At 58.9% G+C, this 115,343-nt stretch carries 93 protein-coding genes and 3 pseudogenes (2 of these 96 running past the window's edge); 52 read left to right on the top strand and 44 right to left on the bottom strand.

What is annotated here, in order from left to right; all coding sequences use genetic code 11:
- The 4 genes in view from A8C75_RS16365 to A8C75_RS16350 are tightly spaced (each overlapping or abutting the next) and all read left to right on the top strand, a layout consistent with a single transcriptional unit that may run on beyond the window.
- On the top strand, positions 1-20 hold the final stretch of the coding sequence (locus A8C75_RS16365) for a GAF domain-containing protein (protein WP_067384849.1). It extends 1,807 nt beyond the left edge of the window; only the last 20 of its 1,827 coding nucleotides appear in the window; the start codon falls outside the window, past its left edge; its stop codon occupies positions 18-20.
- Positions 21-2,168, top strand: a complete 2,148-nt coding sequence (locus tag A8C75_RS24185; RefSeq protein ID WP_067384846.1) for a site-2 protease family protein — start codon at positions 21-23, stop codon at positions 2,166-2,168.
- Positions 2,169-4,148 carry a preprotein translocase subunit SecA gene (locus A8C75_RS16355; RefSeq protein ID WP_067384843.1) on the top strand — a complete coding sequence of 660 codons (1,980 nt, stop codon included), beginning with the start codon at positions 2,169-2,171 and terminating at the stop codon, positions 4,146-4,148.
- Positions 4,148-4,954 carry an efflux RND transporter periplasmic adaptor subunit gene (locus A8C75_RS16350; RefSeq protein WP_084784114.1) on the top strand — a complete coding sequence of 269 codons (807 nt, stop codon included), beginning with the start codon at positions 4,148-4,150 and terminating at the stop codon, positions 4,952-4,954. Before A8C75_RS16355 ends, A8C75_RS16350 begins: the two co-directional genes overlap by 1 nt.
- A 43-nt stretch (positions 4,955-4,997) precedes the next feature.
- On the opposite strand, the gene A8C75_RS16345 is transcribed toward A8C75_RS16350, so the two are convergent.
- Positions 4,998-5,969, bottom strand: a complete 972-nt coding sequence (locus A8C75_RS16345) for an XdhC family protein (RefSeq protein WP_067384840.1) — start codon at positions 5,967-5,969, stop codon at positions 4,998-5,000.
- Positions 5,956-8,247 (bottom strand): xanthine dehydrogenase family protein molybdopterin-binding subunit, encoded by a 2,292-nt coding sequence (locus A8C75_RS16340; RefSeq protein WP_067384837.1) that lies wholly within the window; start codon positions 8,245-8,247, stop codon positions 5,956-5,958. The genes A8C75_RS16345 and A8C75_RS16340 overlap by 14 nt, the downstream gene beginning before the upstream one ends.
- Positions 8,248-8,506: 259 nt before the next feature.
- On the opposite strand from A8C75_RS16340, the gene A8C75_RS16335 reads away from it, so the two are divergent.
- A complete protein-coding gene (locus A8C75_RS16335; protein WP_067384834.1) occupies positions 8,507-8,980 on the top strand; it encodes a MarR family winged helix-turn-helix transcriptional regulator in 474 nt (157 codons plus the stop codon).
- A gap of 86 nt (positions 8,981-9,066) precedes the next feature.
- Here the strand turns inward: A8C75_RS16335 and A8C75_RS16330 are convergent, their stop codons facing one another.
- From A8C75_RS16330 to A8C75_RS16310, 5 genes are all read right to left on the bottom strand, one after another.
- On the bottom strand, positions 9,067-10,575 hold the full coding sequence (locus A8C75_RS16330; protein ID WP_067384831.1) for a sodium:solute symporter family protein: 1,509 nt from the start codon (positions 10,573-10,575) through the stop codon (positions 9,067-9,069).
- 309 nt (positions 10,576-10,884) lie between these two features.
- Positions 10,885-11,526, bottom strand: a complete 642-nt coding sequence (locus A8C75_RS16325; protein WP_227819951.1) for an N-carbamoylsarcosine amidohydrolase — start codon at positions 11,524-11,526, stop codon at positions 10,885-10,887.
- A gap of 9 nt (positions 11,527-11,535) precedes the next feature.
- The gene (locus tag A8C75_RS16320; protein WP_067384828.1) at positions 11,536-12,288 is read right to left on the bottom strand and encodes a maleate cis-trans isomerase family protein; all 753 of its coding nucleotides are present in this window, start codon (positions 12,286-12,288) and stop codon (positions 11,536-11,538) included.
- Between the two features lie 68 nt (positions 12,289-12,356).
- Positions 12,357-13,163, bottom strand: coding sequence for an alpha/beta fold hydrolase (locus tag A8C75_RS16315; protein WP_067384825.1), 807 nt, complete (start codon positions 13,161-13,163; stop codon positions 12,357-12,359).
- The gene (locus tag A8C75_RS16310; protein WP_067384822.1) at positions 13,160-14,314 is read right to left on the bottom strand and encodes an FAD-dependent monooxygenase; all 1,155 of its coding nucleotides are present in this window, start codon (positions 14,312-14,314) and stop codon (positions 13,160-13,162) included. Before A8C75_RS16310 ends, A8C75_RS16315 begins: the two co-directional genes overlap by 4 nt.
- Positions 14,315-14,726: 412 nt before the next feature.
- Between A8C75_RS16310 and A8C75_RS16305 the strand changes: the two genes are divergently transcribed.
- From A8C75_RS16305 to A8C75_RS16295, 3 genes are all read left to right on the top strand, one after another.
- Positions 14,727-15,779 (top strand): 2,5-dihydroxypyridine 5,6-dioxygenase, encoded by a 1,053-nt coding sequence (locus A8C75_RS16305; protein WP_067384819.1) that lies wholly within the window; start codon positions 14,727-14,729, stop codon positions 15,777-15,779.
- Positions 15,780-15,840: 61 nt separating this feature from the next.
- On the top strand, positions 15,841-16,323 hold the full coding sequence (locus A8C75_RS16300) for a (2Fe-2S)-binding protein (protein WP_067384816.1): 483 nt from the start codon (positions 15,841-15,843) through the stop codon (positions 16,321-16,323).
- On the top strand, positions 16,320-19,295 hold the full coding sequence (locus A8C75_RS16295) for a c-type cytochrome (RefSeq protein ID WP_157890314.1): 2,976 nt from the start codon (positions 16,320-16,322) through the stop codon (positions 19,293-19,295). The genes A8C75_RS16300 and A8C75_RS16295 overlap by 4 nt, the downstream gene beginning before the upstream one ends.
- Positions 19,296-20,243: 948 nt before the next feature.
- Here A8C75_RS16295 and A8C75_RS16290 read toward each other — a convergent pair.
- The 4 genes from A8C75_RS16290 to A8C75_RS16275 all read right to left on the bottom strand — a co-directional run bounded on the left by A8C75_RS16290 (position 20,244) and on the right by A8C75_RS16275 (position 25,339).
- Complete coding sequence (locus A8C75_RS16290; protein WP_067384810.1) at positions 20,244-21,773, bottom strand: tripartite tricarboxylate transporter permease; 1,530 nt, start codon at positions 21,771-21,773, stop codon at positions 20,244-20,246.
- Between the two features lie 13 nt (positions 21,774-21,786).
- Positions 21,787-22,314, bottom strand: coding sequence for a tripartite tricarboxylate transporter TctB family protein (locus A8C75_RS16285; protein WP_067384807.1), 528 nt, complete (start codon positions 22,312-22,314; stop codon positions 21,787-21,789).
- A 42-nt stretch (positions 22,315-22,356) separates the two neighbouring features.
- A complete protein-coding gene (locus tag A8C75_RS16280) occupies positions 22,357-23,334 on the bottom strand; it encodes a Bug family tripartite tricarboxylate transporter substrate binding protein (protein WP_157890313.1) in 978 nt (325 codons plus the stop codon).
- Between the two features lie 583 nt (positions 23,335-23,917).
- Positions 23,918-25,339, bottom strand: coding sequence for an aminotransferase-like domain-containing protein (locus A8C75_RS16275; protein WP_067384801.1), 1,422 nt, complete (start codon positions 25,337-25,339; stop codon positions 23,918-23,920).
- Positions 25,340-25,692: 353 nt separating this feature from the next.
- Here A8C75_RS16275 and A8C75_RS16270 point away from each other — a divergent pair, with 353 nt between their 5' ends.
- A complete protein-coding gene (locus tag A8C75_RS16270) occupies positions 25,693-26,316 on the top strand; it encodes a LysE family translocator (protein ID WP_067384798.1) in 624 nt (207 codons plus the stop codon).
- A 555-nt stretch (positions 26,317-26,871) separates the two neighbouring features.
- Here A8C75_RS16270 and pyk read toward each other — a convergent pair.
- Positions 26,872-28,317: a pyruvate kinase gene (gene pyk / locus A8C75_RS16265; protein WP_067384795.1), complete on the bottom strand. Its 1,446-nt coding sequence runs from the start codon at positions 28,315-28,317 to the stop codon at positions 26,872-26,874.
- Between the two features lie 165 nt (positions 28,318-28,482).
- Between pyk and A8C75_RS16260 the strand changes: the two genes are divergently transcribed.
- The 4 genes from A8C75_RS16260 to A8C75_RS16245 all read left to right on the top strand — a co-directional run bounded on the left by A8C75_RS16260 (position 28,483) and on the right by A8C75_RS16245 (position 34,195).
- Positions 28,483-29,670 (top strand): sugar diacid recognition domain-containing protein, encoded by a 1,188-nt coding sequence (locus A8C75_RS16260; RefSeq protein ID WP_067384792.1) that lies wholly within the window; start codon positions 28,483-28,485, stop codon positions 29,668-29,670.
- Between the two features lie 150 nt (positions 29,671-29,820).
- On the top strand, positions 29,821-30,975 hold the full coding sequence (locus A8C75_RS16255; protein WP_067384789.1) for a glycerate kinase: 1,155 nt from the start codon (positions 29,821-29,823) through the stop codon (positions 30,973-30,975).
- A gap of 1,403 nt (positions 30,976-32,378) precedes the next feature.
- Positions 32,379-33,122 (top strand): DUF4145 domain-containing protein, encoded by a 744-nt coding sequence (locus A8C75_RS16250; protein WP_067384786.1) that lies wholly within the window; start codon positions 32,379-32,381, stop codon positions 33,120-33,122.
- Positions 33,123-33,238: 116 nt separating this feature from the next.
- Positions 33,239-34,195: a hypothetical protein gene (locus A8C75_RS16245; protein ID WP_157890312.1), complete on the top strand. Its 957-nt coding sequence runs from the start codon at positions 33,239-33,241 to the stop codon at positions 34,193-34,195.
- Positions 34,196-34,906: 711 nt separating this feature from the next.
- On the opposite strand, the gene A8C75_RS16240 is transcribed toward A8C75_RS16245, so the two are convergent.
- Positions 34,907-35,677 (bottom strand): IS630 family transposase, encoded by a 771-nt coding sequence (locus A8C75_RS16240; RefSeq protein WP_067384780.1) that lies wholly within the window; start codon positions 35,675-35,677, stop codon positions 34,907-34,909.
- 79 nt (positions 35,678-35,756) lie between these two features.
- On the opposite strand from A8C75_RS16240, the gene A8C75_RS23165 reads away from it, so the two are divergent.
- Positions 35,757-37,309 (top strand): IS3 family transposase gene (locus A8C75_RS23165; RefSeq protein WP_120785161.1). Its coding sequence is split into 2 segments (ribosomal slippage): positions 35,757-36,219 and positions 36,219-37,309, totalling 1,554 coding nucleotides; the frame shifts between segments, so codons are not numbered across the junction.
- A 181-nt stretch (positions 37,310-37,490) separates the two neighbouring features.
- On the opposite strand, the gene istB is transcribed toward A8C75_RS23165, so the two are convergent.
- From istB to A8C75_RS16215, 3 genes are all read right to left on the bottom strand, one after another.
- Positions 37,491-38,246 (bottom strand): IS21-like element helper ATPase IstB, encoded by a 756-nt coding sequence (gene istB / locus A8C75_RS16225; RefSeq protein WP_067379286.1) that lies wholly within the window; start codon positions 38,244-38,246, stop codon positions 37,491-37,493.
- Between the two features lie 29 nt (positions 38,247-38,275).
- Entirely contained in the window at positions 38,276-39,817 is a 1,542-nt protein-coding gene (gene istA, locus A8C75_RS16220) for an IS21 family transposase (RefSeq protein WP_067379283.1), read from the bottom strand.
- Between the two features lie 220 nt (positions 39,818-40,037).
- Complete coding sequence (locus A8C75_RS16215; RefSeq protein WP_067384777.1) at positions 40,038-40,265, bottom strand: helix-turn-helix domain-containing protein; 228 nt, start codon at positions 40,263-40,265, stop codon at positions 40,038-40,040.
- A 163-nt stretch (positions 40,266-40,428) separates the two neighbouring features.
- On the opposite strand from A8C75_RS16215, the gene A8C75_RS16210 reads away from it, so the two are divergent.
- Positions 40,429-40,992 (top strand): RebB family R body protein, encoded by a 564-nt coding sequence (locus A8C75_RS16210; protein ID WP_067384774.1) that lies wholly within the window; start codon positions 40,429-40,431, stop codon positions 40,990-40,992.
- A 140-nt stretch (positions 40,993-41,132) separates the two neighbouring features.
- On the opposite strand, the gene A8C75_RS16205 is transcribed toward A8C75_RS16210, so the two are convergent.
- Positions 41,133-41,768 carry a DUF1826 domain-containing protein gene (locus A8C75_RS16205; RefSeq protein WP_067384771.1) on the bottom strand — a complete coding sequence of 212 codons (636 nt, stop codon included), beginning with the start codon at positions 41,766-41,768 and terminating at the stop codon, positions 41,133-41,135.
- A gap of 70 nt (positions 41,769-41,838) precedes the next feature.
- Here A8C75_RS16205 and folE2 point away from each other — a divergent pair, with 70 nt between their 5' ends.
- From folE2 to A8C75_RS16190, 3 genes are all read left to right on the top strand, one after another.
- Complete coding sequence (gene folE2, locus A8C75_RS16200; protein WP_227819950.1) at positions 41,839-42,879, top strand: GTP cyclohydrolase FolE2; 1,041 nt, start codon at positions 41,839-41,841, stop codon at positions 42,877-42,879.
- Between the two features lie 145 nt (positions 42,880-43,024).
- Entirely contained in the window at positions 43,025-43,645 is a 621-nt protein-coding gene (locus tag A8C75_RS16195) for an alpha/beta hydrolase (protein ID WP_157890311.1), read from the top strand.
- A 451-nt stretch (positions 43,646-44,096) separates the two neighbouring features.
- Positions 44,097-46,271, top strand: a complete 2,175-nt coding sequence (locus tag A8C75_RS16190) for a glutamine synthetase III family protein (RefSeq protein ID WP_067384757.1) — start codon at positions 44,097-44,099, stop codon at positions 46,269-46,271.
- Between the two features lie 129 nt (positions 46,272-46,400).
- Here the strand turns inward: A8C75_RS16190 and A8C75_RS16185 are convergent, their stop codons facing one another.
- The 4 genes from A8C75_RS16185 to A8C75_RS16170 all read right to left on the bottom strand — a co-directional run bounded on the left by A8C75_RS16185 (position 46,401) and on the right by A8C75_RS16170 (position 50,267).
- Positions 46,401-47,081 (bottom strand): type 1 glutamine amidotransferase domain-containing protein, encoded by a 681-nt coding sequence (locus tag A8C75_RS16185; protein ID WP_067384754.1) that lies wholly within the window; start codon positions 47,079-47,081, stop codon positions 46,401-46,403.
- A gap of 40 nt (positions 47,082-47,121) precedes the next feature.
- The gene (locus A8C75_RS16180; protein ID WP_067384752.1) at positions 47,122-48,147 is read right to left on the bottom strand and encodes an NADP-dependent oxidoreductase; all 1,026 of its coding nucleotides are present in this window, start codon (positions 48,145-48,147) and stop codon (positions 47,122-47,124) included.
- Between the two features lie 41 nt (positions 48,148-48,188).
- Entirely contained in the window at positions 48,189-49,346 is a 1,158-nt protein-coding gene (locus tag A8C75_RS16175; protein WP_067384750.1) for an iron-containing alcohol dehydrogenase, read from the bottom strand.
- A gap of 321 nt (positions 49,347-49,667) precedes the next feature.
- A complete protein-coding gene (locus A8C75_RS16170; RefSeq protein WP_067384737.1) occupies positions 49,668-50,267 on the bottom strand; it encodes a TetR/AcrR family transcriptional regulator in 600 nt (199 codons plus the stop codon).
- Positions 50,268-50,769: 502 nt separating this feature from the next.
- Between A8C75_RS16170 and A8C75_RS16165 the strand changes: the two genes are divergently transcribed.
- From A8C75_RS16165 to A8C75_RS16150, 4 genes are all read left to right on the top strand, one after another.
- Positions 50,770-51,768 carry an ABC transporter substrate-binding protein gene (locus A8C75_RS16165; RefSeq protein WP_067384726.1) on the top strand — a complete coding sequence of 333 codons (999 nt, stop codon included), beginning with the start codon at positions 50,770-50,772 and terminating at the stop codon, positions 51,766-51,768.
- An 81-nt stretch (positions 51,769-51,849) separates the two neighbouring features.
- On the top strand, positions 51,850-52,749 hold the full coding sequence (locus A8C75_RS16160; protein ID WP_067384723.1) for an ABC transporter permease: 900 nt from the start codon (positions 51,850-51,852) through the stop codon (positions 52,747-52,749).
- Positions 52,742-53,920, top strand: a complete 1,179-nt coding sequence (locus A8C75_RS16155; RefSeq protein ID WP_067384722.1) for a quaternary amine ABC transporter ATP-binding protein — start codon at positions 52,742-52,744, stop codon at positions 53,918-53,920. The genes A8C75_RS16160 and A8C75_RS16155 overlap by 8 nt, the downstream gene beginning before the upstream one ends.
- A gap of 307 nt (positions 53,921-54,227) precedes the next feature.
- Positions 54,228-54,722 (top strand): heme-degrading domain-containing protein, encoded by a 495-nt coding sequence (locus A8C75_RS16150; protein WP_067384720.1) that lies wholly within the window; start codon positions 54,228-54,230, stop codon positions 54,720-54,722.
- Positions 54,723-54,801: 79 nt separating this feature from the next.
- On the opposite strand, the gene A8C75_RS16145 is transcribed toward A8C75_RS16150, so the two are convergent.
- A complete protein-coding gene (locus A8C75_RS16145) occupies positions 54,802-55,956 on the bottom strand; it encodes a mechanosensitive ion channel family protein (protein ID WP_067384718.1) in 1,155 nt (384 codons plus the stop codon).
- A 346-nt stretch (positions 55,957-56,302) separates the two neighbouring features.
- Here A8C75_RS16145 and katG point away from each other — a divergent pair, with 346 nt between their 5' ends.
- On the top strand, positions 56,303-58,534 hold the full coding sequence (katG, locus tag A8C75_RS16140; protein WP_067384716.1) for a catalase/peroxidase HPI: 2,232 nt from the start codon (positions 56,303-56,305) through the stop codon (positions 58,532-58,534).
- Positions 58,535-58,705: 171 nt separating this feature from the next.
- A complete protein-coding gene (locus A8C75_RS16135; protein WP_067384714.1) occupies positions 58,706-59,059 on the top strand; it encodes a DUF1428 domain-containing protein in 354 nt (117 codons plus the stop codon).
- 58 nt (positions 59,060-59,117) lie between these two features.
- On the opposite strand, the gene A8C75_RS16130 is transcribed toward A8C75_RS16135, so the two are convergent.
- Positions 59,118-60,107 (bottom strand): GlxA family transcriptional regulator, encoded by a 990-nt coding sequence (locus A8C75_RS16130; RefSeq protein WP_067384711.1) that lies wholly within the window; start codon positions 60,105-60,107, stop codon positions 59,118-59,120.
- Positions 60,108-60,234: 127 nt separating this feature from the next.
- On the opposite strand from A8C75_RS16130, the gene A8C75_RS16125 reads away from it, so the two are divergent.
- Both A8C75_RS16125 and A8C75_RS16120 read left to right on the top strand, forming a co-directional pair.
- A complete protein-coding gene (locus A8C75_RS16125; protein WP_067384710.1) occupies positions 60,235-61,125 on the top strand; it encodes an alpha/beta hydrolase in 891 nt (296 codons plus the stop codon).
- An 80-nt stretch (positions 61,126-61,205) separates the two neighbouring features.
- A complete protein-coding gene (locus A8C75_RS16120; RefSeq protein ID WP_227819949.1) occupies positions 61,206-62,120 on the top strand; it encodes an amidohydrolase family protein in 915 nt (304 codons plus the stop codon).
- A gap of 98 nt (positions 62,121-62,218) precedes the next feature.
- Here A8C75_RS16120 and A8C75_RS16115 read toward each other — a convergent pair whose 3' ends face one another.
- The 7 genes from A8C75_RS16115 to A8C75_RS16080 form a co-directional block, all read right to left on the bottom strand.
- The gene (locus tag A8C75_RS16115) at positions 62,219-63,583 is read right to left on the bottom strand and encodes an MmgE/PrpD family protein (RefSeq protein ID WP_067387397.1); all 1,365 of its coding nucleotides are present in this window, start codon (positions 63,581-63,583) and stop codon (positions 62,219-62,221) included.
- A gap of 89 nt (positions 63,584-63,672) precedes the next feature.
- Positions 63,673-64,509, bottom strand: a complete 837-nt coding sequence (locus A8C75_RS16110; RefSeq protein ID WP_067384708.1) for a nitrilase-related carbon-nitrogen hydrolase — start codon at positions 64,507-64,509, stop codon at positions 63,673-63,675.
- Positions 64,510-64,558: 49 nt separating this feature from the next.
- Complete coding sequence (locus tag A8C75_RS16105) at positions 64,559-65,446, bottom strand: glycine betaine ABC transporter substrate-binding protein (protein WP_067384705.1); 888 nt, start codon at positions 65,444-65,446, stop codon at positions 64,559-64,561.
- Between the two features lie 45 nt (positions 65,447-65,491).
- Entirely contained in the window at positions 65,492-66,223 is a 732-nt protein-coding gene (locus A8C75_RS16100) for an ABC transporter permease (protein WP_067384704.1), read from the bottom strand.
- 14 nt (positions 66,224-66,237) lie between these two features.
- Positions 66,238-67,404, bottom strand: a complete 1,167-nt coding sequence (locus A8C75_RS16095; protein ID WP_067384701.1) for an ABC transporter ATP-binding protein — start codon at positions 67,402-67,404, stop codon at positions 66,238-66,240.
- A 35-nt stretch (positions 67,405-67,439) separates the two neighbouring features.
- Entirely contained in the window at positions 67,440-68,093 is a 654-nt protein-coding gene (locus tag A8C75_RS16090; RefSeq protein ID WP_067384698.1) for an ABC transporter permease, read from the bottom strand.
- Between the two features lie 733 nt (positions 68,094-68,826).
- The gene (locus A8C75_RS16080) at positions 68,827-70,422 is read right to left on the bottom strand and encodes an isocitrate lyase (RefSeq protein ID WP_067384692.1); all 1,596 of its coding nucleotides are present in this window, start codon (positions 70,420-70,422) and stop codon (positions 68,827-68,829) included.
- 178 nt (positions 70,423-70,600) lie between these two features.
- Here A8C75_RS16080 and A8C75_RS16075 point away from each other — a divergent pair, with 178 nt between their 5' ends.
- The gene (locus A8C75_RS16075) at positions 70,601-71,542 is read left to right on the top strand and encodes a LysR family transcriptional regulator (protein WP_067384678.1); all 942 of its coding nucleotides are present in this window, start codon (positions 70,601-70,603) and stop codon (positions 71,540-71,542) included.
- Positions 71,543-71,605: 63 nt separating this feature from the next.
- On the top strand, positions 71,606-73,219 hold the full coding sequence (locus tag A8C75_RS16070) for an MFS transporter (RefSeq protein ID WP_227819948.1): 1,614 nt from the start codon (positions 71,606-71,608) through the stop codon (positions 73,217-73,219).
- Positions 73,220-73,675: 456 nt separating this feature from the next.
- On the opposite strand, the gene tpx is transcribed toward A8C75_RS16070, so the two are convergent.
- Together tpx and A8C75_RS16060 are read right to left on the bottom strand one after the other, a co-directional pair.
- Entirely contained in the window at positions 73,676-74,167 is a 492-nt protein-coding gene (gene tpx / locus A8C75_RS16065; protein WP_067384675.1) for a thiol peroxidase, read from the bottom strand.
- Between the two features lie 139 nt (positions 74,168-74,306).
- Positions 74,307-74,948 (bottom strand): 2-hydroxychromene-2-carboxylate isomerase, encoded by a 642-nt coding sequence (locus A8C75_RS16060; RefSeq protein ID WP_227819947.1) that lies wholly within the window; start codon positions 74,946-74,948, stop codon positions 74,307-74,309.
- A gap of 34 nt (positions 74,949-74,982) precedes the next feature.
- Between A8C75_RS16060 and A8C75_RS24290 the strand changes: the two are divergent.
- The 3 genes and pseudogenes from A8C75_RS24290 to A8C75_RS16050 all read left to right on the top strand — a co-directional run.
- Positions 74,983-75,087, top strand: a pseudogene (locus A8C75_RS24290) (hypothetical protein); the annotation flags it as partial.
- Positions 75,088-76,077: 990 nt separating this feature from the next.
- Positions 76,078-76,227: a hypothetical protein gene (locus tag A8C75_RS23665; protein WP_157890310.1), complete on the top strand. Its 150-nt coding sequence runs from the start codon at positions 76,078-76,080 to the stop codon at positions 76,225-76,227.
- Positions 76,224-76,916, top strand: a complete 693-nt coding sequence (locus tag A8C75_RS16050) for a pirin family protein (RefSeq protein WP_067384665.1) — start codon at positions 76,224-76,226, stop codon at positions 76,914-76,916. Before A8C75_RS23665 ends, A8C75_RS16050 begins: the two co-directional genes overlap by 4 nt.
- A 121-nt stretch (positions 76,917-77,037) precedes the next feature.
- On the opposite strand, the gene A8C75_RS16045 is transcribed toward A8C75_RS16050, so the two are convergent.
- Complete coding sequence (locus A8C75_RS16045; protein WP_067384663.1) at positions 77,038-77,517, bottom strand: CreA family protein; 480 nt, start codon at positions 77,515-77,517, stop codon at positions 77,038-77,040.
- A gap of 251 nt (positions 77,518-77,768) precedes the next feature.
- Between A8C75_RS16045 and A8C75_RS16040 the strand changes: the two genes are divergently transcribed.
- Positions 77,769-78,182, top strand: coding sequence for a hypothetical protein (locus tag A8C75_RS16040; protein ID WP_067384656.1), 414 nt, complete (start codon positions 77,769-77,771; stop codon positions 78,180-78,182).
- A 25-nt stretch (positions 78,183-78,207) separates the two neighbouring features.
- On the opposite strand, the gene ccoG is transcribed toward A8C75_RS16040, so the two are convergent.
- Positions 78,208-79,566, bottom strand: coding sequence for a cytochrome c oxidase accessory protein CcoG (gene ccoG, locus A8C75_RS16035; RefSeq protein ID WP_067384655.1), 1,359 nt, complete (start codon positions 79,564-79,566; stop codon positions 78,208-78,210).
- Between the two features lie 166 nt (positions 79,567-79,732).
- Between ccoG and A8C75_RS16030 the strand changes: the two genes are divergently transcribed.
- The 3 genes from A8C75_RS16030 (at position 79,733) to A8C75_RS16020 (ending at position 83,554) form a co-directional block, all read left to right on the top strand.
- Positions 79,733-81,145, top strand: coding sequence for an aminotransferase-like domain-containing protein (locus tag A8C75_RS16030; RefSeq protein WP_067384653.1), 1,413 nt, complete (start codon positions 79,733-79,735; stop codon positions 81,143-81,145).
- A gap of 103 nt (positions 81,146-81,248) precedes the next feature.
- Entirely contained in the window at positions 81,249-82,964 is a 1,716-nt protein-coding gene (locus A8C75_RS16025; protein WP_067384651.1) for a nitrite/sulfite reductase, read from the top strand.
- Positions 82,961-83,554 (top strand): DUF934 domain-containing protein, encoded by a 594-nt coding sequence (locus A8C75_RS16020; protein ID WP_067384649.1) that lies wholly within the window; start codon positions 82,961-82,963, stop codon positions 83,552-83,554. The genes A8C75_RS16025 and A8C75_RS16020 overlap by 4 nt, the downstream gene beginning before the upstream one ends.
- 37 nt (positions 83,555-83,591) lie before the next feature.
- Here the strand turns inward: A8C75_RS16020 and trpA are convergent, their stop codons facing one another.
- Entirely contained in the window at positions 83,592-84,380 is a 789-nt protein-coding gene (gene trpA, locus A8C75_RS16015; protein ID WP_067384647.1) for a tryptophan synthase subunit alpha, read from the bottom strand.
- Positions 84,377-85,612 carry a tryptophan synthase subunit beta gene (gene trpB / locus A8C75_RS16010; protein WP_067384644.1) on the bottom strand — a complete coding sequence of 412 codons (1,236 nt, stop codon included), beginning with the start codon at positions 85,610-85,612 and terminating at the stop codon, positions 84,377-84,379. The genes trpA and trpB overlap by 4 nt, the downstream gene beginning before the upstream one ends.
- An 85-nt stretch (positions 85,613-85,697) precedes the next feature.
- Here trpB and A8C75_RS16005 point away from each other — a divergent pair, with 85 nt between their 5' ends.
- The 6 genes and pseudogenes from A8C75_RS16005 to A8C75_RS15980 form a co-directional block, all read left to right on the top strand.
- Entirely contained in the window at positions 85,698-86,255 is a 558-nt protein-coding gene (locus tag A8C75_RS16005) for a TetR/AcrR family transcriptional regulator (RefSeq protein ID WP_067384642.1), read from the top strand.
- Between the two features lie 178 nt (positions 86,256-86,433).
- The gene (locus tag A8C75_RS16000; RefSeq protein ID WP_227819946.1) at positions 86,434-88,680 is read left to right on the top strand and encodes a CehA/McbA family metallohydrolase; all 2,247 of its coding nucleotides are present in this window, start codon (positions 86,434-86,436) and stop codon (positions 88,678-88,680) included.
- A gap of 179 nt (positions 88,681-88,859) precedes the next feature.
- Positions 88,860-89,159: a transposase gene (locus A8C75_RS15995; protein WP_067379942.1), complete on the top strand. Its 300-nt coding sequence runs from the start codon at positions 88,860-88,862 to the stop codon at positions 89,157-89,159.
- Positions 89,160-89,293: 134 nt separating this feature from the next.
- Entirely contained in the window at positions 89,294-89,629 is a 336-nt protein-coding gene (locus A8C75_RS15990) for an IS3 family transposase (protein WP_157890233.1), read from the top strand.
- Positions 89,630-90,223: 594 nt separating this feature from the next.
- On the top strand, positions 90,224-91,747 hold the full coding sequence (ltrA, locus tag A8C75_RS15985) for a group II intron reverse transcriptase/maturase (RefSeq protein WP_067379935.1): 1,524 nt from the start codon (positions 90,224-90,226) through the stop codon (positions 91,745-91,747).
- Positions 91,748-91,827: 80 nt separating this feature from the next.
- Positions 91,828-92,295: pseudogene (locus tag A8C75_RS15980) on the top strand (IS3 family transposase); the annotation flags it as partial.
- A gap of 420 nt (positions 92,296-92,715) precedes the next feature.
- Here A8C75_RS15980 and A8C75_RS15975 read toward each other — a convergent pair.
- From A8C75_RS15975 to pspA, 4 genes are read right to left on the bottom strand one after another with little or no spacing between them, the layout of a single operon-like run.
- Complete coding sequence (locus A8C75_RS15975) at positions 92,716-93,327, bottom strand: antibiotic biosynthesis monooxygenase (RefSeq protein ID WP_067384637.1); 612 nt, start codon at positions 93,325-93,327, stop codon at positions 92,716-92,718.
- A 55-nt stretch (positions 93,328-93,382) separates the two neighbouring features.
- Positions 93,383-93,772, bottom strand: coding sequence for an envelope stress response membrane protein PspC (pspC, locus tag A8C75_RS15970; protein ID WP_067384635.1), 390 nt, complete (start codon positions 93,770-93,772; stop codon positions 93,383-93,385).
- 29 nt (positions 93,773-93,801) lie between these two features.
- On the bottom strand, positions 93,802-94,059 hold the full coding sequence (gene pspB, locus A8C75_RS15965; protein WP_067384633.1) for an envelope stress response membrane protein PspB: 258 nt from the start codon (positions 94,057-94,059) through the stop codon (positions 93,802-93,804).
- Entirely contained in the window at positions 94,059-94,736 is a 678-nt protein-coding gene (gene pspA, locus A8C75_RS15960) for a phage shock protein PspA (RefSeq protein WP_067387391.1), read from the bottom strand. Before pspA ends, pspB begins: the two co-directional genes overlap by 1 nt.
- A gap of 181 nt (positions 94,737-94,917) precedes the next feature.
- Here pspA and pspF point away from each other — a divergent pair, with 181 nt between their 5' ends.
- The 11 genes and pseudogenes from pspF to A8C75_RS15905 all read left to right on the top strand — a co-directional run bounded on the left by pspF (position 94,918) and on the right by A8C75_RS15905 (position 106,682).
- On the top strand, positions 94,918-95,946 hold the full coding sequence (gene pspF / locus A8C75_RS15955; protein ID WP_067384630.1) for a phage shock protein operon transcriptional activator: 1,029 nt from the start codon (positions 94,918-94,920) through the stop codon (positions 95,944-95,946).
- 25 nt (positions 95,947-95,971) lie between these two features.
- Positions 95,972-96,267, top strand: a pseudogene (locus A8C75_RS15950) (FAD-dependent oxidoreductase); the annotation flags it as partial.
- A gap of 335 nt (positions 96,268-96,602) precedes the next feature.
- Entirely contained in the window at positions 96,603-97,643 is a 1,041-nt protein-coding gene (locus tag A8C75_RS15945) for a LacI family DNA-binding transcriptional regulator (RefSeq protein ID WP_067384624.1), read from the top strand.
- Positions 97,644-97,904: 261 nt separating this feature from the next.
- Positions 97,905-98,882: a sialic acid TRAP transporter substrate-binding protein SiaP gene (locus A8C75_RS15940; RefSeq protein WP_067384621.1), complete on the top strand. Its 978-nt coding sequence runs from the start codon at positions 97,905-97,907 to the stop codon at positions 98,880-98,882.
- Between the two features lie 32 nt (positions 98,883-98,914).
- On the top strand, positions 98,915-99,541 hold the full coding sequence (locus A8C75_RS23425) for a TRAP transporter small permease (protein ID WP_120785204.1): 627 nt from the start codon (positions 98,915-98,917) through the stop codon (positions 99,539-99,541).
- A gap of 36 nt (positions 99,542-99,577) precedes the next feature.
- Positions 99,578-100,858: a TRAP transporter large permease gene (locus A8C75_RS15930; RefSeq protein WP_067384618.1), complete on the top strand. Its 1,281-nt coding sequence runs from the start codon at positions 99,578-99,580 to the stop codon at positions 100,856-100,858.
- Positions 100,859-100,990: 132 nt separating this feature from the next.
- On the top strand, positions 100,991-102,106 hold the full coding sequence (locus tag A8C75_RS15925) for a mandelate racemase/muconate lactonizing enzyme family protein (RefSeq protein ID WP_067384616.1): 1,116 nt from the start codon (positions 100,991-100,993) through the stop codon (positions 102,104-102,106).
- A 217-nt stretch (positions 102,107-102,323) separates the two neighbouring features.
- Complete coding sequence (locus tag A8C75_RS15920) at positions 102,324-103,301, top strand: sialic acid TRAP transporter substrate-binding protein SiaP (RefSeq protein WP_067387387.1); 978 nt, start codon at positions 102,324-102,326, stop codon at positions 103,299-103,301.
- 35 nt (positions 103,302-103,336) lie between these two features.
- Entirely contained in the window at positions 103,337-104,080 is a 744-nt protein-coding gene (locus A8C75_RS15915; RefSeq protein ID WP_067384613.1) for an SDR family oxidoreductase, read from the top strand.
- A gap of 29 nt (positions 104,081-104,109) precedes the next feature.
- Complete coding sequence (locus tag A8C75_RS15910; RefSeq protein ID WP_067384610.1) at positions 104,110-104,955, top strand: fumarylacetoacetate hydrolase family protein; 846 nt, start codon at positions 104,110-104,112, stop codon at positions 104,953-104,955.
- A 191-nt stretch (positions 104,956-105,146) separates the two neighbouring features.
- The gene (locus tag A8C75_RS15905; RefSeq protein ID WP_067384607.1) at positions 105,147-106,682 is read left to right on the top strand and encodes a UxaA family hydrolase; all 1,536 of its coding nucleotides are present in this window, start codon (positions 105,147-105,149) and stop codon (positions 106,680-106,682) included.
- Between the two features lie 113 nt (positions 106,683-106,795).
- Here the strand turns inward: A8C75_RS15905 and A8C75_RS15900 are convergent, their stop codons facing one another.
- The 4 genes from A8C75_RS15900 to A8C75_RS15885 all read right to left on the bottom strand — a co-directional run.
- On the bottom strand, positions 106,796-109,210 hold the full coding sequence (locus A8C75_RS15900) for a patatin-like phospholipase domain-containing protein (RefSeq protein ID WP_067384604.1): 2,415 nt from the start codon (positions 109,208-109,210) through the stop codon (positions 106,796-106,798).
- 21 nt (positions 109,211-109,231) lie between these two features.
- The gene (locus tag A8C75_RS15895; protein ID WP_067384601.1) at positions 109,232-111,097 is read right to left on the bottom strand and encodes a GMC family oxidoreductase; all 1,866 of its coding nucleotides are present in this window, start codon (positions 111,095-111,097) and stop codon (positions 109,232-109,234) included.
- Positions 111,098-111,114: 17 nt separating this feature from the next.
- The gene (locus A8C75_RS15890) at positions 111,115-113,619 is read right to left on the bottom strand and encodes a hypothetical protein (RefSeq protein ID WP_067384598.1); all 2,505 of its coding nucleotides are present in this window, start codon (positions 113,617-113,619) and stop codon (positions 111,115-111,117) included.
- An 890-nt stretch (positions 113,620-114,509) separates the two neighbouring features.
- A protein-coding gene (locus A8C75_RS15885) for a sugar ABC transporter substrate-binding protein (protein WP_067384595.1) crosses the window boundary here: on the bottom strand, positions 114,510-115,343 show its 3' portion. Its footprint extends 99 nt past the window's final position; the window shows 834 of its 933 coding nt (coding positions 100-933); its start codon lies off the right edge, out of view; its stop codon occupies positions 114,510-114,512.

The following is a 115,343-nucleotide window of genomic DNA, read 5'->3' as shown; positions in this document are numbered from 1 at the left end:
TTTGGGCCTGGTGGCCCTAAGTGGCAGAATCGCTTTTCAGTGCCTCCTGGCACCGGGTGGCGCAGCTAAAACCCCGGCTGCGCTCCCATATCGAGATCAATCGCCATGTCTATCGTGGTGATGTCTGGTACGTGGTGCAGGACGATGCCAGCGGGCGCTACCACCGTTTTACCCCACAGGCCTATTGCCTTATTGGCCTGATGAATGGCCGTCGCACCCTGGATGATCTGTGGCACAGCGCCGGTGAGCAGCTCGGCGATGACATGCCCTCGCAGGATGAGGTGATCCGGCTGCTGTCGCAGCTGTATCGGGTGGATGTTATCCAGACCGATGTGACCCCCGATATCGGCGAGTTGAGCCAGCGCCGCCAGCGCGACCAGCAGAACCGCCTGCTGGCCATCTTCAAGTCGCCCCTGGCGATCAAGATCCCGCTGCTGGATCCGGAACCCTTTCTCAACCGCACCGCGGGCCTGAGCCGCTGGCTGTTCAATCCGGTGACCGCGCTGCTGTGGCTGTTCTGCATTGGCTGGGCGCTGAGTCAGGCGGCTTATCACTGGCCGCAGTTGACCGAAAATCTGGCCGACCGGGTGCTGGCGGCGGAAAACCTGTTTCTGATCTGGCTGGCCTATCCGGTGGTCAAGCTGGTGCACGAGTTCGGCCATGCCTATGCCGTCAAACGCTGGGGCGGCGAGGTGCACGAGATGGGGGTGATGTTCCTGATCTTCATGCCCATCCCCTATGTGGACGCATCATCCTCGGCGTCCTTTCGCAGCAAGTATCAGCGCATGCTGGTGGCGGCGGCGGGCATTATGGTGGAGGCCTCGATTGCAGCCCTGGCCATGTGGGTCTGGGTCCATGCCGAACCCGGTGTGGTGCGCAGCCTGGCGTTCAATACGCTGCTGATCGCCGGCGTCTCGACGGTGCTGTTCAACGGTAATCCGCTGCTGCGCTTTGATGCCTACTATGTGCTGGCGGACTGGCTCGAGATACCGAATCTGGGGGCGCGCAGCACCCGTCAGGTGGCTTATCTGTGCAAACGCTACCTGCTGGGGCTTAGCGATGAGACCTCGCCGGCCTACAGCCGCAGGGAGGCCTGGTGGCTGTTCTGCTATGCCCTGGCAAGCTTCGTGTACCGGGTATTCATTACCCTCACCATAGTGCTCTTTGTGGCCAGTGAGCTGTTTTTTATCGGCATACTGCTGGCCATGTTGTCGCTCTACAACATGTTCGGCAAACCCCTGCTGGCCATCCTCAAGTATCTGACCATGGATAGAAGCGTGTTACATAAAAGAGGTCGTATTCTGGCTGTGACTCTGGGCCTCGGTGGCCTGCTGTTTGCGCTGCTGTTTGTTATGCCCGTGCCCAAAATGACCCTCGCCCAGGGGATTTTCTGGGCGCCGGAGGAAGCCCAGGTCCAGGCCCGCAGCAATGGTTTTCTGCAACAGATCGAGGTTGCCTCCGGCCAGTCGGTGGACGCAGGCCAGGTGCTCTTTGTCAGTGACAACCCGCAGCTGGAGGCGGATCTCGCCCAGGCGGTAGGGCGGCTGAAGGAGCTGATGGTGCTGTACCAGACCGCCATCGCCGATGAACGTCGCAATGAAACCGGCATGATACTGGAGGAAATCACCCAGGCCAGGGCGACGCTTGCGCGTTACGCCGATGAACAGCGTGATCTGACGCTGCGCAGCCGTGCCCAGGGCGCCTTTCAGCTGGCGCTGCCGGTCGATCCGCTGGGGCGCCTGATACCGCGTGGCACCCTGATGGGCTACCTGCTGCAGCCGGGCGATTACCGCGTACGGGTGGCGGTGGGGCAGGATGATGTGGAGTCCATTCGCAACGACCTGCAGGGCCTGAACGTGCGTTTGTCGGAACAGGTCGAGCAGGAACTGCCGGCCCGCATGCTGGCCGAGGTGCCCAGTGCCCAGAAGATACTGCCAAGCCCCGCGCTCTCGGTCACAGGCGGCGGCCAGTTTGCGCTTGATCCCGGCAACCAGGAGCAGCCGGAAGCCTTCGATACCGTGTTTCTGTTTGATGTCGGTGTGGACAACCTGCCGATTCAGAAAATGGGTGAGCGTGTCTATGTGCGCTTTGAGCACACACCCGAGGCCATCGGTTTTCGCATTTACCGCAACCTGCGCCGCGTGCTGCTGCGCGAGCTGGAGTTTTAGGTGAGCTGCGCCTCCCATCCGCCGGCGGATTACCGCCACCGCCCCGAACGCGCACGTCCGCAGCTGGGCTGGCTGCAGCGTCTCGGCCAGCGCCTGCAGGGGTTGCTGGAACAAAGCCCCAGGCGGCTGCACGGGCGCCAGCAACGCTTTGTGCGCCAGGTGGCCCTGTTTGCCGGCGGTACCGAAACAGATGATGACGACAGCCTGATAGAGCAGGCCCGCCTGCTGGGTGAGCGCCTGCGCGTCACGGGCTTCGAAGATGCTCCGGTCGCGCAGCTGTTCGCCATTATCCGCGAGCTGTCGGGGCGCACCCTGGGCATGCGCCACTTTGACAGCCAGTTGGTGGGCGGCTGGATACTGTTGCAGGGGCGCGCGGCCGAGATGAAAACCGGTGAGGGCAAGACCCTCACGGCGGTGTTGCCGGTGATCACCGCGGCCCTGGCCGGCTTGCCGGTGCATGTGATCACCGTGAACGACTACCTCACCGAACGTGATGCCATGGATATGCAGCCGCTGTACCAGCGTTTTGGCCTGAGTCTCGGCCTGATCACGCACGCCGCAACGCCCGTGCAGCGCCGCCAGGCCTATGGTTGCGATATCGTCTACGTGACCGGCAAGGAGCTGGTGTTCGATTACCTGCGCGATCGCATGAAAATGCCCCAGACGCACCCGCTGCGACTGCAGGTGGAATCGCTTAAAAGCACCCGGCTGGAGAAACAGCTGCAGCTGCGCGGGCTGCACTTTGCGCTGGTGGACGAGGTTGACAGCGTGCTGATCGACGAGTCCCGTACGCCGCTGATTATCTCCGGCAATCAGGGAAATGCCGAAGAGCAGCAGTTTATCGAAACCGGCTACCAGCTGTCGTTTCAGCTGGGTGAGGGCACGGATTTTCAGCTGGATATCGATAGGCGCAGCATCGATCTGACCGAGCAGGGCTGCGAGTCTCTGCGCCGGCTCAGCATAGGTCTTGGGCCGCTGTTTCGCGGCGCCATCCGGCGTGAGGAGATCGTCCACAAGGCCTTGCTGGCGCGGCTGATCTACCGGGTGGACGAAGACTATCTGGTGCGTGAAGGCAAGATCGAGCTGATAGATCCGCTCAGTGGCCGGGTGATGGAGGGGCGCTCCTGGGAGCGTGGGCTGCATCAGATGGTGGAACTCAAGGAGGCCTGCGAGCTAACGCAGCAGCGTGTGACTCTGGCCCGTATCAGCTATCAGAATTTCTTTCGCCGCTACCTGCACCTGTGCGGCATGACCGGTACCGCCTGGGAAGTGCGCAAGGAGCTGTGGCGCGTCTATGGGCTGGCGGTGACGCCGGTGCCCACCCATAAGGCATCCAGGCGCGAAACCTGGCCTGCACGGGTGTTCGCCACTGATGCGCAGCGCTGGGCCGCCGTTATCGAGCGCTGTCAGCAGTTGATCGCCGAGGGGCGGGCGGTACTGATCGGCACCCAGTCGGTGGCCAGTTCCGAGTGTGGCAGCGACTACCTGCGCCAGGCCGGTATTGAACATCAGGTACTCAGTGCCAAACAGGATCAGGGCGAGGCCCAGATCGTGGCGCGGGCGGCAGAGCCTGGGCGTATCACCCTGGCCACGCACATGGCGGGCCGTGGCACCGATATCAAGCTGGATCCGGTGGTGGAGCAGGCCGGTGGCCTGCATGTCATCCTCACCGAACACTACGAGTCCGGGCGGGTCGACCGGCAGCTGGCCGGGCGCTGCGCGCGCCAGGGGGATCCCGGCAGTTTCGAGACTCTGCTGACACTGGAAAACCAGCCGCTGCGTACCCTCAAGGCCAAAAGCCTGCTGGCCACCGCCCAGTCCCTGGGCCTCACAACCGCCGGTGGGCAACGCATGGCTTTGTCCGCGTTGCGCACTGAACAACAATATACCGAGCGGCAAAACTACCTGGCCCGCCAGGTTACGCTGGAATACGATCTTCGGCTTAATGAGCTGCTCGCTTTCTCGGGATCTACCGACTGATGACCAAGACCCTTATCTCTATCGCCCTGCTGAGCTGGGCCGGCAGCAGCCTTGCCGCCAGTCTGGATGAAGTTGAACATCTGCTCAGTGTGCCCCTGGATGCGCCGGCAACCATGCCGGCCGACAGCCCGAATCTCGCCACCGATTGCCTGCTGACGCCCAGTATCGATGCGAACATTGCCAGCCCCGTGGTGGGGGTACTGGACACGGTGAAGGTGGAGCGGGGTGATCTGGTGAAAAAAGGCCAGGTGCTGTTCAAGCTGCGCTCCGATGTCGAGGAGGCCACGCTCAAGCTCAACCGTGCCCAGACCGAATACGGCAAGCGCACCATCGCCCGCAATACTGAACTCTATGAGCGCAACTTGATTTCGGAGCAGGAAAAGGACGAAATCGTTATTACCAACCGCCTCTATGGCTATGAGTTGGGCCAGACCCAGGCGTTGCTGCAGCAGAAGACCATCAAGAGCCCACTCACCGGTGTTGTGGTCGAGACCTTTCTGGATCCCGGCGAGTACGTGGGTGAAGAACCCATACTGCAGGTAGTACAGCTGGATCCGCTCTACGTCGAGGCGGTGGTACCGGCGGAATATCACGGCAAGATCAAGGCCGGTGCCACCGCCATGGTGACCCTGGCGGCGCCGCTGAACAGCAGCCACCAGGCGCGGGTCCAGATCGTTGACCGCGTGCTCGATGCCGCCAGCAGCACCTTCGGCGTGCGCCTGCAACTGGACAACCCCGACTACCTGCTGCCCGCGGGCCTCAAGTGCAGCGTCAACTTCGAGCTCAATCAGGTCGTCAGCAATTAACAGCGGTGCTTAGCCTCGGTAGCGCGGATGCGCTACTGGCGCTTCAGAGCGCATCGCGCGCGCGGCCATTTTGCACTCGCAGAACGTCTGCCAGTACCGCCAGGGCTATTTCGGCGGGGGTTCGGCTGCCGATTGCCAGGCCTATGGGCATCCGAATCCGGCGGACCTGCATCTCGCTAAGTCCGCCGGAGCGCAGCAGGCGTTCGGCCCGGGCGGCAGATGTCCGTTCTGAACCCATAACACCGATATAGTAGGCATCGGTCCTGACGGCCTCAATCATCGCCAGGTCGTCAATGCGCGGGTCATGGGTCAGGGCCACCACCGCTGTTGCGCCATGGCAACCGCCATTGGCGATGTAGACCGAAGGCAGCAGTGGCAGTACTTCAACACCCTCGACGGCGAAGCTTGCCAGCGCCTCTTCCCTCGGATCACAGACGATGACCTCAAACCCCAGCGATTTGGCGAATTCGGCGCAGATCACCGCAATCGGTGAAATGCCGGCGATCAGCAAACGCTGACTGGGCCCCAGTCGCAGCCTGATCACAGCGCCGTCCCGCTCCACCCGCTGGCCCTGGCCAGGGTCTGGCTGCAGTTGATGTTCGGCGCTGTCCAGGTCGATAACGCGCATCAGGCGTTGCTGGCCCTGTAACGCCTGGACCAGGCGGGTCAGCTGTTGCCGGTTGGCCGAGTTCGGCTGCAAGCGCTCAATCAGAACCTCAAGAATACCGCCGCAGGGCAGACGCAGCCGCTCCCGCTCATCGCTGGATTCGCCATAGCGCAGAACCTGAACCGCGGTATTAAACTCGCCGTTGTGCAGCCGTTGCAGGAAATCTTCCTCCACACAGCCGCCGGACAGTGAGCCAATACTGCGGCCATCAGGCAGCGCTGCCAGCATGGCGCCCGGCGGGCGGGGCGAAGATCCGTAGCTGGCCAGCACCGTGCAGAGCCACAGGGTTTCGCCGGCCCTGCACCAGCTCAGTGCCTGTTGCCAAACCTGCTGATCAAGGTGCTGCATACTGTTGATCTTCCCAGCTGCAGATACCGGCCTGGGCTAACTGCGCCCGCACCCGCTGCGGGGTAAAGGGCGTCTGGTAAAAACGTACCCCGGTGGCATCGAAGAGTGCATTGGCGATGGCAGGAGGACCGGGCAGGGAGGTTGACTCACCGACCCCCAAAGGAGGTTCATCCGGGCGGTCGATCAGCAGCACCTCAATCTCGGGCAACTCGGTAAACTCGAGTATCGGATAGCCGCCCCACTCGAGGCTGGTCACCGCCTGCTGATCAAAGCTGACGTCTTCCTTCAGGCTGCGGCTGAGAGCCTGGGTAACGTTGCCATGCACCTGGTGGCGAACCCCGGCGGGATTGACCATCAGGCCTGCGTCCTGCGCCACCAGAATCCGCTGCACCTGTATATGCCCGGTGGCGGGGTCAACCTCCAGCTCGATCACCCAGGCGGCCATGGCGGCGCCGAAGCCGGGAAAGCGACTGTGAACATAATGCGCATAGGCGAAGCCGCGCCCCTTGAGTCGACCATTGACGCACAGCTGGATTTCCTGTCCGGCGGGCCTGGGTCGCCAGCCGGCCTGTTGAGTCACCGCTTCGATCAGTGCCTTGACGCGGGGATCACTGAGGTGACGCAGACGGAACTCGACCGGATCAGCCCCGGCGGCGCTGGCCAGTTCATCGATAAAACATTCATGGGCGAAGCTGTTCGGTAATGCCGACACCCCCCTGAGCCAGGAGGATCGCACGATGGGGGCGGTGTCGTCGCAGGCAATATCAAGGTTGGGGTAAAGGTAGGGTGGCACCGAGGTGCGATCGCCCATCTCGAATACCCGGTTGCTGGCATCGACCTTGCCGGTCAGCACCAGCGCCAGTGTGGGCGCGTCGTTGGACGGATAGCGGGTGCGAAAGCGATAGGCCGCGGCCTGTTTGTCGGCGCAGAGGCCACCGCTGACATCCATCAGCTGGGCGGTGCCCTTGGGCTCCCAGCCATGTTCCTGCTCGCGGGTCAGCTGTACCCGTACCGGCCGGCCAACCGCACGGGACAGCAGTACCGCATCGGCGCAGACATCATCGGCGCAGTTGCGCCCGTAGCAGCCCGAGGCTTCCATGCGAATGACCTCGATCAGGCCCTCATCCATATCCGTCAGCTTGGCTAGATCGGCCCTAAGGCTGTGGGGGTTCTGAGTGCCGGACCATACCTTCAGGCCGCCGTCGCGGACATCGGCCAGGGCGCAGGACGGCCCTATGGAGGCGTGCAGGTTGTAGGAACACAGGTAGGTTCGGTGCAGCGTTGTGGCGCAGTTCGCCAGCGCCTGATCAACATCACCGATTTGTTTCAGGCGTCGCTCTGTGGCCGGGTTGGCGCGCAGGGTGGCTTCCAGATCCTGCATGTCGGGCAGGTCGGGGATGGGCTTCCATTTCACCTTGAGCTGGCGGGCGGCCTGGGCGGCCTGTTCTTCGCGTTCGGCCACAATGCCGATAAAGTCACCGAGCACCACCACCTCGACAATGCCCGCGATATCCTTGATGGAGTCATGCTGCACCTCGAGCAGGCTGGTGCCGACAAAGTCGCCACTGTCGCGGCCAACATAGGGCGGGCGCACCACGCGGCCGTGCAGCATCTCTGGCAAGCGCATGTCGTGTACAAAGGTCAGGCCGCCGGTCGCCTTGGCCGGGATATCAACGCGGCGGCTGGAGCGGCCGACGATCCGGTAGGACGCCGGGGACTTGAGCGTGACCTCATCGTCCAGACGCAGATCAAAACGCTGGCCGGCCAGCAAAGTGCCAAAGGAAATGCTGTGCTCGGGCGCGGCACTCAGGCGGATATGACCCTTGTCTGTCTCCAGTGCCTGGGTGGATACATTGAAGTGCGCCGCTGCTCGGGTCAGCAGAAAGTGCCGCGCCTGGGCGGCAGCCTTGCGCAGCGGAATGGCGGAAATCTGGATAGACGCACTGGCGATGGTCGGGCCCTGATTGGGTACATCCCGCGGATCACCCAGCACCATCAATACCGACTCCGCACTGACGTCCAGCTCCTCGGCTACGATCTGTGCAAGAGAGGTGCGAATGCCCGTACCCAGATCAACATGGCCATTGAAGGCGATGATCCGGTTGTCATCCAGTATTGCGAGAAAGAGCTCCGGTTCTGTCGGCACGAAATCGGAATGGGTGCCGGGCTGGCCCGGTGCGGGTTTGGGCGGGATGAGTGGGTCCCGGTAAATGGTCAGTACACCTGCGTCGTGCAGCAACTGCTGGCGGGAGGGTATGAGGTGGTGCCTGTCGGACATGGTATTTCCCCAGGATCAGTCCTGATGTAGTCGGACCTTTGTGTTGCGTCATGGCGCCTGGAATAACGCCGCGTTGGCGGAACAAGGGTGGACATGACGTAATTGCGCGAGGCGAAGACTGGTCGTGTCGAACGAAGTTAATTATAATGTATACACTATTTTTCTCGGGCAAGTACAGTGTTTGAAAGCGTACTTGTTCACTAATTAAGGCTTTTGCGACGGCTCAAGGCCGCAGCTTTAAAGGAACAGGTACGGCTTTATGAACGATAAAATATCGGACCCGCTCAGTGTGGGCGAACTGCCAACGCCGGCGCAGGAAGGTTATCTGGTCGCGGAGCAGGTCGGCCACCTGATTCGCAAGGCGCATCAGCGCCATACCGCCATTTTTCAGCAGCTCAGTTGCGACAAGCAACTGACGCCGATTCAGTTTGCCACCCTTTGCACGGTCATCGACCGGGGCCCCAGTTCACTCACCGACATCGTCAAGGCGACGGCGATCGACCAGGCGACAATTCGCGGCGTGGTGAATCGTCTCAAGGCGCGGCACCTGATCGAGCTGGTGTCCGACAAGGATGATCAGCGCAAGGTGATCGTGTGCCTGACCGCGGAGGGTCGTGAGGTTGTTGCGAACATGATTCCCTGTGCCAAGGATATTACCGAGCAGACGCTGAAAAACCTTAACCCGACCGAGCGGGTGGCGTTGCAGTTCCTGCTGCACAAGCTGAATGAGTAACCACGGGGATCTATCGCTTTAAAACCTGGTGTGATGTTACTGGAACGAGAAAGCCCTGGCCGCGAAATGCGGCCAGGGCTTTTTTGTCAGGCGCCTTTGGCTGCCAGGTTGGCAGCAGAGGACTCTGACTGGGTCGCTTTGCGGCTGTTATTGGCTACATGCAGGAACTCGTCGGCCACTGCCGTCGGGGCCTTGGTCAGCAGGCTGGTGCCGATGAACAGCAGGGTCGAGAGCGGCACGCCCCAGATTCCAGCGGGTATCCCCAGGAATTTGCCACCGTTCAGGTACACAAAGAGAATGAACAGACCGCCGCCGACCACGCTGACCAGCACGCCTGCTGCGGTACCGCGACGCCAGTAGAAGGCTCCGATGATCGCAGGAACGATGACCGCAAGGCCAGAAGAAGCGGCAACAGACAGGACCGCAATCAGGTTGAGTTCCAGCTGGGCGAAGGCAAAGGCCATGATTGCGATAATCGGAATAACGATTTTACCGATGGTGAGCTGGCGCTTTTCGGTGGTCCCCGGCTTGACGTTGGCATAGACGTCACGTGCCAGCATGGACGACAGCGTCAGCATGATGGAGTCGATGGTCGATACCGCTGCGGCCATGATGCCGATCATGACGATGACGCCCAGTACTGGTGGCACCAGACCTGAGGCGAGCAGGGTGGGGGTTGCCAGGTCAGCCTTGGCAAGGTCCGGAAAGGCGGCCAGTGCGGTAAAGCCCCACAGAATGGACACCAGGGTGTAGATGAAGCCGAATACCAGGAAGCCGATCAGCATCTGGCGCATGGCCTTGAGTGATGAAGGCATGAACAGTCGCTGGCTGACCTGGGGATTGGACAGGGCGAAGAAGAACCAGGGAATGGTCAGGCCAAGGAAGGTCACGAAGCTGAACAGGCCGCTGCCGGGAACCGAGAGGGACTGCGGGTGTTCGGTTTCAAGGGTATGAAACAGCGCCTTGAAGCCGCCCAGTTCCGAAATGGCCAGCAGCGCCACCAGGGTTGAGGCCACGACCATCATGACGGCCTGCAGGGAATCGGTCCACATAACCGAACGAATGCCGGCGACGTAGGAGAAGAAGATCGCCAGAGCCGTTGCCACCAGAATACCGGTGGTGAAGGAAATGGCGCCATCGGTCATCCCCTGCAGCAGGTAGCCGACACCGGTCAGCTGCACGGCAGCGTAGGGAATCAGGAACAGGCAGCTGGCGAGCGCGACGGCGACGGCAACAGCCTTGCTGTTATAACGGTGACCCAGCATTTCGCTGGGTGTGACGAAGCCAAACTTCTTGCCGACAGACCAGAACTTGGGTCCGAAGATGGCCACCAGTGAAACACCGGCGAAGTAGACAATTTCGAACCCCAGTGCGCCCACACCGCCTTTGTAAGTGAGGCCGGCGAGACCGACCATCATGAAGGCGCTGTAGGTGGTGGCGCTATAGCTCAGCGCGGAAACGAAACCGTTCATTTGCCGGTCACCGAGGAAGTAGCTCGACATGTCGCCGGCCTTGCCCTGGCGTGACAGCACGGCGATGGCGAGGGCGATAATCAGGTAAATTCCGACTGACCACCAGATCATTGATTCGCTCATGCGCTTTACTCCTTGAAGTCTTGAGTCATGAAAATGTTAGCGACTATGACCAGCACACCGATCAGGGACCAGAACAAAAAGCTGCCGTACCAGGTTTGTACATCGGTTAGCACGCTGTAGGGAACGACGTAGCTAAGTACGACCAGTAACCAGACAAACCATATCCATTTGCTCGTTTTCATGGATTACCTCACTGTTGAATTGAGTCAACATAAATTGTTTTTATGTGTTGCGTTCATCGCCAGGCCAGGGGCTTTTTTGGGCCCCCGCGCCGGCATCCATTGGCAATGGATTGAGTTTCGTTATGCCTCAGCTGCCGAGGTAGTGCAGGTAGTCCTCTGCATTGATGACATCGCCATATTTACTGTCGATATCAAACAGGTTTGCCTCGTGCGGCGCGCTGTGGCGGTCGCCGACACAGTCGCGCAATACCATGACCCTGAAGCCATGCTGGACGCCGTCGACGGCGGTGGCACGAATGCAGCCGCTGGTGGAACAGCCGGTCAGCACCAGGGTGTCGATGCCCTGGGCGGTCAGCGTTGCGGCCAGAGTTGTGCCGAAAAAGGCGCTGGCGTACTGCTTGCTGATGACCAGCTCGGAATCCAGCGGCCTGACCTCGTTACAAAAGTCGGCCAGCGGGTTGCCCTCCACCATGGCTTTCATGACCGGTGCCTTTTGCACCCAGATACCGCCATCCAGAAAATGTCCCGGGTGATAGCGGATATTGGTATGCACAATCAGTGCCCCGGCGTCGCGGGCGGCCTGCAGCACAGACTGCGCCCGGCCGACGGCCTCGACCACGCCGGGCGCATAGAGCGGAGCGCCCTCGGTGGTGTAGCCTTGCATGAAGTCGATCGACAGCAGCGCAGCCTTGCGGCCGAATCCTATGCGGTTGCCCCAGACACCCTTGTAGTTGTCGGCAGCGTTGACGTCATCTTCATTGGACATCATGCGATCCCCCTAGTAAGCGCCGGAAAGCAGCGCACCGGCACCGGGAACGACCGGTTCCAGGTCCAGCGCCTTGAGCAGCTGATAGCTGGTGGCAATGGCTGCGGTGATGACCGGCTTGCCGGTCTGGGCTTCGACCCGGGCGACCGCCGGCAGCGAGGGCATCTGAACGCAGGCCGACAGTACGATGGCGTCAACGCCTTCCAGGTTCATGCCGGCGACAATGCCCGGCAAGTTCATTGGGTCGTGGCGGGCCACATCCAGGTTGTCGGAGATTTCGAGTGCCCGGTAATCAACCACCTCGAAGCCTTCTGCACGAATGTAGTTCACCACCATCTCAGTCAGCGGCTTCATGTAAGGCGCCACCAGGGCGATTCGTTTGGCACCGATGACCTTGAGACCTTCCACCAGGGCGCCTGCGCTGGTGACTATGGGTGTATCGACACCGTTTTCCTGGGTGCGCTTGGCCAGGCGGGCTTCAGACTCGCGATGATACCCCAGCCCCATGGCCATGATGGCCACCAGGCAGGCATAGCCCATCACGTCGACGCGGGCATCGCTCAGTTCCAGCGCGCAGCGGTCGGATTCTGCATCCATGGCAGCCAGTTCTTCCTGGCTGACTTTTTTCATGCGCATGCGGCTGGAGTGGAAGGTGAAGCGCTCCGGGCGAATCAGCTGACGCGCGGTCAGCATCGCCGGGATCTCGGTTTCCATGGTGATATTGGAGCTCGGTACTATCTGGCCGATACGGTAAGTCTTGCTCATGTTACAACCTCTAGTAGTCATATCCGGCGACCCCTCTGGGTAGCGCTGAGTCGTGGGATGTCTGTGGGTCAGACGGGGGCGCCAAGAAAGTCTTCAAAGCCTTCAAAGAAGCCGTCGAAGTCATCCCAGGGAATCATGTGACCGGCATTGGCGACATGGCTGATACGCAGTGATGGCAGTAGCTCGCGCATTTCGGCTTCATCTTCGGCCAGGATAACCCCCCCTTTGCCGGCCACCATCAGCAGGGTCGGTACCTGGATGTTGGGCAAATCACTGTGGATGTCGTCTTCGTGAAAGCCGTTAAAGGTCGTCACTATGGCGTCCGAATAGCAGGTATGCAGCCATTCTGCGCGCAGTTGCAGCTGTTCATGGGTCCAGCTGGCGCAGTAACCGCGCATGTGGTCTGCATCGCAGCCAAGGCTGGCATCGCGAATGGAATCGACATACCAGGGCAGCTTGCTCGGGTACTCGCGACGCCCAGGTCCGGACACCGGTGGATCCAGCAGCACCAGCCTGGCCAGGCCCTTGGCGCCGCGCACGCAGGCTCGGATGCCAAAGCGGGCGCCCATTGAGTGTCCGACCAGGATGTAGTTATCCAGCCCCAGGGCTTCGGCGAAGGCGATGATGTCGTCGGCACAGGTATCTATGTCATAGGCGAGCTCCGGCCCCGTCGATGACAGGCCACGGCCGCGCACATCCAGCACATAGGTATCGAACTGCTGGCCCAGCCGCTCCGCAACGAAGCCCCAGGTGATTGCCGGGCTGGTGATGCCAGGCACCAGAATCAGCGGCTGCCCCTGGCCGCCGTAGCGCAGGTAGTGCTGGCGGATACCGTTGGCATGCACGTTGGCGCCATACTGGTAGGTGCTGCTCATACCGGGTTACCGCTTTTCAGAGACTGCTCATAAAGGTCGTAACCATAAACCCAGGCCGGGTCTTCCTGGGTGCGCAGCCAGGTATTGTCGTTGGATACCTGCTGTACCCTGGATGCACGTTCCTTGCGGTTGGCTTCATAGAGTTCGAACGCGGTGCGGTAATCACTCAGTCCCGTTTCCTGCAGGCAGCGGGTGAGCATGGCGGCATCTTCAATCGCCATGCCGGCGCCCTGGGCCATATGCGGCTTCATCGGGTGGCAGGCATCGCCGAGCAGTACCAGACGTCCCTGGCTCCAGAGCGGCAGCGGGTTACGGTTTTTCAGCGGCCACTTGGTCACGCTGTCGGTGGACTCTATCAGGGCCTGCACCGTGGGGTGGTAGCCTTCGAAGGCTGCGAACATTTCCTCGCGGCTGCTATCGACAAAGGAGCCTTCGAAATCCAGTTCGGGGTGGGGGACGCCGGTGACGTAGTAGTACTCATCGCGCTTGCCGGTGGTGTAGTAGACCATCATGTGGCGATCTTCAGTCCACCATTTAACGCAGTCTTCAAATTTCAGATCGTATTTCGCCAGTTTGTCGCCGGTGATCAGCGCGCGGTGCGCTACCCAGCCACTGTAGGTGGGCTCTTCCTGGCCGAGCAGCACTTCGCGAATCTTCGAGTTGATGCCATCGGCACCGATGACGATATCGGCGCGCACACTGGTGCCATCCGAGAAGGTCAGGTTCACGTCGTCACCGGAGTCATCCACCGATTCCAGGCGCTTGCCAAAGTGTACAGTGTCTTCCTGAATGCTATCGATCTGCAGTGCATGCAGGTCGCCGCGGTGTACGGTGATGTAAGACGCACCGTATTCCTTGCGGGCAAACTCGCCCAGCGGGATGCGCGACATATAGTCACCGGTCTGGCCGTCACGGCTGAACCAGAAGTCGGGATGGGACCCCATCTGGTTCAGTCGGTCTTCGATCCCCAGGCGGCGGAACACCTTCATGACGTTAGGGCCCATATGGATACCGGCGCCCAGGCGGGAAAATTCAGCCGATTGTTCGTAAACGTCAACCTTGAAGCCTGCCTGCTGCAACAGGGCTGCTGCGGCAGCGCCTCCCAGTCCTGCGCCGACGACGGCAATACGCGGGGTAGATGTTGTGCCCATAGGGTGCCTCCAGATGTTCCAGTTTGAGTGTGCTCATGACTGACCAACACGTTTGCTGTGCCGGTGCAGCTGATTGATAATGAGTGTATACGCTACAAATGATAAAAGTAAAGAGTGGTGTGTCCGCTATTCTATTCTTGTTTTTATCTGCTTTTGTTCTCTTTAACGTATTGATATAGGGTTGTTTATTTGAGTGCTATAGGCATTTTTCGTGATGTTCAGAGGATATGGCGCTGTAAAAAACATTTTAATTACGCCTGTTTCTAGAGTGGGTTTACTTTCATGTAATAGCGTATACACTGTTTATCTGTGCCTTCGCCTCTATCTTCTGGAAAGGTTGAGGCGTTCATTAGTCTAGAGAAGGGGGTGAGTGGCGCTGACCGTTCACCGGACCTGGGTTGAGGAGCGAGAAATGCCTGTAAGTGATACTGAACTGACGCAGATGTTTGAGCATGTACTCAGACTGTCAAAGGTCGACGAGACCCAGAGCGTGGCGGTGCTCAAGAGTCATTATTCCGATCAGCGTACCGTGCGCGCAGCCATGGATGCGGCGCAGCGACTCAAGGCCAAGGTCTATGCCGTGGAGTTGCCGTCTTTTAGCCACCCGATTGCCATGGGCAATGATATGACGGCGTACTGCGGCGATACGCCGCTGACCGGCAATCTGGCGGCGCAGCGGGCGCTGGAAGCGGCTGACATGATTATCGATACCATGATGCTGCTGCACTCCCCGGAGCAGGAGCAGATCCTGAAATCAGGCACCCGCATTTTGCTGGCTGTAGAACCCCCCGAAGTGCTGGCGCGCATGTTGCCGACCCTGGCGGACCGAGATCGGGTGCTGGCGTCCAAGACGCTGCTGGAGCAGGCATCCTCGATGCGGGTGACCTCGGCTGCCGGCAGTGATTTTCGCGCCCAGCTGGGCCAGTATCCGGCCGTTGCCGAGTATGGTTTTGTCGATGAACCGGGGCGCTGGGATCACTGGCCCAGTGGTTTTCTGTTCTCCTGGCCGAATGAAGGCACGGCTGAAGGCGTGCTGGTGCTGGATGTCGGCGATATGATTTTGCCTTTCAAAACCTATACCCGGGAGCGGATTACGCTGGAGATCCAGGCGGGTTTCATTACCGCTATCCACGGCGGCTTTGAAGCTGAGTACCTGCGCGATTACATGGCATACTTCAAGGATCCCGAGGTCTACGGCATTTCCCATATCGGTTGGGGTCTGCAGCCCCGCGCACAGTGGACCGCCATGGGGCTGCATGACAAGAACGATGGCATGTGTATGGATGCCCGGGCGTTTTACGGTAACTTCCTGTTCTCGACCGGGCCCAATACCGAAGTGGGCGGCACGCGCAAGACGCCTTGCCATCTGGATATTCCACTGCGCAAATGCAGCGTTTACCTGGATGATACCGCCGTGGTGGTTGACGGCGATGTGGTTGCGCCGGCCGAGTCGGTTGTTAAATAGACTGCTGCCAAACAGGTTGTTAAATAGAAGGCACTAAGCCTGCGCCAGTAAGGACCTTTCAATGAAGACTCCGCTCACCCTTACCGTCAACGACCGGACCCATGTTCTGGATCTGCCGGCGCAGACACCCTTGCTCTACGTGTTGCGCAACGACCTTGAATTGAACGGCCCCAAGTTTGGTTGTGGTTTGGGTGAATGCGGTGCCTGCACCGTACTGGTGGATGGCATGGCGGCGCGGGCCTGCGTGTTACCCATAGGTCGGCTCGCGGGTCGCCGGGTTACAACGCTGGAAGGGTTGGGGACGCTCGAGCATCCGGACCCGGTGCAGGAGGCTTTCATCCTCGAGCAGGCGGCTCAGTGTGGTTATTGCCTGAACGGCATGATCATGACGACCAAAGCCCTGTTGATGCATTGCCCCTCACCGACTGAAGCACAGATCAAGGCGGCGCTAAAACATAATCTGTGCCGCTGTGGCACCCATGTTGAGATCGTCCGTGCGGTGCAGCGCGCTGCAGGTCTGCGCCAGGATGAGGATACGTTGTGACAATAAATCAATCCATGGTGAGTGGGGCTAAGGCCGTGCGCCCCAAGTACCCGTCTGCCGATACCCTGCTATACGCCGAAGTTATCCGACCGCCGGAATATCGCCTGCGCAATGGACTCTTCACCTGCCGGGCTTTGGCAGCGGTTGACGAGAACTCGGTGGCACAGATTAAGGGCCTGGTGCAGCTGGTGGTGCGGGGCAATTTCGTTGCCCTGGTCGCGCGGGATATCCAGAGCGCCCGCCTGGCCGCCCGCAAACTGGCGCTGGTGTGGGCTGACGAGGCCGCTGCGGATGCGGCCGCTTCTTCCTCCAGCCGCGCCCCGGCGGCGTGCAATGCAGAGTCGGCGCTGGCCGAGGTCGCGGATGGCAGGCAACGCACGGCGCGTACCTATGGCTGGCCGAACCGGCTGCGCTGGGGGAACAGGCCCGGCTGGGTGATGGCCGATGCCCGGCCAGACTGCTTGCAGGTCTGGGCGCCAAGCCAGACGCCGGGGTTACTGCAGCGCGACCTTGCCGCCTTGCTGAGCTATGACACTAAGCAGATTGAAATATTTGATGGCTCCCGTTCCGACGGGGTGGCGCGCAGCTGCGCCGATGATGCCGCTGCCGATGCTGCGCTGCTGTCGCAGGCGGTGGGGCAGCCGGTGGCCGTCTGGCTTTCGCCGGCTTATCAGCCGGTTGTGGCTGCGCTTGGACAGGCCCAGCGGATCGATGCGACTGCCTGCTGGTCGCCGGCGACCGGCGTGGATGAATTCGAATACCAGCTGCAGAGTGCGGCGAACAGTGCGCCGGTACTGGCAATGTTGCTGGTCAATGGCGGTTTGCAGCCCCTGCAGGCGGTCGGTGCGAATGCCAGGGCGCTGTATGACTTTGGTCAGAGTAAAGTGCGACAGCCGGGTGCAAGCACCCAGGCTTATCGCGCGCCTGCTCAGGCGCCGCTGCAGGATACCTTCGCGCGGGAGTCCTTTGTCGATGAGCTGGCCCGGGATCTGGGTGCCGATCCGGTGGCGTTTCGTCGCGATCACCTGACGGATGCGCGCGGTCGTGCCCTGATCGATTCGGTGGCACAGCAGGCGCAATGGACCCCGGAGCCGGATCATGGCCTGGCCGCGGCTGAACAGGGGGATATTCTGCGCGGGCGTGGCTTCGCCTATGCCCATAGCCCGGCCGATAACGGTGATGCAGAGCAGGGTACCCGATCGGCCTGGGTCGCGGACATCGAGGTCAACAGGGTGACCGGAGAGGTGCTGCTTAACCGGATCGTCGTCGGGCAGGATTCCGGCGCAGCCATTGATCAGGAAGCGCTGCGTGAGCAGTTGCAGCGCGAAATGCTCGAGGGCAATGAGCCGCTGCTGCTGGGGCAGGAAGGTTTCGATCAGTGGGGGCGAGCTGAGGCGCCGGACGGGACGCCTGCAATGGCTGGGCTGCCCGTTGCAATTGATCTGGTTGCGCCACCTGCGACGCCCGCATCGGGACCTGTCGCAAAGCCCGGTGCATCGATGCCGCTGCGCTATGATGCAGGCGTGCTGCATCCGGCGGTGGCCGTGATTGCCAACGCGCTCTATAACGCCACCGGTATTCGTTTTCGTGAACCGCCTTTTGCGGCGGATCGGATCCGGGCTGAACTGGCGCCGGTGAAGCGGCAGTACGCAGCACCCGACAAATCGCGCTGGCGTTCGCTGGCGACTGTGGCTGTTGCGTCTTCGGTCGGTGTGCTTGCCATCGCCTGGCCCTGGAAGGGGGCTATCGAGCCCATCTCCAGGCCCGCCGCCAATCTGTACTCGGCGGCCACCATTGAGCGCGGCCGGCTGGTCGCCGCCGCAGGCGACTGCGTGGTTTGTCATACCGATCTGGAGGGGGCTGAGAACGTGGGTGGTCGAGCCTTTGATACCCCCTTCGGCACCCTTTACAGCACCAACCTGACGCCCGACGAGGACACCGGTATCGGTCGCTGGTCCTTTGAGGCGTTTGATCGCGCCATGCGCCAGGGTATCAGTCGGGATGGCCGCAACCTGTATCCGGCGTTCCCCTATACCGCTTTTGCCAAGATCAGCGAATCGGACATGCAGGCGCTCTATGCTTATCTGATGGCGCAGCCGGCGGTTCGATCCGAAACGCCCCAGCCTGAGATGAGCTTCCCCTTCAGTTACCGGCCGCTGATGGCCGGCTGGAATACGCTGTTTCATGACCCCAGTCCCTTTCAGCCAGACCCCGCAAGGTCTGAACTCTGGAACCGGGGCGCTTATCTGGCGGAAGGCCTGGGTCATTGCAGTGCCTGCCATACGCCGCGCAATGCCATGGGTGCCGAAAAGTCGGGTGCTGATTATTTTAGCGGTGCTCTGGTGGATGGCTGGGAGGCGCCTGCGCTCAACAGTCTATCCAAGGCGCCGGTGCCCTGGACCGAAGACGCACTCTATGACTACCTGCGATTCGGTGCATCGGATATGCACGGTGTGGCGGCCGGTCCGATGGCGCCGGTGGTGGCGGGGCTGGCTGAGTTGCCGGAGCAGGATGTGCGGGCCATCGCGCACTATGTGGCGTCCTACAGCAATGCAGAGCCTGCGCCTGAAACGGCCTTGCAGGCCCAGGCTGAACTGTTGAAAAGCAGGGCCGCGGTCAGCCCCTCAGCCCTGGACGCCGGGCAGAGGGTTTATGAAGCGGCCTGTGCTGCCTGTCACACTGAAAGTGATTTCCCGTCCTTCACGGACGCCCAGACATCCCTGGCGCTGAATTCGAACCTGCACAGCAGTACGCCGGATAATGTGATCCAGACCATCCTCTATGGCGTACAAGCCAAGCAGCTGGAATTACCGAATATCGGCGCCATGCCGGGCTTCAAGGACAGTCTGAGTGATCAGCAGATTACGTCTCTGGTCGAATATCTGCGCCTGCGCTTCGGCGCCGGCCAGCCCGGCTGGCAGGACATTGCCGGCAAGGTAGCGCATTACCGGGCGCACGCCGGCACGCATTGATATCCCATTCCCACCCGGGTCTCCGGGTGGTGCTTTTTCGTTACCTTCATGCTTTCTTCTCTTCTTCTTTTTTCTTTGCGCCGATTTGAGCGTGTCTGTATGCGAGCGGTTGGCGTCTATTCGTATTTGATATTCAGTGCCCCATCTAGAGCATTTTCACGAAACACTTATCTGTCGATCGAGGTTGTTTTGAGTACTTCCTTACTTCGAGGCGGCCGGATATGGTCGAGGTAAGATGAACGTGCTCTAGTGGCCTACTGCCACCGAAACATCAGAGCGGCTCTTGCTTCCCCCTTATGAGCAAAAAATTGCTCCTGCATTTTCTGGCTACCGGCCATCCATGGCCATATGCCGGCGAGCACTGAGGTCATTCGGCGATCAGGCCCGAAGGGGCGCAACAGGGACTGATGCGCCTGCGATGAGGTACATGGATGTACCAACTCCTCACCTTGAAAGCCGCAGCCCGCTGAATGATCTTAGAGCGCAGCGAATAGGCTTCATCGGGGCGCATTCTTCAAGGTCAAGAGCTTTGGTTGCTTTCTTTGCCAGTAACGCGCCAGCAAGGCGCAACATGAGCCATCAAACCGCTCCGATACCCCAGCCTGCACAAGCTCCAACACAGTCACCTTAATCTCGTCTCATCCATCGCAATGGGCCGATGTAAGATGAAAATGCTCTCGCCTGTCATCAGGCTTGGTGTGGCCGCCCTGAGCGCGATGCCGGTGCCGGATGATTCTGCCGTGTTTTGATGGGTGTTGAGGCTGGCGTTTCAGACTCTCCGGCCAGTACGGATGCGCGCCTGAGGCGCCATAGTGCGGGGTAGCCTCAGTCTGCTGGCTACGATGGAGGTAAGCAAACTCAACAGCGGGAAAGGAAGCAGCGCCTGGCGAATGATTCGGCAGGCGCTGCTTCCTTTAGAGAGGACTGTTTACTGTTTGCTCGGGTTGCTCAGGACTCAATTGCGGGGGTGGCGCGGGCCTTGCGGCGCTTGTCCCGCAGACGTGTCAGGTACGGCAGCAGCAAGGGCAGCAAGATTGCCGCAATCGACAGCAACAGCAGCGAGCAGGCGATGGGGCGCTCGATAAAGACCGACAGGGAGCCGCGGCTCAGCATCAGGCTGCGTCTGAGATTCTCCTCCAGGATGGGGCCCAGAATAAGGCCGAACGCCAGTGGGGCCGCCGGCAGTCGCAGCAGATAGAGCAGGTAACCGACGGCACCGAAGAACAGCATCACATAGACATCGGACAGATTGTTGCGGATCGCAAAGGAGCCGATAACGCACAGCACGGCGATGCCGGCCAGCAGAATACGCTGTGGTACCCGCATGACGACGGCGATCCATTTCAGCATCATCAATCCGATAATCAGGGTCAGGATGACACCCATAAAGAGCGCGGCGTAAACCGAAGAGACGAACAGCGGATTTTCACTGAACAGCAGCGGTCCGGGTCTCAGGCCATGGATCAGCAGTGACCCCATGAGGACCGCCGTCATGGCATCGCCCGGGATGCCGAGCGTCATCATGGGCACCATGGCGCCACCGATACTGGAGCTGTTAGCCGCTTCCGGGGCGACGATGCCCTCGGGCGCACCCTTGCCAAAACGCTCCGGCTGGCGGGCAAAGCGCAGCTCCTGTGCATAGGCGATCGCGACGGCGATGGCGGAACCGGCGGCGGGTATGGCGCCGACAAAGGTGCCGATAAAAGAGCCGCGCAACATCGCCTTCCATTGTCCGCAGAGCTCCCGCCAGGGCGGAAACAGGCTTGTGACCGGCGGCACCGGATCCATCTTGCCGGAGGAAGACGGGGACAGGTTGCGCATCACCTCGGCCAGCCCGAACAGGCCCACGGTCAAGGGAACCAGGTCGATGCCGGCCTGCAGGAAGCTTGTTTCGAACACAAAGCGCGGGGCATCCGTCACCCTGTCAAACCCCACCATGCCGCAGATCAGGCCAATGGCGCCCACCAGAATGCCCCTCAGGGTTGAACCGCTGGATGCATAGGCCAGCAGCACCAGGCCGAAGACCGCCACCATCGCAAACTCCGGGCTACGAAAGTTCATGGCAGCGGATGCCACCATTGGTGCGAGCAGCACCAGCAGCAGCAGTCCCATTAGCCCGCCCAGGGTTGATGCAATCAGGGCATAGGTGAGGGCGTGGCCGGCGCGTCCTGAGCGGGTCATGGGGTAGCCATCGAGCTGGGTTACGATCGCGCCGGGGGTTCCCGGTATGTTAATCAGAATCGCCGATATTGAACCGCCATAGACGCTGGAGACGAAGACCGCGATCAGAAACAGAATGGCCGATGCCGGCTCCATGCTGAAGCTCAGCGGCAACAGAATCGCCAGCGCCATGGTCGAGCTGACGCCTGGCAGGGCGCCCAGAATAATACCCACGGCGACGCCTATGATGGCGAGCAGCAGGACGTTGGGATCGGACAATATGGCGAAAATAGATATGGCGAATTCATGTAACAACATGATTGGGCCCTCCTCAAAGCCCGGGAAACGGAACCCGGATTAAAACGACGAAGCCAGCGTAAAAGGCCCCTGTTATGACGGCCGAACTCAGCAGGGCAATCAGGGCGATGCGCCAGCCAGGTTGCGACTGCTTGAGGCCCAGCGCCCAGATCCAGCTAAACAGGGTGAGGAAAACCGCGGCGGCAAAACCGATCCATGACATCAGTGACGGCAGTGCAGCCAAACTTGCGATCAGCGCCACGGCCAGCCGGTGTCGGTGCCAGGCCACCAGGCAGGGGCCAAACCGACCGTAGCTGCGGTAAAGGCTGTGACCGACAATGGCCAGGCCACCGACAGACAGCAGTGTCAGTACCACCACGGGGAGCAGCGCCGGGCCGGGATCAGGCCCTTTGCCGAGGGTGGCCGTCAACTCGGGCGTGCCCAGCAGTGACAGCCAGCCGAGCAGGGCCCAGGCCAGAAAGAACAGACCGGCGCCCAGATTGAGCCAGCCCGGCGGCGGTGACAAGGGTGCGGAGGTTGCAGGTTCGTTGGTCGCTTTCATGTTTGATACCGGCAGCGGATGAGGCTGCCGGTCCTCCGCTGGTTATTTTTGACGCGCTTTTACCAGTCCGGCGCTCAGCAGAATGGGGTAGACCTTTTCGTCTTGCTGGGCCAGAAAGGCCTGGGTGTCGACACTGTTCCGGGGGTCGAGAATCAGGCCCGCCTTGTGTGCCGCCTGCTGAAAGGCCGGGTCGAGCAGGGTTTCATAGAGCGCACTTTCCAGGCGGCTGCGGCGTTCTTCAGGCACCTTCTTGGGCAGGTAAAAGATGTAGTAGTCTCCGGCGATGAAATCGAACCCCTGCTCTTTGAAGGTCGGCACATCGGGTGCGAAGAAATGGCGCTGTTCAGCGGCCACACCGAGGATTTTCACCTGTCCGGACTTGTGCTGTTCGGCCAGCTGGGGCACCGGCAGCGTCGAAGACATGACTTCGCCTGAAAGGATGGCGGCAACGGTAGGCGCAAAGCCCTGATAGGGCACCTTGGTCAGTTTTACATCCAGTGCGCTCTCCATCATCGCGGCCATGACGTAGGAAAAGCCACCGGGGGAGTCGTTGCCATTGATGATGGAGCCTGGCTCCTGTTTCAGGGTATCGATCAACTGGGGCAGCGATTCGATGCCGGAGTCCGCACTGACCTGAATCGAGCCGGGCTCCGGGCCCAGGTAGGCCAGGGGGTCAAGGTCGCTGAGCGCGGTAGCATTGGGGTTCATGTAGTTCTGTGACAGGGCGTGCATGCCCATCAGCCCCAGGGTGTAGCCGTCTGGATCGGCCTGCTCGACATGGCGCACGCCGGTGGAGCCACCGGCGCCGGTCACATTGGTAACGATTACCGGGGTCGGCAGCCGCTTGGCGAGGTGCTCGGCAACGATGCGCGCAGCGGTGTCGTGGACACCGCCGGCGGGCCAGGCCACGACCACCGAAATGGGTTTTGCGGGGAATTCATCGGCAGACGCCAAAGGTGCAAGACCAAGTTGGGCCCCCAGTATGGCCGAGTAGAGCAACAGGGTTTTGGTAAAGTTCATTCGAGCACACTCCATGGATCATATTGTGGTTATTAGAGTCCGGTTAAGGACTGGCATGGTGATGTGAAGGAGACGCCGTTGGCACTGAAAGAGTGCTTATGGGCATTTCGGCTATCAGGTGGTAAATACCTCAGTAGATGGGCAGTGCCTGGGTGGGGCCTGCCTCGTTTTGGGGAATAGGGTACCGCTACGCATGCAGTAACAAGGGCTTCCCGTTCAGAGACTGAAAATTTCAGGCGAGGCTGGAAAGCCAATAAATAGCGTATACACGATTAATATCGGGGTCAACAGCGTTAATTGGAGATTTCCATGCAGATTTTTGAGGGCGAATGACGGTGTTTTTTGTGCTTATTGTTTAAAAAACATTTGTATAATAAGTGCTTGGGTGTATTTTCTATTTTCAGCGAAGGCTAAGGCTTCCTGAATAATATTTACTTTTTGGCGTATGCATTGTTGTTGCTGGACCTGAGTAACCCCCCGTCAGTGATGAAAGGCGGCAGGTGCTCAGGGTTGACAGGGTGTAACCCCAGCCACAAAAACGGCCGCTAGCCGTTCTTGTTGCGGTCGGCAGAATGCATGTGAGTCACACCAGCAGGGCTTTCAGCGGCGGGCCTTCGTGCAGCAGCTCCCTCAGGCGCTCCAGCGCCACCCTTAGCTGATCACGGGTTGGCGGCGGGGTGAGGCAAATTCGTACCGCTTGGGGTGCGGGTTGGCTGCCGACGCAAAAGGGCTCGGCGCCGATCAGAGTGACGCCGCGTTCGGCGGCACGCTGGACAAAATCGCCCGCCCGCCAGGGGGCCGGCAGTGCCATCCAGGCGTGCAAACCGCAGGGGTGGTAGTGAAGTTCATATCCTTGCAGGCATTCGCGCATAAGTTGCTGGCGAGCCGCCAGTTCCTGCCACTGCCAGTCAATTAGCGTTTCGGCCATGCCGGATGCGAGCCATTCGCAGGCAATGGCGCCCGGCAGGCTGGAGCTGGCCCAGCACTGGGCCCGCAGGCCGGCACTCAGCTGGGTGATCAGGCTGGCGGGGGCGCGCAGGGCGCCAAAACGCAGGCCACCTGCCAGAATCTTGGACACGCTGAAAATATAGAGCGCGCGTTCCGGCGCCAGCTGGTAGAACGCCTGGCCGCGATGCTCAGGCGCAACGTACTGAACCCCATCCTCCAGCAGCAACAGATCGTAGCGCCGCGCAATCTCGACTATGGCTTCACGCCGGGCCTGGCTCATCTGCGCCCCGGTGGGGTTGTTGTGCTCGGGCATCAGGTAGAGCAGGCGGATGCGCTGTTGCTGGCAGAGCCGCTCGAGGGCATCCGGTCGCATGCCTTCGCCATCCATGGGCACGGGCAGATGTTTCAGCCCCAGCTGGCGGGCGGCGGCAATCATGCCGGGGTAGGTCAGCGCATCTGAGGCCACGGCTTCGCCGGGGCGTACCAGCACCTGCAGCGCCAGAAAGTCCGCATGCTGCCCACCCTCCGTCAATATCAGTTCGTCCGCCGCCATCGGCAGGCCCTGGGCGCTGAGCCAGCGGGCAAGGCTGCTGCGTTGCGCGCTATTGCCCTGCTCGGGCTGATAGTGCAACGCCGCCTCGACCACATCCGGCCTGCCGGCCAGGCGCTCCATCAGCGCGGACAGTTGTTGCTGGCGCAGAGGCGTCTCGATCGGGGTGCTCAGGGACAGGTCTATGCTGTCTTGGCCGGCGGCGGAGAGGTGACGGAAGCCGGGAGCCTCAGTCTGTTGCGCACGCACCCGGGTACCGCTGCCGATCTTTGCTTCCAGCAGGCCGCGGCGTTCTGCTTCGCGGTAGGCGCGGGTGATGGTGCCCACTGTTACCTGAAGCGCATCCGCCAGCAGGCGCTGGGGTGGCAGGCGATCACCGGGTTTGAGGTTGCCATCGGCGATATCCAGGGCCAGTTGATCGACCAGCGCCTTGTACAGCGGGCCGCTGTGGCGTTCCAGCTCTGGCAGCCAGTGGCAGCGCGATTGTGCACGTTGCTGAACAGTCATTTTCTTCTCCGGCCGTGCGGCCCTCTGCAGGGTTTGTCGGGGTGATAATCAATTGTATGCGTGACAAAACTACAATTGAACCCTCTTTGTTGGCGGATAATACTGTCTTCTATCGATATTGTTTAACCTAAATCGCGAATTAACGCCTGATTGTACCCATACAATTAGATAGGTTCGCCGTCGTATTCAAAACAGCTATGCGCAATTGCGATGCACAAGAGCGGGGGAGGGAGAGTCATGCCATTGATCAAAAGACCGAGCGCTAAAAATATATTCCAAGGGCCATCGGGTGCGGCCTCAGCGTGTGGCCGAGTTGCGCAATTGTCAGCAGGGCTTTCAACAGGAGAAGGGGCATGAGCGCGCCCGTAGCGGAATTGCTGGCGCTGGTGGGTCCGATGATGCTGTTTGCATTCAGCATGTCGGCGACGCCCGGCCCTAACAACATGATGCTGACGGCCTCGGGTGCGCTCCACGGCTTTCGCCGCACTGTGCCCCATATGCTGGGAATTTCGATTGGGGTCATGGTGCTGATGAGCGCGGTTGCGCTGGGGCTGAATGCGGTGTTTCAGCAATGGCCGGTGTTGCAGCAGGCTTTGAAGCTGGTGGGCAGTGTCTATCTGTTGTGGCTGGCCTGGAAGATCGCCAGTGCACCGCCGCCCAACAGGGTTCGGCTTAATGGCGCTGAGGCGAGGCCCATGACATTTATGCAGGCGGCGGCGTTTCAGTTTGCCAATCCCAAGGCCTGGGTGATGGCGATCAGTGCGATAGCGTCTTTTACGCTGGGTGGGGATGCTTTCACCGCATCTGTGATCGTGGTGATAGGCGTGATGGGGCTGGTGAACCTGCCGTCCATTGCACTCTGGGCCGGCTTTGGGGTGGCGCTAGGGCGCCTGCTGAAAACCGCGGGTCACTGGCGGCTGTTCAACCTGCTAATGGGGGCGCTGACCGCCGGCTGTGTGGGGCTGATTCTGCTCTAGAGCATTTTCACGAAACACTTATCTGTCGAACGAGGTTACTTTGAGTACTTCTTTGCTTCGAGGTGGCCAGATATGGGTCTATGTAAGGTGAAAGTGCGCTAGTTGTCTACTGTCACCGAAACAGCAGAGCGGCTCTTGTTCCCCTTATGAAGCCAGGCGAGCACTGAGGTCATTATGCGATCAGGCCTGAAAGGTTGATACAGGGACTGTATCGACGCCGAATAGCACATGGATGTGCACTCCTTGCCTTGAAGGCAGGCCGCCCGCACTCTGGAGTCAGGCGCAGCAAGACGGCTTCATCGGGGCGCATTCTTCCAGGTAAAGAGCTTTGGTTACTTTATTTGCACGAGTAAAGAAAGTAACGCGCCAGCAAGGCGCAAAACGAGCTCTCAAACCGCTCCGATACTCCAGCCTGCACTGGCTCCAACACGGTCACCTTATACTCTTCTCAACTATCGTGATGGGTCGATGTAAGATGAAAGTGCTCTAGCAGCTTGGTACGGCGAGAGCACCCCCGGCGCAAGGGCGCGCCGGGGCGAGCTACGCGGGGGAGGGTCAGTGAATCGGCTGGCCGACCCGCACCACCTTCAGAGTGTTGGTGCCGCCGTGTACATTCATGTAATCCCCCTTGGTGATCAGCACCAGATCACCGTCGGCCACCACATCCAGTACCTTGAGCGCATCCACCGCCTGCTGGTTGATCTGGTCATTGGACAGACCGGATAGATCATAGGCCAGCGGATTCACACCGCGGAACAGAGCCACGCGACGCAGGGTTTCGCCGCTGGGCGCCAGGGCGAAGATCGGCAACGCCGAGCTCATGCGGGACATCAGCAACGGCGTGGCACCGGTGGCGGTCATGCAGATCAGCGCCTTGACGCCCACCAGGTGGTTGGCGGCGTACATGGCAGCCAGACCGATGGTTTCGTCGATCTGGGTGAATTCCTGGTTGATGCGGTGTTTGGAGCTGTGCATGCTGGGGTGCTTTTCGGCGCCATTGATCACCCGCACCATGGCTTCCACGGTTTCCACCGGGTAGTCGCCGGCGGCGGTTTCGGCCGACAGCATGACCGCATCGGTGCCATCGAACACGGCGTTGGCCACGTCCGAGACCTCGGCGCGGGTCGGCATCGGGCTGCTGATCATGGACTCCATCATCTGGGTGGCGGTGATAACGATCTTGTTGCGCTTGCGGGCGCGTTCGATGATCTGTTTCTGCACGCCAATCAGCTCGGCATCGCCGATCTCCACGCCCAGGTCACCGCGGGCCACCATCACACCGTTGGATGCATCGATAATGCCATCCAGCACCTCGGTGCTGCTGACCGCTTCGGCCCGCTCGATCTTGGCGATGATGCCGGCCTTGCTGCCGGTGGCTTCGAGCAGTTCGCGGGCATAACGGATATCGTCGCCGCTGCGGGGGAAGGACACGGCCAGGTAATCCACGCCTATCTTCGCCGCTGACAGAATGTCGGCCTTGTCCTTGTCGGTCAGGGCCTCTGCCGAGAGGCCGCCACCCTGGCGGTTGATGCCCTTGTTGTTCGACAGCTTGCCGCCGATCTGCACCCTTGTGTGAATCTCGCGGCCCTGTACGCCGCTGACTTCCAGCACCAGGCGGCCATCGTCCAGCAGCAGGATGTCGCCTGCGCTGCAGTCATCCACCAGTTCCTTATAGTCGATACCGACTCTTTCCTGGTTGCCGGCGTCTTTCGCCATTGCAGCATCCAGAATAAAGCGGTCACCCGTGGCCAGTGTTACAGGGCCATCGGCAAAGCGGGAGATGCGGATCTTGGGGCCCTGCAGATCACCCAAAATAGCGACATGACGGCCCTGGGCGCGGGCGGCTTCGCGCACCCGGTCGGCGCGCAGCTGATGCTCGTCGGCGCTGCCGTGGGAAAAATTGAGCCGCACCACATCGACGCCGGCTTGTACCAGGCGGGCAATCTGTTCCGGAGTTTCGCTGGATGGGCCTAGGGTCGCAACTATCTTGGTTCTTCGCATTAGAGCACCTGCGCAGTGGGATTCGGACTGCAGCCATTATCATCCCGCAACTGTTACAGGGCTTCGTTCAGACGACGGAAAAAAGTCACCCCGGCGTCTTGTTTTTTGTGCAAGTGAACAGTCATGATGCTGGCAGGGAACAAGTGGCACAGCAGAGTGAAAGCGATGTTTATAGACCGACAGATGGCACAGAAAATCGTTGATCGGGCGATGAAAATCACCGGCGTGAACGTCAACGTGATGGATCACCACGGTGTCATCATCGGCTCCGGCGACCCTGCGCGCATTGATCAGCTGCACGAAGGCGCGCTACATGTGCTCAGCAGCCAGAGCGAGGTGGATATTGCCCGCGATCAGGCAGGGCGGCTCAGCGGTGTGCAGGGTGGGGTGAATCTGCCGATCCGCAGCAGCGGTGACATTATTGGTGTGGTGGGCATTACCGGCGAGCCACAGGAGGTGCGCCGCTACGCCGATCTGGTGGTCATGACCGCCGAACTGATTGTGGAGCAGGCCGCGCTCACCGCCCAGGTGCAATGGGACAGCCGTCAGCGCGAGAGTGTGTTGCTGCGCCTGATCGAGGGCGGCACGTCGGATTCACTCTTCGATGATCGCGTGGCCCGGCTGCAGCTGGATCTGAGTCTGCCAAGGGTGGTGGTGGTGCTTGAGCTGGTACAGGCCGCGGACGGCGCCGATCTTCCGCTGCCACAGTTGCAGCAGTTGCAGCATCAGCTGACAGCAGCCAGTGCCGGCACCTTGCTGGCCATTACCACGGCGCGGCAGATGGTAATGCTGGTGCCGGTGTCACTGGGCGGCGCGGATGCTGTCAGGGCTGGGGGCAGGGCAAACATGGACAAGGCCCTGTTCCGGCGTCAGATGGACGCCCGCCTGCGGCCATTGCAGCAGCACGATGGGGTGCATTATCGGGCCTGTGTTGGCGGTTATTTTTCCGGACCCCAGGGCCTGGCCCAGTCCTATCGCAGTGCGCTCAAGGCGCAGGCGGTGACGCGGGGCAGGGCGGTGCCCGCAAGCTTGAGCTTTGCCACCGAATCGGCGCTGGATCTGCTGCTGCTGGATGCCGCAGAGGGCTGGGCCGGTCAGCATCTGCTGCGCGAGTTCGAAGCCTTTCTGCTGCAGGACAAGAACGGCAGCCTGCAACAGACACTGGAGGCCTATCTGGCTGAAAACATGGACCTGGCACGGACGTCTGCGCGGCTGCATATCCACCGTAACACCCTGCGCTACCGGCTCGACAAGATAGGCACCCTGTTGCAGCTCGATCTGGGGTCTGTCGATCAGCTGCTGCAGCTGTTCGTGACCCTGCGACTCTACAGCCTGAGCCATAACCCGGGCTGAAAAGTTGTCGGGCACAGGCCTAAATGCTGGTTATTGTGCAACTGTACAAAAAGCCGCAGTGCGCGCTGGCGTTATTTGTTGCCCTGGCCAAAGCGTCTTTGCCGCGCGCTGTGCCACTATGGTTTCAATCCCGACCGATGGAAAACCCACATGAAGATTCTGATCGCACCTGACTCATTCAAGGAAAGCCTGTCCGCTGAAGCTGTAGCCCAGGCTATTGGCCGTGGCTTCCAGGCGGTGTTCGCTGATGCCGAACTGGTATTGCTGCCGGTCGCCGATGGCGGCGAAGGCACCACCCAGGCATTGGTGGCGGCCACCGGCGGTGCGCTCTTCAGTGCCGAGGTGACTGGTCCCATGGGTAAGATCGTGAAGGCCAGCTGGGGCACCCTGGGGGATGGCACCACGGCGGTAATCGAATCGGCGGCCGCCTCCGGGCTCGATCTGGTACCCATGGCGCAGCGCAACCCCTGGCATGCGACCACGCGGGGCACCGGTGAGCTGATCATGGCGGCGCTGGATGCCGGCGCCCGGCATATTATCGTCGGCCTGGGCGGCAGTGCCACCAACGATGCCGGTGCCGGCATGTTGCAGGCGCTGGGCGTACGGCTGCTGGATAAAGAGGGTAATGACATAGCTGCCGGTGGCGGTGCGCTCCAGGCGTTGCACAGTATCGATGCCAGCGGCATGGACCCGCGCCTGGCCGATACCCAGTTCGAGATTGCCTGCGATGTGGATAACCCGCTCACCGGTGAATATGGCGCCTCGGCGGTATTCGGCCCGCAAAAGGGTGCCGATGCCCGGATGGTGAAACAGCTGGATGCCTGCCTCGGGCGTTTTGCAGAAGTGGTGCTGGCCTGCCACGGCAAGGATATAGACGCCACACCCGGTGCCGGTGCTGCCGGTGGCCTGGGCGGTGCCTTTCTCGCCTTCACCCAGGCGCGGCTCAAAAGCGGTATCGATATAGTGATGGATGCGGTGGAAATCGACCGCCACCTGGAAGGCACTGATCTGGTGATCACCGGGGAAGGGCGTATCGACAGCCAGACGGTACGCGGCAAGACGCCAGTGGGCGTCAGCAAGCGTGCCCAGCGCGCCGGCGTGCCGGTCATCGCCCTGGCGGGCTCGGTCAGTGAGGACTCGGACCTGGTGCACGCTCATGGTATCGATGCGCTGTTCAGCATAGTTCCGGGGGTCGTCACACTGCCCCAGGCGCTGGAAGATGCTGACAGTAACCTGTATCGCACGGCCCGCAATATCGCCGCCACCTGGAAGCTGGCGCAGGCGCTTGAGGCCAGGCGTCGGTAGCCTTTGGTTACCGGCTGGGCGCCGAGGGGGGGCATGACCCGTAATTCGCAGGCTCTTTTCAGGCTACGGGCTCTATGTAGGTTGGCAATGAGCGCAGCGAATTCCAACATCCGCAGCGAAGCTGTGGCAGGTACAGTTCACCCACATAGGTAACAGTTCTGTTCAATAACATGGGTGACACTTAGCTTCAGAATTTGAGGTTGCGGGTTCTGGTAACTACCGTGCTGGTGGGCGTTTATGGGTTTTCTGCGAGGGTGTATTTCGCCTGTCGGCGACATACTTTCTTTGCTCGTGCAAAGAAAGTATGCAAAGAAAGCCCCGATGACGCCTTGCTGCTGCGCTCTGACGCCATTCGACGGGCGCCGCTGACGCACATCCATGTGCTAATCGGCGTCGATACAGTCCCTGTATCGACCTTTCAGGCCTGATCGCACAATGACCTTAGTGCTCGCCGGCGTCATAAGGGGAATTAAAGCCGCTCTGTTATCCCGGTGGTACGAATGGCACCGTGCGGCGGTACGTCGCCATGATGAATCACGAATCACGAATCACGAATCACGAATCACCAATCACCAATCACCAATCAGGCTGTTGCTTTTTTAACCTTTCGCCTAGCCCCTTTTTTCTTGATCTAGCCCTTGCTCTCAAGCCCTTGCCCCTTGCTCCCGCTTTCGGCATTATGCTGAAGGCACCAACGGAGTACAGGTGCCTGAATTTTGATCAAAAATAAAGCAAATCGTCAGCTGAGCAACGGACGCCAGGCTGGGTGAACTCTCCCTCCCCAATCTCAATCCCTCCGTTCTTCCTGGCTCTGCCTGCATCGCAGGACTGCATTTCGTCATTGTCAGGGCGGTAGCGTGGGAGAACAGTAGCAAAGGAGCAAGGCGAAAGGATCAAGGGAAAGGAAAGCCGACTATCTTCAAGGCGTGGAGGTTGGTCTCTTTACCGGGTCGGGTTGATTCTGGGAATGGGTCGGGTTGGTTTGTTGGGGCTGTTATACAAATTCCTTGAACGCAGAGGACCGACGGATGCTGCTTTTCGCTGCACAGAATAAAGAGCTTGATCCAGTACAGGAATCAATCGTTCGGTGACTATAGCGTTGAGCCCGCATGAAATCCTCGACGGATTGGAGAAAAGGAGATTTTGCCATCTTTAACACCTCGTCCTGGAAATGTTCAGAAAGCCTATGCTGATACCTTTTGGACGGGCTGTCGTCGATAAAAATACCTTTTTTGCAACTCAACAGGATCTTTGATGAGGTGGTTTTTATATGAAAATCAATGTTATACATGGCATGCTGGAGTTGACGGGAAAAATCAAAAGGTATACCTTCTAATAATTATAATTAGGCTGAAGGCCTCATTAACAGACTGTTATGTGCCCAACAAGATGGGAGTTTAATTTTGGATTTGAACCCGAAATTCAAAAGCGAAAAGTTTCAATGCCCACATTGCCAAGTGGCTTCACAGCAAACTTGGTTTGATGTTGGCAGTTCTAGCAGTGCCGCCAACAAAATCCTGAACCATGTTTTTTATGACTACAGAACGCAAATAACGGATTATCATCAAGAAGCTATAGCCAAATATATCCGTGTAGTAGAGGAAGCGAATAAAAAGCATATGTCAGAGTTTGTACCAAAAGACTTCTCTGTTGCTACTTGTTCTTCGTGCGAAGATATCTCCCTCTGGGTAAATCAAGAAATTGTTTATCCTAAACAAACCTCTGTTGCCCCACCGAATGAAGATATGGAGCAAGAGATTCAAGATCTATATGTCGAAGCATCGTCAATTGTTGTTGATTCACCAAAAGGCGCTACAGCCTTACTGCGACTAGCCCTTCAGTTACTTCTTAAGCAGTTAGGCAAGTCAGGGAAAAACATTAATAACGATATTAAAGAACTCGTCACTGATGGATTGAGCCCAAAAATTCAGAAAGCACTAGACCTGCTTCGTGTCGTCGGAAATAACTCAGTCCATCCAGGTCAAATAGACCTGGATGATGGCCGAGATATAGCTCTCAAACTTTTTCATGTGCTTAATTTTATCGCTGACGAAATGATTTCAAAACCTAAAGAACTCGAGCTTTTGTATTCGGATGTTGTGCCAGAGGAAACTCAGCAACATATAAAAGAACGGGATAAAAATTGAGGTCAGACATGGTGCTTGCACATAACAAGCGCATGTTGTCGGACTGGTTTTACGCTGCGCTCCAAACCAGCCGCAAATGCGGGCGTTAGAGCAATATATCAACAACGGAGTGTAAGTTGAATAATAAAACCAATTATTTTGTTAGAAGTCTAATTGTTTTAGTAGCTATAGCTATTTCAATTATGGCTTTTCTTAGCTTTTTTTGGGCAGAGCCAAAATACCAAATCACAGCAGGAATCATTACCCTGATTTCTCTGGTTGTTGTATTAATTTTATCTGAATCTTTTAATAATTTGAGTATTGGTAAAATACTTACTTTAAGTAACGAAGTTAAAAAGAAAGAAGAAGAAAAAACTACAGTTAAAACTGAAAATAAAGAACTGAGGCAAGAGCTATTTAAAATCGTTTCCAACATACAGCAATCTCAGGTCAATAATACTTTTAACGCTCCGTCAGATGAATGGCTCAAAGCTCTGAATGTTGTAAAATCTGAGGACGAAAGCGAAGATGATACTGAAGAAGATCAAGATGAGATTAAAAAGGCATCTCAATTTTTAGCTGAGCGAGAGAAAAACAGAGGAAGATCAAGAGAGCGAATGCAAACACGTAGACGTGCAGAGGATGTAGCTTTGCACAAATACTTTTCTCATTCTTCTACACCCCAAAGTGAATTAATTCAAAATGTAGAGTTTTCAAATTCATTTGATGAAATAGATCCAATCATGAGTAGAAAAATAAAATTCGATGGCTATTTAAAAACAATATCAAATGAAAGGTTCATTGAAATTATTCCCAACTACATGACTCACCGAAGCTATCAGGATTATTTGTATGTAATGCTAAATAAAATCCATTGTTACCGTGAAGCTAAAGGGATTAGTGCTGACTTGCTATTAATAATCCTTGATATTGAAGAGGTTGATGAAGATTCCAAAAGACCCGATAGAACTGCTAATTTATTTGAGTACTTTCAACCAGCGATTGCTAATAAGCTCCTAAAAGTGGAACATTTTACAATCTCACAGCAAGAGATTAAGGACTTTGAGACCCATGGTCAGCAAAGTTTGCTCTAACAAGACCTTTAAACGGACAAAAAACAGTTTGCTGTTTTCACTTCGTTCAACATTTTAGCAAACAATTTTTTGCCGCTTAAGGTGGCGTTAGTGCGTCAAGCGAAGCTTGATGCATCTTGCAGGGTGAAAGTCCCTGTCGGGTAAGGTTTAACCAACCACCCGTATCGAGTGTTGCGCCTGAGGCGGAGCAGTTTCAAGTCGAGGCTGCGAACAAGACAGGTGAAGCGTACACAGAGAATCATGTAGGCCACAGGGGATACCGTGTCCCTGAAGTGCTGGTATCGCTCCGATAATAAAGAAAGCTCTGGTTGACGAGGCTTGTAACGCAGTCGAAGTCCATGCAAAACAACCGTATCTGGTGAGGTTGTGGCGAACCAGCGGGGTTCTCAAGCCGTGGCATGCATGAAGAGGTGGATCAGGAACTTGAGAGATCCACGTTTGCTCCCCAGGGACGGGGAAGTAAAGCCTGATGGCGAAACCAACGATGGCAACGTGGAAGTCGGATCAGCTCATAGTAGTCCGAGGTCAGGAAAGCTGGCCACATGGCGAAGGGGCTGACAGTTATATCCGCTGAGGTCCGGGGTCAGGTTTTGTCTTTTTCTCCGGCTTCTTGTCTGAGGGGCAAACAGCAAGATCTGATAATCATCTAGCCGACTCTCCCGCACCAGTCGTATCGTTGATACGTATTAACCCGGCGGATAAATACATCGATCATGCGGCATACCGAATGTGTCCTGCCCGGAAATAGGTTTTTACCCGTTCTGGCCGACGTTGCAATGTGAGCATGCACGATCGAGTGCGTTTCTTCAGGTCGTCAATCGAACGAACCGCCGGACCGCTGTGCACCATGTTCTTCAAATCGCAGTTCAAGTATTCATCCGGGTTCAGTTCAGGCGAGTACGCGGGCAAAAAGAACACTTCCAGATAGCGCTTCACGGGCTTCTTTGCGAGCCAGCGCTTCACTATCTTGGCATGGTGGACGCGCAGGTTATCCAGAATCAGAAACACTTTGCCGGGCGTAGATTCGATCAGTGCCCGAAGAAATTTGATCAGAACCTTGGCGTTCATCATCGATTCGTACAGCATGAAACGCACGGTCCCCTGGTTGGTGATCGCCGAGATCATATTCAGTGATACGCGCTTGGCCGGCAGTGGCTGCACGGGCGTTTTGCCGATCGGAGCATAGCTACGGCCATGCTGGGTTGTATTCTTGATCCCGGTTTCATCACCCCAGAAAATCTGCGCGTTCTCTGCTTTGGCGCGCGCCTTGATTTGCGGATACTCCTCTTTTAGCCAAGCATCGACCCGGGCCGGGTTCTGTTCCCAGGCTTTCTTTAGCGGCTTCTGCGGCGAGAAGCCCCAGCGCTTGAGGTAGTCTCCCAGAGTCCGAACCGGAATGTCGATCCCCCAGAATTGCTTGATTAGCTGAGCGATAGCACGCCGCGTCCAGAGCGCAAAACCCAGTTTGTACTGATCCGGCATCTGGCCCCCGGTGTCAGGGTAGTTGTCGCCTGATCAGTTTCACCTAAATCAAAGCACCGGGGACGGAAAGAGTCATGCGATGCGACGTTATTCACCCGAGCGTAAAGAAGCGCTGCTGAAGAAGCTTTTGCCGCCCCACAATATGTCTGTGGCCGAGCTCGCCCGCCAGGAAGGCATCTCCGATGTAACCCTGTATGCTTGGCGAAAACAGGCCAAAGCGGGAGGTGCTGCGGTGCCCGGAGATCAAAAGTTAACGGATAACTGGTCAGCTGAATCCAAGCTGGCGGTGGTGATTGAGACCGCCGCGCTGTCTGAAATCGAGCTGAGCGAATACTGCCGCAGTAAAGGGTTGTATCCCCAACAGGTCAAAGCGTGGCGTGACGCCTGTCTGTCGGGTCAGCAGACGGCCAAGGCCCAACGTCAGCTCGATCGCGAACAGGCCAAGGCCGACAAGAAACGTATCCGCGAACTGGAGCGTGAACTCAGACGCAAGGACAAGGCACTGGCCGAGGCGGCCGCGATCCTGGTGCTGCGAAAAAAGCTCAATGCCTACTGGGGGGACGACAGCGAGGACAGCTAACGGCGCTGTCGGTCCGGCAGGACTATGTCGCTTGGATTGCTGAAGCCATGGCCGCCGGCGCCCGAAAACAAGTCGCCTGCAAGGAACTGGCGATTAGTCTGCGCTCGCTGCAACGCTGGACACAGGAAGGCGCGCCGAAAGCCGATGGTCGCACGACCACGCCGCGGCCCACGCCGGCGAATGCCCTGACTGATGCTGAACGCGAGACGATCTTGCAGCTCTGCAACAGCACGGAATACGCGCATCTTCCACCGAGCCAGATCGTGCCCCGGCTGGCCGATCAGGGCCGTTATCTCGCATCTGAAAGCAGCTTTTATCGGGTGCTGCATGCCGCCGATCAGCAGCATCGCCGGGGCCGCGTTCAGCGCCCGAAAAGGCATCCGGCACCCACGACGCACGCTGCGAACGGGCCGAACCAGCTTTGGTCTTGGGACATCACGTATTTACCCTCGCCGGTGCGGGGCCAGTATTACTATCTGTATCTGATCGAGGACCTTTACAGTCGCAAGGGCGTGGGTTGGGAGGTGCATGAACAGGAATGCGGCGATAAGGCCGCAGCTCTGCTGCAACGCAGCGTGCTCAGCGAGCAGTGCCTGCATCAGCCGCTGGTACTGCACTCGGATAACGGCGCGCCGATGAAGTCCGTCACACTGCTAAGCAAAATGTACGACCTGGGGATCACACCGTCGCGTGGGCGACCGCGGGTCAGCAATGACAACGCCTTCTCGGAGTCGTTGTTCAGAACGCTGAAATACTGCCCGCAGTGGCCACATAATGGCTTCACCAGCCTAGATGAGGCACGGGCCTGGGTGAGAGACTTCATACGCTGGTACAACCACGAACATCGTCATAGTCGCATCCGCTTCGTCACGCCGGCCGAACGGCATCGTGGACAGGATCATGAAGTGTTGGCTCGGCGAGATGCGCTGTACCAGCAAGCCCGTTCTGAACGACCGGAACGCTGGTCAGGCAACACGCGTAACTGGCAGCCGGTTGGGATGGTGATGCTCAACCCGGAGAAGCAGGAAACGACTCAGAATAAGGCTGCATAACAGAATGGTCTGCGCGACAACTACGTTGACAAACACCGCTGGTCTTTAACCGCCTCAATGACACGCTGCTCCTGCGCCTCGGTCAGGCGACGCGGTTTGTTTGCGTATTCCGGCGAAGATGAACACCGATTCCGGACGAACGTGAACACCTGATTTCTCAACGCATCACGCCCTGGTGTTTTTAGCCCAGGTGTTCATCTTCGGTCAACTGCCCAAGGAGTTTTCGCATCGACTCGCCCTTCAGCGGGAGCCGGTGCGCGTTGTGCATCAGCCGGTCCAGGATGGCGTCCGCCAGGGTATTGTCGCCGATGCTGGCGTACCACTGGTCGGTCGGCAACTGGCTGATCACCAGCGTCGAGGTCTGGCCGTGGCGGTCGTCCATGATCTCCATCAGGTCGTTGCGGTGAGCCGGCTTCAGCGGCTCCAGTCCCCAGTCGTCGATCTGTAGCAGCTGAACCTTCGCCAGCTGCTTGAGCAGCTTGTGGTAGCTGCCGTCGGCCTTGGCCTGGGTCAGCTCCAGCAGCAGACGGGAGAGCCGGTAGTAGCGGACGCTGTAGCCCCGCAGGCAGGCGCTGTGGCCCAGCGCGCAGCCGAGGTAGGTCTTGCCGCTGCCGCAGGGCCCCGTGATCAGCAGGTTCTGGGCCCGGTCGATCCAGTCCCCCTGTGCCAGCCGGGCAACCTGGGTCTGGCTGACGTTGCGCGGGTGCTGGTAGTCGATGTCCTGCACGGTGGCGCTGAGCTTGAAGCGCGCCTGGCGGATCAGGCGCTCGTGCTTGCGGTGCTCCCGGCTTAGGCTTTCCTGCTCGACCAGCAGACCGAGCCGCTCGATGAACGACAGCGCCTCATAGGTGCCAACCTGTTCCAGCTGGGTTTGCAGGGCGCGGGCCATGCCGCCGAGTTTGAGGTGGCGCAGCTGCGCCAGGATCTGGGTGCTCATAGGGGTTGTCCTCGGGTGTGTCGAAGGCGTCAGTGGAAGCTGTGGGGACCACGGATGTTCTCGTGCTGCTGGGGCAGCTCGGCCTGGACGCTGAGCGTCTCGGGCAGCCGGTCGCGGTTGCTGAGCAAGATCGACTTGATCTGCTTCAGGCGGATCAGGCCCTCCCGGTTGGCGATGCCGCAGGCCGCATCCAAGCGCTCGGCTGGATAGTCCCGACTCAGGTTCAGCAGTCCCAGGCAGATCCGGTAGGCCTGCTCGGGATGGGCTTTGGCGGCCAGTTGCTCCGCCACCCAGGTCAACACCTCGGGCCCGATGTCCTTGGCCCAGTTCTTGAGCCGTCCCGGCGTCCATTGCTGCTGCTTCTGGTGGCGCTTGGGCATGTGACTGGCCTCAGTCGTGGTGCCGGGCCGGTGCTTGCGCGGGTGGGAGGCGACCGGCCGTTGCCGGAAGTACAGGGTGATCAAGGTGTCGCTGGCGTGCAGCTCCAGGGTCTCGCCGACATACTGGTGCGGCACCGAGTAGTGATGCTGCTGGTACTGGACGTGGTAATCGATGTTGACCTTGACCCGCTTGATCTCGACGTAGCGGTAGGGGTGGCTGGGCAGCGGTCGCAGTGCTGGCCGGTCGAGCTGCTCGAAGGCCTGCCGGCGGTTGCCCGGCAGTTGCTTGAACGGCTTCTCGTTCAGCTCCTCCAGAAGGGCCCGAATACACTGGTTGACCTCGGCCAGAGAGAAGAAGCTGTGGTGGCGTAGGCGGGCCAGGATCCAGCGCTCGACGATCTGCACCCCAACCTCGGCCTTGGCTTTGTCTTTCGGACGATAAGGGCGCGCCGGTACCACCGCGACCTGATAGTGCTCGGCCCACTGCTGGTAGCTCGGGTTCAGGTCCGGATCGTAGCGACAGGCCCGGCTGACGCCGCTGCGGAGGTTGTCGGGCACCACGATTTCGGTCGACCCGCCAAAGTACCCCAGCATCCGCACATGACTGCCCAGCCAGTCCGGCAGCGACTGGCTCAGAGTCGCCTCGGCGTAGGTGTAGTTCGATGCCCCGAGCACCGCCACGAACACCTGCGCCTGACGCACCTCACCAGTGCTGGCGCAGATGATCGGTACCGTCGGCCCACAGTAGTCGACGAAGCACTTCTCGCCGGCCCGGTGGGTCTGGCGCATCGAGCGCTTCTGCTGGCCGCACCACTGGCGGTAGCGGTCGCAGAACTGGGAGTAGCTGTAGCAGCGGTTGGGATACTGCTGGGTGTACTCCTCCCACAGCAACTGCTTGGTCATGCCCTTGCGCTTGAGCTCCTGATGGAGGGCGGACCAGTCGGGGACTTGGTAGCGGGTGAAGGGAGCGGTATCGGCACCGGGGTAGAACAGCCGCGCCAACTGGCTGTCGTCCAGCTCGTCGGGCAAGGGCCAGACAAGCCCGAGTTCATCGGCTTTACGCAACAGTTTCTGGATGGCGCCGACACTGATTTTGGTGCTGTCCTTGATCTGACGGATCGACAGCCCAGCGGCTAGCCGCAAGCGGAGAACGTCTCGGATTTTACGCATTGGAGTCCTGTTAGCCGGCATAGCCTCTCCCTAAAAATGAGGAGAGGTTACCAAATAAGTTGAAAATCAATGCGTTAAGAATGATTCCGGACGAACGTGAACACTTATTCCGGGAATATGAACAGTGATTCCGGTGCCGTGAACGGCGATTCCGGAAATCCGACAAAAATGTTCACCTTGGGCCGGAACAGGTGTTCACGTTGAATCAGAATGGGTGTTCACGTTCCGCCGGAATGGCTGTTCACGATGGGCCGGAATATGCATTGTTCTTGGGGCCCCGTTTTTGTACTGTCAAGGCCGCCTTGCCGCCGGCTTCATAACGCTGGTACCAGCGTCCAACAGTATCGGGGTGAACATTGAGCAGCTGCCCGATTTCACGGAAAGTTTTGCCTTTCAAACGGAGTCGAATGGCTTGCTGCCTGAGAAGTTCCTGTTGCTCTGTGCTGAGCTTGCGTGCGTCGGTATTCATGCGCACATTATATCAGACCTAAATTGCCGCCGGGTTAATAACCATCGACGAATAGCCTGGAGAGAGGAGTCGCCTTATGAAACTTTATGCCGACATTCGCGAGTGAACTGCCACTAACAGCAGTCACCCATTTTCTCATTTATCCCCCAGCAAGGAGCACTGCATGCCTTCTCAAACTTCGGTTAACGATCAGATCACCGACGCAGTTACCCAGGCCAACATCAAGGTTATTGCCGAAGCCCCGGCAATGGCGATGGGTGCGATTTACCAGGCCGCGGCCCATGCGATCGGCACCCTGTTCGAAAACGCTGTCTCTTCTCAACAGCAGCAGAACGCCCTGATGCAGGCTGCGGTGAATCAGGGCGTAATACAGCTTTACTCGGTGGATACCCAGGCCAGTGCCGAAGCCTTGCAGAGCTTACTTCTGCAAGGCACGGCGGAGCTAAACGCCGCGAGTGTGGGCGGGGTCAACCAGCAGATTGTGGACGCGGTGAAGCTTAGCCTTCGTAGCGTGCTCGACAGTGCCGGCGACTTTTCCTTCGCGGTACGCAGCGCCGCCGAGGCGATGCAGGCCACACTGGATGGCATCAGCGCTGCCAGTCATCAGGATGCCATGCGCTCGCTGCAACTGGCTGCGACCGCGGCCTGCCTGCGCGCGATGATCGCCGATCCCGGCCAGGCCGATGCATATAGTAAAGTGTTGAACGAAATTAGCCGCCTGGCCTGAGTGCTGCGGGGACACTCGAGAAGCGAATGGTCTTGCCGATTCCTGCTGCTATACATCAGCAAGGCAGCAGGCAAGCCCTGACGCTTTGATTCCTCTTTTGGCTCCCCTGATGCCGAACATCGCGCGCGGCTCAGCAGACTTCAGTCCATCAGGTCGAGCGACAGGAACAGGCGTCCCGCGCCATCCGTAACCTCGGGTGACCGGTGGACGAGGCCACGGCCTTCGTTGCCGAACCAGCCTTCGCCCTTGAGCAAGGCAACCTCGCCGGCTTGCAGCTGGCGGAAATCCCTTTCATTGCCGGGCGTGCTTTGGCGTTGCTCATGGCTGATCCAGTGTGTGCCGGGACCGAGGTAGGTTGTCACCAGGCGGCAGGGCAGGCGATCCACATGAAACTTCGGGCACATGGCTCGATGCAGCCACTCCAGCCGCATTCCCACCTGCTTCTGCTCAAATAGGCAGGCAAACATGTCGGTCAGCAGCTCGATATCGGCGATCAGGCAATCCTGGCCCGCCCCCGGCGGCAGCTTGCGTTCCAGTTCGGGGGCGGCTTCATCCGGGCGCAGCACGCAGCGCAGGCTCAACCCGGGAGGCTGCTGGGCCAGCTGCTCGAGATAACGCCGCAGGCTTGAAGATAACGGCCGTTGCCAGATCGCCAGGTTGCAGCTCGCTGCATAGAAACGGGACAGCACCCGAGGGTCGTCCCCCGCCGCGACGCTGAGCTCTGGCAGCACAGCACTGTTGTGCCGGTGCCTTGGCGGATTGCTGATTGCATTCATCAGGGTCCTGCTTTCCTTTGCTGCATCTATGTTATTTGTGTAATGTTATATTGTAACTATAGCGAGCACAATGGCTGCACTGCCTCGCGCCCAGCAGGCAGTGCGGCGAAACATCAAAGGCATCGACCAAGGATTTCTGTTGCATATGAACACCGCCTCTCTCGGCCCTTTCGCTCCTTTACCCGATGTGACAACGTCGCCCCGTGCTTCCATTGGCGGCACGCTGGATGGCGTCGGCATGTCCGGGCTCGCGCTTCCCGTCACGCTTGCGGAATCGGATCGCAGCCATGTTGCCGTTCAGGCAACGGCAAGCCTGTATGTCAACCTTCGCGATCCGCAGGCGAAGGGCATCCACATGTCGCGTCTGTATTTGCTGCTGGAAGCCTTCGCCGAACGCGAGGCACTCAGGCCCGCTATTCTCTGCCAGTTTCTGCAGCAGGCGCTTCAGAGCCATCGCGATATCAGCGATACCGCATCGCTGTCATTGAGTTTCCAGTATCTGAGTCGCCGTCCTGCACTGAGCAGCAACCACCAGGGGTGGAAAGCCTATCCGGTGGTGCTGAGTGCCCGGCGGGCCCAGGGGCATACCACTATTGAGCTTGGTGTGAGCGTGCCCTATTCAAGTACTTGCCCGTGCTCTGCGTCCCTGAGCCGCCAATTGATTGCCGACGCGTTTCGTGATGCCTTCTCCAGTCGATCCAATCCGCCCATAGACGCGGTTGCCCGCTGGCTGCAAGAGGAGGGTGGAAGCTGGGCTACCCCGCACAGCCAGCGATCCTACGCCGATGTTCGGGTCCGGCTGGCGGAATCGGCGGCCTTTCCGATCGAAAAGTTGATCGGCACCCTGGAGGAGGCGCTGCAGACACCGGTACAGACGGCAGTCAAACGCGAAGATGAACAGGCGTTTGCCCGGCTGAATGGTCAGAACCTCATGTTTTGCGAAGATGCCGCCCGGCGCCTTAAGGCGGCACTGAACGCGACGCCCTGGCTGGACGATTTCCAGATCCGTGTGGAGCACCAGGAAAGCTTGCACGCCCATAATGCCGTCGCCATGGTCGCTAAGGGGCTTGCCGGGGGATACACGGCTGACGCGCCAGGGCTGTGGCGATAACGGCAGGCCGCAACCAAGGCCGGGAAAGAAGGCCGGGAAAGAATGTCTTGTCTTTTGGGCTATTAACCGCAAGAAAAACAGGTTGTATAGCTGCTCTTCCTTCACCCCACAGGGAATCGTATCGATGCGTCTGAGGTTAAAACGCGTGGCTATGGTTATGGCCATTTATGTCAGTAGTGCAGCGGCGCTGGCGGGGTTGCCCGGTGTCGCAACTTTGCAGGTGGATGCGCCACAGCGCGCGCAGCCGCTGAGTGTGACGCTCTGGTATCCGGCGGCGCAGGGCTCGGAGGTGGTGTCCATCGGCGACAGTGCGGTGCTCGAGGGTACCCCTGGGCTGCTGGATGCACCTGTGGCCGAGGGGACTTTTCCCCTGGTGCTGGTTTCCCACGGTGGCATGAGATCCGCGCCCCATCTGGGGGAGTGGATCGGGGCGGCTCTGGCGCAGCGGGGCTTTATTGCCCTGGTGGTGCCTGCGCCGCGCCTGGGTTTGCAGGATGCGGCTATCGCACCCGCCGAGCTGTGGAAGCGCCCGGCGGATATTTCGGCAAGCCTTACGGCGCTGGAGCACCGTATTGGTGCAGCACTGATTGTGGATCCTGAGATAAGTAGTGCTTTCTCCGCGGCAAGCCTTGCGTCTATCAAGACCCCTGTTTTGGCCCTGAATCAGGGTGAGGCCAGCGATATCCTGCCGGGGCTGGATGCGTCGGGCCTGGTGGGGGCTGTACCTGCGCTGGAATATCACACTATGGTGCAGGCTCGGCGTTGATATGAACTGTCGTCGGTGGCGGCTTGATGCCGCGCGCCCCTCAGTTCGGCCAGAAGCGTGACCCAATAGCGTGCACGGGCTGGCGTATCACTCATTCAGATATGAAAATGCACCAATATGGTGCTTTTAATTCCTGCTTGCGGTCTACTTTGGTGCGTTATTGCCAGGTTTGTGCGCTTATTTGAGGCGGTGGCTCGGGTTTTTTCTGTTTTAGTATTGGGTGATAAAAAATAATTTCTTTATTTTCAAGTGCTTATACTTATTTTATGTGCCTTTTTGAAAATTTGGATCGTATTTTGCTTATTAAAACGTCATTGGGTTTCTTCGGCTTGATGGCACTGGGTTTGGACCCGTGTCTGTGCACCAAAAAGAGGCCCCAGGATAACAACACAGGCGCAGCCCTCGAGAGGGCTGCCTGTCCACACAATTTCACGGCATACAGGGTATAAACATGAGTGGCAATGCATCCAGGCTCGCAGCAATCAACACCATCACTAATGGCAAGGCCATCAGTGTTGAGATGCCGGAGCCGCTGAGCAAGATCTGGGCCTGCGATGTTTTCAGTCTCTCGAAGATGGAAGAGTCGCTGTCCAAGAATGCCTTCAAGGCGATAAAAAACACCGTACAGACCGGTGCACCGCTGGATCCTGCCACCGCCGATGTTGTTGCCGCGGCGATGAAAGACTGGGCGCTGGGCAAGGGTGCCAAGTTTTTCTCCCACATCTTTTACCCGATGACCAACGCCACGGCGGAAAAGCACGACGGCTTTATCGTGCCCAACGCTGAGGGTGTTGCCATAACAGAATTCACCGGCAGCCTGCTGATCAAGGGCGAGCCGGATGGCTCTTCGTTCCCCAACGGCAGCCTGCGCATGACCAACGCTGCCCGCGGTTACACCGCCTGGGATCCGACCAGCCCCTGCTACATCATGCATACGGCGAACGGCCCGACGCTGATGATCCCCAGTGTCTTCATGTCCTGGACGGGTGAGGCGCTGGACAAGAAAATTCCGTTGCTGCGCTCCAACTCAGCCATGAACAAGGCGGCGCACAAAGTGCTGTCCCTTATGGGTGAAACCAATATCGCCACCCTGAATGCAAGCTGCGGTGCCGAGCAGGAATACTTCCTGATCGATGAGAATTTTGCCGCTGCCCGGCCTGACCTGCGCCTGGCAGGCCGCACACTCTTTGGTGCGCCGCCGGCCAAGGGTCAGCAGTTTGATGACCATTATTTTGGTGCTATCCCTGAGCGTGTACAGGTCTTCATGCAGGATTTCGAAGACCGCCTGTATCGCCTGGGCATCCCTGCCAAGACGCATCACAACGAAGTGGCACCTGGGCAGTTTGAGATCGCACCTTACTTTGAGTCGGCCAATATCGCGGCGGACCATCAGCAGCTGCTGATGACCGTGCTGAAAAACACCGCCAAGAAGCATGGCCTGCACGCCCTGTTGCATGAAAAGCCCTTCGCCGGCGTTAACGGCTCTGGCAAGCACGTGAACTGGTCTGTCGGCAACTCGACCCAGGGCAACCTGCTGGATCCTGGCAGCACGCCGGAGAAGAACCTGAACTTCCTGCTGTTCTGTGGCGCCGTGATCCGTGGTGTGCATCTGCATGGTCCGCTGCTGCGCGCTGTTATTGCATCGGCGTCAAATGATCACCGTCTGGGTGCCAATGAAGCGCCTCCGGCCATTCTGTCGGTCTATCTGGGCGACCAGCTGGAGAAGGTGTTCACGGATATCCAGCAGGGCAACCTGGCGCCGAGCAAATGCGGCGGCGTGATGGACCTGGGTCTGGCGGAAATTCTTACCTTTACCCGTGACCCGGGCGATCGCAACCGCACCTCGCCCTTCGCCTTTACCGGCAACCGTTTCGAGTTCCGCGCCGTTGGTTCGTCGCAGTCGGTCTCCGGGCCACTGGTGGCGATGAACGCCATGATGGCCGATTCCCTCAACTGGATTGCCGGCAAGCTTGAAGCGGCGCTGAATTCAGGCCTGGATCAGGGCTCGGCCGTGATTGCCGTACTCAAGGAACTGATGGATGCGCATGGCAATGTGCTCTTCGGTGGTGACGGCTACTCGTCTGAATGGCACACGCAGGCGGTGGACGAGCGTGGCCTGGCCAATAACCGGACCTCCGCTGAAGCTCTGCCTGCCTTGCTGGAACAGTCCGTGCAGGACCTGTTCAAGAACACCGGTGTGCTGTCGCCCGTTGAGCTGCAAAGCCGCTACGAGGTGTATTCCGAGCAATACATCCTGTCGATAGAGATGGAAGCCAAGCTGACGATGGATATGGCGACCACCTCCATCTATCCGGCAGCGATGACGTACCTGTCTGAGCTGTGCAGCTCTATCTCCGGTGCTGCCGCCATGGGTATTGGTCTGGATAACGGCGTTGCGAAAAAAGTTGCCGCCGAAGCGGATGCCATGATGCAGACCGTGGCTGCGCTGGCCACCGCCACGGAAAAACACGACTTCGCATCCATCGAAGCTCACATGCAGTTCTGTGCCCACGAGATTCGCCCGCTGATGGACAAGGTCCGCAGCCATGCCGATAGCCTGGAAATGACGGTATCGGATGCTGCCTGGCCGCTGCCGAAGTACTCCGAGATGCTGTTTATCAGATAAGCACCAGGATAGAAAAAGCGGGAGCTGCGGGCGCGGTGCCGTTAAGGCACTGGCTGCAATCTTCTGAATAACACAAAAGCCCCGGCTACCTTTGCATAAAGGTAGCCGGGGCTTTTTTACGTCTGGTTGTTATTTGCCCAGCGCAGCTAGCAGTGCCAGGGCCGTGGCTTCAGATGAGCCCGGGTTTTGCCCGGTGATCAGCAGGCCGTCGGTTTCGACGTGGGAGTGCCAGTCCTCTGCTTTGGTGTACAGGCCGCCGTTGGCATTGAGCATGTCTTCCACCAGGAAAGGCACGATTTGGGTGAGTCCCACGGCCTCTTCTTCGCTGTTGCTAAAGCCGGTTACTTTTTTGCCGTTTACCAGGGGCTTGCCGTCCGCTGTTTTAGTGTGGCGCAGCACGGCAGGAGCATGGCACACGGCGGCGATGGGTTTGCCTGCGCCGTACAGGGCTTCGATCAGGGTAATGGAGTCGCGATCCTCTGCCAGATCCCACAGTGGGCCATGGCCCCCAGGGTAAAATACGGCATCGTAGTCGGCGGGGTTGATGGTGCCGAGCTTGAGGGTCGTGGCCAGTTGCGCCTGGGCGCCGGGATCCTGCTCAAAACGGCGGGTGGCATCGGTCTGAAAGTCCGGCACATCGCTTTTGGGGTCCAGCGGTGGCCGGCCACCGGCGGGGGAGGCCAGGGTCAGGGTCGCGCCGGCATCCTTGAGGCTGTAATAGGGTGCTGCGAACTCCTCGAGCCAAAAGCCGGTTTTTTCGCCGCTGTCGCCCAGGCGATCGTGGGAGGTCAAAACTATCAGGATATTCATTGTATGCATGTTCCTTGTCGTGAAGAGGTTGGGGGCAGGTTCAGACCCGTACGATCAGCTTGCCGAAATTGTGCCCCTGTAACAGACCGATAAGGCCCTCGGGCGCCTGCTCCAGGCCGTCGATAATGTCTTCGCGAAACTGGATGCGACCGTCCTGCAGCCACTGGTTCATCTGGGTGAAGAACTCGGGGTAGCGATGGGCGTAGTCATCAAAGATGATAAAGCCCTGCATGCGGATACGCTTCACCAGCAGTGTACGGGTCAGCAGGCCCAGCCGATCGGGACCTGCGGGCAGTTCGGTGTCATTGTAGTGTGCAATCAGGCCGCACACGGGTACCCGGGCACCGGTATTGAGCAGTGGCAGTACTGCATCGAACACGGCGCCGCCGACGTTTTCATAGTAGACATCAATGCCATTGGGGCAGGCGCTGGCCAGTTGGGCGGCGAAGTCCGGGTCGCGTCGATCGATGCAGGCATCAAAGCCGAGCTCGTCGGTGACGTAGCCACATTTGTCGGCGCCGCCGGCAATGCCCACCACACGACAGCCCAGGATCTTGCCGATCTGGCCGACCACTGATCCCACGGCACCGCTGGCCGCAGCCACCACCAGAGTTTCGCCGGCCTTGGGCTGGCCTATGTCCAGCAACCCCATATAAGCGGTAAAGCCCGGCATGCCCAGCACACCCAGTGCCTGTGAGGGTTGCTGCATATCAGGCGCGAGCTTGACCAGGGCGGTGCCATCGGACAGCGCATAGTCCTGCCAGCCGGCATAGCCCTGTACCCGATCACCGACCTTGAAGTCCGGATGCATCGATTGCTCGACCCGGCTGACGGTGCCGCCAACCATGACCTCACCCAGCGCCACGGGCTCTGCATAGGAGGGACCATCGCTCATGCGACCGCGCATGTACGGGTCCAGCGACAGGTATTCGGTGCGCAGCAATACCTGGCCTGCGGCAGGTACCGGGATAGCGGTTTCTTCCAGCTGGAAGTTTGCTGCCGTAGGCGCGCCCTGGGGGCGTGAGGCCAGTACGATGCGACGGTTGCTCTGTGTATTCGTGGTCATTGACGTTTTCCTTAAAATTTTTTGGTGGGGCCGGGGTCTGATCAGAGCGCAGCGTTCAGAATGCTGCGGCTGACATCCAGGTTGATGTTCTTGTGTTCACCCAGGGCTGTCAGGCCGTGCTTGTCGAGTTGAGCGACCACGGCATCCACCGCTTCGGGGCCCAGATCGTAATCGCCCAGGCGCGTGGCGATACCGACGCTTTCGAAAAACGCACGGGTGTGCGCAATGGCCTGGTCGATGCGGGCGTCGTCGTCACCTTCGGTGATATGCCACACCCGTTCGGCGTACTGCAGCAGCTTGCCGCGCTTGTCTTCTCGCTGCACCTGCAGCAAGGACGGCAGCACTATGGCGAGGGTGCGGGCATGGTCGATATCGTAGAGAGCTGTCAGTTCGTGGCCGATCATGTGGGTTGCCCAGTCCTGCGGCACACCGGCGCCGATCAGGCCGTTGAGTGCGAGTGTTGCCACCCACATGAGGTTGGCGCGGGTCTCATAGTCCTGCGGCGTTTCCAGTGCTCTGGGGCCAATCTCGACCAGGGTCTGCAGCAGGCCTTCGGCAAAGCGATCCTGTGCCATGCCGCCGGCAGGGTAAGTGAGGTACTGCTCGGTAATGTGCACGAAGGCATCCACGACGCCGTTGGCGATCTGGCGCGGCGGCAGGGTATAGGTCTTGGTGGGGTCCATAACCGAAAACTGCGGGAATACATGCTGGCTGCGGAACGGGAGCTTGTCCTGGGTGGCTTTACGGGTGACTACGCCGCCGTTGTTCATTTCCGAGCCGGTGGCGGGCAGGGTCAGCACTGTGCCAAAAGGCAGCGCCCGTTCGATGCGCTGGCCACCGCTTTCAAGGATGCCCCAGGGCTCGCCGTCAAAGGGCACGGCGGCGGCGACAAACTTGGTGCCATCGATCACCGAACCGCCGCCGACGGCCAGCAGGAAGTCCAGCTTTTCACGCCGTACCAGGGCGACGGCTTCCATCAGGGTCTCGTAGCTGGGGTTGGGCTCAATGCCGTTGAATTCAAACACTGTCCGCTCGCCAAGGGCCGCGGTGACTTCGTCCAGAGTGCCGTTGTGGCGGGCGCTGTTGCCGCCCAGCAGAATCAGCACGCGGGCGGACTGGGGGATCTGGCTGTCCAGCTGGGACAGGCTGTCCTGTCCAAAGATGATGCGGGTCGGGTTGTAGAAACTAAAGCTGTTCATGCTTGCTCCAATTAGACCGGTCGTCTAATGATAAGGTAAAAAATAACCGCCAGCGGTATAAGGTGGCGGTGCTCTGTATTTTTAAGGGCGTGTTTATCGCGTGTTGTCGGCCAGCAGCCTGTCGGGCTTGGCCGGTCGTAGCGAGGGAAAGTCCGTTTTGAGGCAGTTTTTGAGCTCTTTTGAGGCAAATAGTGGTTCTATTTAACACTTGGAACGCAGTGTAAAGAACCGCTTTAGCGGGGTCGAAGACCGAGGAGCCTGCGACGAGTCAAAAAGAGCACGAAAAATGACCAAAGGCGGTTTTTCCGCAGTAGATCAGTGTTAAGTCCGACAGGCTGCCAGCCCCAGGGCCGCGCGGGTTGAGTGCATGGCGGTTTTAAGGGCGCTGTCATCGCGGCGGACCTTGGTCAGCAGGGTGGCGCCCAGCCACATCTGGTACAGGGCTTCCGCCAGCTGGTTGGATGACAGGCTGCTACTGACCGAGCCATCGATGCGGCCCTCTTCAATGCAGCGTGAGAGGCGCTCGACAATACGGCTGGTACCCTTGTGCAGGGCGCAGCGCATGGCTTCGGACAGATCCGACACCTCGCCGCTGAGCTTTACCGCCAGGCACTTGCCCACCGGATCCTCGGCCAGCTGTGTTTCCATCCACAGCGACCAGTAGCCCATCAGCCGCTGGGCGGCAGGCTCACCGGTATCCGTCAGCAGGCCATCGAGGCGGGCCAGGTAATCGCTGAAGTAAGCCTCCAGCATGGCCTCGCCAAACAGTTCCTTGGATTTGAAGTAGTGATAGAACGAACCCTTGGGAACGGCGGCACAGCGCAGAATTTCACTCAGGCCGGCGGCGGTGAAGCCCTTGTGCAGGATCACGGGCCTGGCGGCATCAAGAATATGCTGTCGGACGGTGCTTTGGTCGGTCATGGCGGTGATCCTGTAGTCAGTGGGGCGAGTCTACGTGTAATTAGACCGGTCGTCTAGCGCTGTTTTCAGGCAAGGTGCAGGGCGCAGGCGGGTGCCGGCAGGCGCTATTGCTGCGCCGAATCGCCTTCTGTGGCACGGCTAATGACTGGACTCTGTGCCACACTGATTCAATGAGTCGCGCTCCTGTGTGCAGCAAGATAGAGGGTGCGTATCGCGCAGGGACGCGGGTTACCGGGAGCAGGCCTTGGGTCCGCTTAGGCCCCGGGGCAGCTGTGTTTATTCTGTTTTTAAATGATATAGTGTCTGCTCGTGACGACAGGCAGAGTGTTTGTTGTCGTCAATGAATATGTTTGTAACTTGTTGTAAATGTTTGATTTTTGTTTATTGTCTAAGCTTATAACAATAAAACCGTCAGGCGCATTGTTGCTGATTTGGAACTAATCTGGGTGTGAGATTCAGGCTGTTCAGTGACGAGTGCTAATTGATGAAACAGGAGTCCGCCATGAAGAAGTCTCTCGCAGCAGTCGCGCTTATGCTGGCTGCATCCACCGGCTTCGCCGCCGAAGATTGCGGCAAGGTCACGATCGCAGACATGAACTGGAGTTCGGCGACACTGATCGCCAATATAGACCGTTTCATACTTGAACATGGTTTTGGCTGTGCCGCAGAGCTGGTGCCCGGCGATACCATGCCCACCACTACTTCCATGATGGAGAAGAGGGAGCCGGATATAGCGCCTGAGCTCTGGACCAACTCATTCCAGGCCGCGCTGGACAAGGCCGTGGCCGAGGGTCAACTGCAGGTAGCCGGCAAGGTGCTGTCTGAAGGTGGCGAGGAAGCGCTCTGGGTGCCCAAGTACATGGTCGACAAGGACCCGAGCCTGGCCACCATTGAAGGCGTAAAAGCCAACGCCAAGCTGTTTATCCACCCGGAAGATCCGGATCGCTCGGCCCTGATAGGCTGCCCGGCGGGCTGGGGTTGCCAGCTGGTGGTGAATAACCTGTACCGCGCCCTCAAGCTGGAAGACGCCGGGTTTGAACTGATTGATCCGGGTTCGGCGGCGGGGCTGGATGGTTCCATTGCCCGTGCCTATGAGCGTGAGGAGGCCTGGCTGGGCTACTACTGGGCGCCAACGGCTATTCTCGGCAAGTACGACATGGTGAAGGTTGATTTTGGCAGTGGGGTCGACAAGGAACATTTTCTGAGCTGCACCACCAAGGAAGACTGTCTTGAGCCCAAGGTGACCATGTGGCCCGAGTCGCCGGTGTACAGTTACACCACGTCGGATTTCGCCAAAAGCCACCCCAAGGAGTTTGAATACCTGGCCACGCGATCTTTCAGCAACGGCGATCTGAACAAGCTGCTGGCCTGGATGGAAGACAATCAGGCCGATGGCGAAATCGCCATGGAGCACTACCTGATGGAGAATGAAAGCAGCTGGTCCGCCTGGCTGGAGCCCGAAGTGGCCGCCAAGGTCAAGGATGCGCTCGGCAAGCTGTAATCACCTGAGTAACCGCTAAAGACCGCAGGCGCAGGGAGGCTGCCTGCGATGTCGCCTGATCCACAGCACAGGATATCCTTTATGGCCAGTGAATCTTGGCTAACCGAATTTCCCAAAATGAGTCGCGAAGGCCTGCTGGCTATTCGCAAGTCCCTCGACGCTACCTACCGCGACTTTTCCCGCGAGTATGGTGAAAGTATCGAAGCCATCTTCGATCCGCTACTCACCTTTCTTATCTGGTTTGAAAAACTTCTGCTGAATACGCCCTGGCCGCTGATTATTATCGCGATCACGGCGCTGGCGTATTTTGCATCCCGCTCCTGGAAGCTTTCCCTGGGGGTTGTTGTGTCCTTTCTGCTGATCGGCTATTTCGGCATGTGGGAAGACACCATGCGTACCCTCAGCATTATTACCGTCTGTACCATGCTGTCGATTGCGTTGGGCATTCCGGTGGGCATCATGATGGCGCGCTCCGATCGGGTGCAGTCCACGGTCACCCCCATGCTGGATATCATGCAGACCATGCCGGCCTTTGTGTACCTTATACCGGTGGTCATGCTGCTGGGGATTGGTCGTATTCCGGGCGTAATCGCGGTAGTCATCTATGCCATTCCACCGGTTATCCGACTCACCAACCTGGGCATTCGGCTGGTGGATCGCGAAGTGCTGGAGGCGGCGACATCCTACGGTGCCAGCCCCACTCAGCGCCTGATGGGCGTGCAGTTACCGCTGGCGATGCCCACCATCATGGCGGGTATCAACCAGACCATCATGATGTCTCTGGCCATGGTGGTTATCGCCTCCATGATCGGCGTCAAGGGACTGGGGCAACCGGTGCTCAAGTCCATCACCAACCAGTACTTTACCCTGGGTCTGTTTAACGGCCTGGCGATTGTGGCGCTGGCGATCATCTTCGATCGTGTTTCCCAGGCCTACGCCAAGCGCACGCAGAAGCACATGGAGGGTACTGATCATGGCTGAGCCTCTGGTTAGGATAGAAAACCTGTTCAAGGTGTTCGGTGAGAAGCCGGAATCCGTGATCCCGATGGTGGAAGCCGGCCAGAGCAAGGATGAAATTCTCGCCGCCACCGGTCATACCCTAGGGTTGCAGAACATTAACCTGGATATCAACAAGGGCGAGATCTTTGTCATCATGGGGCTGTCGGGTTCCGGCAAGTCGACCCTGATTCGGCATTTTAATCGCCTGATCGACCCCACTCAGGGTCATATCTTTGTCGATGGCGTGGATGTAATGAAGTTCTCCGCAAGAGAGCTGCAGGACTTTAGGCGCCACAAGATGTCCATGGTGTTTCAGCGCTTTGGCTTGTTGCCGCACCACAGCGTGCTGGAGAACGTCGGTTATGGCCTGAGCATTCAGGGGCTTTCCAAAGACAAGGTGCGGGAAAAGGCCATGCACTGGCTTGATGCGGTCGGCCTTGGCGGCTACGAAGATCAGTATCCGTCGCAGCTCTCCGGTGGTCAGCAGCAGCGTGTGGGCCTGGCCCGGGCGCTCTGTACCGATGCCGAAATACTGTTGATGGACGAGGCCTTCTCGGCGCTGGATCCACTGATTCGCCGCGAGATGCAGGATCAGCTGATCAGCCTGCAGCACAAGCTGCACAAAACCATTATCTTCATTACCCATGACCTGGATGAAGCCCTGCGCCTGGGGGACAAGATAGCCATCCTGCGCGACGGCAAGCTGATTCAGGTGGGCAACCCTGAGGATATACTGCTGCACCCGGCGGACGACTACGTTGAGGCCTTCGTGCACGACGTTAACCGTACCAAGGTGCTTACGGCCGCCCATGTGGTGAACAAGACTCTGCTGACCCTGACCGGGCGCACGTCGCCGCAGCAGGCACTGGATAAGATCCGCGAACGCCATGCAGATTATGCCTGTGTGCTCGATGGCAAAAGCCTCAAGGGCATCATTACCCTGGGCGAAGCCGAGCGGGCCCTGAGCGAAGGCGCGGGGAATATTGCCGATTACGTCAGCGATGTGAACTGTGTGCCCGACAGCGCAGAACTTGAAGCCCTGTTGCCGCGCCTGCTGGTGGGCAAGGAGGACCAGCCAATCGGCGTAACCAACGAGGAAGGCGAGTTCACCGGCATGGTAAGTCGGCGCCGGATGGCGGAGTTTGTGTCTTAAAAGGCAGGTTCAAGTTAAAAGGTAAAAGGGGCAAGGTAAAAGGTAAAAGTAAAAGGGGCAAGGGCCAGGATAAAAGCTGAGACAGGCGCACAAGCCAGTACTGGTATCTGAAATAACGCCGACAGTGTGGTGCAAACGCCATGCTGTCGGCGTTTTTGGTGAGGGGCTCAAGGCTCTGTTTTTACTGCAATCCAATGACGTACACTGCTGGGCGAGGGGCGAAAGCTAGAGTGCAGGAAGGTATCGCGCAGCTCCACCCGGTTCCACCAACATAACAGCGACAACAGACCAAAAAAAAGAGGTGAAGGTGACTAATTTGATCAGCGCGCTGGAGCAGCAGGAGCAGGCTCTGGTATTGGGCGGTTTCGATGAAGATACCGCCTTTGAAATAGGTAATGCGTTGCGGGAACGGGCGGTGGCGAGCAAGGCCCCGGTAGTGATCGATATCCGCACGGCTAACCGCCGGCTGTACTTCGCGGCCCTGCCGGGTTCGGCGCCGGACAACGATGAGTGGGCGCGTCGCAAGGGTAATATGACGCTGCGCAAGCAGTGCTCGTCCCTGCTGTGCGGTGAGCGCCTGAAGGCATCGGGCCAGAGCGTCGGGCAGGATATGGGGCTAGATCCGCTGGACTATGCCGCCCACGGCGGCAGCTTTCCGGTGCGAGTCACGGGCGTCGGCGTTGTTGCGGTCATCACCGTATCGGGCCTGCCGTCCCGTGATGATCACGAGCTGATCGTCGGTGTGCTGGCCAGGTATCTGGATGTACAGAACATCAGTCTGGATGCGTTTCTGGAGGGGTAGACGATAGCGCAGTGCCTGGGTGTCGGAGCATTCCCCGGCACTCATCATGATCTACGAATCACGAATCACGAATCACGAATCACGACTTACCCAGTTGATTACCTTGCGGCCATTGCTTGATATACAGATCTTGCTTGGCGTAGGGAATTTCTACTGCGTGTTCTCTAAACAGTTTGTAAATCGCCACATTCAGGTCATGGGATATGCGACCTCTGTCCTGGGGGTGTCGAATCCAGCACATCAGGTTGAAGTCGAGGCTCGAGGCACCAAAGCCGCGCAGGCGCACTCGCGGCTCCGGCGAGGTGCAGACCTCAGGGTGCGCCAGGCCCGCCTGCATCAGCAGCTCGCCCACCTGATCGACATCGGAGCCATAGGCCACCCCCACCACGATGCGAATGCGGACATTCAAAGGCCCGCCGCTTTCATTGATGATCTTTGCATTGGCGATGACGCCGTTGGGGATGGTGATTTCCACATCATCGCGGGTCAGCAGGCGGGTGCTGCGCAGGCCTATGGCGCAGACCTTGCCGCGTTCGCCGGTATCCAGGTTGATATAGTCGCCGATCTTGTAAGGGGCGTCGGCAACAATGAAAAAACCGGAAAACAGGTTGGCCAGCGTATCCTTGGCGGCAAAACCCACGGCGATACCGACAATACCGGCGGACGCCAGCCAGCCCACCGGGTTGATACCCCAGATCAGTAGCAGTATGTAGCTGCCGATCATGATGATGACCAGCTTGCTCGTGAGGTCGAATAGCGGCACGGTTTTGCTATCGACGAGCTTGAAGCGGTTCTCGCCGCTCAGGGCTTCGAGCAGCAGGGTGGATATGCGAAACGCCGCCGTCATCCAGCTGACGGTGATCAGTGAGAACAGCAGGTTGACGATGCCATTGCCCAGCGGCATGTTGAGGACGCTGACGGCCAGCGACAGGCCAAAAAAGAAGACGGTCACAAACACGGGTTTGCGCAAATACTGCAGCGCGGTGTTGTCCACCGGGGATCTGTCCAAACCGATGACGCGCCCGATGACATTGGTCAGCAGGGAGCGAAAGCACACCCCCAGTACATAAAACACCAGCGCGATCAGCAGCGACCCCAGTACGGGGTTTTGCGAAACCAGTTCCCAGGCTGGCAGGGCCGACTCCGGCAGGAAGTCCGTTATTTCCCGCAACAGCTTGCTGAGTGATATTTCAGGCGCACTCGCTTGGGTTGCTGCCGCAATGTCTTCTGGCATGATCCGGTCTCTGTCTGGCGAAAATACGTATTGTTATAGAAAGATTTTTTACCGATTCGCTCCGCGGCTTTTCTGCCGACGCCGCTGCGGATTCTGTCGACTGGATTCTACAGCAGTCCTGCTGCCATAAGGAGCTAACCTGAGTGGTGACGACCATAATGAATAGCCGGGGAAACCGGGCTGTCCGCCAGGTTAAAAAGCACGAATTCCCATGCTGCAAGACGGGCCATGCAGAAAGACTATCGGATTGATCAGGATAAGCAATTTCAACCAATGGCACTGAGTTGGTATACCTTGTTAACACGCAGTTGGACGAGTCAGTGTCACAAGACAACAGGAGAAAAACATGAGCGCAAATAATAACGATAGCGGTGCCGCAGGCAAGTGCCCGGTCATGCACGGATCTCGCACCAGCCTGGGTGACAAGGGCACCGCAAACCTCCACTGGTGGCCGAACCAGCTGAACCTCAGAATTCTCCACCAGAACACATCTGAAATGAGCCCGATGGACGAGGACTTCAGTTACGCTGACGCCTTCAGGAAGCTCGACCTGCAGGCGGTGAAAAGCGATCTGCAGGCGCTGATGACCGACTCCCAGGACTGGTGGCCGGCGGATTACGGCCACTACGGCCCCTTCTTTATCCGCATGGCCTGGCACAGCGCGGGGACCTACCGTATCGGTGATGGCCGTGGTGGTGCCGGCAGCGGTTCGCAGCGATTTGCGCCGCTGAACAGCTGGCCGGACAACGGCAACCTCGACAAGGCGCGTCGACTGCTCTGGCCGATCAAGCAGAAGTATGGCAACAAACTGTCCTGGGCCGACTTGATGATCCTGGCCGGCAATGTGGCGCTGGAATCCATGGGCTTCAAGACCTTTGGTTTCGGTGGTGGTCGAGTCGATATCTGGGAGCCGGAAGAGGATATCTACTGGGGTGCCGAGACCGAATGGCTGGCGACGAGCGACAAGGCCAACAGCCGCTACGCCGGTGACCGCGAGCTGGAAACCCCACTCGCCGCCGTGCAGATGGGGCTGATCTACGTCAACCCGGAAGGCCCGGACGGCAACCCGGATCCGCTCGCCTCCGCCCGCGATATCCGTGAGACCTTTGCCCGCATGGCCATGAACGACTACGAGACCGTTGCACTGACGGCCGGCGGCCACACCTTTGGTAAAACCCACGGTGCGGGCGATCCGGAGGTCCACGTAGGCGCTGAGCCAGAGGCCGCCCCCATGGAAGAGATGGGCCTGGGCTGGAAAAACAGCCTGGGTACAGGCAAGGGTGAATATGCCATCACCAGTGGCCTGGAGGGCGCCTGGACCTCGACCCCGACCCAATGGGACATGAGCTACTTCGACACCCTGTTCGGCTACGAGTGGGAACTGACCAAGAGCCCGGCCGGTGCTCAGCAGTGGACGCCCAGGGATGAAGCCGCAAAAGATACGGTGCCGGATGCCCACAATCCGAGCAGGCGCCATGCGCCTATGATGTCCACCGCGGACATGGCCATGCGGGAGGATCCGGAGTACCGCAAGATCGCCCAGCACTTCCATGCGAATCCGCACGAGTTCGCGGATGCTTTTGCACGGGCCTGGTACAAACTGACGCACCGCGACATGGGCCCCATCGCGCGTTACCTTGGCCCGGAGGTACCGGCAGAAGAACTGATCTGGCAGGACCCGGTGCCGGCGGTGGATCACGCCCTGGTGAACGCGCAGGATATTGTGGATCTCAAGGCCCGGGTGCTGCAGGCAGGCCTGTCGGTATCCGAGCTGGTTGCAACCGCCTGGGCATCGGCGTCTACCTTCCGCGGCTCTGACAAGCGCGGTGGTGCCAACGGTGCGCGTATCCGGCTGGCGCCGCAAAAGGACTGGGAAGTGAACCAGCCTGCGCAGTTGACTAAGGTGCTCCAGACCCTTGAGGGGGTCCAGAAAGCCTTCAATGCCCAGTCTGGCAACAGGCGGGTGTCGATAGCGGACCTGATAGTTCTGGGGGGCTGCGCCGCTATAGAGAAGGCCGCGAAAGACGTAGGCCATAGTATCGAGGTTCCGTTTACGCCGGGCCGTACCGATGCCACCCAGGAGCAAACCGACGTAGAGTCCTTTGCGCCGCTCAAGCCAGATGCCGACGGTTTTCGTAACTACCGCCGGACCCAATTCACCGTATCGGATGAGGCGATGCTGGTGGACAAGGCGCAGCTGCTGCAGCTGAGTGCCCCGCAAATGACGGCGCTTGTCGGCGGCATGCGGGTACTGGATGCCAACTATGGCCAGGCCCAGGAAGGCGTGTTCACCCAACGCCCTGGCACCCTGACCAACGATTTCTTCGTCAACCTGCTCGATATGGGCACCGACTGGAAACCGGTGTCCGAGGATACCGACCTGTTTGAAGGCCGTGACCGCAAGACCGGCAAGGTGAAGTGGACCGCCACCCGGGTCGACCTCGTCTTCGGTTCCAACTCTCAGCTGCGTGCCCTGGCGGAAGTCTACGCTCAGAGTGATGCCGGCGAGCGTTTTGTGCGCGACTTCGTCGCTGCCTGGACCAAAGTGATGAACGCAGATCGGTTCGACCTGGCCTGATCCGGCCCCGTTCGGTGGCCTGGCCATGCACCCACCCGGGTGTGTGGCCTGGCCACCGCTTCCCTGATCAGCAAGGCCGGGTGCCGGGGTTGCCCTGCCCGCAGAGGGTGCGGAAAAAGGGGGGCGTATGGGCCAGGCTATTCAATGCAAGGTTAGCTGCAGGAGTGAGTCATGAACTACGTCGACGGTGATGTGATCGCAGTGCCACGGGAAAACAAGGAAAAATACATCGAGCTTGCCCGCAATGTTGCAGCGGTATTCAAAAAGCATGGCGCGCTGAATCTGGTTGAATGCTGGGGCGACGATGTCCCCGAGGGCAAGGTGACCTCCTTCCCGATGGCGGTACAGTGCAAGGAAAACGAGGTCGTGGTGTTTGCCTGGATTACCTGGCCCTCGAAAGCCGTCAGGGATACAGGCATGGCAGACGCGATGGCTGACCCGCTGTTCGCAAACCAGGAGGACCCCATGCCCTTTGACGGCAAGCGCATGATCTTCGGCGGCTTTCAAATGATCGTAAACGAATAGGCCCGGCTGCCTGAGCCGGGCACCGAGGATGGATGCCCCTGCCTGTGTTGAACGAGGTTCAGGTGCCGGTATCGGCCGGCAGGCTCTCGGCCCTGCGTTCTTCCCGCGGGGTTCTGTCGTACTGTTTCTTGTAGCAGCGCGAGAAGTAGGACGTGGCGTTAAAGCCGCAGGCGGTGGCGATCTGCAGTACCGACATCGTGGTTTGTTGCAACAGATGGCGGGCCCGCTCCAGGCGTAGCTGCATGTAGTAGTTCGCCGGTGACACCCCCAGGTGCTGGTGAAACAGCCGCTCGAGCTGGCGACTCGAGATGCCCACGTACTGGCTGACGTCCTCGCAGGTAAGGATTTCTTCGAGGTTTTCGCCCATCAGCTCCAGCGCCTGAACCAGGCGAGGGTGGCTGGCATCAAAGCGCAGTTGCAGTTTCATGCGCTGCTTGTCGTGGGCGGGACGGATATTGGGGTGAATGCACTGCTCGGCCACATCCCGGGCGAGTTTCTCGCCATGACTCAGGGCGATCAGCTGCAGGATCATGTCCAGGCCCGCCAGCCCGCCGGAGCAGGTGATGATATTGCGATCGATTTCATACAGCTCGCCACTGACGTTAAGGTCAGGAAATTCCTCCTGCATGCTCTGCTGGTTTTCCCAGTGAATGGTGCAGGTGCGGCCTTTCAGCAGTCCCGCCCGCGCCAGCAACAGGCTGCCGGTCGAGGTGGCTCCGAGCCCGACCCCCTGGCGTGCGAGGGTACGCAGCCATTTGAACAGTGGCTTTTCGTCAATCAGGTGGGCGCGAATGCCGGCCACAACGATCATCCGGTCGATGCCCTGGATATCACTCATGGTGCGCGTCGGTTGCACGGTCACGCCATTGCTGCAGGGCACCGCCGTGTCCTGCAGGCCGTAGAAGTGCCATTGATAGAGCGTTTTGCCACTCATGCGGTTGGCCATGCGCAGCGGATCCACCACGGCGGCAAAGGAAATCATGGAAAAGTCCGGCACCAGGAAGAAGCCGATATGCTCGGGTTGCCGTACTGGGTCAGGGGTTGTCATGGATGCTCTGTCGTGTGTCGGATTAGTGCCTAATAATGTCGGAAATTAATGATTTTGTCAGCCGCTGTTTCGCCATTATGGACCCCGTGCAAGACAAACCCATTCCCAGCCAGTACGGTATAAAACAATGATCGAACAAAAAATCTCCTTCCAGAGTGACGGCCTGAAACTCGATGGCGCCTTCTTTACCGACGCGCAGAACAACGACCCCAAGCTGCCTATCGTGATTGTCTGCTCGGGCTTTACCGGCCAGAAGAACATCCACCCGGAGCGCTATGCCCGTGCCTTTACCCCCAAGGGCTTCACTGTATTTGGCTTTGACTACCGTGGTTTCGGGGAGTCCGAAGGCATCCGCGAGCGGGTGATTCTGGAAGAACAGGTGCGTGATATTGCCAGCGCCGTCGCCATTGTGCGCCAGCGTGCCGATAGCGAAGGCCGTAAGGTTGTACTGGCGGGCTGGGGCATGGCCGGTGGCCTGATTCTGGATGCGTACCGTCTCTGTGAAGGCCAGGTGGATGCACTGGTGTCGATGAACGGTTTCTTCGATGCCGTACGGGTGCAAAAAGCGCTGCGTGGCGAGCACGGCTGGAAGGCCTTCAAGCAGTTCATGGCTGAAGAGCGCCTGCGCCTGGCCGAAGGTGGTGAACCCAGGGGTATTGACCCGTTTGATATCTACCCGCTGGACCCGGTCAGCCGTGAGTACGTTTTCTCCGAGCTGGTCAAGGCGCCGGGCTACGGCGTGACCTCGAGCTTTGATTTCGCTGATTCCCTGATCAGCTTCAACCCTGAAGCTCAGCTGGATGCGCGTTTTTCCAGCGTCCCCCTGCTGATCGCCCACGGCGCCGAGAACGACCTGCACCCGGTGACCGAGCCCAAGTCCCTCTATGCGGCTTATCCGGGCCCCAAGGAACTGTTCCTGCTGGCCGGTGGCGGTCATACGGAGTGGATGCTGGATGAGAACCCGCTCTTTATCGAGTTCTCTGGTCATGTGGCCCAGTGGATCAAGACAAGCGTCTGATCGCCTGGGTGCAATACCCGGGGCTGGTGCTTTGCGCCGGCTCCGGGTTTTTGCGTTTTAGAGCCTGTGGAGTGAAAACCATGAGCGAGCCTTTATCTGTAATGTCTGACAAGCCCGGTAATTCGATACCTGTCTGTGATGCCGCTGATCCCTTTCCCCGTGCCCCCGGATTTGAGGTTCCGGCCGGCGCCTGTGATACCCATGCCCATGTGTTTGGCCCCGCCGGTGTGTATCCCTATAGCCCGAACCGCAGCTATACGCCGCCCGATGCACCCGTCGGCGCCTACCTGCATCTGCACCAGCGCCTGGGTATTGAGCGCGGTGTGCTGGTGCAGCCAAGCGTCTATGGCACCGATAATCGATTGCAGCTGGATGCGCTGGCCTACCTGCGTGGCCTGGGTAAAAACTACAAGGGCGTGGCGGTGGTTGATGCCGACATAGCGGAAGCCGAACTGGATCTACTGCAGGCGGGTGGCCACTGTGGCGTGCGCATGAATCTGCTGTTCAAGGGGGGCATCGCCTGGGGGGATGTTGAAGCCCTGGCCGAGCGCCTGGCGCGACGCCGGTGGCATCTGCAGTTCCTGATTGATGTGTCGACCTTCGATGACCTTGAAAGCCGCATCCGCGCCTTGCCGGTTCCGGTCGTGATTGACCATATGGGTCACATGGCCTGTGACCAGGGGCTGGATCATCCGGGTTTTCAGGCGTTGCTGCGCCTGCTGCAAGATGGCCAGGCCTGGGTCAAGCTGTCCGGCGCCTATCGCCTTAGTGCCCAGGAGTACCCGCCCTACAGTGATGTGGTGCCCTTTGCCCGGGCGCTGATTGAAGCGAATGTCGAGCGCTGCGTCTGGGGTTCAGACTGGCCGCACCCGCACTTTTCGCGGCCAATGCCCAACGACGGCGATCTGCTGGATCTGTTGGCGGACTGGGCACCGGACGCAGCTGTGCGCCAGAAAATCCTGGTCGATAACCCGGCGCGGCTGTACGGATTCTGATATCCGGGGAGCTCGAGCGCTTTACGCTTGAACGCCGAACGAAAGAACCCGCCATCAGGCGGGTTCTTTTTATCTGCAGCTTATCAGCAACGGATGGCTTAGCGCGGGCTGCCTGTTGATGGCAGCAGTGGCGAAGACAGCAGTTTGATGAAACCGTTTAAGGCTGCGCGATCCAGTGTTTGCAGGCTCAGCGATTGCTGTTGAATCTGTGTGCGCAGACCCGCCGGCAGCTGCGGGGCGCTGAGGCTGTGGAACTTGTCGATCAGCTCATCCAGTGTCAGCGGGTTTTCCGGGTTGCCCCTGGCGATGGCGGGTTTCGATTCCAATATGCTGCCATCGTCCATCACCAGGCGCGCATGGGCCCAGCGCTCGGCCGGGAAGAGGGCATTGTAATCGGCGTTTTCGTGCATGCGAATCATGCCGGCAAGCGCCCGGCGTCGGGGGTGAAACAGCCCCGCATCGGTCTCGGCGATGGCCTGGGCTGAAATGGTGTCGTCCAGCAGCGCCGAGGCGACGGAGAACGGCAGGCTGTACTGGGCGTGCTCGGTGGTTTCGGGATGTACCTTGTGCAGCCGGGTGGCTTCGTGAAAGCTGTGGATATGAATTTCGCGAATGCGCTGGACGTCAAAGCCGGGGTATCTGCGCAGTTCACGCACGGCCTCTACGGCAGGTTGGGCCCAGCGGCATACCGGGTAGGCCTTGAAGTACTGTTCCAGAATGTACCAGCGCTGCCCCAGGTCCTCCCAGATGTCCGCTACCGCCGCATCACTCAGTGTCAGCGCCGGTGATCCGGTAAAGCCGGCTTCTGCCAGCAGTGCCGCGCTCATGCCGCCCATCGCGCCCCAGCCCGAACCGTCCTTGAGCATGGTGGGATGATCGATACAGCGCATCATCTGGCTGCGCGGCCCGTAAAATTCGGCGGTGCCCAGGGCCTCCTGGGTCTGGCTGGCGTCCAGCCCGCGCAGCCGTGCGACCACCGCAGCGACGCCGATACCATTCCAGGCGCCGGAGGTGTGATAGTCGCAGGCGGTACGGTGCAGGGCGATGCCGGCGCGGGTGGCGATCTCGTAGCCCAGCACCAGGCTGGCGATGAATTCGCGGCCATCGATGGCCTGGCCCTGCTGTTCGCGCTCATGGGCGGCGGCCAGCAGCGCCGGCAAAATGGCCACGCCCACATGCCCTTTGGTCAGCACCTGTCCATCGTGGGCATCGAGGCTGTCGATCAGCATGGCGCCAAACAGGGTTGCACCGCAGGCGCTGGCGCTGCGGTTGCTGAACAGCAAGGGCACATCTCCCGGATACTGACTGCAGACAAAATTTTCGAGGATCTGGCTAAGGCGGGTCGCGTGACCGGCCACGGCAACACCCGCCAGATCGAGCAGGCAGTGCTGCGCCTGGGTAATGACGTCGTCGGGCAGGTCGTCAAACGTCAGGCGGTGAATAAAATCGATAACAGGCTGCATGATGGCTTCCATGGGGTGCAGGATTCTTTGCCGGATAAAGGGGGCCGGCGGGTTCGGGGCAGCAGTGTGGAGTGGAGAGGGCGGTCGGATCAGGTATCCAGCAGCCGTTTGATCAGTGGCGTGTTGGCGTCGCGCATGGCCGGGTGGTCGAAACGGGCCGCGGCGATTGAGGGCAGGTCAAGGGTAGCGCTGATCAGGCATTCGCGATCTTCGGCCTGGGCCAGTACTTCGCCGCGGGGGCCAAGAATGCGGCTGCCGCCCCAGAACCAGGCGTCGCCTTCGGCGCCGTAGCGGTTGGCCATCAGTACCGGCACGCCGTAGAGCATGGCGTAGAAGCGAATGTTGGTTTCCCAGTTCTGCTCGTTGGAAAAGTCCTGGCTGACAATACCGCTGGCGGAGTTCACCGGTGCCAGCAGTAGCTCGGGCCGGCGCAGCATGGCGCAGTGCACCAGCGCCGGGTTCCACAGGTCGGCGCAGATCAGGCCGCTGGCTTGCCACTGGGGTTTGCACTCGACCTGTGCCAAGTCCTCCCCCGGGTGATACCATTTACCTTCTTCGAGACCGCCATAGGTCGGCAGGTTGATCTTGCGATAGACCTTGATGACCTGGCCGCCCCGCAGGTAGGCGATGGCGTTGTAGTACTCGCCAGGGCTCGCCTGTTCGACGAAGCCCAGTACCAGGGTCATTTCCGGCGCTATACGCGCCAGTTCGAGCAGGCGTGCATCGTCCCGCCCCATGGCGGCATCGGGCGTCTGGCGGCCCAGCTGATAGCCGGTTAGCGAGAGTTCCGGAAACAGCAGCAGTTCCTGGTCGTCGTGCTGTGCCTGACGAATAAGGTCGGCGTGCCTGGAGAAGTTTGCGTCTATTGCCAGCAGACCCGGGTTGTATTGCGCCACGGCGACGCGCAGGTGTTCAGAGGTGCTCATGGGTCACTCCGTGGGGTGCCAAGGCTGTGCCTGGCACCCGTGTAATGGGTTACATCAGGCCGGTGCTGCGCAGGAATTCTTCGGCCACCTGTTCGATGCTGGTGCGTTCGACATCTACCCGTGCATTAAGCGCCGAGACGATATCGTTATCTAGCTTGGCAGACAGGGCATTGAGCTGGGCTGTCATCTGCGGATGCTGGCTGAGGGTTTCCTCCCGTACAACCGGTGTGATGGCGTAGTTGGGGAAGAAGCCCTTGTCGTCCTGCAGCAAGATGAAGTCAAATGCCGGAATGCGGCCATCGGTGGCAAATACCAGCGCCAGGTCGACCTGCTCATCCTGCAGTGCGATATAGGTCAGGCCCGAATCCATGCGTTTGACCTGGTCGCGGTCCATCTTGAAGCCATAGGCTTTCTGCATTTGCTTGAAGCCGTCATCACGGGAGTACCACTCGGCGTTGGATGCCAGTACCAGTGGTTGATCTGCATTCACCGCCCGCGCCAGGTCACTGAGGGTCGCAATGCCTTTTTGGGCGGCATCGCTGCGGCGCATGGCCAGGGCATAGGTGTTGTTCGCCCGGGAGGGATTCAGCCAGGTCAGGCCCACCTTGGCATCGAGTTCACGCACGCGCTCATAGACGGCTTCGGGGGTGCTGAGCTTTTCCTTTACCTTGTTGTAGACCAGCAGCGAGGTGCCGGTGTATTCCCAGTACAGGTCGATCTGGGCGTTTTCCTGGGCCTTGCGCAGCACGGCACTGCCCATGCCGCCGCGGCGTTCCACCTCGTAGCCCAGGTGATCAAGGTACTGCGCTGTCATTTCGGTCAGCAGTTGCTGTTCGGTGAAGTTCTTGCCGCCGATAATCACCGGTTCTGCCAGGGCGGCGCTGCCAATGCCCAGTGCCAGTACTGCGGTGCTCAGTTGTTTGATCAGTTTGCGCATGAGTCTTTGCCTCTGTTTTTTTGTTGTTGTCACGTGAAGGTTGGGTCAGGTTCTCTGGGGGTTGACGCCCCTGGGAACCAGCAAAAATGCGATCAGCGCGATCAGGATATCGACAATGATCGCCAGCAGAGCCGTCGGAATGGCACCGGCCAGCATCATGAAGGGTTCGTCCAGATCGATACCGGTGAAAATCAATTCGCCCAGACCGCCACCGCCGATCAGAAACGCCAGGGGCACGGTGCCGACATTGATCGCCAGGGCCGTGCGGATACCGGCAAAAATGACGTAGAGGGCATTGGGGATTTCGACCCGGAACAGCATCTGTAGCGGGGTCATGCCGATACCGGCGCCGGCTTCCCTGAGGTGGGCCGGTATTTCCAGCAGACCGGTATAGGTGTTGCGCACGATGGGCAGCAGGGAGGCGATACAGAGCCCGAATACTGCCGGCGCCGTGCCTATACCCAGAAAGCTCATGGACAGAGCCAGTATGGCCAGGGTCGGAACTGTGGTGCCGATATTCAGGGTCTGCATGGCGCCTTCGGCCCCTTTGGCGAAGCGTGGGCGACTGAGAATCACCCCAAGTGGAACGCCGATCAGGATGGCAGCGATGCCCGACATCAACACCAGTTCAATATGCTGGCCCACCAGGTAGACGACATCTTCCTGGTACTTGAGCAGCCCTTCGAGCACGCCACTTTGTACGCTGATGGCCCCCAGAGTGAACACCGCCAGCAGCGTCAGTACGCGAAATAATCGAGCGTATGCAGGCTTGGTCATAACAGTCTCCAGGGTCAGGCGCTGACGGCGGGCGCAGGGCTGAGCGCAGCATCTGCGCTGCTGCTCTTGCGGTAGGTCGCGCCCAGATGATGAGTGATACCACGCTGCGTGACCTGACCTGCCAAGACACCATTTTCATCGACACAGGGCAGCCAGGTGGCATCGTGGTTGAACATCAGGGAGGCGACCTTGCGCAGGTCATCCTGGGGCTTTACGCAGGCCTTGAGGCCAATATAGTGCTCGCCGCAATAGCCCTGCAGGGTCTGGCAGATGCTTTTGGCGACATAGCCTACGGGCTGCTTGCGATCGTTCACCATCAGGATGGCGTGACTGTAGCCATGCTGCTCCATGCGTTGCAGAGCCGTTTGCAGGGAATCACCCGGTTGTACATGGGGCGGCCTTGGCTCCATCACATGGCTTACCTGGACCAGTCGCAGGCGTTTCAGTGCCCGGTCGTCACCGACGAAGTTTTCCACGAACTCATTCTTGGGGTGAGCCAGAATATCGTCGGGCGTATCGTACTGCACCAGGCGACCGCCGCGGAAAATCGCGATCTTGTTAGCCATCTTCACGGCTTCGTCTATATCGTGGCTGACAAACATGATGGTCTTGCGCAGCGCCTGCTGCATCTTCAGAAACTCGTCCTGAATTACCTCCCGATTGATCGGGTCTATGGCACCGAAAGGCTCGTCCATCAGCATGACCGGTGGATCCGCCGCCAGGGCGCGGGCCACGCCGATGCGCTGCTGCTGGCCGCCGGAGAGTTCACGCGGGTAACGCTTCAGGAAGGTCGACGGATCCAGCGCCACCATGTCCAGTAATTCGATGGCGCGAGCCTTGTAGCGGGCGGCGGGCCAGCCCAGCAGTTTGGGCACTATGGCGATGTTTTCCTCGATGGTCATGTTGGGGAACAGGCCGATCTGCTGAATCACATAACCAATATTGCGGCGTAGATCCACGGTATTGAGCCCAGTGGTGTCTTCGCCATTGATCAGCACACGGCCCGAGGTAGACGGGATGATGCGGTTGATCATTTTGAGGGTGGTGGTCTTGCCGCAACCTGAGGGTCCGAGCAGGACGCAGATTTCCCCCTCGGGGACTTCCATGCTGATCTGGTCGGCGGCGGTGACAGGGCCGTTGGGTGTATCGAAGATTTTGGTGAGATTTTCTATTTTTATCATGGTCGTTTTCCGTAATGCAGCGGCGGGGAGGTCGATCAGGCGGCGGCAAGCCCGGCCGGTGTGAGTCTTTTCTGCAGCCGAAGCAGGCCGTAGTCGGCAATCACGGCCAGGATGCTGACCGCAAGGGCGCCGGCAATCAGCTGGCGCGGGTCGCTCTGGGTAATGCCTCGGCTGATAAGCACGCCCAGACCGCCGGCACCGATATAGGCGGCGATGGCCATCACGCCTATATTCATCACCACCGCGGTGCGCACGCCCGCCATGATGATGGGAATGGCCAGCGGAATTTCCACCAGGCGCAGGCGTTGCAACGGGCTCATGCCGACACCGCGTGCCGCCTCGCGCAACGCCGGGCTGACGTTGTTAATGGCGGTATGGGTGTTGCGGATAATGGGCAGCTGCGAGTAGAGCAGCACCGCAATCACCGCCGGCAGATAACCAATGCCCTGGCCTATGGTGGAGAGCAGCGGGATCATGATGCCGAACAGCGCAATGGACGGGATGGTGATGATGATGGAGGCGATATAGAGCACCACCCGGGCGGCATTTTCGTTCTGGGTGATGGCAATACCGATCGGCACCCCGGTGACAGTGGCAAGCCCGACCGCAACGGCAACCAGGGAGATATGCTCAAGCGTCAGCTTGAGGATGAGGTCGACATTTTGAGACAGGAAATCCAGCAGTTCCACGGCGCTACCTCTGTCGTGACGGTGAGTTGTTGTTATGGCAGACCACACCGTTACCGGTGTCTCTGCAGGTCGATGTCTACAGTACTGCCGCGGGCAGGCAAGATATGAGAGATATCCGACATAAGTAGATACTTATCCGACAATCATGGCGGCAGTGTGGTGGGAGGCTAAAGCAAAGCGGCGTTGTCTGAAAGCCTGACAGGGGTAGGACGGGACAGTGGCGCTGTTATCGCGGATTGAAGCGGCTGAGCGAGATGAACGAGCCAGGCTGGGCCCAGAGCGACTTGAACAGGGGTATCGTTATTGCAGGAGCAAATAACTGCCCATGCGCCCGCGGCATACGACCGCCATGGATGGCGGAAACCTTGAAAGCGCAGGAGCCGTTTTCAGGGGGCAGCCATGGATGGCGGAAGTGCAGAAAATGCAGGAGCATTATTCTGTCGTTCATCCTGAACATCGCCGTTCCTGCGCATCCATGCGCCCACGGCATACCGTTCATCCTGAACATAAACCCTGCTTCTGCACATCCCTGTGCTCGCAGGATAAGTACATCCATGTACAAAAAAGGGGGGCGAACTTGCGTTCGCCCCCGGGTCATGTGCACTGGGTAAGTGCTGATGAAACTTGCTTGCATCAAGCCAGCTTGGAACGTGCAATTAGTTACGCTGCAGTGCGTACAGCTGCAGCCAGAACAAAGCCCCGGTCACATTACTGTGGCCGGGGCTTTTGGGTCTTAGCCGAACTGGTTCATAGTGTTGTCTTTACCACCGGCCTTGAGTGCGGCTTCACCGGCGAAGTATTCCTTGTGGTTGTCACCGATGTCGGAGCCGGCCATGTTCTGGTGCTTGACGCAGGCGATGCCCTGACGCAGTTCCTGACGCTGAACACCCTTGACGTATGCCAGCATGCCTTCGGCACCGAAGTAGCCCTTGGCCAGGTTGTCGGTAGACAGCGCGGCTGTGTGGTAAGTCGGCAGCGTGATCAGGTGGTGGAAGATACCGGCTTCAGCCGCGGCGTCGCGCTGGAAGGTACGGATCTTCTCGTCGGCAACCTGTGCCAGTTCGGTTTCGTCGTAATCAACGCTCATCAGGTTGGCGCGGTCGTAGGCGCTCATGTCCTTGCCGGCTTCAGCCATGATGTCGAAGACCTGCTGGCGGAAGTTCAGCGTCCAGTTGAAGGACGGGCTGTTGTTGTACACCAGCTTGGCGTTAGGCACGACTTCGCGGATGCGGTTAACCATGGCTGCGATCTGGCCAACGTGGGGCTTCTCGGTTTCGATCCACAGCAGGTCGGCGCCGTTCTGCAAGGAGGTGATGCAGTCCAGTACGCAGCGGTCTTCGCCGGTGCCTTTCTTGAACTGGAACAGGTTGCTCGGCAGACGCTTGGGACGCAGCAGCTTGCCGCCGCGGTTCAGTACTACATCGCCGTTTTTCATGTCGGCAGTAGAGACTTCTTCGCAATCCAGGAAAGCGTTGTACTGATCACCCAGGTCGCCCGGCTCATTGGTCACGGCGATCTGCTTGGTCAGGCCAGCACCCAGGGAGTCGGTACGGGCAACGATAACACCGTCGTCGATACCCAGCTCAAGGAAGGCGTAGCGAACGGCGTTGATCTTGGCCAGGAAGTCGGCGTGGGGCACGGTGACCTTGCCATCCTGGTGACCGCACTGCTTCTCGTCGGAGACCTGGTTTTCCAGCTGGATGCAGCAGGCACCGGCTTCGATCATTTTCTTGGCCAGCAGGTAGGTCGCTTCCGGGTTACCGAAACCGGCGTCGATGTCGGCGATGATCGGCACTACATGCGTTTCGTGGTTGTCGATCTTGGCCTGAATTTCGGCTTCCAGGGCGTTGTCGCCAGCGGCGCGGGCATCGTCCAGTGCAACGAACAGCTGATCCAGTTCGCGGGAGTCAGCCTGGCGCAGGAAGGTGTAGAGCTCTTCGATCAGGGCTGCAACCGAGGTTTTCTCGTGCATGGACTGGTCAGGCAGGGGTCCGAACTCGGAGCGCAGTGCAGCAACCATCCAGCCAGACAGGTAAAGGTAGCGCTTGCTGGTGGTGCCGTGGTGTTTCTTGATCGCAATCATTTTCTGCTGGCCGATAAAGCCGTGCCAGCAACCCAGGGACTGAGTGTAAGAGGCGCTGTCGGCGTCGTAGTCAGCCATGTCCTGACGCATGATGGCAGCGGTGTACTTGGCAATGTCCAGACCGGTCTTGAAGCGGTTCTGCGCTTTCATGCGGGCAGCGGATTCAGGGTTGATGGCATTCCATGCAGTGCCCTGAGCAGCACGAAGGTTGGCGATAGCGTCGATGTCTTTGTTGTAGTCTGACATTGTAGATCCCTCGGAGTCCTGACAGCCCGGTTGCAAGGCTGTATGTGTTTGCTTTCGAAATCAATACTATGCGGATTGATTTTATAATTGAAATAAATGGGTTCTATTTGTAACATTCACTCAATGAATGTTAGTCCGAAACACCTATAGTTGCTGACTTTGCGCGGGTTAACTTGCCATGAACCTTGAAAGGCTCGACCTCAATCTTCTCGTTTACTTCGATGTTTTACTGCGCGAGCGCAACGTCACCCGTGCCGCCAGCCTGCTGGGTATCACTCAGCCTGCGATGAGCAACGGCCTGCGACGCCTGCGCGATACCTTCAGCGATCCGCTGCTGGTGCGTACCAGCGAAGGCATGCTGCCCACCGAGCGGGCGCTGACGCTGCAGCCCATGATACGCCAGGCACTGGCCACGATAGAACGGGCAGTTGAGCCCAACGTGCAATTTGATGCCGCCAGCAGCGCTCGGGTGTTTCGCATTATGACCAGCGATTATGGCGAATCGACGTTGATTCCGTTACTGCTTGAGCGTTTAAGCCAGGAAGCGCCCGGCGTGGTGCTGGATATCCTGACCCCCAGCGACATGAGTTTTCTGGATGTGGAGCAGGGTCATGTAGATCTGGTGATTAACCGCTTCGACAGCATGCCCCAGGCGTTTCATCAGGTGACCCTGTGGCGCGACAGTTTTTCCTGCCTTTTCAGTGCCGACAATCCCATCGCTGCCGACTTTAACCTGCAGACCTATCTGGAGGCCAACCATGTCTGGGTCAGCAAAACCGGCATGGGGGCAAGCCTTGGCATTACCCCGCAGGATACCAAGCGCCTGGGCTGGGTCGATGAAGCCCTGAAGCGTATCGGTCATCAGCGCCATATCTCGGTCTTTACGCGCCATTACCAGTCGGCGGTGCATATGGCACAGCAGAAGAACCTGGTGGTGACCATTCCGGCGCGCGCTGCACTCTCCAAACGCAGGGATGCGCGCCTGATCATGCGCCCGCCGCCGTTCGACATTCCGATGTTCGAGTTGAAGATGGCCTGGAGTCCGCTGCTGCAGCACAACAGTGCCCACGAGTGGATACGTCGGCTGGTGGTGGATGTCGCCCAGGGCAGCAGCGCCTGATATTTTGGCTTGTGAGTAAATTGTGTGCCCCACGGGGGAGTCTGTTCAGGGAGGTCTGCAGTGGTGTCTTCTAACAGCAAGGATATAACAGCCGATACGGGCTCGGCCTGGGCGCCCCTGCGCCATCCGGTGTATCGCATGCTCTGGTGCGCCTGGCTCACGGCCAATCTGTGCATGTGGATGAACGATGTGGCCGCCGCCTGGCTGATGCTGTCGTTAAGCGACAAGCCGGTGATGGTGGCACTGGTGCAGGCGGCGGCCACCCTGCCGGTGTTTCTGCTCGGCGCACCCAGCGGAGCCCTGGCTGATATTCTGGATCGGCGGCGTTACTTTATTGCCACCCAGCTCTGGGTGGCCGGTGTCGCGGCGGTACTCTGTGTTGTGGCGCTGCTGGGCATGCTGACGCCCACGCTGTTGCTGTTGTTGACCTTTGCCAACGGTATTGGCCTGGCCATGCGCTGGCCGGTGTTTTCCGCCTTGCTACCGGAACTGGTACCGCGGCAGGAGCTGGGCCGGGCCATGGCACTCAACGGTGTATCGATGAACGGGGCGCGGGTTATAGGGCCCATGATCGCCGGTGCCGTGATTGCCTGGGGCGGCACTGCCTGGGTGTTTCTGATCAATGCCGTGCTGTCGGTGCTGGTGGCTTTGGCGCTGCTGCGCTGGCATCGGGAGCGCAAGGTCAGCGCCTTGCCGGCGGAGCGGTTTTTTGGCGCCATGCGGGTGGGTTTTCAGTATGTACGCCAGTCACCGGAGATGCATGCGGTGCTGCTGCGTGCCTCGACCTTCTTTATGTTCTCCATCGCCTCCATTGCGCTCTTGCCGATAGTGGCCAAGCAACTGCCCGGTGGCGATGCCAGCACCTATACGCTGCTGCTGGCAACCATTGGCGTGGGCGCAATACTGGCGGCTTTTCTGTTGCCGCGCCTGCGACAGCGTATCGGGCGCAGTGACATGGTGAATTACGGCACCCTGGCCAATGCCCTTGCCACTTTGCTGCTGGCCTATGCCCCCACTATCTGGGTCGCCATGGCGGCGCTGCTGCTGGCCGGTGCCTCCTGGCTGGCGACGGCTAACTCCCTGTCGGTGAGCGTGCAGCTGGTATTGCCTGACTGGGTGCGGGCCCGGGGCATGTCGGTGTATCAGATGGCGATGATGGGTGGCACTGCACTGGGGGCGGCGCTCTGGGGGCAGGTGGCTACCCTTGCCGATACCCGCGTCAGCCTGGTGGCGGCGGCGCTTTGTGCCATGCTGGCGCTGGTGGTGTTGGCGCGGGTGCGGATTGAAACTGAGGGGGCCCAGGATCTGACACCGCTGCAGTTCTGGAACGAACCTGAGCTTGCCGTGCCGCTCTTGCCCCGCCAGGGACCTATCATGACGCAGCTGGAATACCAGATTGATGTGGCCCGGGTGGATGAGTTCATGCAGCTGATGCAGGAAAGCCGGCGCATGCGCCTGCGCAATGGAGCCCTGTCCTGGGAGCTGTTCCAGGATGCCGCAGATCTGGGGCACTTTATCGAGTACTTCGTGGATGGCTCCTGGGTGGAGCATCTGCGACAGCACGAACGGGTGACGGCCCACGATCAGGCACTCTGGGAACAAAAGCTGAGCTTTCACCAGGGGGACCAAGCCCCCAAAGTCTCGCACTATGTGGCGCGGCGGGTAAAGCGCGCCTGAATTGAGAGGCTAGCAGCCTGGCTTGGGTTTGCAGACTTTTGCGCAGGAGTAAGGGGCGCAGGAGTTGGATACGCAGGAGTGGGGTGCAGAGGTTGGGCAGCCCAGCAAAGCTGGCTGTCAGCTTTGCTCCTGCCCCAGAATACCGGCCAGCAGCTTTTCGATAACACGCACCACCTCGGCGGATTTTTCTGCATTCAATGCGTCTGGGTGGGGCGATGCGAAGCTTTTTGAATCATTGTCGAAGTACAGGCCGCTAGCTGCTTCGAACTTATCGGACAGGGCCGCGTCGATATCTGCCTGGTTGAAGCGCAGGTTCAGGGCAACATGGTTAACGCCGATCGCCTCCAGTCGCTTCCCTTACGATTAAAAAAAGGCCCTTAGCTTGAAAAACCAAGGGCCTTTTTTCTATCTGTCGCGTCTTTGCCAGAAGACTCACTGGGAGCTCTGGCGCCGGAATCAGAGCGCTTTCAGGGCTGCGTCGTAGTCCGGTTCGTCGGCGATTTCAGCGACCTGTTCTGCGTGCAGAACCTTGCCGTTTTCATCAATCACAACCACGGAGCGGGCCAGAATGCCGCTCAGCGGGCCTGTGGTGATGGTCTGGCCATAGGCTGCGCCAAAATCGGAGCGAAAGCTGGAGCCGGTGGCAACCTTGTCGATACCTTCAGCGCCACAGAAACGTGCAGCGGCGAAGGGCAGGTCGGCGGAGACGCAAAGAACATTGATGCCGTTGTCGGCGGCGCGCTTGTTAAAGGTACGCACAGAGGTGGCGCAGGTCGGGGTATCGACCGACGGGAAAATGTTGAGTACCAGCTTGCTGCCGCGATAGTCAGCCAGCGTGGCTTCGCTGAGGTCGGTTTTCACCAGGGTAAAGTCCGGCGCCTGGCTGCCAACAGCCGGCAGGTTGCCGCTGGTTTCAACCGGATTGCCTTTCAGGGTAATGGTAGCCATGTGATGCGTCCTGTGTTTTGCGTGAGGGTTCTAAAAACCCACTGAGGATACCACCTGCAGCGGGAATTAGAACAGCCGCCACGGCGATTGCTGCAGCGGCTGACTGCGCCTTTGCAGGCTCTGGCGCAGTGGCAGCTTGTCAGACCTGTGCGAGCGCCTCGGCCAGCAGTTCGAGCCGGTCCTGGCCCCAGAACTGTTCACCGTTCAATACATAGGAGGGCGCGCCCAGGATACCCAGGGCAACGGCCTGCTCAGTGTTCTGATCGTAAGTGGCAGCGGTTGCGTCGGCGCCTGCAGCGGCGAGAATGGCATCGGCATCGAAACCGCAGGCCTCCAGGGCTGCGCGAATCACTTGGCTGTCGGCAATGTTCTTGTCGTCCACCCAGCAGGCGGCCATGACGCGGCCTGCGAATTCGGCCGGATTCTGCCTGGCCGCCAGCAGTGCAATCACGCAGCTGTCGGCCAGGGCCGGATCGGAGGGGAAAAATTTGGGTTGCAGATTCAGCGCCAGGCCGCGCTTCTTGGCCCAGCGCTTGAGCTCCACCAGACGATAGGCCTGGCGGGCCTGGGGCCGTTCACCCAGCGGCTTGGCGCCGGAGTTTGCAAACACAGGCCCCAGGCGGGTCGGCAGGAAATTAATCTGCGCGCCGGCGGCTGCAGCGGTTTTGATCAGCAGCTCATGGCCCAGAAAGGTAAAGGGCGATATGCAGGTGAAATAGTAATCAATCTTGGCAGTCATGGGAGTCTCGGTCTGTGCACTGATGGAGTCTATGATGCTCATACTAACAGGCTGTTGAAAATCTACCCGCGTCAAGACCGTTGCTGCCCGCTATGGCTATGGCAGCCAGGCAGCGCTGAGCCATGCCTACCGTCAGCATTTCGGCCAAAGCCCGACGCAATCGAAGCTGGAGGACTATTAACCCGCCAGATTAAGGGTAGTCGCGGTGGTTCGGCCCTGGTTGGGTCTGGTAGGGGAAAGCCGGGCGTGATGCGCCGGATGATTGGGCAGGGGGGAATGACTGTTTTTTCTGTGCTGCGGTGAGTGTCCGGTAGGTGCCCATAGCGACCTCTCGCTCTTGACCTAAAATACTATCAAAACTCGTATGTTTCAGTCGCAATTCGTCTGGGGAAAAGTTACTGGCTGTTCCCCAGCGACTTCCAGAGAGCTGACGTTGCCACCCGGGTCCCGTTAGGGCAGGCAATTGCTCCTGCATCGCCTGCATACAGGGCATCCATACCCATAAACCGACGAGCACTGGGGGTATTTTACGATCAGGCCCGGCAGGGGCGAGGCATGGATGCCGAGCCGCCGATGCGGCACAGGGACGTGCCATTTCTCATCTTGAAAGCCGGTGCCCGGAAAATCGGTCCAGCGCGCAGTGAAAAGGCTTCTGCGGGGGCATTCTTCAAGGTAGAGAGCCTTTGCTTACTTTACTTCGGCCGTTCGAAGAAAAGTGAGTCGCCCAAGAGGGCGAAACCGGGATTATCCGACAACGGTAACACTTCCTGATACTGGCAATCTTAGAATAGCGCCGTGTAACCCCACTGTTGGGTTACGACCCTTCGGGTCTTCATCAACCTACAAATGCGCCGGTGACGGCAGGCGTTACACCCATCCTGCAATACCCGCTTCGTGCGAGAAAGCGCTCCCCCGTGCTCTAGCTGTCTCCAAATCTATTGTTGTCGCAAAAATCAGCATGCCATAGGCGTGCTGGTTTTTGGGCCCGGTAATCAAGTAAGGCAACCTGCAGTCCTGCGGGTTAGTGTGGCGCCCCACCGCACTGTTCAGTTTTACTGATCCTTTGCCTCAAAATGTTCCGGTTTTTTGCGGTCGCGGCTGTGCCTATAGTGGTTTCATCAAACGGGGCAGCAGCTTGCAGCCTTGCGCTTTGGAACCCGAGGAGAGCGTCATGAGGCTGATAAACCGCATTATTAACCCTGGTGCACACTGGTCCGGTTTGGCGTTGCTGGCGGGCACGGTGTCGCTGCTGCTCTCAGGCGGCGGTCGTCTGAGCCTGGATGGAGTCTTTGCGATGTCTGATCGAGAGGAGGCAGCATGATCACTGTACGTTCAAGCGAGGCCCGTGGCCGGGGTAATCACGGCTGGCTCAAGAGCCGTCACAGCTTTTCCTTTGCCGACTATTACGACCCCAAGCATATGGGCTTTTCGGCCCTGCGTGTTATCAACGAGGATCAGGTTGCGCCGGGGGCTGGGTTTGGCACCCACGGCCACAAGGACATGGAAATCATCAGCTATGTGCTGGATGGCGTGATCGCTCACAAGGACAGCGAAGGCAATGTGCAGCAGCTGCCCGCCGGCGAGTTTCAGCTGATGTCGGCTGGCAGCGGCATTCGGCATAGCGAGTACAATGCCTCGCAATCCAATGGACTGCAGTTTCTGCAGATCTGGATTCAGCCGGATAAGATCGGTGGCAAGCCTGGCTATCAGCAGAAGAATTTTGGCCGGCGCAATGGCCTGACGCTGGTGATCAGCCCGAATGGCGAAGCGGGGAGTTTAACGCTGCGCCAGGATGCCAGCCTCTATCAGCTGCTGCTGGATTCCGAGCAGACACTGACCCAGGCGCTCAGGCCTGGCCGGCGACAGTATGTCCACCTGATAAAGGGGGCGTTGACGATCGGCAATACACCGCTCAAAGCGGGCGATGGCGCCAGTATCGAGGGCCTGGCGCAGTTGGCATTGCAGGCCGGCAAGGCACCGGTGGAGGCGTTGCTGTTCGATCTGCCCTGATACGCGCAGCTTATCTTTTACGGCACAACAGATACCGGCCAGGTTTATAAGACCTGGCCGGTTTTTATGTTTAGTGCTGCTGATACAGGAAGAGGCTGGGGCTTGGATACAAAGAGCCAGGCTAGTTTTGCGCCGCGCCCGCAGGCCTGTACGCCTGAGTGCCCCACAGCGGCACGGTGGACAGGCTGTGCTTGAAGCTGCCGGAGGTTTCCTTGGTGGAATAGGACAGGTACATCAGGGTTTGGGAGTCGGCATCGAAGATGCGGCGAATCTTCATGGTCTTGAAGAAAATGCTTTTTGATTTTTTGAACACAATGTCGCCATCGGGGGATTTGTCGATGGCGGCGACCATGGCGGCGGTGATTTCGCCGGTTTGCCTGCAGGAAATCGATGAATCACTCGGATCGGAAAAATCCAGGTTGGCCTCAATGCTGGCCACATGACAGGTGACGCCTGGAATCAACGGGTCGGTCAGGACATTGAGTTTAATATCTTTGGTGGTCAGCAGGCCCAGGGATACATCCCCAACTTCATTATCAGAGCAGCCCGTCATCAGTACAGACAGGGCGGCAAAGCCCAGTATCCAAAATCGTTTTCTCATCTACAGAATTCCTTGTCGGGCGCATTGCCCGCTTTTATAGCGTCGTAAAAGTATCGCTCGCAAAAATATCAATCGCACAAAAAATCGGTCGCCAAAAAGCAGTATTGCAGATGTGCCCTGGTGAATACATGGCGGGACAGGTTCGCGTGGGCGCAGCGAATCCTTTAAGTTAGCTACAGCAGGCCAAAGCCGGTCGGCGCAGTTGCTGATATGGCGGGTTTTATGGGGGCAATCCAAGGGAGGCGAGCAGCATGAACAGGTACAAAACAGCCCGGGCTTTTGTGGCCGGCGTGCTTGGCTTTGCCGGCCTGAGCATAGCGCAGGCCTGTGAGGTCGAGATTCTCGGGGCAGAATTCCAGAGCAGCGGTGCCGACCGCTGGTCGGTCAGCGTAACGCTGCAACACGCGGATAGCGGTTGGGATCATTACGCCGACAACTGGCGTGTTGTGGATGAGGCGGGCGCAGTGCTGGGGGACAGGGTACTGTTCCATCCCCATGTGGATGAACAGCCCTTCACCCGTGCCTTGAGCGGCGTTATGGTGCCCGAAGGCACCCATCGGCTGTTTATCGAGGCCCACGACAAGGTACACGGCTGGTCGGCGAAGCGTCTGGCTGTCGACCTGGCCGAGGCCCGCGACGGGCGCTTGCAGGTCAAGGCCCGATAGCGTCTGGCGCTGGCCCGCCTGGCGGTTAAAGCGCCCGGGTCAGAAAGGTCGTCGGCTGGGTGCTGTGGATCCCCTGGCCCTCGAAGCTGAACTGCAGCTGTGTGCGGGACTGTTCTATATCCCGGCCGCAGACCCGGTACGGCAGCCAGGTTGAGCTGCTCTCGTTCAGGTCGATGCTGGGCGGCCCGAACAGCTTGAAATCTCCCGGGCCCTGCACCGACAGGGCAATCAGCGACTGATCTTTCGCAAAGCCTTCCAGCTTGATGCGATAGCTGTTGCAGATGGTGTGATCGTCCAGCTGGGTGAACAGGGTGCCGCGGTCGCGGCGGATTTCGACCAGCAAGTCGGTGGTGGTGGTAAAACCCCAGGCGACGGCACCGATTGAGCCCAGCAGCACGGCGCCGTAGCAGGCCAGCAGCGGTCGCTTGAGCGGCGAGGGCTGGCCAGCCAACTGGGCTTCGGAGGCAAAGCGGACCAGGCCCCGTGGGCGCTTGAGCTTGTCCATCACCTCATCACAGGCATCGATACAGGCGGCGCAGTCGATACAGGCGGCCTGCAGGCCGTCGCGAATATCGATGCCGGTGGGGCACACCTGCACGCAGAGGCCGCAATCAACACAATCACCACTGTCGGCGCCGGTATTGCGGAGGTTGGCGCGGGGCTCGCCGCGGCCCGCATCATAGCTGACGCTGCGGGTATGGCGGTCGAACATCACGCCCTGGAAACGGGAGTAGGGGCAGGCGTGCAGGCAGATTTTCTCGCGCACCAGGCCTGCATTGGCGTAGGTTAGCGCGGCCATGATCAGCAGCCAGCCCCAGAGGGCCGGCGACATTTCCCAATCCAGCCCAGCCCCCAGTATCTCGCGAATCGGCACGAAATAACCGGTGAAGGTAATGGCGGTGGCCCCGGCCAGCAGCATCCAGAGCAGATGCTTGGTGATACGGCGCAGCAGGCGAGTGGCGCCCAGGGACTGGTCCTCCTGGCGTGCCCGCTTGCTGGCTCGGCCTTCGGTGAACTGTTCGATGCGGATAAAGAGCCAGGTCCAGATACTTTGCGGACAGGCAAAGCCACACCAGACACGCCCCCAGGCGACGGCGAGGAAGAACAGCAGGCTGGCACCGGCGATCATCAGGCCGGCCAGCAGCGGCAAATCATGCCAGGACAGGGCCTTGCCAAACAGGATAATGCGGTGCTGTTCGAAGGAGAACAGCAGCCAGGGCTGGCCGTTGACCTGCACCCAGGCCAGGCCGAAGAAGAGTGCGATCAGTGGCCAGGTACTGAGTCGGCGCCAGTTCTGGAAACGCCCTTCGGTGAGACGCACGTGGAACTTTCCATCCCGGGCAAAGGGTGGTGTGTAGTCTTGTACAACGGGGATCTGTTCCATGGCTGGCGTCCGCAGGTTTCAAATTGGCTGCAGATTAACCTTGTGTTGCGAATAGGATCAGGTATAAAAAAATTAAAGATAATAGGTACAGATTCCTGGTGCCCGGGCTTATCCTGAGGGTTCGGTGCTGACCGGGTGCCGCCGTAACGACAGTAAGGATGATGGAGTGACCCAGACGGAGTATCGCTATCAGCAGCTGGAAAACTGGCTGCTCCAGGGCATTACCGAGCAACGCTGGCGCCTGGGGGAGCGGTTGCCGTCGATTCGTGCCCTGTGTGAGCAGCAGGGGTTGTCCAAGGCGACCGTGCAGCATGCCCTGCAGCGCCTTGAAGCCCAGGGGTTGATCGAGGCGCGCCCCAAGGCCGGTTACTTCGTGGCCTTGCTGCCCCATGCCGCCAAGACACCCCGCAGCCTGGCCCGGATAGAGGCGCCGCGCCCGGTGACGGTGAGCGAGCTGTTCCTCGATATCATGCGTCGCAGTGCAGCCTTTGATCTGTTGCCGGATCTGCATGCCGGCGATTCGCCGCCGGGCATAGTGGCGCTGAACCGCGCCATCGGGCGGGCGTTGCGACGCCAGAAAGGCGACGATCATCAGTACTACGATGCGCCGGCCGGTGATATGGCGTTGCGCGAGCAACTGTCGCTGCATGCCGCCAGACGCGGCTGGCAGGTGCTGCCGGAGCAGCTTTGCATCACCTCGGGGTGCCAGCACGCGCTCTTTCTGGCACTGATGGCCTGTTGTCGCAAGGGCGACGTGGTGGCGGTGGAGTCGCCCGGGTTTTATGGCGTGCTGCAGTTGCTCGAACAGCTGGAGTTGCAGGTGGTTGAAGTGCCGACCTCCAGCGAGACCGGGCTCGATATCGATGCTCTTGACGCGGTGCTCAAGCGCTGGGATATCAAGGCCTGCGTGGTATCGCCGGCCTTTGCCACGCCGGGCGGTGCATTGATGCCGCTGTCGGCCCGCCAGCGTCTGCTGGCGCTGGCTGAGCAGTTCGATCTGGCGATTATCGAAGATGATATCTACGCCGATACGGCCTTTTCCCAGGTGCCCGATCCGCTAAAAGCGCTGGACACGAGTGACCGTGTCATTCTGTGCAGTTCCTTTTCAAAATCCCTGTCCCGAGACCTGCGCCTGGGCTGGGTGGCCGGTGGCCGCTGGCATGATCGCATCCTGCACCTGAAGCTGGTGACTCAGCTGGCCAGCAGCCGTTACCTGCAGCAGGGGCTGGCGGACTTCATGCGCGACGGCAGCCTGGCCGCGCACCTGCGGCGTCAGCGCGGCGAGCTGCGCACCCGGCGGGACCGCTTGATTGCATCCCTGCATGCCTGGCCCGGCGAGATCCGAGTCAGTACGCCCCAGGGGGGCTTGGCGGTCTGGCTCGAGCTGCCGGAGTCCGTCGACACCCTCAGCGCCTACCCGGTGGCGCTGAGTCAGGGTCTGGTGATTACGCCTGGGCCGCTGTTCTCGGTTTCGGGTCAGTTTCGCAACTGCCTGCGGATCAGTTTTGCGCACCCCTGGGATACGCGTCGCAGTGAAGCCCTGGGGCGCCTGCCTGAGTTGCTGTTGCCGGGGCTTTAGCCGGAATCTGTCCCTATCATTATTTAAAAAGTTGAGCCTGCCCCTGCATGCGTGGCGTCTTTAGTCTGGTGGCTTCCCAAGCAGTCAGGTCAGGTGCGCCAAGGTGTATAAATACGACGAGTATGACCGTGCGCTGGTACAGGCGCGGGTTGCGCAGTTCCGTGATCAGGTATCCCGGCGTCTCAGTGGCGAGTTGAGCGAAGAGGAGTTTGTGCCGCTGCGGCTGCAGAACGGCCTCTACCTGCAGCGCCATGCCTATATGCTGCGGGTGGCGATTCCCTACGGCACCCTGTCGTCGACGCAACTGCGTACGCTTGGGCGTATCGCCGAGCAGTATGATCGCGGCTATGGCCATTTCAGTACACGGCAGAATATTCAGTTCAACTGGATTGAGCTGGAACAGGTACCGGATATTCTGCAGCTGCTGGCGGATCAGGAGATGCACGCCATTCAGACCTCGGGTAACTGCGTGCGCAATATCACCACCGAAGCCTTTGCCGGTGTCGCCCGCGATGAGTTGCTCGACCCCCGCCCACTGGCGGAGATTCTGCGCCAGTGGTCCACCGTTAACCCCGAATTTCTCTACCTGCCGCGCAAGTTCAAGATAGCGATTTCGTCATCGGAAGCCGACCGGGCGGCGCTGCGTGCCCATGATATTGGCCTCTACCTGTATCGTGGCGACGAGGGAGAAATGCTGTTGCGGGTGATGGTGGGCGGCGGCCTCGGGCGTACGCCCATTCTTAATGAGCAGGTGCGCGAGGCGTTGCCCTGGCGTCATCTGCTCACCTACGTTGAGGCGGTATTGCGGGTCTATAACCGCCACGGCCGGCGCGACAACAAGTACAAGGCGCGCATCAAGATACTGGTCAAGGCGCTGGGCGTGGAGGCTTTTGCCCGGGAAGTGGAGGCGGAGTGGGAGCAAATCCGCGATAGCGCAGGTCAGCTGACGGTGCACGAATATCAGCGGGTGGCACAGGGTTTCAGGGTGCCGGATTATGAACGCCTCGATGCGCTGGACCCCGATTTTGGTGCCTGGCTGGCGCGCGATGCCGCCTTTGCGCGCTGGGTGCAGACCAATACCCGGGGGCACAAGATCGCCGGCTACAGCTCGGTAGTGCTCTCAGCCAAGCCTGCCCCCACGGCGGATCACAGCACGGCCCCCGGCGATCTTGCGGCCGCTCAGATGCACAGCGTGGCGGATCTGGCTGATCGCTATGGTTTTGGCGAGATCCGGGTGGCGCACGAGCAGAACCTGGTGCTGCCGGATATCCGCAAGTGCGATCTCTATGCGCTTTGGAAAGCGCTTGGCGCCATTGACCTTGCGACACCCAATATAGGCCTGCTGACCGATGTGATTGCCTGTCCCGGCGGGGATTTTTGCAGCCTGGCCAGTACCCGTTCGCTGCCGGTGGCGCGGGCGATTCAGCAGCGCTTCGAGAATCTTGACTATCTGCATGATCTGGGCGAAATCAGTCTGAATATATCCGGCTGCGTGAATGCCTGCGGTCATCACCATATCGGCAATATCGGTATCCTGGGGGTGGACAGAAAGGGAGAAGAGTTCTTCCAGGTCACTATTGGCGGTGCCCAGGGCAGAGATAGCAGTTTGGGTAAGGTTATCGGGCCTTCTTTCAGGGCCGAGGATATTCCCCGGGTGATCGAGCGGCTGTTGGAGACCTATGTGCGCTACCGCGAAGTTGAGGAGCCCTTTATCGAGACCCTGGGACGCATTGGCGCGGGACCCTTCAAGGAAAATGTTTGCGCAGGCCCTGCCAGCGCAAGCCAGGCTCAGCCTGAAACACCGGAGGCGGTGGCATGAATAATCTGATTACCCTGCACAAGGGTGCTGCGGCGGTAGCCTTGAGCGATCCCTGGGAACTTGTCGACAGCCTGGAGGGCGACGCCGCAGCCAGCGGCAGTGGTAGGGACAGCGCCTATCGCATTCTGCCATTGAGTGATTGGCGGCAATTGTCCGAGGTTGCCACGGAACTGACAGAGGTCACAGCGAAGGGATCAGAGGCCGCAGAGCCCCTGGGCGTGCTGCTGCATCCCGATGATGACCCCGCGGAACTGGCCCCCTGGATTGATCGCATTGCGCTGATTGCACTGGAGTTTCCGAGCTTTAGGGATGGGCGTGCCTACACCCAGGCTTTCGTGCTGCGCAGCCGACTGGGGTTTAGCGGTGAGCTGCGTGCCATTGGCGACGTGTTGCGTGACCAGCTGGTGGCCATGCGCCACTGTGGCTTCAGCTCCTTTGCGGTGCGTGAAGACCGCTCGGCCGAAGATGCACTGAAAGCGCTGGCGGGCTTTGATTTGATCTATGCCCGCTCGGTGGCCTGCCCGGAACCGCTGTTCCGGCGCCGTTTGGGTGCGGAGGCGCCTGGCGCTTCAGGCCCAGAGCGGGCATGAAGCGCTGTCGCTGCATTGAGTTGCCGGACGCGGGCGTTTAGCCGCGCAGTGACCTGACCTGCTCCAGAGCAGCGCTGCGGCCACCGCGGTTAAAGGCATCCAGCAGGCCAGAACCCACCACGGCGATATCGGCCAGGCCATACAGCGCCTTTACCTGGGCACCGGTGCGGATGCCAAAGCCAACCCCCAGGGGCAGAGGCGTCGTGGCGCGGATGGCGGCCAGGTAGTCCTCCAGTGGCACTTGCTGGCTGTTGCCGCTGTTATGGCTGTCGGCGCCAGTAACGCCGCGCCGGCTGACACAGTAGAGCATGCCGCTGGCGGCGGCGCAGATCTGCTGCATGCGGGCCGGTGGCGTTTCCGGTGTCAGCATCCAGATGGGTTCTATCCGGGCCTCAACGCAGCTGTGGCGAAAGTCCGCTGCCAGCTCCAGCGGCAGGTCGGGGATGATAAAGCCTGCGATACCGGCTGCGGCCGCATCGGCTGGCAGGCGCTCCAGCCCGTAGCGATAGAGCGGGTTGAGGTAGCTCATCAGCAGGATGCGGCTGGCGGGGAAGGCCGTGGCGAGCTGCGCAATATCTTCTAGGCAGCGCGCCAGGGTCGGGCGCTGCTGCAGTGCCTGGTGGCAGGCATGCAGAATGGAGGGGCCATCGGCGGAGGGATCCGAGAACGGAAACTGCACCTCCAGCAGCTCAACTCCCTCACTCAGCAGGTCGCGCATCAGTGCGAGACTCTCATCGATACTGGGGTAGCCGTAGACCACATGGGTCATCAGCAGGATGGGCTTGTCTTTGCGCTGCTGCTCGATAAACGTCTGAAGCTTGCTCATGCCTGTAACTCCCGCGCCAGGTAGCGCTGCAGGAAGGGGCCGAATTCGGCATCTTTCACCGCGCTGGCGACGTTGAAAATATCCTTGTCGCCGCGCCCGGAAATATTAATCACCACCTTCTTGTCCGGCGACATGGCGGGGATATCCCGCAGCGCACCGGCCACGGCGTGGGAGGATTCCAGCGCCGGGATAATACCCTCGAGGCGCAGCAGAGCCAGGAAGGCGTGCATGACTTCGTCATCGTTCGCCGCCGTCATGCGTACCCGGCCGGTATCATTCAGGTGTGCCAGGATCGGGGACACGCCGACATAGTCCAGCCCTGCGGCAATGGAGTGGGTTTCCATCAGCTGGCCCTGGTCATCCTGCAGGAACATGGTGGCAAATCCCTGGGCGATGCCGGGGCTGCCGAGATCGTCGGACAGGCGAATGGAGTGATCCCCCGGTGCCGGTCCGCGTCCGCCGGCCTCAACCCCCACCAGTTCAACGCTCTGATCGTTGATAAAGGGCAGCATGATGCCGGCGGCGTTGCTGCCGCCCCCCACGCAGGCGTAAATGGCGTCGGGCAGGGCACCAAACTGTTGCAGGCTCTGGGCGCGCACTTCGCGGCCGATCACCGACTGAAATTCGGCCACCATCTCCGGATAGGGCGCGCAGCCACAGGCCGTGCCCAGCAGGTAATGACTGCCGGACGGGTCCGCCGACCAGTCGCGCAGCGCCTCATCGAGCGCATCGCGCAGCGTCTGTCCGCCACTGGTGACCGGCACTACTGTGGCACCGAGCTGCTTCATCCAGAACACATTGGGATACTGACGTTCGATATCCCGGGCGCCCATGTAGATGGTGCATTCAAGCCCCAGACGGGCGGCGATAAGCGCGGAGGCCACGCCGTGCTGGCCGGCACCGGTTTCGGCGATGATGCGCTTCTTGCCCATGCGCTTGACCAGCAGGCCCTGGCCGATAACGTTGTTCATCTTGTGGGCGCCGCTGTGGTTCAGATCCTCGCGCTTGAGAAAGACCTGAGCGCCACCGAGCTCACGGGTGAGGTTGGGGCAGGGGGTTAGCGGCGTGGGCCGGCCGGAGTATTGCTGCAGTTCGCGGTCAACATCGGCCAGAAAGTCGACATCGACACGGGCCTGATTCCAGGCGTCCAGCAGCGCCTGCTGGCTGGCGTGGAGTATTTCAGGAATGTAGCTGCCACCGAAGCGGCCGAAGAAACCCTTGTCACTCTGCATGACGCACCTTGATTTATTAACTATACCGTTTAGTTAAAATAATAGTAAAATTCCCTGCAGTCAACGACATTTTAAGGACATGAACATGGCCCGGGGCCGACCTTCCAAAAAGCAGCTGATTCTGGACACGGCGCAGCGTCTGTTTAGCGAGCGAGGCTATCAGGGCACGACCATTGATCTGGTGGTGCAAAGTGCCGGGGTGTCCAAGCCGACGGTCTATAGCCATTTCCCCAGCAAACAGGCGCTGTGGCAGGCCATGCTGGAGCAGGCCATTGCGGCCTCCGAGGAATTGCGGGCGACACTCGATATCGAGGCTGCTGGCTGGTGTGAGCTGATTCCGGGCGGCTTCGCCCAGCTGGCGGCGCAGCCGCAGATGCTGGCCATCTATCGCATCATGCTGGGGGAGCAGCACAAGATGGAGCCGGAGTCGCAGGCACTCTTCAGTGCTTTTGAAGAGGGGTTCGAGCGCTGGTGTGATCGGGTGCTGCAGGCCCAGGCGGTCAGCCTGACGGCAGAGCAGCGCTTTATACTGCGGGCTCTGTGTCGTGAGGGGGTGTTGCAGCCAGCGCTGCGACTGCAGTGCGTCCCAGCCATAGATGACCTCTCAAACCTGATTCGGCGTGCGCTGGGAAAGCTGGGTTAATCGCCTGTAAAACGTCGACCCTGGCCTGGCGGGGGCTGGCAGAGTTTCCGGCGAACTGTGCATTGACGGTTAATAGGAGGGGCGTATACACTCGATTTTGTTAATTGATCGTTCAATTAAAAATCTCATAACGCGCGAAAGGCCCAGAATAATGATAAAAGCGTTCCGTAAGCCCTTTATGTCCAAGGCAATTATTCTCATATCGATACTTGGCGCGGCCGCCCAGAGCCATGCAAGTGTCTCCATTAGCCACGGCAAGACCCTTATTCCGGCGGGCACGGCGCTGTCCGACCAGGACCTGACCATCAAAAACGACAAGCTGGCGTTCTCCCTGGCCGTGGGCACGCCACCGCCATGGGGTGTGGCCCGCGGCTGCATCATCGATATGGCGAACGTCAAAGCTGACGGCTCGCTGAGCAACGACAGGGTCGCCTTCGCCGACTTTATTCCCAATAACTGGTCGAGCTGGCCGAACACCTATCAGAAAGTTGATATTGTCAAAGACAGCCCGGAAGAGGCCGTGGTTAAAGTCACGCGTGACTTTGGCAAGGCGGTGATCAGCACCGAATACAGCCTTAAGGCGGGTTCTGATCGTATCCATGTGAAAACCACCATGACCAACGAGGGCGAAGACCTGATTGATCTGCAGTCGGGCTATACGCTCTGGCCTGAAGGCGGCTACAAGTTCGCGGTACCGGGTTATGCGGGCGAGGAAGAGGCGACTGTCGACAAGCCGATCGCGGATCGCTTCGTCGGCTACGATGAAGACTGGGCGATCGCCCTGCACGCGCCTTACTTTACCGAGCTGAAATACAAATCCCGCGACCTGTACCTCAAGCACAGCCTGAAAAATTCAGAGTCCATCTCGTTTGAAGGCGAATACCAGGTGCTGGGCAGCGGCGATATCTCACCGGTGGTAAAAGCGGAAATCGAACGCAAACAGCTGGATGCGGGTTCGTTGTCTGGCAGCGTGAAAACCCAGGATGGAAAGTCCGTCGAGGCACCGGCGGTTGTGATCCTGAAAGACGGAGTGCCCTACATCTGGGCGATCGGCAAGGAGGGTAGCTACAACCTCGATCTGCCTGTCGGCGACTATCAGGCCTATGCAACGGCCAAGGGCTATTCCGAAAGCAGGAAACATGATATTCGCATCGAGAGCAAGAAAGGCCTGAGCCTGTCGTTCGACGATCTTCTCGCCCCGGGCGAGGTGAGCATGCAGGTGACGGACGCCCAGAGCAAGGCGCCGCTGGACGCGAAAATCCAGATTGAAAGCGGCAACAAGCCCCTGATCGAGTTTCTTGGCGCCAAGACCTTCTTCACCGAGCTGGATGAGATAGGTCAGGCGCGCTTTACCCTTGCGCCCGGCGACTATCAGCTCAAAGTCTCGGCCGGCGCCAACTTTGTGTCCAAGCCGGTGCTGGTGGACGTGGGCATAGCGCCGAACAAGACGACCGACGTGACCAGCGAAGTGCCGATCAGCACTTATCCGACCCAGCACGGCTGGTACTCAGGCGATCTGCACCATCACTCCGATGTGCTGGAAGGATCGACCCCGCCGAAGGATCTGGTGATTTCGCAACTGGCCGCGGGCCTGAACGTCACCTTCGTCAGCGACCATGACTCGACGAAAAATCACGTTGAGATCAAGGCGCTTTCCGACAAGCGTGGCGTACCCTTTGTGCCGTCTATCGAGTTTTCGCCGTCCTGGGGGCATTTCAACCCCTTCCCCCTGGATATAGGCGCAGAGCTCTCCGTTGATCCTGGCGTTGACGATATCCATACCCTGCTCAAGGACATGCGGCGCATGGGCGCGACAGTGGTTGCCTCCAACCATCCGTATATCCCCTACGGCTATATGAGCAGCCTGGAAAAGAACACCGTGCCCGGCGGCTTTGATCCGGCGATCGATCTGATCGAGGTCAACGCGGTGGTCGATTACCAAAAGGCAGTCGAAAAAGCCCGCCAGCTCTGGACTGAGGGCCTGCCGTACTACTACACCGCAGGTTCCGACACTCATGATGTGTGGAACGAAACCACTGGCCTGGATCGGATGTTCGTCTATACCGGTAGCAAGCCGGACGCCCATGCCTTTGCCCAGGCGATGAAAAATGGCCGCGCCTATGTATCCTTTGGCCCGGTTATCTACCCGAAAAACGTGATGTTCGGTGACACCCTGAAACTGGCGAAAGACCAGCCGCAGACTCTCAGCTTCGACCTGCTCTCGGTCAATGGCCTGAAGTCCGTGCAGTTGATCGGCAAGCAGGGTCTGATCAGCGAACAGACGCTTGCCGGCGAGACCGCCTCGGTACAATTCGATGTGCCCCAGGAGTCCGGCTGGGTTGGCCTGGTGGTAGAGGACAGCCAGGAGAACAAGGCCTTTACCAATCCGGTATGGCTGAAAATGGTCGAGGAGCAGCAGTTCTGACCAGGGTGTTTTCGTTGTAAATCACCGGGGCCCAGGCCTCGGTTTTTTTTGTGTGCGCCGGGTATGGCTCAGTTCAATGACATAGGTAACACCTTGCTGGTAACCCGTATATTGAAGTGGCTATAGTTTCCCGGACACACAGACGCAGGTAAGATCACCTGCCCATAAAGGTGTGTGTCATGAATCAGAACAAAACCAATTCTTATACAGCTGAGTTCAGAGAAGCCGCCGTCAAGCTGGCGGTAGAGTCGGATCAATCTATCAGCCAGACCGCCAGAGAGCTCGGTGTCAACGTTAACACGCTGCATACCTGGATCCGCAAGTATCACGGTAAGCAGGATGTCAGTTCCGGTAACCAGGTGGATGATCAGCATCTGTATGATGAGTTGAAAAAACTGCGGCGAGATAATGCCCGACTCAAAGAGGAGCGTGAGCTGCTAAAAAAGGCGGCCGCCTTCTTCGCCAAGGAATCTCGCTGAGGTACGCCTTCATTGAGGCTCAACAGGGTGCGTTCAACACTGCCCTGATGTGCCGGGTGTTTGAGGTATCCCGCAGTGGCTATTACGAGTGGCGGTCAAGGCCGCCCAGCCAAAGAGATCAGCAGGACGAGGCGTTGAAGGCCAAGATACGTGAACAGCACGACGTAAGCCGCGCAACCTATGGAACACGACGTATCCAGCAGGCTCTGGCTGGAGCGGATGAGACGGTCAGCCGTCGCCGGATTGCCCGATTGATGAAAGAAGAAGGCCTTGAGTGCAAGACACGGCGAAAATTCAAAGCGACCACGAACTCGAAGCACGACAAGCCGATCGCTCCGAACCTTCTGAATCGCAACTTCTCAGCTGAGAAGCCGGATCAGGCCTATGTCGGCGACATCACCTACAGTGTGCCCGGAGTTCGGGGCGAGCAAGGATGCTTAAACGAACCACGAGTCTATCTGGAATGTTAGGCGGAAATATCAGGACAGTAATTTTCGCGTTACCCCATCGACTGTGACGGTGGTGAGCCTGAGCGGCAGTGACCTGCGGTATGCCCGCAGGGTGATGTAACCCGCTGACAACGGGGATTGAGGCGAGATCACTAAGCCAAGATGATCCTCAAGGCTAAATGTTGAAAGGCTGAAGAACATGAACCCATTCATCCGCCTCTGGGGGTTGAAATGTCACCACGGCTTACGTGATCTGATAAGCCGTACAGAAAGGGAAGGCAGTTTGACATGTAAGCGCTGCCGACCGAAGGAACCGTACAAATATGACGGGTTCCGGGACAGCAGAATCCATCACAGACGGGACTGCTGCTTTCTGTCAACTTGCAGCACGCAAGGATAAAGAGTGCGATGGGCAGCCTCCTCAACATGTTTGAGTCCAGATAGATGAACCGGGGAAGGTCAATGTCGGATGCCAAGGTGGCATGACGCCGATGCCGCATTGACTGACGGAGCTTCCGTAGTAGTCCGCGATGGGGAAAGCTCATTACATGGCGAAGGGGAGCAGTTTGAATGTGTTTGCCAAGCAAACTACCTGACCTAACAGGGTGAAGACCTTTGATAATCAGCGAAATGCAATGCAAGCTGGCCACATGGACGACAGCGGACCCCACTCGACGAGTTGACCGTTTGTTGCGCCTGATAGCACAGCCTGGCTGGTTGGCTGAAGCCGCCCGTATTACCCTGTCTTCCAAAGGCGCACATACGCCTGGCGTTGATGGGGTGGGCAAAGCGACGCTACTTGCCACGCTGCCAGAAATCCTGGAGACACTTCGGGGGGAGCTCCTCTCGGGTGCCTACCAACCGCTACCGGCCCGCCGGGTTTACATTCCCAAGGCCAATGGTACGCAACGGCCACTGGGCATCCCAACCCTCAGAGACCGCATCGTTCAACGAGCGATGCTCATGGCGATGGAACCCATCTGGGAGAGTGATTTTCATACGCTCTCGTATGGTTTCCGACCTGAACGCAGTGTCCACCATGCCATCCGTACTGTGAAATTACAGCTCACAGACAGTACCGCGACAAGGGGGCGCTGGGTCATAGAGGGTGACCTGTCCAGTTACTTCGATACCGTGCATCATCGCCTCCTGATGAAGGCTGTACGGCGCAGAATCAAAGATAATCGGTTCTTAGTGCTGCTATGGCGTTTTATCAAAGCTGGGCACATTGATGCCGGACTCTTTCGGGCTGCCAGCGAAGGGGTACCCCAAGGGGGCGTTATATCGCCGCTGTTGTCGAATATCATGCTACATGAGTTTGACCAGTATCTGCATGGACGCTACCTGAGCAAGAAAGCCCGCAATGACCGATTGTACTGGAACCGCAGTATCCAGATCGGTCGAAGTACGGCCATCCGGGAGAATTGGCACTGGAAACCCGCTGTTGCTTACTGTCGTTATGCCGATGACTTTGTACTCATTGTCAAAGGGACTAAAGCACAAGCTGAAGCGATCCGGGAGGAGTGCCGGAGCGTGCTCGAAGGGAGGCTGAAGCTGACACTGAACATGGACAAAACCAAGATTACCCATGTGAATGACGGCTTTGTCTTTCTGGGACATCGAATCATCCGTAAACGCAGCCGTTACGGTGATATGCGGGTGGTCTCGACGGTCCCTCGAGAGAAGGCTAAGAACTTCGCGGCATCGCTGACGGCCATGCTGTCAGGCAATTATAGTGAAAGTAAAATCGACATGGTTGAAGCTATCAATCGTAAACTGAAAGGCTGGTCGACGTTCTATAAGTTCGTTGATTTTAAGGCCAAAATATTCGGTCACATTGATGGTGTCGTGTTCTGGAAACTGGCCCACTGGCTGGGCCGCAAGTACCGTTCTCGAATCAAGCCACTGATGCGCCACTGGTTCAAGCGCCCGGCACCCGGTCAAAGCAAGACCTGGGTACTGTACGGTAAAACGAATCATGGCAACCTCTGTGGTGCCGTCCTGCACCGACTTGTTGGACAGGGCAAGAAACGGTTCCTGTGGCGTCTTCCAGAGGGTAACCCCTATCTGAGGACAGCGCCCAAGAGCACGTATACCTCGCGTTTTACTGAAGTGGCTATGGCGCTCGCCAGCAGTTGAACGGAGAGCCGGATGCGCTGAAAGGTGCACGTCCGGTTCGGAGAGGAGAGGCAGGGAAATAGTTTGACTACGCCTTGCCTCTTACTCTACTACCGACACGGGAAGGATGGCTCTATCTGGCCGTCTTTATTGACCTTTGCTCGCGCGCTGTTGTGGGTTGGTCGATGGGTAAGCGGATGCCGGCATCGTTGGTGAATGACGCCCTGAAGATGGCGATCTGGAAACGGCGGCCAAGTGCCAAACTATTGGTCCATAGTGACCGAGGTAGCCAGTATGCCTCTGATAGTTTTCAGCGCTTGCTGAAGAAACATGACTTCCGGTGCAGTATGAGTCGCAAGGGAAATTGTTGGGATAATGCCCCAGCAGAGAGCTTCTTTCACACCCTGAAGACCGAGCTGATCTATCACGAGGACTTCAAGACACGGGAAGACGCGAAGCAGGCCATCTTCGAGTACATCGAGGTGTTTTATAACCGGGTGCGACTGCACTCCAGCAATGATTACATGAGTCCTGTGGACTATGAATCAGCGCTACGAGCAGCCGCTTGAAAATGTGTCCGGAAAACTGTTGCCAGATCAATATCTTGGAACTTGGATCTGCAGTGCTGGCGGGCACTTTGAGGGTGTTTGACAGTCTGTATTTCGCCTGTGGGCGACATACTTTCTTTGCTCGTGCAAAGAAAGTATGCAAAGAAAGCACGCCCCGATGAAGCCTTTGCGCTACGCTCTGAAGCCATTCTGCGGGCGCCGCTAACGCACATCCATGTGCTAATCGGCGTTGATACAGTCCCTGTATCAACCTTTCAGGCCTGATCGCATAATGACCTCAGTGCTCGCCGGCTTCATAAGGGGAAGTAAGAGCCGCTCTGCCATATTGGTGGGATGCTGGCGCGTTACTTTCTTTGCTTGCGGATAAAGTAACTCAAATCGGTCTTTCCCTCGCTAGGGCCAGCTAGGCCCACCAGGCTGTTAGCGTTCATCCCTGTCGCGTTTGGGGAAGAGCCAGAAGGCCAGCAGTTTGGTCAGGGCCGGCATCAGTACGTAGGTCATCAGCAGAGTGATCGGGATGGTCATCAGCAGGGTGCGCGGCAGCAGCGGAATATGGCCAAGTGTGCTGCCGAACAGCCAGCTGACCAGGGTGATCAGGGGGAATATTGCCAACCAGGCCACCACGGCCATCTTGTATTTGGGGGGCGGTTTGACCGGGTTCTGGCCCGGCAGGGAAAACCAGGCCACCAGTCCCGACAGTACCTCGGTACTGTCGGGCGCATCGAGGCAGTCTTCGATCGCATCCAGGTGCTGGGTACGCTGCGGCGAGTGCTGCCAGCGCTGCAGATCTTCCCGGCTGCTGAACTTGAACACGATACGGTACTCGGGGTCGGCGCTGCTGGCCGGGCGAAACAGGGTCGATCCCAGAAAACCGCTAAAGTGCACGGCTTCCCGGCTGAGGGCGCTGTTGAGCTGTTCGAACGCTTTTTCCTTGCCGGGCTTGATGCGTCTTGAGATCACCACCGTGACGGCATCGCCGGCGGCGGCGGTGGTGTTGAGGCTTGGGTCGGACGGTTGCGGTGTCTGGTCCATGCCGGCGGCTCCTTCGGGCTGGGAATAGCTCCATGATACCCGAAGGTGTTGTTCTTTAGAGGTCCTTGAATTCCTTGTTGAAACGGTAGCGACTTGAGGTGACGTAGCGCTCCATCGACTGCAATCTGCGATCTACCGCCTGCATGCGCTCATTCAGCTGACGCAGACGTGTACTCATGGGTCTGCCGTAGTCGAACGCCGGCTTGCGGGCGCTTTCCTTCACGGCGGGGCCCTGGCGGCGATCCAGCAGGAAAATACCCGCCAGATAGAGCAGCACGGCCAGGCTGCCGCTGAACAGGAACAGGGTGATGAAAATAATGCGCGCCAGCCAGACGGGCTGACCATAGCTTTCGGCCAGGCCCGCGCAGACGCCGCCGAGCCAGCCCTTGTCGGCGCTGCGGTAGAGGTTGCGGTTATAGCCATTGCGCTTGCTTGGGTGATTCATGCGGGGCTCCTTGTACTTTCCAGATTGGCTCAATGGGGGCGCGGCCGGTCGTCGTCCCGGCTGGTACGCCAGCCGGCGTGTTCGCTGTCCAGAATGGTTTCCAGCGTCTGCACCCGTTGCTCCAGACGTTCGGCCAGGGCGAGGGTTTCTTCCAGTTGCTGGTGCTCATCGCCCGACAGGCCCTTGTTGAGACGGGCGCGGGTCCAGTAATGCAACATGAGCCACATCGGCACCACGACGGCGAGGAAAATCACCGTCGGCACGAAGAAAAACACCATGGTGGACATCAGTCATGGCTCCGCTCGGTGGATTTCATGCGGGCCTTAAGCGCGGCCAGGGCATCCTCGACCTGATCATTGCGTTCCAGGTCCTCGAACTGCTCGTTAAGGCCGGGGTTGCGGCCCAGATCCTGGGACTCAATTTCGGCTTCCATGTTATCCATGCGTCTCTCATAGGCCTCGAATTTGCGAAAGGCATCTTCCAGCTTGTCGCGGTTGCTGGCACGGCGCATATCCAGACGCGAACGGCTGGTTTGTTCGCGTACCTGCAGAGACTTCTGCTTGGCCTTGGCATCGTCGAGCTTTTGCTGCAGCTGGCCAATTTCCTCGTGCAGCACTGTCAGCTGCTCCTCTATTGTCGCCAGTTCCTGCTGTGCCTGCTTCAGGGTCTCCTCAATGGCCTGTTGCTCACCCAGTGCGGCCCGGGCCAGATCTTCCCGGCCTTTGTTGATGGCCAGGCGGGCCTTGCGTTCCCACTCGGTGGCTTCGTCTGCAAGGCGCTCCAGGCGGCGCTGCAGGGATTTTCGATCGGCAATCACCCGGGCGGAGGTGGTACGCACTTCCACCAGGGTGTCTTCCATTTCCTGGATCATCATGCGGATCATCTTGGCCGGGTCTTCGGCGCGATCGAGCAGGGCGGTAATGTTGGCGTTAACGATGTCACCAAAGCGTGAAAAGATACCCATGATCTGTGGCTCCCGATGGTTGGTTTCGAACAGGTTACTGCGATAGCTGTGCCAGAACAGGCTATGCGGCTGAAAATAAAGGTTTTTATATCTCAAGGTAGCAAGGGTGGGGTAAATACGGCTTGTGATTTTGGTTAATTTGGCTAAGTTATAGCTAAATTAACCAGTAGTCTTGGTGTATATGGCTGAGTCAGTGCCGGCGTTAATCGGCAGTTCCGAGTTATTCCATCGTGTATTGAATCAGGTGTCCGGTCTTGCACCACTGAACAGGCCCGTACTGGTGATTGGTGAGCGCGGCACCGGCAAGGAGCTGATCGCCGCGCGGCTGCACTACCTGTCCGGGCGCTGGCAGCAGCCCTACCTGCAGGTGAACTGCGCCGCCATGAGCGAATCACTGCTGGAATCCGAGCTCTTTGGCCACGAGGCCGGTGCCTTTACCGGCGCGACCCGTGCCCGCGCCGGCCTGTTCGAGCGGGCGGAAGGGGGCACCCTGTTTCTCGATGAGCTGTCGACCGCTTCGGTACGAGTGCAGGAGAAACTGCTGCGCATTATCGAGTACGGTCGCTTTGAACGCCTGGGGGGCAGCAGGCCCTTGCAGGTGGATGTGCGGGTGGTGGCGGCCACCAATGAAGACCTGCTACAGGCGGTGGCGGCGGGCCGGTTTCGTGCCGATCTGCTCGACCGGCTGGCGTTTGATGTGGTGAACCTGCCGCCGCTGCGTTTTCGAAAAGACGATATAGCGGAGCTCGCGGAACACTTTGCCAGGCGCATGTGCCGCGAGCTGGGGTATGACTGGTTCGCGGGCTTTGATGCGGATGCGCAGGCGCAATTGCTGCAGTACGACTGGCCGGGCAACGTGCGCGAACTCAAAAACGTGGTGGAGCGCAGTATTTATCGCAGTGGCAACCCGGCTGAGCCGGTGCGGCATATAGTGCTGGACCCCTTTACCACGCTCTGGCGGCCGCAGGTGGCAGTAGAGGCCCGGGCAGATACTCCATCAGAGGCCCCATCAGGCACAGTGCCAGAGAGCACCGATGAGGCCATCGGCCTGAGGGCTCGAATGGCGCTGATCGAGCAGCGCCTTATCCGCGAAGCCCTGGTGGCGGCGCAGTACAACCAGCGTGGTGCCGCCAAGGCCCTGGGGCTCAGCTACCATCAGCTGCGGGCGGCCCTGCGCAAATACCCGGATCTGCTGGCAGGGCGTGGCTGAGTGGCATGAGTTGACCTCTCTGGTACTGGTGGGCATCTTTGTGCAGATTGGACTGGTGCCCAATACCGAGTGGCTCAAGGGCGATATCGCGCTGAGCCCCAGTGGCGAGATCGAAATCGGCAGTCGGGGTGAACCTCAGTGCGCGGCGTCTTTGCCGCCGGTGATGTCACTACTGTGCCGTTCAAGCAGATCGTTATTTCCATGGGCAGCGGCGCTACCGCAGCGCTCGGCGCCTTCGATTACCTGATACGCGAGCCAGTCAGTGGATCAGAAAGTGGATCAGAAAGTGGAGCCGCTGGCGAGGAGCAGGCCGCGGCTTGATAGCCGCAATTAGAGCTTGATATGTGCGTCTGGAAACCAAAAGCGTGCCTTAGTGCACGCTTTTGTCGTTGTATTAGGTCCGTTGAGTGTGCAGGATGCACGCTCGCACTTGTGCGCAAGCGACTGTGTAAGAATGCCAAGAAGGCACACCCAGCTGTGGAGGGTGTTGTCACAGGCAGCAGTTATAACCCGGGCTGAGGCTTTGGGGTATTATTCTGGGCTGTGTTTATCGACCCGCGGGATTGGGATAAGCCGCTGTTCGAAGCGGTTTTGGGCGGCAGCACGTAGCGAATGTGCATTCAAACGGGACGTCAGGGAGCAGGAGCCCTCGTACAATGAAGTCAAAAACCAAGTCAGAAAACGCCAAACTTACCTTACGGGAGATCGCAGCGGAGCTTGGCATGTCGAAGGCGACGGTTTCGCTGGCGATCAACAATAGCCCGCTGGTGGCGGCGAAGACCCGCGAGCGGGTGCTGCAGAAAATTGAAGAGCTGGGATACGTTTACAATCGTCGGGCAGCCAGTTTGACAACGGGGGAGTCCAGAACCGTTGGTCTGGCGGTGCATGATATTACCAACCCATATTTTACCGCCATCTGCGCGGCCATTGAGTCGGTATTGAGCACCGGTGGACGCATGTCCTTTCTGTGCAACACGGGTGAGTCCATTGAGCGCCAGGCCAAGTTTGTCGGTGCACTGATTGAGCACAATGCCGATGGCCTGATCCTGTGTCCGGCAGCGGGTACCAGTGTTGAATCGTTGCAGCCACTGATAAAGCGCAAATTGCCGACGGTGCTCTTTACCCGAAATGTTGTGGGCTCGGGGCTGGATTTTGTGGGTAACAATGAAGTGGCTGCCTTGCGGCTCGTGACCGCCCATCTCATCGGGCTTGGGCATAGGCGCATCGCAATCCTGGGCGGCAATCAGCTGGCTCTGGCAGCCCAGCAGCGTCGGGATGGTTTCTTTGCCGCGATGGCCGATGCCGGGCTCAGTGTGGCGCCGGAGCTGGTTGTCGATTGTGACAACAATCCAGGGGCGGGTGCTGATGCGGCCAGGTCGCTGCTGGCGCTCGAGCAGCCACCTAGCGCTATAGTGGGCTATTCCGATCAGGTTGCTCTGGGGGCCATGTCCGGTCTGCTGGAAGCGGGTGTGACACCGGGGCGGGATATTGCCGTGGTCGGTTGCGATGACATTGAAGAAGGGGCCCGTTCCTATATTCAACTGACGACCGTTCGAGTGCAAAAAACGGCGATAGGTCAGGCGGCGGCTGAGATGCTGTTACGCCGGTTGACTGACCCTGACCACCCGGCGGAATATCAGCTGTTTGAGCCTGAACTCGTTGTCAGGCGCTCCTGTGGCGGCCCTTTTGCAGGCTGATGAGCGGACTAGATCGGTGCCGTCCCCTGGATGGGTGGGGTGTGAATAGTGCTAGAGGACTGTATTTCAACAATAGAATTAAACCGGTTTAAATTGTTTGATTACTTGCCATGGTTGGGTTATTGTGTGTTTAAACCGGTTTAAATTATGTTTTACAACACTAAAGCAGTGCCTCACGGGTGAGCATTGGCTGTGACCTGGTTTTGTGTCAGCTGTTGTAGCATGAAATAAACATACAATTACAAGAGTCGGGAGTGAGTTATGAAAATGCGCAAGGGTCTGTTCACTGCGGTGCTGCTAGCCGCTACAGCGGTTTCGGGGCTGGTCGGCGCCGGCGAGAAAGTGCGCTGGGCGCATGTGTATGAGCCTTCGGAGCCTTACCATCAGTGGTCCGAGTGGGCGGCACAGGAGATTAACAAGCGCTCCAACGGCCGCTTCGAGGTTGAGGTGTTTCCGGCCTCGACGCTGGGCAAGGAAGTCGACCTGAACCAGGGTCTGACCCTGGGGACTATCGACATCATCTACACCGGTCAGAGCTTTGCCGCCCAGACCTATGGGCCCCTGGCCCTGTCGGATGCACCTTATGTGTTTCGCGACTTTGATCACTGGCAGAAATACACCCGCAGTGACCTGTTCGCCGAGTTTGCCGAAGGCTATCGCCAGGCGTCGGGGGGCAACGTCATTCTGGGGGATGCCTACTACGGCCTGCGCCATGTCACCTCCAACAAACCGATCACTAAGCCTGCAGATATGGAAGGTCTGAAAATTCGCGTGCCCAATGCACCCATGTACCGTCTCTTTCCGGAAGCCGCCGGCGCCCATACCAGCCCGATAGCCTTCGCCGAGGTCTACCTGGCACTGCAGCAGGGTGTGGTCGATGCCCAGGAAAATCCGTTGCCGACCATCAAGGCGAAAAAGTTCTACGAAGTGCAGAAGTATATCGATCTGACAGGTCATGTTACCGGGTCGAACCTGCTGGTGGCCGGCGGCATTTTCTGGAACCGCTTGTCGGAGGAAGACCGCGAGCTGTTTCGCAGCGTGGCGCAGGAGTCGGCGGATCGGGTGAGCGCCGATATCGCGAAATCCGAAGCCGAGCTGGTGGAGTGGTTCCGCGGCGAGGGTGTCGAGGTTTTGGAGGTGGATCGTGCGGCCTTCAGGGCGGTAACGCTGCCGCTGCTGAATGGCGAGGTCGCGACCTGGACGCAGGATCAGTTTGATCGCCTGCAGGCTATCCGCTAACGCTGGGCAGTTGATTACGGAGAATTGCAGAAATGGGCGATTATGATAGTGCCAAGGCGCTCGACAGTAACGAGGTGTCCAGAGTCATGAAGATTGAAGCCGATTTAACCGAATCCGGAGGCACGCAGGGGGCAGGTGAGCATGCCTTTGTTATCGAAGATGACGATACTCCGCTGAACTGGCGTGACTACGGTGTCGAGGATGTTGTCGTATTCGTTGCTTTCTGGGTGTTGGCCATCGTCGTTTTTGGGCAGTTTTTTAGCCGCTATGTGATGGACTCCCCGCTGGCCTGGTCCGAGGAAGTGGCGCGCTACCTGCTGGTGTGTGTCGGTTTTCTGGGTGCCATCATGGGCGTGCGCAGGAACAGCCATATTTATATTGAGCTGTTTCACCGTTATTTACCCGCCCGAGTATCGAACGCAGTGTTTCTGGTGGTCGATGTAATCCGTATTCTGTTTTTCGTTGCGCTGGCCTGGTCGGCCTACAAGATATTGCCGATGATGGGGCGCCAGACCATGACGTCGATACCTGTGCCGGTGAGTTATATGTACGACGTCATCCTGTTCAGTCTTGTGGTGATGTCGTTGCGCAGCGTGCAGCAATTTTGGCTAAGGATTCGAGCGACAGTTTTGAGCGCCCGCGCCCTGTCCAGTCACTGATCCTGTTATAGCCGGATTTAGATAGAGGATATTCAAATGGTTCTTGCAGTTTTATTTGGCATGCTGGCTGTGTTGCTGGTCATTGGTACTCCGGTGATGATCGCGCTTGCCGGTTCATCCCTGGTCGCCATTTTGGTTGATGGGCGTATACCGGACTTTGTTGTCCTGCATCGCATGGTGGGGGGGATAGACAGTTTTCCACTGCTGTCGATACCGTTTTTTATTCTGGCCGGCAGCCTGATGAACTCGGCCGGTATTACCAATCGCATTTTTGATTTCGCCAAGGCGCTGGTCGGCTGGATGCGAGGTGGCTTGGGCCATGTAAATATCGGTGCTTCGGTTATTTTTGCCGGCATGTCCGGTGCCGCTGTCGCCGATGCCGGTGGTCTGGGCGCGATCGAGATCAAGGCAATGCGCAATGCGGGCTACGACGCGGGTTTTTCAGTGGGAGTCACGGCGGCCTCATCGACCATTGGGCCTATTATTCCTCCGAGCCTGCCCATGGTTATCTACGGGGTTATGGCCTCGGCATCCATAGGGCAGCTGTTTGCGGCGGGCTTTGTGCCGGGTTTGTTGATGGCCGTCGCGCTCATGCTGATGGTGGCCTGGTATGCCAAGAAGCGTAACTATCCCCGCGATGCGCGTTTTTCGATCGCCAATATAGGTTCCACTTTCAGCCGCGCCTTTCTGTCGCTGATGACCCCAGCGATCATTGTGGGCGGTATTTTGTTCGGTATCTTTACCGCGACTGAAGCGGCCATAGCCGCCGTTGGTTATGCACTGATACTGGGGACCTTCGTGTACCGTACCCTGACATGGCGCAAGCTGGTCAAGGTGTCGATGGAAACCATCGAGACGACAGGCATTATTCTGATGATTATCGCCGGTGCTGCTATATTCTCCTGGATCCTGACCAGTAACCGTATAACCGAAGACTTTGCTGCCTGGATTCTCGGCTTTACCGATAGCCCGGCCATGATTCTGCTTATGATTACCCTGCTGCTGTTTGTGGTCGGCTGTTTTATGGAGACCATCGCGGCCATTACCATTCTGGTACCGGTACTGCTGCCAATCGTCACGAGCCTGGGCATTGATCCGGTGCATTTCGGTGTGGTCATGGTATTGAACCTGATGATCGGACTGCTGACGCCGCCGGTTGGGCTGGTGCTCTATGTGCTCTCCCGGGTATCCAATGTGCCATTTGAAACCTGTGCGGCTTCGACCGCGCCCTTTATTATTCCGCTCTTTGTCGTGCTTATGCTGGTGACCTTCATCCCGCAGATATCCATGTGGCTCCCCACGCTTTTGTATCGTTGATAGCGGGGTTGGCGACAGCACGAATACGGGTGTTTTTAACCATAGAATTTAAACCGGTTTAGTGGCTTGTTTCAGGTTAAAAATCCCAACTGCAAGATACATAAAATCTGAGTTTTCCAGGAGAGTCCTTCGATGAAACCATCGAGTATTGCCCGCATCGATGCGCGTCTCTATGCCGTGCCTTTAGCGGAAGTCTTGTCGGATGCGAAGCACGGTGACCATACCCATTTCGAGCTGGTAACTGTCACAGTGACGCTTGCGGATGGCCGTGAGGGCACAGGCTACACCTATACAGGCGGCAAGGGCGGGCGTTCCATTCATGCCATGATTTGCCATGATCTGGCACCAGTCCTTGCAGGTCGTGATGGCAGTGATATTGATGCGATTTACGATTTTATGGAATGGCATCTGCATTATGTCGGTCGGGGCGGCATCGCGGCTTTCGCGGTATCGGCTATCGATATCGCCCTCTGGGATATCCGTTGCAAGAGCGCCGGCAAGGCATTGTGGGAAATGGCCGGTGGGGCCTCTAATTCGACCCGGGCCTATTGTGGCGGTATTGATCTGAATTTCTCGCAGGAAAAACTGTTGGGGAATATTCAGGGCTATCTGGATCGTGGTTTCAATGGCGTCAAGATCAAGGTGGGTCAGCCAACTCTGGCTGAGGATATTGAAAGGGTAAGGGCGGTACGGGCGTTGATTGGTGACGATACGACCTTCATGGTCGATGCCAATTACTCGATGACGGTAGACCAGGCCATAGAGGCGGCCAATGGATTCAAGCAATACGATATCTGCTGGTTCGAAGAGCCAACCATTCCGGATGATTACCAGGGCTATGCGCGCATCGCCAGGGCCACGGGGATGCCGCTGGCCATGGGTGAGAACCTGCATACGGTGCATGAATTCGGCTACGCCTTTGAGCAGGCGGGCCTCTCATATATTCAGCCCGATGCGTCCAACTGCGGCGGCATCACCGGCTGGCTAAAGGTAGCGGAGCTGTCCAGAAAATACGGCCTTGAGGTCTGTACCCACGGCATGCAGGAACTGCATGTCAGCCTGCTGTCGGCGCAGAAAAATGCCGGCTGGCTTGAGGTGCACAGCTTCCCCATTGATGAGTACACCACGCGTCCGCTGATTGTCGACAACTGTCGTGCCATCGCGCCTGATGTTCCGGGGACCGGCGTTACATTCGACTGGGACAAGTTACAGGCCTTCCAGCTGCTTGCCGTATCGGTTGGCGCCTGACAAGTCTGTCAATGAGAGGGTTCAGGCCTGGCGGCGGCGCCTGAGCCTGTTGGGGGGTATAAAAGATTGGGTTGTGACCGTTTAAAAAGAATTTAAACCGGTTTAATTTTATCTTTTTTGATGCTACTCTCGATGTCAACTCCTGTTCGGTGAGGTATCCCGAGATGGATCGGGTACTGATTAACAACAGCAATAAACAATGATCAGTGGAGTCTTTATGAAAATTACCAAAGGTCTGTTAACTGCGGCACTGATGGCGGCAACAGCGGTTTCGGGGCTGGTCGGCGCCGGTGAGAAGGTACGCTGGGCGCATGTGTATGAGCCTTCTGAGCCTTACCATCAGTGGTCCGAGTGGGCGGCGCAGGAGATTAACAAGCGCTCCAACGGCCGCTTCGAAGTTGAGGTGTTTCCGGCCTCGACGCTGGGCAAGGAAGTCGACCTGAACCAGGGCCTGACCCTGGGGACTATCGACATCATCTACACCGGTCAGAGCTTTGCCGCCCAGACCTATGGGCCCCTGGCCCTGTCGGATGCGCCCTATGTGTTTCGCGACTTCGATCACTGGCAGAAATACACCCGCAGTGACCTGTTCGCCGAGTTTGCCGAAGGCTATCGCCAGGCGTCGGGGGGCAACGTCATTCTGGGGGATGCCTACTACGGTCTGCGCCATGTCACCTCCAACAAGCCGATCACTACGCCTGGGGATATGGAAGGTCTGAAAATCCGCGTGCCCAATGCACCCATGTACCGCCTCTTTCCGGAAGCCGCCGGTGCCCATACCAGCCCGATAGCCTTTGCCGAGGTCTACCTGGCACTGCAGCAGGGTGTGGTGGATGCCCAGGAGAACCCGTTGCCGACCATCAAGGCGAAGAAGTTCTACGAAGTGCAGCAGTATATCGACCTGACGGGCCATGTAACCGGGTCGAACCTGCTGGTGGCCGGCGGCATTTTCTGGAACCGCTTGTCGGAGGAAGACCGCGAGCTGTTTCGAAGCGTGGCGCAGGAATCGGCCGACCGGGTGAGCGCCGATATCGCGAAATCCGAAGCCGAGCTGGTGGAGTGGTTCCGCGGCGAGGGTGTCGAGGTGCTGGAGGTGGACCGTGCGGCCTTCAGGGCGGTAACGCTGCCGCTGCTGAACGGCGAGGTTGCGACCTGGACGCAGGACCAGTTTGATCGCCTGCAGGCTATCCGCTAAGCGGCGGCGAAATATTACTAGGGGGAACGAGAAAGATGTTGACCAAACGACTGGCGGGAAAGACCGCACTGGTAACGGCCGCGGCCCAGGGCATTGGCAAGGCCACCGTGGAGCTTTTTGCCGCCGAGGGCGCCCGGGTTATTGCGACCGATATCAATGCCCAGGCACTTGAAGCGCTGCAGGGTGTGGCGGGTGTCGAAACACGGGTGCTGGACGTAACGGATGCCGATGCCGTCGCGGCATTGGCCCGGGATATCGGTGCGCTGGATGTGCTGTTTAACTGTGCCGGTTTTGTCCACAGCGGCAACATTCTGGAAGTGTCAGACAAGGACTGGGATTTCTCCTTTCAGCTCAATGTCACGGCGATGTTCCGCATGATTCGTACCTTTCTGCCGACCATGCTGGAGCAGGGCGGCGGCTCCATAATCAATATGGCATCGGTCGCAGGCAGCCTAAAGGGTGTGCCGACGCGCTGTGCCTACGGTGCGACCAAGGCGGCGGTGGTGGGGCTGACCAAGTCGGTTGCCGCTGACTTCGTCCAGCAGGGTATTCGCTGCAATGCAATCTGCCCGGGCACCGTTGAGTCGCCGTCGCTGGAAGGCCGCATGCAGGCCACCGGTGATTACGAAAAAGCCCGTGCGGACTTCCTGGCGCGTCAGCCCATGGGACGCCTGGGTCGGCCGCAGGAAATCGCCGAGCTGGCCCTTTATCTGGCCTCTGATGCCTCGGCCTATACCACCGGCCAATCCCACGTTATCGATGGCGGCTGGCTCAACTAATTGTTCATTTTTTAGTGCAGGAGAAGAGTATGAAACTGTTACGACACGGTGCAAAGGGTCAGGAAAAGCCCGGCATTCTGGATCAGGATGGCAATATTCGCGACCTCAGCGGAATTGTTACTGACATTTCTGGCGATGCTTTGCTGCCGGCGAGCCTGAACAAGCTGGCTGCGCTGGATCTGAGCACGCTGCCCCTGGTGGACGGCTCAAGCCGTCTGGGCGCTTGCGTATCCGGCATCGGCAAGTTCATCTGCATCGGCCTGAATTATTCCGACCATGCCGCCGAGGCGGGCCTGGAAGTACCGGCAGAGCCGGTGATCTTCATGAAGGCGACCAGTGCGGTCTGCGGCCCCAATGATAATGTCGAGATTCCGCGCAAGTCCGAGAAGACCGACTGGGAAGTCGAGCTCGGTGTGGTCATCGGCAAGACCGCCAAGTATGTCAGCAAGGAGCAGGCGCTGGAGCATGTTGCCGGTTTCTGTGTGGTCAATGATGTGTCGGAGCGCGAGTTTCAGACAGAGCGCAGTGGTCAGTGGACCAAGGGCAAATCGGCGGACACCTTTGGCCCGCTCGGTCCCTGGCTCGTGACCCGGGACGAGATTACCGATCCGCAGCAGCTGGACATGTGGCTGGATGTAAATGGCGAGCGTCGTCAGACCGGCAATACGCGCACCATGGTGTTCGATGTCGCCACCATAGTGTCCCACCTGAGCCAGTTCATGACGCTGCAGCCGGGTGATGTGATCTCAACGGGTACACCGCCTGGCGTCGGGCTTGGCATGAAGCCGCCGGTCTATCTGAAGCCGGGTGATCGTATTGATCTGTGCATTCAGGGCCTGGGTCAGCAGCGTCAGAGCGTTGTACAGGGCGACTAGCAGGCAATGATGCCGGCGTTTGAGCGGCATCGCTGAACGGTTATTTTTCAGGCTTGCTCTCCTGCGACAGGAGACCAGGCCTTTTTTTGAACAGGCTGCGCCGGCTTTGAGGGCCGGTGCTGGCAAGAGTCCGGGCGACAGGTTGTCGCGCCCACGGGGTCTGTGCCCAGGTTTCGACGTGCGAGGTTGCCATGATTATCAGTAATGTGAAAAAAACAGCGCTACTCAACGAAAACGACAACGTGGTGCTGGCGCTGGAGGATATTCCCCGTGATGCGCAGCTTTCAAGCCGCGAGGTTACGGCAACCGCCAATATTCCCCGTGGGCACAAGGTGGCCGTTGCCGCGATCAAAAAGGGCGAGGCTGTCGTCAAGTATGCCCAGGTGATTGGTTTTGCCACCACCGATATTGCCCCAGGCGATCACGTTCACAATCACAACTGTGCGGTGGAAGAGTTCGATCGCGACTATGCCTTCGGCACCGCGGTGCAGGAAAAGACCGTCGATCCGACCCTGGCACAGCGTACCTTCAAGGGCTTTGTACGCACGAACGGCGAAGTGGGGACCCGTAATTACATCGGCATCATTACCAGCGTCAACTGCTCCGCCACCGTGGCGCGGCTGATTGCTGACCAGGTGAAAAATGGCGGCCTGCTGGATAAATTCGACAATGTCGATGGCATAGTGCCGCTGATACACGGCGCCGGTTGCTGTATCAAGTCCGACGGTGAAGGCTACCAGAACCTTCAGCGCACCCTGGCCGGCTATGCCCGGCATGCCAATTTCGCCGCGGTGCTGATCGTCGGGCTCGGCTGTGAGGTGATGCAGATTGCGCGCCTGATGGACGAAGCGGGTCTCACTGAAGACGAGCGCTTCCAAAAACTCATCATTCAGGACGAGGGGGGCACCCGTAAAACAGTAGCTGCTGGGGTATCGATCATCGAGTCCATGTTGCCGGCCGCCGATGCCTGCCAGCGCACCGAGGTGCCTATCTCCCACCTGACCGTAGCGCTGCAGTGTGGCGGCTCCGACGGCTACTCCGGCATTACCGCCAATCCTGCACTGGGGGTTGCCGCCGATATGCTGGTAGCCGCAGGCGGTACCGTTGTGCTGTCTGAGACGCCGGAAATCTATGGCGCTGAACACCTGCTGACGCGCCGCGCGGCGAGCCGTGAAGTGGGGGATAAACTCATCAGCCTGATTCACTGGTGGGAAGACTATGCCTCCAAGAATGGCGGCGAGATGGATAACAACCCGACGCCTGGCAACAAGCTTGGCGGCTTGACCACCATTTTCGAGAAGTCCCTCGGCGCCATCGCCAAGGCCGGCACGACGTCGCTGAATGGCGTCTACCATTACTCCGAAAAAATCGACACCAAGGGGTTCGTGTTCATGGATGGGCCCGGCTATGACCCCTGTGCGATTACCGGCCAGGTGGCATCGGGTTCCAACCTGATCTGTTTCACCACCGGACGCGGCTCGGTGTTTGGCTACAAGCCGGCGCCGTCCATCAAACTTGCGACCAACACCGACATGTATCTCAAGATGGAAGAGGACATGGACATCAACTGCGGCGATATCATCAGCGAGCAGGTATCCCTCGAGGCCAAGGGCCGCGAGATTCTGGAACTGATCATAGCGGTTGCGTCCGGTGACAGATCCAAAAGCGAGCTCAATGGCCTGGGCGATCACGAATTCGTGCCCTGGCAGCTCGGCGCCCAGATGTAACCGGGTTTGAGCCTTTGGCGATAAATTGTCGCCGTAAACAGGCAAGGCCTGTCGTTCCTGACAGAATGACGGGCCTTTTTTATGTGCAGGTTTTAATGTGGCTTGAGCCTGATTCAGGGCAGCAGTTGCATGGCGTCTTTGTCGTCGATCATCTGGCGGGTGAGTTGATACCCTAATTCGCGATAGGCCTCGAACTGACGTTCGTCGAAGAACTGATCGACGGTGGGCTGGTTCGGATAACTTGGGTTCTCCAGTTTATAGGCGTAAAGGTCGCCTGGCAGATTACGCGTCAGACAGGCCTTGATGAAGACAAAACGACCGACGAAGGCTTTTTCTCCGACAGCGTCGGGGTAGACAACATCGCCAATCGCGAAGCCGCGGTCAGCCAGATGGTATTTTTCGTCATAAATTCGGGCGCGGCTTTCACTGGATGCCGCGCGGCTGCCCGGTAGCATCCCGGACAGGTCAAAATCGGCATCGTGAAAACGAATGGAAACGCCGAAATCCACCCGGATTCGCTCTATGGCATTGCCAAAGTCATCGAAGGTGGCGTCGGGGTCGGCGCCGCCATCGGACAGTATGATCACCGGTGTGCGGCGGCGCACCAGTTCGTACAGGCCGGTATTGTCGAAATGGCCGCCATCGGACAGTTCGACCAACACGCTGTCTTCGGCATGACCGTAGTCGAGCAAACTGCGCAGCCCAGGCCAGAAGTAATTGGGTCGCATTACTTTATGCAGTAACTTGCTCGTGCTGGAGGGGTTGTACGCCCAGTAGCCGAGTCGCAGCCCCAGAAAGGTCAGGATGAACGACATTAAGGGAGTGGTGGAATCACCCGCGCCCGACACACCGGCATGGGGGTTTTCAGCCGCACCTGAAATAGACATGGCTGTCGCCAGTGTCATGCCGCCACTGGCAAAACTGGCGGTTGTGGTGTACTGCGTGGCATCGCTGCCACAGTAGCGCGGAGACAGCAGGAAACTGTCGCCCAAGCGGCCCCGGTAGCGTGGCGTTTTGGCGTTGTTGAGGATGACGTTGCAGTTAATCAGGTGATAGGGCGACCAGTGATCCGAGGCGGCGATATCGACAAGGGTGGTTGTGTTGGCCTCGGCCCCGCGCTGGCACAAGGGTGCGGTTGGCTCTATGTCAGGTGTCTTGAGAAAGGTTTCCATCAGGCGATCGCGATACATTTTGTGGGGCGATACCTGGTTGATACTGACAAAAAAAGGCACGATGAGGGCGCAAAGAACAAACAGCAGCGGCCAGTAGGAGTAGGTGTCGCTGCGCAGTTGCTGGTGCACGCTTTCAGCCAGAATATAGGCGGCAATGAAGATAAAGAAGATGAATAGCAGCGTGATGACCAGGGTGACCAGGCGCGACAGCCAGCCCGGGATATTGCGCTTCTCATTGCCGGCCTCGGTGTTCATGCGAAATTGCCGTATGGACAGCAGGATACCGGCAATACCGGAGGCCATGGAGCTGAAAAATCCCGGATCTGTCACTTTGAATTCGGCACCAAATACCAGCAGCGCCGCGAGGGGAATCGCCGCGAAGAACAGCGAAAACGCAATGCCTTTTAACAGCAGACCCAGCGTGCGCTGTATCTGTACCCGATAGCAGTATGACTGTGAAAAAAATTTCTGAAAAAAGCTGCTCAGACCGTAGATAAAGACGGTAAACAATAGAGTGGCGATCATGGCGATCGTAGCGGTCAAAAAGAACACCGAAAACGCGATTCTGTGCGGACTGAGAAGCTCGTCCTCCTGCTGCAGGGTGGCGACACCGCGTGGCACCTTTACCAGTAGTGACTCAAGATTGGCTGTATTGGCGATCGTAAGATTCATTAATGGGTCGAGCACACCGGTCGTAATGAGCAGTGACAGCAGAAACAGGACCAGACTGATCAGCAGGGTATAGGCCACCACCGAGTGAATGACGCTCAGAAGTACCGAACCCGCCAGGGAGGCCATGCCCAGCTGTGCCGGTGTCAGATATTTGCCGTGCTGGCGCATATAACTGAGAATCTTGTTGCCGGGTGAGTGGCTGTGTTTGCTGCCGGCGTAGCTGTCGATATCGCCAAAGGGAAAGATATTGAACAGTTTCTGATACCAGCTCAGTGCAGCACCTGTATAACCGCCGCCCGATACCGTAGACAGATAGGCCAGTTTTTCGAACGGTGTTGGTTTGCCGCTTTCTACCAGAAAGCGGTTGCGCAATGCCTGAATCACGCCTATGGCAAAGGCGGCGGAACGGATACCGCCACCCGACAGCGCCAGCCCGTACCAGGGGCGTTTCTTGTGCGGGTAGTCGCCGGGGTCCATATACGTATAATGCTCGCGGACATACTCCGGGTAAGTCTTTTCCACAAAGTGGCGGTAATCCTCGTCGAGATAGCCGCGGTGCTTCTCGTCAAAGGCTTCGGACAGCTTTGCCTCGATATGGATTTTTTCATCGGCTATCACCGCTTCGGCTCCGATCGGATCGGGGCCGAAGCCAAATTTGGCGAGCAGTTTTTTCACAAAGTTCATCTAGAGGCGTCCCCGCTGGTTTTAGCGACTCAGAATCACATCGGCGGCCTTCTCTGCCGCGGTGTAGATTGCGGTAACGATAAAGAAGCCGGGAATGCGCGGAAACACCGATGCATCGACCACCCGCAAGCCAGTGACACCCCGCACGCGGAACTGGCTATCCAGCACGGCCATGGGGTCGTCGTCGGCGCCGATCGGGCAGGTGCAGGAGGCGTGGTGGCCCCAGGCCTGGTTGCGGATGAATTCGCGTATTTCTTCGTCGGTTTGAACGCTGTCACCGGGCAGCTCCTCCGCGGCGATCAGCCCCTTGTCCTTCAGCGGCTGGGTGAGGCTGCGGATGAACTTGACGCCCTGGACCACGGATTCCAGGTCTTCGCCACTGGCGTCGTTGCCCTCGTCGAAGTAACGAAAATTGATATGGGGCTTGTCCCTGGGATCACTGGAGCGCAGCGTTACGCTGCCTGCGGTGTTGTTGGTATGGGCCTTGAGGATGGCCCAGGTCAGATAGTTCAGGTGTTCGGCCAGCAGCTTTGAATAGCTGGGGAAATAGCCCTTGAACAGCCCCAGCAGGGCAAAGCAGAACAGGTCTGGCAGCGGGCGCTGGGGCATGGAGCGCTTGATTACCGCCAGCACGGCACCGTTGCTGGTATAGACGCCTGAGCGTTTCTTGTCCCATTCCTTGTACTGTGGGTCGCCCTTGGCATATTTGGCGCCTTTGAGTACCTCCCAGTGATCGAAGTTCATGCGATTGACCACACCCACCTCGTAGCGATCCTGCAGGTTCTGGCCGACGCCAGGCAGATTGTGCCGCACGGCAATGCCGTGGCGCTGCAGTTCGTCCTGCGGGCCTATGCCGGACAGCATCAGCAGCTGGGGTGTATTGAAGGCGCCACCGGCCAGAATAACCTCTTTGCTGGCGAAGGCCTGACGCTTGTCGGTGCTCTCGCCGTGGGGCTGGCAATGTGCCCGGTAGAGGCGAGCACCCTTGAGGTATTCGACACCAATGGCGCGGTTATCGTCATCGAACAGAACGCGGGTCGCCAGGGCATCCAGTTCGATATGCAGTTTGTCGGGGTGGGCCTGCTGCACATCAAGCAGACGCTCCCGCGCGCCCATGCGCTGGTGGTTTTTGGTCGCCAGCGGCGGATAGCGCAGCCCGATGGCATTGTCCTTCACCAGGCGCCAGTCGTTGGGGTCGCCGCTGCCCTGGCGCAGCCATTCGCCGCGCTTGAAGGGTTCGGACAGTTGCGAGAAAGCGCTTTCTACCGAACTGACCAGGGTTCTGACCAGGTCGCCATCGCCCAGTGCGCTCTTGGGGATGGCTTTCTCGGTGTGCAGCCAGCCCTTCCAGCCGTGCTTGCTGGGATTGGACAGGCGGCTTAACAGGCGATGATCCGGGCGGTGGTGACAGTTTTCGAGTGTCTGGAAGTAGCCCCGCATGTTGCGGGCGTTCCATGAATCGTCGCCGGTGATGCGGCCTATATGTTCCCAGTCGTCATTGTGGGGGCAGACGGTGATCATGGCGTTGTGGGTCGTACAGCCCCCAAGACAACCGGCGCGGGGGTAAAGTACGCCATCGACATCTTCGCCTTCGTAGTTGGCGGTGTATTTGGGGTCCTTTTTCTGCTGGGCATCATCGCCATAGTGACGTACGAAGAAGTCCCACTTCATGGCACGATTTTCACTGGCAATGGCGTGAAATACCGGTACGTCGTAGTCCTCCGGCAGGCGGTTGTCGTCGCTCAGGGCGTCGCCGCCACTCAGGGTACGTGGGTCACCGCCGGCTTCCAGTACCAGCACAGTGCAGCCATTTTCCGCCAGCCGGGCGGCGACGGTGCCGCCACCGGCACCGGACCCCACCACTATATAGTCATATTCAGTGCTCATGGTTCGCCACTCCGGGATCAGAAGGTTTTCAAAAAGGCGATCAGAGCCTGTTTGTCGCTGTCATCGAGACCCTGCTCATCCACCAGGTAGTCGGTGCCGAAGTAGTGGCCCTTGTTGACGACGTAATCCGGGCACTTGCTGACGTCCAGCAGCGGATCAACCAGGTTGGCAAAGACGCGGCGGGCATCTGCGTCTGTGGCGTTTTCCGGCAGAGCCTTGAGGTCCCTCTTGGCCTTGAGCAGAATTTTGAGAACCTTGCTGCGCTCCTCCATGTCGATATTGGACAGCAGGTTGATGGGCGTGCCGGCCGGGATGGGCCCTATCTCTACGCCGGCTTCACCAAACAGCCAGGGCAGCCAGCGGCTCAGCGGGCCCTGCAGGGTCTGCAGGAAGTCCGGCAGGTAGCCGGTGTCTACTCGCAGGTAACTGGAGGCCGGCGTTCTGTCGATCATCCCGGGGTGGGTCTTGCCGGAGCGGGTGACAACGCTGAAGTCGCCTTCACGTTTTTCCGGCCACAGCAGCTTCTCGATGGCATCGTCAAAGGAGGCCATGCGGTCTTCCACCGATCCTGACCACTTGAACTCGCCCAGGCTGTTGTTAAGCAGGAAGGGTGCACTGGACCAGGCACTGACCAGGGAGGCGGGGCGGGTGTAGCCGCGACCACCGTCTGGCATCACATAGTCGCGCACCTCGCCGCTGTAGGGGTGCTGTACCCGCAGGGTGCCGACGGCCGGCAGACCCTTGTAGGACTCGGAGGTGAAGTTGTCCCAGATGTTGCCGTCCAGGCCGTTGGTGGCCAGCGGGCTGCAGGCGTTGGTTTCCAGCTGCGTGACCGGTACGCGCATTTCGCTGGAGAGGAAGTTGTTGTCCAGGAAGTCGTCGGACTGGACGATGGGGCGCATCAGAGACTTGAACTCCATGCTCTGGGTCCAGGTCCAGTAGCGGCTCCAGCACTGCAGGTAGTTGCCGCTGACACAGCCCTTGTCAGGGAAGAACTCGGCGGTTTTCTCCGGCAGCTTGCTGGAGTGACAGCGGGCACAGGTATCGGCAAACACGGTTTTACCTCGCTCCAGCTGATTCGCATCCTGGCTCATATGGTCCGCGCCACCGGGGGCATTGGCCAGGTAATCGGGCTGGGCCGAGGCGAGGAAGAACAGCGCTACATCAGGCGTCTGGGCTTCGTTGGCGTTCCAGTAGCTGGAGTTCTTGCGGGCCACCTCGATCTCGAACGGGGTGATTTTCTTGCCGCCCAGTAGGGCACGGAAGTGCTGCAGCCACTCTTCACTGAAGAGGCCGATATTGATATAGACCCGGTTCAGGGCACCCAGCGCCCCCACCGAGTCGGCCCCGTCCTTGAGCACCCGGGGTGTCAGTACCTGGTCCGGCGCCTGGTAAAACTGTTGCAGCGGGCTGGAGGCTGGCACAACCGCCAGGTCGTTGAACTGGCGGTTGTTGAGACCACCGCCGGCGAGCTCTTCATGGCCGTAGCGGCTGGCCACATCCATGCGTGCGCCCAGGTTGTAGATGGCGTTCATGGTGCGCGGGTTGTTGATGTAGTCGGAGGAAATCAGCGAGGTATCCAGGGCGCCGGGGCGGGAGGTGTGGAACAGCTGATAGGCGAAGCTGCTGGGGTCTGCGTCCCACATGAAAATGCGGTCAACCCAGAAATACTGTGCGCCGGGGTTGGAGTTGAGGTTCTCCCACTTCGGATGTTCCGGGTCCGCCGGCGGGTTGGAGGGGTTGGGGCCCACATGGCAGAAGCCGCAGGACATGCCGACGCGATAGGGTTTCACCAGATCCTTGCTGGCATAGTAGCTGCGGTCATTGTAGTAACGCTCCGGATCCCATTTGGCCTCGGCCTGGGCGTCGAAGTCGGGGTTGGGGAAGAGGCGCAGGCCGACAATGCCGGTGCCGTAGCCATAGTAGGAGCCGGCCGGGATATTGTCGCCGCGGGCACCAATCTTGACACCGGGGTACCTGTCTTCGTTTTCAAACGGGTCGGGGCCACAGGATGGGTCGCGCCTATCGAGCCAGAGGCCGTAGCGATCCTGGCGTGGCGCATCGCCCTTGATGTAGCAGGGCTCGTTCACCACGCCCAGGTACTGCCAGCGGTTGTCGCGGCTGAACTTGAGGCTGGGGTGGTTCGATACGGTCTTGAGAAAATCCAGATTGCCGACGCTGATGTTGGATATCTTGTTCCAGAGGGCATCGTTGCCTGCCGTCCAGACCACCCAGTTGTTGCGCCCGCGCACAATGGCCTGTCGGGCTTCCTCAGGCGAAATGCCGGGTACATAGGGGTCGAGCCGGCGGGCGATTTCCACCGGATCCTTGCTGATGCCGTAATCCATGTCGGCGTAGTAGTCTTCCGTCGCACCCTGCAGGGAGTCGGCCGAGCGGCCGACACAGAGTGCCTCGTCCCGCACCTTGCCGGCGCCTTCGCCGCAGAGGCTTTGCTGGGTTGAACAGGACGATACCAGCAGTGCCAGCATGCCTAAAACAAAGGGGGTTCTGATCGACTTCATGTCAAAAACTCCGTGTTGATACGGGTAGCGCAGCACAGGGACAGGTTGCACGGCGATGGGAGCTCAGCCGGGCAGGGGATGCTCTCGCCGGTGCTAAACCGGCGCACAGGTATTTGAAGAAATTGCAGAATAGGGGCTGACGAACGGGATCCATCCCTGCCTCCGTGACCTTCGTTCATTTGAATAATGAGGCAAGTATAGTTGCAAAATATAGAGCAAATCCCCCCATTGCTGGGAGAAGCAACGGCTTGATTATAAAAGTTCAATAAAAATCATCTATAGGTGAAGTTTCTTGTGTTAATAATGATTTAAACAGCTGTTTTAAATGGGTTTTGTCATTATTGAACGCAGTGCCTGATGTTGAATTAAAATTAGATAAATTCATGAAAATCATTCAGTCTTTGGATGCTTTGGTAAAGAGGTATAATCATGCTTGTTTTTCAAGTATTTGTTTTTTATGGGTAAAATTATTCTATCAGGCGGGCTTGTTAGTGGCGCTACGATGGTTTAGATGAGTTTTGTCTTCGATTAAATATTGGCCGGTACGACACTTTGCAGGCTGAGTGTCATTAACGTCGAGGCGCGAGCGAGCAAGGTATCGGCATCTGTTGTGGTTTTGGGTACGAAAGAAAACGTCTGAATTTTCCATTTTTAGATTGTTTCTCAGCGCGCAGGAGTCTTCAGGTACAAGATTACCTCTGGGTTCGTAGCTAAATAGAGACAGCGTTGATTAGGTCGAGCCGATTCAAGAAAAAAGACAGACCGGGTAACTGAAGTAAAGGGCTGTGGGAAGGCTGGGACATTAAAATATGACATGGCTGGGTAATGTGGCCCGCTACAGTGTGTACATACTCTGTAGCGGGCGGGCAGTGCGGACAGCTAGCCGAAGATCAGTTTAGTTTCAGGTATTCAGCCATATTGGCGGGGGTCACCAGCTTGAAGGGCACCCAGACTTTCTGGTCGACGTCCTCATTGCGGGCCAGCTTGATGGCCGCATCAATGGCGCCACTGCCCTGACCGGCGGCATCCTGGAAGACGGTGACGTCCAGATCCCCGGCTTTCATGGCCTGCAGGGCATCCTGGGTGGCGTCAATACCGGCCACCACAACCCTGTCCATATCGGTGCCGACCGCTTTCATCGCCTGGATGGCGCCTATGGCCATTTCATCATTGTTGGCAATCACCGCATCAAACTCGACACCGGATGACAGCCAGTTGGTCATGATGTTGTTGCCCTTGGTGCGCTGCCACTCGGCGGTTTCTTCCGCCACGACTTCCATGCCGGAGCACTCGGGGGTGGCGATGACGTCATGGATGTCCTTGGTGCGCTGAATACCGGCCTGATCGGTGAGTGCTCCCATCAGTACCAGGACTTTGCCCTTGCCGCCGAGCAGACGGCAAACCTCCTGGGTTTGCAGGGTGCCGGAGTCGACTTCGTTGGAGGCAATAAAGGCCTGGTTATCGGGCAGCATGTCGACGTTGATCGGCTGGCGGTTGACGTATACCAGCGGAATACCGGCGGCGGCGGCATCATCGCTCATCGCCACGGTTGCATCGGTATCCACCGGGTTGACGATAATGGCATCCACACCGGAGGCGATGAAGTTCTGAATCTGGTTCAGCTGGGTGCCGACCTCGTTCTTGCCGTCTTCGATCTGCAGGGAAACGTCGGCGTCCTTGGCATGCTGTTCCATGCCGGTACGCAGCACCGTCAGGAAGTTGTC

Source organism: Marinobacterium aestuarii (assembly GCF_001651805.1).
GTDB classification, from domain to species: domain Bacteria; phylum Pseudomonadota; class Gammaproteobacteria; order Pseudomonadales; family Balneatricaceae; genus Marinobacterium_A; species Marinobacterium_A aestuarii.
This window is presented reverse-complemented; position numbering and strand designations above follow the sequence as displayed.

Coding starts and splice junctions, on each gene's coding strand:
- A8C75_RS16350 (WP_084784114.1), top strand. CDS start 4,148: ATGACCAAGACCCTTATCTCTATCGCCCTGCTGAGCTGGGCCGGCAGC.
- A8C75_RS16345 (WP_067384840.1), bottom strand. CDS start 5,969: ATGCAGCACCTTGATCAGCAGGTTTGGCAACAGGCACTGAGCTGGTGC.
- A8C75_RS16340 (WP_067384837.1), bottom strand. CDS start 8,247: ATGTCCGACAGGCACCACCTCATACCCTCCCGCCAGCAGTTGCTGCAC.
- A8C75_RS16335 (WP_067384834.1), top strand. CDS start 8,507: ATGAACGATAAAATATCGGACCCGCTCAGTGTGGGCGAACTGCCAACG.
- A8C75_RS16330 (WP_067384831.1), bottom strand. CDS start 10,575: ATGAGCGAATCAATGATCTGGTGGTCAGTCGGAATTTACCTGATTATC.
- A8C75_RS16325 (WP_227819951.1), bottom strand. CDS start 11,526: ATGATGTCCAATGAAGATGACGTCAACGCTGCCGACAACTACAAGGGT.
- A8C75_RS16320 (WP_067384828.1), bottom strand. CDS start 12,288: ATGAGCAAGACTTACCGTATCGGCCAGATAGTACCGAGCTCCAATATC.
- A8C75_RS16315 (WP_067384825.1), bottom strand. CDS start 13,163: ATGAGCAGCACCTACCAGTATGGCGCCAACGTGCATGCCAACGGTATC.
- A8C75_RS16310 (WP_067384822.1), bottom strand. CDS start 14,314: ATGGGCACAACATCTACCCCGCGTATTGCCGTCGTCGGCGCAGGACTG.
- A8C75_RS16305 (WP_067384819.1), top strand. CDS start 14,727: ATGCCTGTAAGTGATACTGAACTGACGCAGATGTTTGAGCATGTACTC.
- A8C75_RS16300 (WP_067384816.1), top strand. CDS start 15,841: ATGAAGACTCCGCTCACCCTTACCGTCAACGACCGGACCCATGTTCTG.
- A8C75_RS16290 (WP_067384810.1), bottom strand. CDS start 21,773: ATGTTGTTACATGAATTCGCCATATCTATTTTCGCCATATTGTCCGAT.
- A8C75_RS16285 (WP_067384807.1), bottom strand. CDS start 22,314: ATGAAAGCGACCAACGAACCTGCAACCTCCGCACCCTTGTCACCGCCG.
- A8C75_RS16280 (WP_157890313.1), bottom strand. CDS start 23,334: ATGAACTTTACCAAAACCCTGTTGCTCTACTCGGCCATACTGGGGGCC.
- A8C75_RS16275 (WP_067384801.1), bottom strand. CDS start 25,339: ATGACTGTTCAGCAACGTGCACAATCGCGCTGCCACTGGCTGCCAGAG.
- A8C75_RS16270 (WP_067384798.1), top strand. CDS start 25,693: ATGAGCGCGCCCGTAGCGGAATTGCTGGCGCTGGTGGGTCCGATGATG.
- pyk (WP_067384795.1), bottom strand. CDS start 28,317: ATGCGAAGAACCAAGATAGTTGCGACCCTAGGCCCATCCAGCGAAACT.
- A8C75_RS16260 (WP_067384792.1), top strand. CDS start 28,483: ATGTTTATAGACCGACAGATGGCACAGAAAATCGTTGATCGGGCGATG.
- A8C75_RS16255 (WP_067384789.1), top strand. CDS start 29,821: ATGAAGATTCTGATCGCACCTGACTCATTCAAGGAAAGCCTGTCCGCT.
- A8C75_RS16240 (WP_067384780.1), bottom strand. CDS start 35,677: ATGCCGGATCAGTACAAACTGGGTTTTGCGCTCTGGACGCGGCGTGCT.
- istB (WP_067379286.1), bottom strand. CDS start 38,246: ATGAGCACCCAGATCCTGGCGCAGCTGCGCCACCTCAAACTCGGCGGC.
- istA (WP_067379283.1), bottom strand. CDS start 39,817: ATGCCGGCTAACAGGACTCCAATGCGTAAAATCCGAGACGTTCTCCGC.
- A8C75_RS16215 (WP_067384777.1), bottom strand. CDS start 40,265: ATGAATACCGACGCACGCAAGCTCAGCACAGAGCAACAGGAACTTCTC.
- A8C75_RS16210 (WP_067384774.1), top strand. CDS start 40,429: ATGCCTTCTCAAACTTCGGTTAACGATCAGATCACCGACGCAGTTACC.
- A8C75_RS16205 (WP_067384771.1), bottom strand. CDS start 41,768: ATGAATGCAATCAGCAATCCGCCAAGGCACCGGCACAACAGTGCTGTG.
- folE2 (WP_227819950.1), top strand. CDS start 41,839: ATGGCTGCACTGCCTCGCGCCCAGCAGGCAGTGCGGCGAAACATCAAA.
- A8C75_RS16190 (WP_067384757.1), top strand. CDS start 44,097: ATGAGTGGCAATGCATCCAGGCTCGCAGCAATCAACACCATCACTAAT.
- A8C75_RS16185 (WP_067384754.1), bottom strand. CDS start 47,081: ATGAATATCCTGATAGTTTTGACCTCCCACGATCGCCTGGGCGACAGC.
- A8C75_RS16180 (WP_067384752.1), bottom strand. CDS start 48,147: ATGACCACGAATACACAGAGCAACCGTCGCATCGTACTGGCCTCACGC.
- A8C75_RS16175 (WP_067384750.1), bottom strand. CDS start 49,346: ATGAACAGCTTTAGTTTCTACAACCCGACCCGCATCATCTTTGGACAG.
- A8C75_RS16170 (WP_067384737.1), bottom strand. CDS start 50,267: ATGACCGACCAAAGCACCGTCCGACAGCATATTCTTGATGCCGCCAGG.
- A8C75_RS16165 (WP_067384726.1), top strand. CDS start 50,770: ATGAAGAAGTCTCTCGCAGCAGTCGCGCTTATGCTGGCTGCATCCACC.
- A8C75_RS16160 (WP_067384723.1), top strand. CDS start 51,850: ATGGCCAGTGAATCTTGGCTAACCGAATTTCCCAAAATGAGTCGCGAA.
- A8C75_RS16155 (WP_067384722.1), top strand. CDS start 52,742: ATGGCTGAGCCTCTGGTTAGGATAGAAAACCTGTTCAAGGTGTTCGGT.
- A8C75_RS16145 (WP_067384718.1), bottom strand. CDS start 55,956: ATGCCAGAAGACATTGCGGCAGCAACCCAAGCGAGTGCGCCTGAAATA.
- katG (WP_067384716.1), top strand. CDS start 56,303: ATGAGCGCAAATAATAACGATAGCGGTGCCGCAGGCAAGTGCCCGGTC.
- A8C75_RS16135 (WP_067384714.1), top strand. CDS start 58,706: ATGAACTACGTCGACGGTGATGTGATCGCAGTGCCACGGGAAAACAAG.
- A8C75_RS16130 (WP_067384711.1), bottom strand. CDS start 60,107: ATGACAACCCCTGACCCAGTACGGCAACCCGAGCATATCGGCTTCTTC.
- A8C75_RS16125 (WP_067384710.1), top strand. CDS start 60,235: ATGATCGAACAAAAAATCTCCTTCCAGAGTGACGGCCTGAAACTCGAT.
- A8C75_RS16120 (WP_227819949.1), top strand. CDS start 61,206: ATGAGCGAGCCTTTATCTGTAATGTCTGACAAGCCCGGTAATTCGATA.
- A8C75_RS16115 (WP_067387397.1), bottom strand. CDS start 63,583: ATGCAGCCTGTTATCGATTTTATTCACCGCCTGACGTTTGACGACCTG.
- A8C75_RS16110 (WP_067384708.1), bottom strand. CDS start 64,509: ATGAGCACCTCTGAACACCTGCGCGTCGCCGTGGCGCAATACAACCCG.
- A8C75_RS16105 (WP_067384705.1), bottom strand. CDS start 65,446: ATGCGCAAACTGATCAAACAACTGAGCACCGCAGTACTGGCACTGGGC.
- A8C75_RS16100 (WP_067384704.1), bottom strand. CDS start 66,223: ATGACCAAGCCTGCATACGCTCGATTATTTCGCGTACTGACGCTGCTG.
- A8C75_RS16095 (WP_067384701.1), bottom strand. CDS start 67,404: ATGATAAAAATAGAAAATCTCACCAAAATCTTCGATACACCCAACGGC.
- A8C75_RS16080 (WP_067384692.1), bottom strand. CDS start 70,422: ATGTCAGACTACAACAAAGACATCGACGCTATCGCCAACCTTCGTGCT.
- A8C75_RS16075 (WP_067384678.1), top strand. CDS start 70,601: ATGAACCTTGAAAGGCTCGACCTCAATCTTCTCGTTTACTTCGATGTT.
- tpx (WP_067384675.1), bottom strand. CDS start 74,167: ATGGCTACCATTACCCTGAAAGGCAATCCGGTTGAAACCAGCGGCAAC.
- A8C75_RS16060 (WP_227819947.1), bottom strand. CDS start 74,948: ATGAGCATCATAGACTCCATCAGTGCACAGACCGAGACTCCCATGACT.
- A8C75_RS23665 (WP_157890310.1), top strand. CDS start 76,078: ATGAGGCTGATAAACCGCATTATTAACCCTGGTGCACACTGGTCCGGT.
- A8C75_RS16050 (WP_067384665.1), top strand. CDS start 76,224: ATGATCACTGTACGTTCAAGCGAGGCCCGTGGCCGGGGTAATCACGGC.
- A8C75_RS16045 (WP_067384663.1), bottom strand. CDS start 77,517: ATGAGAAAACGATTTTGGATACTGGGCTTTGCCGCCCTGTCTGTACTG.
- A8C75_RS16040 (WP_067384656.1), top strand. CDS start 77,769: ATGAACAGGTACAAAACAGCCCGGGCTTTTGTGGCCGGCGTGCTTGGC.
- ccoG (WP_067384655.1), bottom strand. CDS start 79,566: ATGGAACAGATCCCCGTTGTACAAGACTACACACCACCCTTTGCCCGG.
- A8C75_RS16020 (WP_067384649.1), top strand. CDS start 82,961: ATGAATAATCTGATTACCCTGCACAAGGGTGCTGCGGCGGTAGCCTTG.
- trpA (WP_067384647.1), bottom strand. CDS start 84,380: ATGAGCAAGCTTCAGACGTTTATCGAGCAGCAGCGCAAAGACAAGCCC.
- trpB (WP_067384644.1), bottom strand. CDS start 85,612: ATGCAGAGTGACAAGGGTTTCTTCGGCCGCTTCGGTGGCAGCTACATT.
- A8C75_RS16005 (WP_067384642.1), top strand. CDS start 85,698: ATGGCCCGGGGCCGACCTTCCAAAAAGCAGCTGATTCTGGACACGGCG.
- A8C75_RS16000 (WP_227819946.1), top strand. CDS start 86,434: ATGTCCAAGGCAATTATTCTCATATCGATACTTGGCGCGGCCGCCCAG.
- A8C75_RS15995 (WP_067379942.1), top strand. CDS start 88,860: ATGAATCAGAACAAAACCAATTCTTATACAGCTGAGTTCAGAGAAGCC.
- A8C75_RS15975 (WP_067384637.1), bottom strand. CDS start 93,327: ATGGACCAGACACCGCAACCGTCCGACCCAAGCCTCAACACCACCGCC.
- pspC (WP_067384635.1), bottom strand. CDS start 93,772: ATGAATCACCCAAGCAAGCGCAATGGCTATAACCGCAACCTCTACCGC.
- pspB (WP_067384633.1), bottom strand. CDS start 94,059: ATGTCCACCATGGTGTTTTTCTTCGTGCCGACGGTGATTTTCCTCGCC.
- pspA (WP_067387391.1), bottom strand. CDS start 94,736: ATGGGTATCTTTTCACGCTTTGGTGACATCGTTAACGCCAACATTACC.
- pspF (WP_067384630.1), top strand. CDS start 94,918: ATGGCTGAGTCAGTGCCGGCGTTAATCGGCAGTTCCGAGTTATTCCAT.
- A8C75_RS15945 (WP_067384624.1), top strand. CDS start 96,603: ATGAAGTCAAAAACCAAGTCAGAAAACGCCAAACTTACCTTACGGGAG.
- A8C75_RS15940 (WP_067384621.1), top strand. CDS start 97,905: ATGAAAATGCGCAAGGGTCTGTTCACTGCGGTGCTGCTAGCCGCTACA.
- A8C75_RS23425 (WP_120785204.1), top strand. CDS start 98,915: ATGGGCGATTATGATAGTGCCAAGGCGCTCGACAGTAACGAGGTGTCC.
- A8C75_RS15930 (WP_067384618.1), top strand. CDS start 99,578: ATGGTTCTTGCAGTTTTATTTGGCATGCTGGCTGTGTTGCTGGTCATT.
- A8C75_RS15925 (WP_067384616.1), top strand. CDS start 100,991: ATGAAACCATCGAGTATTGCCCGCATCGATGCGCGTCTCTATGCCGTG.
- A8C75_RS15920 (WP_067387387.1), top strand. CDS start 102,324: ATGAAAATTACCAAAGGTCTGTTAACTGCGGCACTGATGGCGGCAACA.
- A8C75_RS15915 (WP_067384613.1), top strand. CDS start 103,337: ATGTTGACCAAACGACTGGCGGGAAAGACCGCACTGGTAACGGCCGCG.
- A8C75_RS15910 (WP_067384610.1), top strand. CDS start 104,110: ATGAAACTGTTACGACACGGTGCAAAGGGTCAGGAAAAGCCCGGCATT.
- A8C75_RS15905 (WP_067384607.1), top strand. CDS start 105,147: ATGATTATCAGTAATGTGAAAAAAACAGCGCTACTCAACGAAAACGAC.
- A8C75_RS15900 (WP_067384604.1), bottom strand. CDS start 109,210: ATGAACTTTGTGAAAAAACTGCTCGCCAAATTTGGCTTCGGCCCCGAT.
- A8C75_RS15895 (WP_067384601.1), bottom strand. CDS start 111,097: ATGAGCACTGAATATGACTATATAGTGGTGGGGTCCGGTGCCGGTGGC.
- A8C75_RS15890 (WP_067384598.1), bottom strand. CDS start 113,619: ATGAAGTCGATCAGAACCCCCTTTGTTTTAGGCATGCTGGCACTGCTG.